At 69.2% G+C, this 111,966-nt stretch carries 106 protein-coding genes, 1 tRNA gene and 1 pseudogene (2 of these 108 cut by a window edge); 54 read left to right on the top strand and 54 right to left on the bottom strand.

Going from position 1 to position 111,966, the window contains the following annotated elements:
- The 3 genes from ABOD76_RS15420 to ABOD76_RS15410 form a co-directional block, all read left to right on the top strand.
- A protein-coding gene (locus ABOD76_RS15420) for a response regulator transcription factor (RefSeq protein WP_350245287.1) crosses the window boundary here: on the top strand, positions 1-82 show its end. Its footprint begins 320 nt before the window's first position; 82 of the gene's 402 nt are visible here — the last part of the coding sequence; the start codon falls outside the window, past its left edge; its stop codon occupies positions 80-82.
- Between the two features lie 32 nt (positions 83-114).
- A complete protein-coding gene (locus tag ABOD76_RS15415; RefSeq protein WP_350242845.1) occupies positions 115-507 on the top strand; it encodes a YchJ family protein in 393 nt (130 codons plus the stop codon).
- A gap of 64 nt (positions 508-571) precedes the next feature.
- The gene (locus ABOD76_RS15410) at positions 572-1,195 is read left to right on the top strand and encodes an NADPH-dependent F420 reductase (protein ID WP_350242844.1); all 624 of its coding nucleotides are present in this window, start codon (positions 572-574) and stop codon (positions 1,193-1,195) included.
- 196 nt (positions 1,196-1,391) lie between these two features.
- Here ABOD76_RS15410 and ABOD76_RS15405 read toward each other — a convergent pair whose 3' ends face one another.
- The 4 genes from ABOD76_RS15405 to typA form a co-directional block, all read right to left on the bottom strand.
- The gene (locus ABOD76_RS15405) at positions 1,392-1,862 is read right to left on the bottom strand and encodes an IS630 family transposase (RefSeq protein ID WP_350245286.1); all 471 of its coding nucleotides are present in this window, start codon (positions 1,860-1,862) and stop codon (positions 1,392-1,394) included.
- 86 nt (positions 1,863-1,948) lie between these two features.
- Entirely contained in the window at positions 1,949-2,329 is a 381-nt protein-coding gene (locus ABOD76_RS15400) for a helix-turn-helix domain-containing protein (protein ID WP_350242843.1), read from the bottom strand.
- A gap of 44 nt (positions 2,330-2,373) precedes the next feature.
- Positions 2,374-2,715, bottom strand: a complete 342-nt coding sequence (locus ABOD76_RS15395) for a GNAT family N-acetyltransferase (protein WP_350245284.1) — start codon at positions 2,713-2,715, stop codon at positions 2,374-2,376.
- Between the two features lie 280 nt (positions 2,716-2,995).
- Entirely contained in the window at positions 2,996-4,777 is a 1,782-nt protein-coding gene (typA, locus tag ABOD76_RS15390; protein ID WP_350242842.1) for a translational GTPase TypA, read from the bottom strand.
- Between the two features lie 324 nt (positions 4,778-5,101).
- On the opposite strand from typA, the gene truD reads away from it, so the two are divergent.
- From truD to ABOD76_RS15350, 8 genes are all read left to right on the top strand, one after another.
- Positions 5,102-6,166, top strand: coding sequence for a tRNA pseudouridine(13) synthase TruD (gene truD, locus ABOD76_RS15385; protein ID WP_350242841.1), 1,065 nt, complete (start codon positions 5,102-5,104; stop codon positions 6,164-6,166).
- A gap of 2 nt (positions 6,167-6,168) precedes the next feature.
- On the top strand, positions 6,169-6,543 hold the full coding sequence (locus tag ABOD76_RS15380) for a hypothetical protein (RefSeq protein ID WP_350242840.1): 375 nt from the start codon (positions 6,169-6,171) through the stop codon (positions 6,541-6,543).
- 2 nt (positions 6,544-6,545) lie between these two features.
- Complete coding sequence (locus tag ABOD76_RS15375) at positions 6,546-7,025, top strand: DUF3293 domain-containing protein (protein ID WP_350242839.1); 480 nt, start codon at positions 6,546-6,548, stop codon at positions 7,023-7,025.
- The gene (locus tag ABOD76_RS15370) at positions 7,006-8,634 is read left to right on the top strand and encodes an ATP-binding protein (RefSeq protein ID WP_350242838.1); all 1,629 of its coding nucleotides are present in this window, start codon (positions 7,006-7,008) and stop codon (positions 8,632-8,634) included. The genes ABOD76_RS15375 and ABOD76_RS15370 overlap by 20 nt, the downstream gene beginning before the upstream one ends.
- A gap of 217 nt (positions 8,635-8,851) precedes the next feature.
- On the top strand, positions 8,852-10,117 hold the full coding sequence (locus ABOD76_RS15365) for an ABC transporter substrate-binding protein (RefSeq protein ID WP_350242837.1): 1,266 nt from the start codon (positions 8,852-8,854) through the stop codon (positions 10,115-10,117).
- A gap of 83 nt (positions 10,118-10,200) precedes the next feature.
- Positions 10,201-11,136: a carbohydrate ABC transporter permease gene (locus tag ABOD76_RS15360; RefSeq protein ID WP_350242836.1), complete on the top strand. Its 936-nt coding sequence runs from the start codon at positions 10,201-10,203 to the stop codon at positions 11,134-11,136.
- Positions 11,137-11,145: 9 nt separating this feature from the next.
- Positions 11,146-11,994 carry a carbohydrate ABC transporter permease gene (locus ABOD76_RS15355; RefSeq protein ID WP_350242835.1) on the top strand — a complete coding sequence of 283 codons (849 nt, stop codon included), beginning with the start codon at positions 11,146-11,148 and terminating at the stop codon, positions 11,992-11,994.
- Between the two features lie 163 nt (positions 11,995-12,157).
- Positions 12,158-13,249, top strand: coding sequence for a hypothetical protein (locus ABOD76_RS15350; protein WP_350242834.1), 1,092 nt, complete (start codon positions 12,158-12,160; stop codon positions 13,247-13,249).
- Here ABOD76_RS15350 and ABOD76_RS15345 read toward each other — a convergent pair.
- Both ABOD76_RS15345 and trpC read right to left on the bottom strand, forming a co-directional pair.
- Positions 13,232-14,026 (bottom strand): MBL fold metallo-hydrolase, encoded by a 795-nt coding sequence (locus ABOD76_RS15345; RefSeq protein WP_350242833.1) that lies wholly within the window; start codon positions 14,024-14,026, stop codon positions 13,232-13,234. The two genes, ABOD76_RS15350 and ABOD76_RS15345, sit on opposite strands and share 18 nt — an antisense overlap.
- Complete coding sequence (trpC, locus tag ABOD76_RS15340; RefSeq protein ID WP_350242832.1) at positions 14,026-14,793, bottom strand: indole-3-glycerol phosphate synthase TrpC; 768 nt, start codon at positions 14,791-14,793, stop codon at positions 14,026-14,028. Before trpC ends, ABOD76_RS15345 begins: the two co-directional genes overlap by 1 nt.
- Before the next feature lie 75 nt (positions 14,794-14,868).
- Between trpC and hpt the strand changes: the two genes are divergently transcribed.
- Complete coding sequence (gene hpt / locus ABOD76_RS15335) at positions 14,869-15,402, top strand: hypoxanthine phosphoribosyltransferase (RefSeq protein ID WP_350242831.1); 534 nt, start codon at positions 14,869-14,871, stop codon at positions 15,400-15,402.
- A gap of 62 nt (positions 15,403-15,464) precedes the next feature.
- Here the strand turns inward: hpt and ABOD76_RS15330 are convergent, their stop codons facing one another.
- A complete protein-coding gene (locus tag ABOD76_RS15330) occupies positions 15,465-15,857 on the bottom strand; it encodes a S1 RNA-binding domain-containing protein (RefSeq protein WP_350242830.1) in 393 nt (130 codons plus the stop codon).
- 81 nt (positions 15,858-15,938) lie between these two features.
- Complete coding sequence (locus ABOD76_RS15325) at positions 15,939-16,799, bottom strand: metallophosphoesterase family protein (RefSeq protein WP_350242829.1); 861 nt, start codon at positions 16,797-16,799, stop codon at positions 15,939-15,941.
- 105 nt (positions 16,800-16,904) lie between these two features.
- On the opposite strand from ABOD76_RS15325, the gene cysK reads away from it, so the two are divergent.
- Both cysK and bshA read left to right on the top strand, forming a co-directional pair.
- Positions 16,905-17,867, top strand: a complete 963-nt coding sequence (gene cysK / locus ABOD76_RS15320; protein WP_350242828.1) for a cysteine synthase A — start codon at positions 16,905-16,907, stop codon at positions 17,865-17,867.
- A 72-nt stretch (positions 17,868-17,939) separates the two neighbouring features.
- Positions 17,940-19,088, top strand: a complete 1,149-nt coding sequence (bshA, locus tag ABOD76_RS15315) for an N-acetyl-alpha-D-glucosaminyl L-malate synthase BshA (RefSeq protein ID WP_350242827.1) — start codon at positions 17,940-17,942, stop codon at positions 19,086-19,088.
- Positions 19,089-19,142: 54 nt separating this feature from the next.
- On the opposite strand, the gene murA is transcribed toward bshA, so the two are convergent.
- Positions 19,143-20,426, bottom strand: coding sequence for a UDP-N-acetylglucosamine 1-carboxyvinyltransferase (gene murA / locus ABOD76_RS15310; RefSeq protein WP_350245283.1), 1,284 nt, complete (start codon positions 20,424-20,426; stop codon positions 19,143-19,145).
- A 301-nt stretch (positions 20,427-20,727) separates the two neighbouring features.
- Between murA and ABOD76_RS15305 the strand changes: the two genes are divergently transcribed.
- Positions 20,728-20,952 (top strand): transcriptional regulator, encoded by a 225-nt coding sequence (locus ABOD76_RS15305; protein ID WP_350242826.1) that lies wholly within the window; start codon positions 20,728-20,730, stop codon positions 20,950-20,952.
- A 79-nt stretch (positions 20,953-21,031) separates the two neighbouring features.
- On the opposite strand, the gene ABOD76_RS15300 is transcribed toward ABOD76_RS15305, so the two are convergent.
- Both ABOD76_RS15300 and ABOD76_RS15295 read right to left on the bottom strand, forming a co-directional pair.
- Positions 21,032-21,304 carry a Sec-independent protein translocase subunit TatA/TatB gene (locus ABOD76_RS15300; protein WP_350242825.1) on the bottom strand — a complete coding sequence of 91 codons (273 nt, stop codon included), beginning with the start codon at positions 21,302-21,304 and terminating at the stop codon, positions 21,032-21,034.
- Positions 21,305-21,435: 131 nt separating this feature from the next.
- A complete protein-coding gene (locus tag ABOD76_RS15295; protein WP_350242824.1) occupies positions 21,436-23,376 on the bottom strand; it encodes a serine/threonine-protein kinase in 1,941 nt (646 codons plus the stop codon).
- A gap of 202 nt (positions 23,377-23,578) precedes the next feature.
- Here ABOD76_RS15295 and ABOD76_RS15290 point away from each other — a divergent pair, with 202 nt between their 5' ends.
- The 6 genes from ABOD76_RS15290 (at position 23,579) to ABOD76_RS15265 (ending at position 28,565) form a co-directional block, all read left to right on the top strand.
- Positions 23,579-24,940, top strand: a complete 1,362-nt coding sequence (locus ABOD76_RS15290) for a LysM peptidoglycan-binding domain-containing M23 family metallopeptidase (protein ID WP_350242823.1) — start codon at positions 23,579-23,581, stop codon at positions 24,938-24,940.
- Positions 24,941-24,998: 58 nt separating this feature from the next.
- Complete coding sequence (locus ABOD76_RS15285; protein ID WP_350242822.1) at positions 24,999-25,418, top strand: response regulator transcription factor; 420 nt, start codon at positions 24,999-25,001, stop codon at positions 25,416-25,418.
- 67 nt (positions 25,419-25,485) lie between these two features.
- Entirely contained in the window at positions 25,486-26,403 is a 918-nt protein-coding gene (pdxS, locus tag ABOD76_RS15280; RefSeq protein ID WP_350242821.1) for a pyridoxal 5'-phosphate synthase lyase subunit PdxS, read from the top strand.
- Positions 26,403-27,011: a pyridoxal 5'-phosphate synthase glutaminase subunit PdxT gene (gene pdxT / locus ABOD76_RS15275; protein ID WP_350242820.1), complete on the top strand. Its 609-nt coding sequence runs from the start codon at positions 26,403-26,405 to the stop codon at positions 27,009-27,011. Before pdxS ends, pdxT begins: the two co-directional genes overlap by 1 nt.
- 43 nt (positions 27,012-27,054) lie before the next feature.
- Positions 27,055-27,804 carry an alpha/beta fold hydrolase gene (locus tag ABOD76_RS15270; protein WP_350242819.1) on the top strand — a complete coding sequence of 250 codons (750 nt, stop codon included), beginning with the start codon at positions 27,055-27,057 and terminating at the stop codon, positions 27,802-27,804.
- Entirely contained in the window at positions 27,801-28,565 is a 765-nt protein-coding gene (locus ABOD76_RS15265; RefSeq protein WP_350242818.1) for an alpha/beta fold hydrolase, read from the top strand. Before ABOD76_RS15270 ends, ABOD76_RS15265 begins: the two co-directional genes overlap by 4 nt.
- Here ABOD76_RS15265 and ABOD76_RS15260 read toward each other — a convergent pair.
- The 3 genes from ABOD76_RS15260 to ABOD76_RS15250 form a co-directional block, all read right to left on the bottom strand.
- Positions 28,562-29,017 (bottom strand): HNH endonuclease, encoded by a 456-nt coding sequence (locus ABOD76_RS15260; RefSeq protein WP_380129686.1) that lies wholly within the window; start codon positions 29,015-29,017, stop codon positions 28,562-28,564. The genes ABOD76_RS15265 and ABOD76_RS15260 overlap by 4 nt on opposite strands.
- 325 nt (positions 29,018-29,342) lie before the next feature.
- Complete coding sequence (locus tag ABOD76_RS15255; protein ID WP_350242817.1) at positions 29,343-29,468, bottom strand: hypothetical protein; 126 nt, start codon at positions 29,466-29,468, stop codon at positions 29,343-29,345.
- An 18-nt stretch (positions 29,469-29,486) separates the two neighbouring features.
- A complete protein-coding gene (locus ABOD76_RS15250; protein ID WP_350242816.1) occupies positions 29,487-29,624 on the bottom strand; it encodes a hypothetical protein in 138 nt (45 codons plus the stop codon).
- Between the two features lie 23 nt (positions 29,625-29,647).
- Between ABOD76_RS15250 and ABOD76_RS15245 the strand changes: the two genes are divergently transcribed.
- On the top strand, positions 29,648-31,549 hold the full coding sequence (locus ABOD76_RS15245) for an SARP family transcriptional regulator (protein ID WP_350242815.1): 1,902 nt from the start codon (positions 29,648-29,650) through the stop codon (positions 31,547-31,549).
- Between the two features lie 4 nt (positions 31,550-31,553).
- Here ABOD76_RS15245 and ABOD76_RS15240 read toward each other — a convergent pair whose 3' ends face one another.
- A complete protein-coding gene (locus ABOD76_RS15240; RefSeq protein WP_350245281.1) occupies positions 31,554-32,171 on the bottom strand; it encodes a MarC family protein in 618 nt (205 codons plus the stop codon).
- Positions 32,172-32,316: 145 nt separating this feature from the next.
- Complete coding sequence (locus tag ABOD76_RS15235; RefSeq protein WP_350242814.1) at positions 32,317-34,479, bottom strand: PKD domain-containing protein; 2,163 nt, start codon at positions 34,477-34,479, stop codon at positions 32,317-32,319.
- A gap of 321 nt (positions 34,480-34,800) precedes the next feature.
- Here ABOD76_RS15235 and ABOD76_RS15230 point away from each other — a divergent pair, with 321 nt between their 5' ends.
- A complete protein-coding gene (locus ABOD76_RS15230) occupies positions 34,801-35,649 on the top strand; it encodes a DMT family transporter (RefSeq protein ID WP_350245280.1) in 849 nt (282 codons plus the stop codon).
- Between the two features lie 53 nt (positions 35,650-35,702).
- Here ABOD76_RS15230 and der read toward each other — a convergent pair whose 3' ends face one another.
- Positions 35,703-37,034 carry a ribosome biogenesis GTPase Der gene (der, locus tag ABOD76_RS15225; RefSeq protein WP_350242813.1) on the bottom strand — a complete coding sequence of 444 codons (1,332 nt, stop codon included), beginning with the start codon at positions 37,032-37,034 and terminating at the stop codon, positions 35,703-35,705.
- A 167-nt stretch (positions 37,035-37,201) separates the two neighbouring features.
- Between der and ABOD76_RS15220 the strand changes: the two genes are divergently transcribed.
- On the top strand, positions 37,202-37,684 hold the full coding sequence (locus ABOD76_RS15220) for an FKBP-type peptidyl-prolyl cis-trans isomerase (RefSeq protein WP_350242812.1): 483 nt from the start codon (positions 37,202-37,204) through the stop codon (positions 37,682-37,684).
- Between the two features lie 78 nt (positions 37,685-37,762).
- Here the strand turns inward: ABOD76_RS15220 and ABOD76_RS15215 are convergent, their stop codons facing one another.
- Positions 37,763-38,101: an FUN14 domain-containing protein gene (locus ABOD76_RS15215; protein WP_350242811.1), complete on the bottom strand. Its 339-nt coding sequence runs from the start codon at positions 38,099-38,101 to the stop codon at positions 37,763-37,765.
- Positions 38,102-38,241: 140 nt separating this feature from the next.
- Here ABOD76_RS15215 and ABOD76_RS15210 point away from each other — a divergent pair, with 140 nt between their 5' ends.
- Positions 38,242-38,820: an RNA polymerase sigma factor gene (locus ABOD76_RS15210; RefSeq protein ID WP_350245279.1), complete on the top strand. Its 579-nt coding sequence runs from the start codon at positions 38,242-38,244 to the stop codon at positions 38,818-38,820.
- Between the two features lie 75 nt (positions 38,821-38,895).
- Entirely contained in the window at positions 38,896-40,416 is a 1,521-nt protein-coding gene (locus tag ABOD76_RS15205; protein ID WP_350242810.1) for a polymer-forming cytoskeletal protein, read from the top strand.
- A gap of 6 nt (positions 40,417-40,422) precedes the next feature.
- On the opposite strand, the gene ABOD76_RS15200 is transcribed toward ABOD76_RS15205, so the two are convergent.
- The gene (locus ABOD76_RS15200; protein WP_350242809.1) at positions 40,423-42,276 is read right to left on the bottom strand and encodes a glycoside hydrolase family 3 protein; all 1,854 of its coding nucleotides are present in this window, start codon (positions 42,274-42,276) and stop codon (positions 40,423-40,425) included.
- A 121-nt stretch (positions 42,277-42,397) separates the two neighbouring features.
- On the opposite strand from ABOD76_RS15200, the gene ABOD76_RS15195 reads away from it, so the two are divergent.
- Positions 42,398-43,084 (top strand): glycerophosphodiester phosphodiesterase, encoded by a 687-nt coding sequence (locus ABOD76_RS15195; protein ID WP_350242808.1) that lies wholly within the window; start codon positions 42,398-42,400, stop codon positions 43,082-43,084.
- Positions 43,085-43,221: 137 nt separating this feature from the next.
- The gene (clpB, locus tag ABOD76_RS15190) at positions 43,222-45,780 is read left to right on the top strand and encodes an ATP-dependent chaperone ClpB (RefSeq protein WP_350242807.1); all 2,559 of its coding nucleotides are present in this window, start codon (positions 43,222-43,224) and stop codon (positions 45,778-45,780) included.
- Between the two features lie 60 nt (positions 45,781-45,840).
- Here the strand turns inward: clpB and ABOD76_RS15185 are convergent, their stop codons facing one another.
- Positions 45,841-46,530, bottom strand: a complete 690-nt coding sequence (locus ABOD76_RS15185) for a histidine phosphatase family protein (RefSeq protein ID WP_350242806.1) — start codon at positions 46,528-46,530, stop codon at positions 45,841-45,843.
- A gap of 37 nt (positions 46,531-46,567) precedes the next feature.
- Positions 46,568-46,852, bottom strand: coding sequence for a DUF1905 domain-containing protein (locus ABOD76_RS15180; RefSeq protein WP_350242805.1), 285 nt, complete (start codon positions 46,850-46,852; stop codon positions 46,568-46,570).
- Between the two features lie 55 nt (positions 46,853-46,907).
- On the opposite strand from ABOD76_RS15180, the gene chrA reads away from it, so the two are divergent.
- From chrA to ABOD76_RS15140, 8 genes are all read left to right on the top strand, one after another.
- A complete protein-coding gene (gene chrA, locus ABOD76_RS15175) occupies positions 46,908-48,074 on the top strand; it encodes a chromate efflux transporter (RefSeq protein WP_350242804.1) in 1,167 nt (388 codons plus the stop codon).
- Positions 48,075-48,095: 21 nt separating this feature from the next.
- Complete coding sequence (locus tag ABOD76_RS15170; protein ID WP_350242803.1) at positions 48,096-49,424, top strand: cytochrome P450; 1,329 nt, start codon at positions 48,096-48,098, stop codon at positions 49,422-49,424.
- 86 nt (positions 49,425-49,510) lie between these two features.
- A complete protein-coding gene (gene cydD, locus ABOD76_RS15165) occupies positions 49,511-51,145 on the top strand; it encodes a thiol reductant ABC exporter subunit CydD (RefSeq protein ID WP_350242802.1) in 1,635 nt (544 codons plus the stop codon).
- Positions 51,142-52,755: an amino acid ABC transporter ATP-binding/permease protein gene (locus ABOD76_RS15160; RefSeq protein WP_350242801.1), complete on the top strand. Its 1,614-nt coding sequence runs from the start codon at positions 51,142-51,144 to the stop codon at positions 52,753-52,755. The genes cydD and ABOD76_RS15160 overlap by 4 nt, the downstream gene beginning before the upstream one ends.
- Positions 52,756-52,843: 88 nt before the next feature.
- On the top strand, positions 52,844-54,373 hold the full coding sequence (locus ABOD76_RS15155; protein WP_350242800.1) for a cytochrome ubiquinol oxidase subunit I: 1,530 nt from the start codon (positions 52,844-52,846) through the stop codon (positions 54,371-54,373).
- A complete protein-coding gene (gene cydB, locus ABOD76_RS15150) occupies positions 54,370-55,398 on the top strand; it encodes a cytochrome d ubiquinol oxidase subunit II (protein ID WP_350242799.1) in 1,029 nt (342 codons plus the stop codon). The genes ABOD76_RS15155 and cydB overlap by 4 nt, the downstream gene beginning before the upstream one ends.
- Before the next feature lie 50 nt (positions 55,399-55,448).
- Positions 55,449-56,702: an MFS transporter gene (locus ABOD76_RS15145; RefSeq protein ID WP_350242798.1), complete on the top strand. Its 1,254-nt coding sequence runs from the start codon at positions 55,449-55,451 to the stop codon at positions 56,700-56,702.
- Positions 56,703-56,805: 103 nt separating this feature from the next.
- Positions 56,806-57,300, top strand: coding sequence for a pyridoxamine 5'-phosphate oxidase family protein (locus tag ABOD76_RS15140; RefSeq protein WP_350242797.1), 495 nt, complete (start codon positions 56,806-56,808; stop codon positions 57,298-57,300).
- A 9-nt stretch (positions 57,301-57,309) separates the two neighbouring features.
- Here the strand turns inward: ABOD76_RS15140 and ABOD76_RS15135 are convergent, their stop codons facing one another.
- Complete coding sequence (locus tag ABOD76_RS15135; RefSeq protein ID WP_350242796.1) at positions 57,310-58,497, bottom strand: lycopene cyclase family protein; 1,188 nt, start codon at positions 58,495-58,497, stop codon at positions 57,310-57,312.
- A gap of 65 nt (positions 58,498-58,562) precedes the next feature.
- A complete protein-coding gene (locus tag ABOD76_RS15130; RefSeq protein ID WP_380129684.1) occupies positions 58,563-59,540 on the bottom strand; it encodes a DUF1517 domain-containing protein in 978 nt (325 codons plus the stop codon).
- Positions 59,541-59,601: 61 nt separating this feature from the next.
- On the opposite strand from ABOD76_RS15130, the gene ABOD76_RS15125 reads away from it, so the two are divergent.
- The 3 genes from ABOD76_RS15125 to ABOD76_RS15115 all read left to right on the top strand — a co-directional run bounded on the left by ABOD76_RS15125 (position 59,602) and on the right by ABOD76_RS15115 (position 63,018).
- Positions 59,602-59,958 carry a hypothetical protein gene (locus ABOD76_RS15125; protein WP_350242795.1) on the top strand — a complete coding sequence of 119 codons (357 nt, stop codon included), beginning with the start codon at positions 59,602-59,604 and terminating at the stop codon, positions 59,956-59,958.
- Between the two features lie 56 nt (positions 59,959-60,014).
- On the top strand, positions 60,015-60,680 hold the full coding sequence (locus tag ABOD76_RS15120) for a desiccation-associated late embryogenesis abundant protein (protein ID WP_350242794.1): 666 nt from the start codon (positions 60,015-60,017) through the stop codon (positions 60,678-60,680).
- Between the two features lie 112 nt (positions 60,681-60,792).
- Positions 60,793-63,018 (top strand): ATP-dependent helicase, encoded by a 2,226-nt coding sequence (locus ABOD76_RS15115; protein WP_350242793.1) that lies wholly within the window; start codon positions 60,793-60,795, stop codon positions 63,016-63,018.
- Between the two features lie 40 nt (positions 63,019-63,058).
- On the opposite strand, the gene ABOD76_RS15110 is transcribed toward ABOD76_RS15115, so the two are convergent.
- The 3 genes from ABOD76_RS15110 to ABOD76_RS15100 form a co-directional block, all read right to left on the bottom strand.
- Positions 63,059-63,283, bottom strand: coding sequence for a hypothetical protein (locus ABOD76_RS15110; RefSeq protein WP_350242792.1), 225 nt, complete (start codon positions 63,281-63,283; stop codon positions 63,059-63,061).
- Between the two features lie 70 nt (positions 63,284-63,353).
- The gene (locus ABOD76_RS15105; protein WP_350242791.1) at positions 63,354-64,511 is read right to left on the bottom strand and encodes a hypothetical protein; all 1,158 of its coding nucleotides are present in this window, start codon (positions 64,509-64,511) and stop codon (positions 63,354-63,356) included.
- Complete coding sequence (locus tag ABOD76_RS15100) at positions 64,508-65,305, bottom strand: TrmH family RNA methyltransferase (RefSeq protein ID WP_350242790.1); 798 nt, start codon at positions 65,303-65,305, stop codon at positions 64,508-64,510. The genes ABOD76_RS15105 and ABOD76_RS15100 overlap by 4 nt, the downstream gene beginning before the upstream one ends.
- Positions 65,306-65,458: 153 nt before the next feature.
- Between ABOD76_RS15100 and ABOD76_RS15095 the strand changes: the two genes are divergently transcribed.
- From ABOD76_RS15095 to ABOD76_RS15080, 4 genes are all read left to right on the top strand, one after another.
- Positions 65,459-65,800, top strand: coding sequence for a hypothetical protein (locus ABOD76_RS15095; RefSeq protein ID WP_350242789.1), 342 nt, complete (start codon positions 65,459-65,461; stop codon positions 65,798-65,800).
- Between the two features lie 59 nt (positions 65,801-65,859).
- On the top strand, positions 65,860-68,145 hold the full coding sequence (gene secD, locus ABOD76_RS15090) for a protein translocase subunit SecD (protein WP_350242788.1): 2,286 nt from the start codon (positions 65,860-65,862) through the stop codon (positions 68,143-68,145).
- A gap of 93 nt (positions 68,146-68,238) precedes the next feature.
- Positions 68,239-68,595 (top strand): lipopolysaccharide assembly protein LapA domain-containing protein, encoded by a 357-nt coding sequence (locus tag ABOD76_RS15085; RefSeq protein WP_350242787.1) that lies wholly within the window; start codon positions 68,239-68,241, stop codon positions 68,593-68,595.
- Positions 68,592-70,670 carry a single-stranded-DNA-specific exonuclease RecJ gene (locus ABOD76_RS15080; protein WP_350242786.1) on the top strand — a complete coding sequence of 693 codons (2,079 nt, stop codon included), beginning with the start codon at positions 68,592-68,594 and terminating at the stop codon, positions 70,668-70,670. Before ABOD76_RS15085 ends, ABOD76_RS15080 begins: the two co-directional genes overlap by 4 nt.
- 88 nt (positions 70,671-70,758) lie before the next feature.
- Here the strand turns inward: ABOD76_RS15080 and abc-f are convergent, their stop codons facing one another.
- On the bottom strand, positions 70,759-72,636 hold the full coding sequence (gene abc-f, locus ABOD76_RS15075) for a ribosomal protection-like ABC-F family protein (protein ID WP_350242785.1): 1,878 nt from the start codon (positions 72,634-72,636) through the stop codon (positions 70,759-70,761).
- Positions 72,637-72,698: 62 nt separating this feature from the next.
- Here abc-f and ABOD76_RS15070 point away from each other — a divergent pair, with 62 nt between their 5' ends.
- Positions 72,699-73,109, top strand: coding sequence for a CHASE2 domain-containing protein (locus ABOD76_RS15070; RefSeq protein ID WP_350242784.1), 411 nt, complete (start codon positions 72,699-72,701; stop codon positions 73,107-73,109).
- A complete protein-coding gene (locus ABOD76_RS15065; protein ID WP_350242783.1) occupies positions 73,087-74,217 on the top strand; it encodes a sensor domain-containing diguanylate cyclase in 1,131 nt (376 codons plus the stop codon). The genes ABOD76_RS15070 and ABOD76_RS15065 overlap by 23 nt, the downstream gene beginning before the upstream one ends.
- Before the next feature lie 9 nt (positions 74,218-74,226).
- Here ABOD76_RS15065 and ABOD76_RS15060 read toward each other — a convergent pair whose 3' ends face one another.
- The 19 genes and pseudogenes from ABOD76_RS15060 to ABOD76_RS14970 form a co-directional block, all read right to left on the bottom strand.
- Positions 74,227-75,672: an NADH-quinone oxidoreductase subunit N gene (locus tag ABOD76_RS15060; RefSeq protein WP_350245277.1), complete on the bottom strand. Its 1,446-nt coding sequence runs from the start codon at positions 75,670-75,672 to the stop codon at positions 74,227-74,229.
- Complete coding sequence (locus ABOD76_RS15055; protein WP_350242782.1) at positions 75,669-77,087, bottom strand: NADH-quinone oxidoreductase subunit M; 1,419 nt, start codon at positions 77,085-77,087, stop codon at positions 75,669-75,671. The genes ABOD76_RS15060 and ABOD76_RS15055 overlap by 4 nt, the downstream gene beginning before the upstream one ends.
- A complete protein-coding gene (nuoL, locus tag ABOD76_RS15050) occupies positions 77,084-78,997 on the bottom strand; it encodes an NADH-quinone oxidoreductase subunit L (RefSeq protein WP_350242781.1) in 1,914 nt (637 codons plus the stop codon). Before nuoL ends, ABOD76_RS15055 begins: the two co-directional genes overlap by 4 nt.
- 4 nt (positions 78,998-79,001) lie before the next feature.
- Positions 79,002-79,304, bottom strand: a complete 303-nt coding sequence (gene nuoK, locus ABOD76_RS15045) for an NADH-quinone oxidoreductase subunit NuoK (RefSeq protein ID WP_350242780.1) — start codon at positions 79,302-79,304, stop codon at positions 79,002-79,004.
- 58 nt (positions 79,305-79,362) lie between these two features.
- A complete protein-coding gene (locus ABOD76_RS15040) occupies positions 79,363-79,926 on the bottom strand; it encodes an NADH-quinone oxidoreductase subunit J family protein (RefSeq protein ID WP_350242779.1) in 564 nt (187 codons plus the stop codon).
- Between the two features lie 2 nt (positions 79,927-79,928).
- Positions 79,929-80,465, bottom strand: a complete 537-nt coding sequence (gene nuoI / locus ABOD76_RS15035; protein ID WP_350242778.1) for an NADH-quinone oxidoreductase subunit NuoI — start codon at positions 80,463-80,465, stop codon at positions 79,929-79,931.
- A 30-nt stretch (positions 80,466-80,495) separates the two neighbouring features.
- The gene (nuoH, locus tag ABOD76_RS15030; RefSeq protein ID WP_350242777.1) at positions 80,496-81,659 is read right to left on the bottom strand and encodes an NADH-quinone oxidoreductase subunit NuoH; all 1,164 of its coding nucleotides are present in this window, start codon (positions 81,657-81,659) and stop codon (positions 80,496-80,498) included.
- Positions 81,659-82,963, bottom strand: a complete 1,305-nt coding sequence (locus ABOD76_RS15025; protein WP_350242776.1) for a molybdopterin-dependent oxidoreductase — start codon at positions 82,961-82,963, stop codon at positions 81,659-81,661. The genes nuoH and ABOD76_RS15025 overlap by 1 nt, the downstream gene beginning before the upstream one ends.
- A gap of 40 nt (positions 82,964-83,003) precedes the next feature.
- A pseudogene (locus ABOD76_RS15020) lies at positions 83,004-83,789 on the bottom strand (2Fe-2S iron-sulfur cluster-binding protein); the annotation flags it as partial.
- Positions 83,786-85,135 carry an NADH-quinone oxidoreductase subunit NuoF gene (gene nuoF / locus ABOD76_RS15015; RefSeq protein ID WP_350242775.1) on the bottom strand — a complete coding sequence of 450 codons (1,350 nt, stop codon included), beginning with the start codon at positions 85,133-85,135 and terminating at the stop codon, positions 83,786-83,788. The gene nuoF and the pseudogene ABOD76_RS15020, both read right to left, overlap by 4 nt.
- Positions 85,132-85,743, bottom strand: coding sequence for an NADH-quinone oxidoreductase subunit NuoE (nuoE, locus tag ABOD76_RS15010; RefSeq protein WP_350242774.1), 612 nt, complete (start codon positions 85,741-85,743; stop codon positions 85,132-85,134). The genes nuoF and nuoE overlap by 4 nt, the downstream gene beginning before the upstream one ends.
- Positions 85,744-86,235 carry a DinB family protein gene (locus tag ABOD76_RS15005; protein WP_380129708.1) on the bottom strand — a complete coding sequence of 164 codons (492 nt, stop codon included), beginning with the start codon at positions 86,233-86,235 and terminating at the stop codon, positions 85,744-85,746.
- An 11-nt stretch (positions 86,236-86,246) separates the two neighbouring features.
- Positions 86,247-87,482 carry an NADH dehydrogenase (quinone) subunit D gene (gene nuoD, locus ABOD76_RS15000; protein WP_350245276.1) on the bottom strand — a complete coding sequence of 412 codons (1,236 nt, stop codon included), beginning with the start codon at positions 87,480-87,482 and terminating at the stop codon, positions 86,247-86,249.
- 70 nt (positions 87,483-87,552) lie between these two features.
- Positions 87,553-88,161: an NADH-quinone oxidoreductase subunit C gene (locus tag ABOD76_RS14995; RefSeq protein ID WP_350242772.1), complete on the bottom strand. Its 609-nt coding sequence runs from the start codon at positions 88,159-88,161 to the stop codon at positions 87,553-87,555.
- Positions 88,162-88,207: 46 nt separating this feature from the next.
- Positions 88,208-88,744, bottom strand: coding sequence for a NuoB/complex I 20 kDa subunit family protein (locus ABOD76_RS14990; RefSeq protein WP_380129681.1), 537 nt, complete (start codon positions 88,742-88,744; stop codon positions 88,208-88,210).
- 15 nt (positions 88,745-88,759) lie between these two features.
- Positions 88,760-89,086 carry an NADH-quinone oxidoreductase subunit A gene (locus ABOD76_RS14985; RefSeq protein ID WP_350242771.1) on the bottom strand — a complete coding sequence of 109 codons (327 nt, stop codon included), beginning with the start codon at positions 89,084-89,086 and terminating at the stop codon, positions 88,760-88,762.
- 292 nt (positions 89,087-89,378) lie between these two features.
- Positions 89,379-89,630, bottom strand: coding sequence for a hypothetical protein (locus tag ABOD76_RS14980; RefSeq protein ID WP_350242770.1), 252 nt, complete (start codon positions 89,628-89,630; stop codon positions 89,379-89,381).
- A 63-nt stretch (positions 89,631-89,693) separates the two neighbouring features.
- Positions 89,694-90,794 carry a galactose-1-phosphate uridylyltransferase gene (galT, locus tag ABOD76_RS14975; RefSeq protein ID WP_350242769.1) on the bottom strand — a complete coding sequence of 367 codons (1,101 nt, stop codon included), beginning with the start codon at positions 90,792-90,794 and terminating at the stop codon, positions 89,694-89,696.
- A 22-nt stretch (positions 90,795-90,816) separates the two neighbouring features.
- The gene (locus ABOD76_RS14970; protein WP_350242768.1) at positions 90,817-91,599 is read right to left on the bottom strand and encodes a DeoR/GlpR family DNA-binding transcription regulator; all 783 of its coding nucleotides are present in this window, start codon (positions 91,597-91,599) and stop codon (positions 90,817-90,819) included.
- Positions 91,600-91,698: 99 nt separating this feature from the next.
- Between ABOD76_RS14970 and ABOD76_RS14965 the strand changes: the two genes are divergently transcribed.
- Positions 91,699-92,223, top strand: a complete 525-nt coding sequence (locus tag ABOD76_RS14965) for a DUF4388 domain-containing protein (protein WP_350242767.1) — start codon at positions 91,699-91,701, stop codon at positions 92,221-92,223.
- A 61-nt stretch (positions 92,224-92,284) separates the two neighbouring features.
- Here ABOD76_RS14965 and ABOD76_RS14960 read toward each other — a convergent pair whose 3' ends face one another.
- On the bottom strand, positions 92,285-94,108 hold the full coding sequence (locus ABOD76_RS14960; protein WP_350242766.1) for a peptidyl-prolyl cis-trans isomerase: 1,824 nt from the start codon (positions 94,106-94,108) through the stop codon (positions 92,285-92,287).
- 40 nt (positions 94,109-94,148) lie between these two features.
- On the opposite strand from ABOD76_RS14960, the gene ABOD76_RS14955 reads away from it, so the two are divergent.
- Together ABOD76_RS14955 and ABOD76_RS14950 are read left to right on the top strand one after the other, a co-directional pair.
- Positions 94,149-94,225, top strand: a tRNA-Arg gene (locus tag ABOD76_RS14955).
- 186 nt (positions 94,226-94,411) lie between these two features.
- Positions 94,412-95,308, top strand: a complete 897-nt coding sequence (locus ABOD76_RS14950; protein ID WP_350242765.1) for an SIS domain-containing protein — start codon at positions 94,412-94,414, stop codon at positions 95,306-95,308.
- Positions 95,309-95,315: 7 nt separating this feature from the next.
- Here the strand turns inward: ABOD76_RS14950 and ABOD76_RS14945 are convergent, their stop codons facing one another.
- Positions 95,316-95,801: a hypothetical protein gene (locus tag ABOD76_RS14945; RefSeq protein ID WP_350242764.1), complete on the bottom strand. Its 486-nt coding sequence runs from the start codon at positions 95,799-95,801 to the stop codon at positions 95,316-95,318.
- Between the two features lie 102 nt (positions 95,802-95,903).
- Here ABOD76_RS14945 and ABOD76_RS14940 point away from each other — a divergent pair, with 102 nt between their 5' ends.
- The 6 genes from ABOD76_RS14940 (at position 95,904) to ABOD76_RS14915 (ending at position 101,387) form a co-directional block, all read left to right on the top strand.
- Positions 95,904-96,413 carry a copper chaperone PCu(A)C gene (locus ABOD76_RS14940; RefSeq protein WP_350242763.1) on the top strand — a complete coding sequence of 170 codons (510 nt, stop codon included), beginning with the start codon at positions 95,904-95,906 and terminating at the stop codon, positions 96,411-96,413.
- Complete coding sequence (locus ABOD76_RS14935) at positions 96,410-97,045, top strand: SCO family protein (RefSeq protein WP_350242762.1); 636 nt, start codon at positions 96,410-96,412, stop codon at positions 97,043-97,045. The genes ABOD76_RS14940 and ABOD76_RS14935 overlap by 4 nt, the downstream gene beginning before the upstream one ends.
- Positions 97,042-97,860 (top strand): cytochrome c oxidase assembly protein, encoded by an 819-nt coding sequence (locus ABOD76_RS14930; RefSeq protein ID WP_350242761.1) that lies wholly within the window; start codon positions 97,042-97,044, stop codon positions 97,858-97,860. The genes ABOD76_RS14935 and ABOD76_RS14930 overlap by 4 nt, the downstream gene beginning before the upstream one ends.
- A 49-nt stretch (positions 97,861-97,909) precedes the next feature.
- Positions 97,910-99,691, top strand: a complete 1,782-nt coding sequence (locus tag ABOD76_RS14925; protein ID WP_350242760.1) for a M3 family oligoendopeptidase — start codon at positions 97,910-97,912, stop codon at positions 99,689-99,691.
- Between the two features lie 62 nt (positions 99,692-99,753).
- Positions 99,754-100,701 carry a CPBP family intramembrane glutamic endopeptidase gene (locus ABOD76_RS14920; protein WP_350242759.1) on the top strand — a complete coding sequence of 316 codons (948 nt, stop codon included), beginning with the start codon at positions 99,754-99,756 and terminating at the stop codon, positions 100,699-100,701.
- 17 nt (positions 100,702-100,718) lie between these two features.
- On the top strand, positions 100,719-101,387 hold the full coding sequence (locus ABOD76_RS14915; RefSeq protein ID WP_350242758.1) for a hypothetical protein: 669 nt from the start codon (positions 100,719-100,721) through the stop codon (positions 101,385-101,387).
- Positions 101,388-101,390: 3 nt separating this feature from the next.
- Here ABOD76_RS14915 and pyrF read toward each other — a convergent pair whose 3' ends face one another.
- From pyrF to ABOD76_RS14885, 6 genes are all read right to left on the bottom strand, one after another.
- On the bottom strand, positions 101,391-102,203 hold the full coding sequence (pyrF, locus tag ABOD76_RS14910) for an orotidine-5'-phosphate decarboxylase (protein ID WP_350242757.1): 813 nt from the start codon (positions 102,201-102,203) through the stop codon (positions 101,391-101,393).
- On the bottom strand, positions 102,200-102,934 hold the full coding sequence (locus ABOD76_RS14905) for a 3-keto-5-aminohexanoate cleavage protein (RefSeq protein WP_350242756.1): 735 nt from the start codon (positions 102,932-102,934) through the stop codon (positions 102,200-102,202). Before ABOD76_RS14905 ends, pyrF begins: the two co-directional genes overlap by 4 nt.
- Positions 102,931-104,316, bottom strand: coding sequence for an MATE family efflux transporter (locus tag ABOD76_RS14900; RefSeq protein WP_350242755.1), 1,386 nt, complete (start codon positions 104,314-104,316; stop codon positions 102,931-102,933). Before ABOD76_RS14900 ends, ABOD76_RS14905 begins: the two co-directional genes overlap by 4 nt.
- A gap of 133 nt (positions 104,317-104,449) precedes the next feature.
- On the bottom strand, positions 104,450-105,343 hold the full coding sequence (locus tag ABOD76_RS14895) for an NAD(P)-dependent oxidoreductase (RefSeq protein WP_350242754.1): 894 nt from the start codon (positions 105,341-105,343) through the stop codon (positions 104,450-104,452).
- 10 nt (positions 105,344-105,353) lie between these two features.
- Positions 105,354-110,021 carry a DNA-directed RNA polymerase subunit beta' gene (gene rpoC / locus ABOD76_RS14890; protein WP_350242753.1) on the bottom strand — a complete coding sequence of 1,556 codons (4,668 nt, stop codon included), beginning with the start codon at positions 110,019-110,021 and terminating at the stop codon, positions 105,354-105,356.
- 82 nt (positions 110,022-110,103) lie between these two features.
- On the bottom strand, positions 110,104-111,966 hold the 3' portion of the coding sequence (locus tag ABOD76_RS14885; protein WP_350242752.1) for a DNA-directed RNA polymerase subunit beta. 1,590 nt of this gene lie beyond the right edge of the window; only the last 1,863 of its 3,453 coding nucleotides appear in the window; the start codon falls outside the window, past its right edge; its stop codon occupies positions 110,104-110,106.

The raw sequence follows: 111,966 nt of genomic DNA, 5'->3' as shown, positions 1-111,966 counted from the left end.
CATGACCAACGTGCTGCAGAAGCTGCACGTGCGCAACCGCGTGGAGGCGGCGCTGCTGGCGGTGCGCCAGGGCGGCGGCTGAACCCGCTGCCCCGCCGTCCGCTACCCTGAGCCATGGCTCGCCCGCCCCACCTGTGTCCCTGCGGCAGCCAGCGGCCCTACCGCCGCTGCTGCCTGCCCCGCCACGACGGCACCGGTCCCGCACCCACCGCCGAGGCGCTGATGCGCAGCCGCTACAGTGCCTACGCGCTGCAGCTGGCCCCCTACCTGCTCGCCAGCTGGCACCCCCGCACCCGCCCCACGACGCTGGACCTGAACGACGGCACCGTCTGGCTGGGGCTGCAGGTTCAGGCATGTCAGGCTGGTGGGCCGCACGACGACCAGGGCCGCGTGACCTTTGCGGCCCGCTTCCGCCAGCACGGGCAGCAGCACACCCTGCGCGAGCGCAGCCACTTCGTGCGGCTGGAGGGCGCCTGGGTGTACCTGGACGGCGAGACGGACGGCTGAGCCGGACCCACAGTGCTGCCCAGGCTACACAGCTGGACCCGCTGGGCAGCCTACGCTTCCAGCCATGAACATCGGCATTCTGGGAGCAGGACACATCGGCAAGGCGCTGGCCCAGCTGTTTGCCCGCGCCGGGCATCAGGTGGCGCTCAGCAATTCGCGCGGCCCGGAGACGCTTGAAGACACCGTCCGCGCGCTGGGGCCGAATGTGCGGGCCATGACCTCGGCACAGGCGGCGCAGTTCGGTGAGCTGCTGGTGGAGACGATCCCGTTCGGCAAGTACGCCAGCCTGGAGGGGCTGGAGGTGAGCGGCAAGGTCGTCATCGACACGGCCAACTACTACCCGCAGCGCGACGGACAGATTGACCTGGGTGGCCAGTCCGAGAGCAGCTTCATGGCCCGCCACCTGCCGGGAGCGCGGGTGGTGAAGGCCTTCAACGCCATCGCGGCCGCCGACCTCGCCAGTCAGGGCGACCCCGGCAAGCCGCTGGAGGAGCGCCGCGCCATCTTCGTGGCCAGCGATGACCCGGACGCCAAGCGGACCGTCTCGCAGCTGATTGAGGCCATCGGGTTCGTGGCGGTGGACACTGGCACCCTGGAGGACAGCCGCAGCCATCAGCCGGGCACGGCCGTGTACGGCAAACCGCTGACCGGGCAGCAGGCCCGGCAGCAGCTCGGCACGTCCGGCTAGTACAGCGTCAACCGATCATCTTAGGATAGAGACGGCATAGTTTGACGCGGGCTTGCGGAGTCGTGAACTGCCAACGGACGGGAGTGGCTGCCGCGCAGCGGCGGCCACTCCAGTGTGCCACTGTGCGCTCCAGTGCTGGTTGATCCCCCACCCGCTCCTGAAGCGCCTGGCGGGCGAGTGCCGAGAATTCCAGTTCCTACATATTGAGCCAGGAACCGTGCCGGGGCGTGAAATGGAAGTCGAACCGCGCGGCGAGCTGCCGCGCTTCGTGGGCGGGAAACGCCTGATAAAGCGCCGCTTTGGTATGGGTTGAAAGGTTGTCTTGCACCAGGACAATGTGCAGGGCATCGGGATACGCCTCAGACACGCGCTTAAGGGCATGAGCGTAGTCGATGCAGGTCCGCCGCGCCGTCACCCAGGCGTCGCGACGGCCAACCAAGGGCTCGACCCAGCCGAAGATGGTGGCGGTGCCACAGCGTTCGTATTCGCTGTCCTGGCGCTGAAGTCGTCCAGGTGCAGCCTGGGTCGGCTGCAACACGTCACGGGTCAACGGACAGGGCTTCTCGTCGAAACAGATGACGGGAACGCGAGCGTCCATTGGACGCTCGTACACGTCCAGCACGTCCTCCATCGCACAGACGAAGGCCGCGTTCTGATCGGGCGGAATCCACCATTGCTGTTTCAGATGCGGCTTGAGGACGTTTTTTTCAGCGTTTTGCGCACCGTCTCACGGGAAATACAGTCCACGAGCTGTCATCTCACCAGCGCATCGCCCAGCATCTGCAGCGTCCAGGCAGGTTCGCCATTCGGCGTGTCGCTGCAGGCCAGGGTGATCAGCTGGGCTTCGACGCGTCCGTCGACCTTCTGGGGCACACCCTTGTCTTTACGAGGAGCGCGCTGCAGCACGGCCTGCAGGCCGTGCTGCACATACCGTTTGCGCGTGACCTCCACGGTGTGGACAGTGACCCCCAGCGCTCGTGCGATATCAGCATCGTTGCGCGACTCGCCTTGCTCATCGGCCATCACCAGCAGCCGGGCTCGGGTGATGGCCTGAGCGCTCCTCGTTCCACTCCGGGTAAACACTCGGAGTTCCGTCCGGTCGTCATCGGTCAGCCTCACCAGATGTTTCTTCATGACCCAGCGTACGCAAGATCAGAGTTTAATCGGTTGACGCTGTACTAGAGCGTTTCGTCGTCCAGCAGGCGCTGCAGGAACACCAGATCCAGCCAGCGCCCGAACTTGCGGTCCACCTGCCGGAACTGCGCCACCTGCACGAAGCCCAGCCGCTCGTGAAAGCGCAGGGGGGCCGCGTTCTCGGCGTCCACCCCGGCCACCATCACGTGATACCCGTCCTGCCGCGCCTGCACGATCAGCTGGCGCTGCAGGACGCTGCCCACGCCCTGGCCCTGCGCCTCGGGGGCGGCGTAGACGCTGTGTTCTACCGTAGCCCGCCTTCTCGCGGAAGCGGCCGTAGCTGCCCCAGCCGACGATCCGCTCCTCCCACATCGCCACCAGGACAGGAAAGCCCGCCTGATGCCGCGCCTCGTCCCAGGCTGCGCGCGAGGCCAGCGTCACCGGCTCCAGGTCGTAGCTGGCGGTGGTGTGCCGCACCGCGTGGTTGTAGATCTCCAGAATGGCCGGCAGGTCCTGAGGAATGGCCGGCCCGACCCGTGTGGTTGCTGACTTCTGCCTCCCAGAGCGACCCGGGCCGCCGATCTGCCCACCCTCGATCACCGGCCGGAGCGGATCAAGGCCAAAAAAATCCCCCACCCGTCCGGGTGGGGGCGCGCTGAGCCGGGCTTACTTGCGGAAGCTGGGGTTCAGGACCTTCTTGCGAAGGCGGATGTTCTTGGGGGTCAGCTCCACCAGCTCATCGTCACTGATGTACTCCAGCGCGTCCTCCAGCGACAGGCGACGCGGCGGGGTCAGGGTCAGCGCCTCGTCGGCACCGCTGGAACGCACGTTGGTCAGCTTCTTGTTCTTGCACACGTTGACGTTCATGTCCTGCTCGCGGGCGTTCTCGCCCACGATCATGCCCACGTACACCTCGGTGGCCGGGTCGATGAAGAAGCTGCCGCGGTCCTGCAGCTTCCAGATGCTGTAGGCGAAGGCCGGGCCGTCCTCCATGCTGACCAGCGAGCCGTTCTGGCGCACCTTGATCTCGCCGGCCCACGGCGCGTAGCCGTCGAAGACGTGGCTCATGATGCCCTCGCCCTGCGTCATCGAGAGGAACTGGGTGCGGAAGCCGAACAGCGCGCGGCTGGGAATCTTGAACTCGATGCGGGTGCGGGTGCCCTGCGGCTCCATGTTGACCATCTGGCCCTTGCGGCTGGCCAGCACACCGATCACGGTGCTGGCGTGCTGCTCCGGCACGTCGATCACGAGGTGCTCGACCGGCTCGTGCTTCTCGCCGTCGATCTCGCGGATGATCACCTGCGGGCTGCCCACCTGCACCTCGTAGCCCTCGCGGCGCATGGTCTCCAGCAGGATCGAGAGGTGCAGCTCACCGCGGCCCGACACGATGAACTCGTCCGGACGCACTTCCTCCACCTTCAGCGACACGTTGGTCATGACCTCGCGCTTCAGGCGCTCGTTCAGGTGGCGGCTGGTGACGTACTTGCCGTCGCGGCCTGCAAACGGGCTGGTGTTCGGCTGGAAGGTCATGCTCACGGTCGGCTCGTCCACCGTGATGATCGGCAGCGCCTCGGGGTCCGCCAGGTCGGCGATGGTCTCCCCGATCTGCGCCTCCTCGATGCCGGCCAGCGCGATGATGTCGCCGGCGCCCACCTCGTCCACCTCGATGCGGCGCAGGCCCATGTGGGTGAACGGCTGCACCACCCGGGTGCGGGTCATGGTGCCGTCCTTGTGCATCAGCTGCACGAACTCACCCTTCTTGACGGTGCCGCGCTTGACCCGGCCCAGCACGATGCGGCCCAGATACTCGCTGTAGTCCAGGTTGGTGACGAGCATCTGAAACGGCGCTTCCAGGTCCACTTCCGGGGCGGGGATGTACTCCAGCACCATCTCGAACAGCTCGTGCATGTCCTCCTGGGGCTTGTCCAGGTCCTTGTAGGCCTTGCCGTCGCGGGCCACGGCGTACAGGATCGGGAAGTCCAGCTGATCCTCGTTGGCGCCGAGTTCGGCCATCAGGTCGAAGGTCAGGTTCACGACCTCCTCGATGCGGGCGTCCTGGCGGTCGATCTTGTTGATGACCACGATCGGCTTCAGGCCCAGTTCCAGCGCCTTGCGCAGCACGAAACGCGTCTGCGGCATCGGGCCTTCGGCGGCGTCCACCAGCACCAGCGCACCGTCCACCATGCCCAGCACCCGCTCCACCTCACCGCCGAAGTCGGCGTGGCCGGGGGTGTCCACGATGTTGATCTTGACGCCGCCGTACTCCACGGCCGTGTTCTTGGCCAGAATGGTGATGCCGCGTTCCTTTTCCAGGTCGTTGCTGTCCATGGCCCGCTCGGCGATCTCCTCGCCGTGCTTGAGCTTCAGGGTCTGCTTCAGCAGGCCGTCCACCAGTGTGGTCTTGCCGTGGTCAACGTGCGCGATGATCGCGATATTCCGGTATTCCATGTTCATCCTCTCCCTCGCCCGGAGCCGCCAGTCACTCCGAACGAGGGAGGGATGGGGCGTGGGCGGCTTCTGTCCGGCCCAGGTCCGTGCGGACACGGGGGCGGACGCCTGCGCTCAAGTTAAAGCCCGTCACTGCTGGACGGGCATCCAAACAAAGATTGTATCAGATTGGGCGGGGGGCATGCAGCGCAGGGCACCTTCCGGGCCCAGGCCGCAGTGTGGCGTGCCCAGGTCAACTGCGGATCAGCCAGAACACCGGACTGTGCACGCGTCTATACGATTGGACACACGCGTGCTCATGAAAACGCGTTAACGTTGAATCCTGTGTCACGTCTCAGTTTCTCATGGGCCGAGCTGCCCACCCTGACCCTGTCCCCCGGCACCGGCGGGCGGGTCCGTGAGCTGGCCCAGGACTTCCAGGTGGATGAGCTGCCGCTGTACCGCCCGTCCGGCGAGGGCGAGCACCTGTACCTGCACCTGGAGAAGACCGGGCACACCACCGCCCACCTGATGCGTGAGCTGAGCAGCCAGCTGGGCCTGCGCCCCAAGGACATCGGTGCGGCGGGCCTCAAGGACCGGCACGCCGTGACCACCCAGTGGCTGAGCCTGCCGGCCAAGGCCGAGCGCCGGCTGGAGCAGTTCAGCCTGGAAGGCGTGCGGGTGCTGGACGTTTCGCGCCACACCAACCGGCTGGGCATGGGACACCTGCAGGGCAACCGCTTCACGGTGCGGGTGCGCGGCGCGCCCGGCACGGCCCAGCAGGCGGCGGGCACGCTGGACACGCTGGTGCAGCGCGGCCTGCCCAACTACTTCGGGCCGCAGCGCTTCGGGCTGCACGGCCTGAACGCCGAGGAGGGGCTGCGGGTGCTGCGGGGCGAGAGCCGGCTGCGTGACCCGGCGGTGCGGCGTTTTCTGGTGTCCAGCGTCCAGAGCCTGATCTTCAACCGCTTCCTGGCGCTGCGGCTGGAACGCGAGCTGTTCGCCGGGCTGCTGAGCGGCGACATGGCCAAGAAGCACGACACCGGCGGGGTGTTCGAGGTGCAGGACGCGTCCGCCGAGTCGGAGCGGGCCGCGCGCGGAGAAATCAGCGCCACCGGCACCCTGTTCGGCCGCAAGGTCAAGCCGCTGACGCAGGACGCCGGGACGCTGGAACAGGAAGCGCTGGCCGCCTTTGGGCTGACGCCCGAGGCCTTCAGCAGCCGCAAGGGCGACCGCCGGATCATCCGGGTGTATCCGCAGGACGCCCGCGTGACCGAGCAGGAGGACGGCTACACCGTGCAGTTCACGCTGCCGCGCGGCAGCTTTGCCACCAGCCTGCTGCGCGAACTGATGAAGGTCGAGGTGGACGCGCCGGAAGGGCCGGACGACGCCGCCCCGGAGGAGGAGTGATCATGAAGCGCATCATCCTGCTGCTGTCTCTTCCATTCGCCACGCTGCTCAGCAGCGCCACCACTCCGCCGGTCGTGGAGGCGCACGCCCTGGCCCACACCTTCGGCGGCGTGCTGCTGCAGGCGAGCTTCCTGCCGCGCGGCCGCGACAACCTGACCGGCGTGTGGTACGAGGGTGGCCACGCCAAACTGATGCGCTGCTCGCCGCGCTGCGAGGTGATCAAGAAGGTGCCGCTGGAGGGCCCGCTGATGATCGGCCAGGACAGCACCTACCGGGTGGTGATGGCCGGCAGTTTCCGTAGTGGTCAGCGGCTGAAGGTGATGCTGCGGTTCGATGACCTGCAACTGGTCACGCTGACGGTGCCGGTCAACGACTGAAGGTGGACGAGGAGCTGCGGCAGGCCTTTCTGGATACCACCTACGGCACGCTGGAGGTGCGGCTGAAGCTGAAGGCCGAGCCGGACCCGCAGCTGGCATGGCCACCCACACTCCCCGGTCAGCGCTGGGCCATCCTGACCGCCTGGAACCCGGACGGAACACAGAAGGCAGCAGAGGTCAACGACGGGCAGCAGCAGAGGCTCACCGACCGGCTGCACCGAGACGGCTGGCCCACCCTGCCCGGGCACAACGGCGAGGGCGAGTGGCTGGAGCCGACCGTGATCGTGCCTGGCCTGCCGCTGTGGCGCGCGGTGCAGCTGGGACGCCAATTCAGGCAGGCGGCGGTGCTGTGGGGCATGGGCCGCCGCGCGGCGCTGGTGTGGTGCCGACAAAACGGCGAGCCCCTCATGCCCGTGGAACTCGAACGGCTATGGCTGGGCCGCGCGGCTATACTGCCCGGCGATGACCGTCCGCACCGCTGAAGCTCCCCTGGTCTCGCTGCCGCTCAGCGTGACGCCCGACGAACTGGCCCGCTACGTGATGGCGCTGGCCAACACGCACGGCGGTCAGGTGGTGGTGGGGCAGCCGGACGAGGACGCCTCGGACCTGCATCCGCTGCAGGTGACGCACGCGATCTTCGAGCTGTCGGGCGGACGGCTGACCGTCAACGTGATGCACCAGCCACCGGACGGTGACGGCCCTCGTCAGCTGTACGTGTACGTGCCTCAGGCCCCCTACCTGCTGGCCGCGCCGGACGGCTCGGTGCTCAGCTGGGACGGCCAGCAGCTGGTGCCGGTGACCCCTGCGCAGGCCCAGCCACAGGCGCAGCAGGACTACACCGCCACGGTGCCGCCCACCGCCTCGCTGGCCGACCTGGACCCGCTGGAGGTGGCCCGGCTGCGCTCCACTTCGCAGAAGGGCGACCTGTCGGCGCTGCCGGACCTGGACTTTCTGCGCGAGCTGGGCCTGCTGGTGGAGGAACGCGGCGAGTGGCGGCCGAACCTGGCGTGCATCCTGCTGGCCGGCACGCCGCGCGCCCTGCGCTCGCACCTGCCACAGGCCGAGGTCTGCTACTACCACCATCCCACGCTCGACCCGGAATTCAGCTTCCGCGAGGACCTGCGCCGCCCGCTGGTGAGCGCGGTCTCGCGGCTGGCCGAGCTGATTCAGGCCAGAAACCGCTTCACGCCGGTACAGGTGGGGCTGTTCCGCATCGAGGTCTGGGACTACGACGAGGCGGTGTACAGAGAAGCGCTGCTGAACGCCCTGACCCACCGCGACTACCAGCTGCGCGATGTGGTCCACGTGCACCAGCACCCGGACCGGCTGGAAATCAGCAATCCAGGCGGGCTGCCGGGCGGCATCACGCCCGGCAACATCCTGCGGCACCAGCCCAAGCGCCGCAATCCGCTGCTGGCCGAGGTGCTCTCCCGGCTGGGCCTGGTGGAGCGCGCGGGGGTGGGAGTGGACAAGATGTACCAGCTGATGCTGCGCCACGGCAAGGAGCCGCCGGAGTTCACCAGCTACAGCGACGCCGTGAGCCTGAGCCTGCACAATCCCGGTTTCGATCAGCAGTTCGTGCGGTTCGTGGCCCGCAAACAGGAGGAGATGCAGACGCTGTCGCTGGACATGCTGATCGTGCTGTCCCGGCTGGGCCGCGAGGGCGAGGCCACCCGTGAGCAGCTGAGCCGCGCTCTGCAGCTGCCCGAGGACCGCACCCCCCGGCTGCTGCAGATGATGCAGGACCGGGGCCTGCTGGAGTCGTCGGGGCGAGGCCGCGAGCGCCTGTACCACCTGAGCGCGGAGGTGCGCGCGCAGCTACACCAGCGGTCGGAAGCAGTGACGGGTGTAAGCACCGTCACCCGTCCCCAGCGGGCAGCGGTGCCGCCCACTGTACCTGTCCCCTCGGCGCTTGGCCAGCTGGCACTTGCCCTGGCACAGCAGCACGGGCAGGTCAGCAATGCCCGGCTGCGCGAAGCCAGCGGACTGAATGTCCAGCAGGCCTGGCGGGTGCTGCGGCGGCTGGTGCTGAACGGTCAGCTGATCAAGCAGGGCAGCGGTCCTAGGAACGTTCAGTATCACCTCAGTTAGCCCGGCAGCAGGGAACCGGCCGCGTTCCAGGCAGCGAACGTTCACATCCTATTCTGTCCGTCAAATGACTGAATGGAAGCGCTTCCGTATTGACACTTCATAAACAGGCGTGTAGCCTGCATCTTGTCATAACCGATCTGCACTGGAACCGCTTCCCATTCGTTTTGAAGCGTTGCCAGCTCCTGTTCCGTGCCATTTCTTTGTTCCGGAGGAAGTCATGAAGAAAGTTGTTGCCCTGATTGCCCTGACCGCTGCCATCTCGTCCGGAGCGTCCCAGGCCGCCGGCGTCACCCTCACCATCGCCTGCGGCGCCGTGGGTCAGGAGCTGGAGCTGTGCAAGGCTGGCGCCGACCGCTGGGCCAAGTCCACCGGCAACACCGTGAAGGTGTTCGAGTCGCCGAACCTGACCAACGACCGGCTCGGCCTGTACCAACAGCAGCTGGCCGCCAAGAGCAGTGACATCGACGTCTACCAGATGGACGTGGTGTGGCCCGGTCAGCTCGGTCAGCACTTCGTGGACCTGAAGGGCAAGGTGCCTGACTCGCTGGTGAAGTCGAACTTCCCCTCGATCGTTGCGAACAACACCGTGAACGGTAAGCTCGTGGCGCTGCCGTGGTACACCGACGGCGGCCTGCTGTTCTACCGCACCGACCTGCTGAAGAAGTACGGCTACAGCAAGGCCCCCACCACCTGGGCCGAGCTGGCCAGCATGGCCAAGAAAATCCAGGACGGCGAGCAGAAGACCAACAAGGCCTTCGCCGGTTTCGTGTTCCAGGGCAAGGACTACGAGGGCCTGACCTGTGACGCGCTGGAGTGGATCAAGAGCTCGGGCGGCGGCACGCTCATCGACAACACCGGCAAGATCACCATCAACAACCCGAACGCTGCCAAAGCGCTCGACACCGCCGCCAGCTGGATCAAGAGCATCAGCCCGGCCGGCGTCACCACCTACGACGAGGAAGCCGCCCGCGGCATCTTCCAGGCGGGCAACGCGGCCTTCATGCGCAACTGGCCGTACGCCTACAAGCTGGGCGAGAGCGCCGACAGCAAGGTCAAGGGCAAGATTGCGGTCGCTCCGCTGCCCAAGGGCGCGGGTGGCCAGAACACCGCCACGCTGGGTGGCTGGCAGCTGGGCGTCAGCCAGTACTCCAAGCATCAGGCAGAGGCCATCGCGCTGGTGACCTACCTGGCCAGCCCGGCCGAGCAGAAGATCCGCGCCATTGAGGGTTCCTACGCCCCCACCATCCCGTCGCTCTACAAGGACGCTGCGGTCCTGAAGGCCGTGCCGCCGTTCGGCAGCCTGTACAGCTCGCTGACCAACGCGGTGGCCCGTCCGTCCGGCCCCACCGGCGCCAAGTACAACCAGGTGTCGCAGGCCTTCTCGGGCGCCGTCCATGACGTGCTGACCGGCAAGACCAAGGGCCAGGCTGCCGTGTCCAGCCTCGCCACCACGCTGGCCCGCATCAAGGGCGCCGGCTGGTAAGTCCGGCCCACGTGCCAGCTTGAGGCGGGTGAGGCGTAGCGCCTCACCCGCCGTTGCCATTCAGGCTTCACCGGGGGAATGCCATGACCAAGATCACTGCCGGTCCACCAGCAACAGCACCCGTCCGCAGACGGGGCATCGAGTCGGCGCGCGCCAGACAGGCCGTCTGGCTGCTGCTGCCCACATTGATCGCCATTGCCATCGTGGCGGGATTTCCGCTGTACCGCACCATCTACTACAGCCTCTTTGACGCCAACCTGACCAGCCCCGACCAGGCCAAGTTCGTGGGGCTGCACAACTTCTGGTTCACCACCGAGGACGGCATCGGCATCGGCTTCCTGCAGGATCCCAAGTGGTGGGGCGCCGTCAAGAACACCCTGCTCTTCACCGTGGTGAGCGTGGCGCTGGAGACGGTGCTGGGCATGATCATCGCGCTGGTGGTGAACAGCGCCTTCAAGGGCCGCGCCTTCATGCGGACCGCCATGCTGGTGCCGTGGGCCATTCCCACGGTGGTGTCGGCCCAGATGTGGGCATATATGTACAACGACAGCTTCGGGCTGATCGGGCGCGGCGTGCTGGGCGGTCAGGCACTGCTCGCCGACAACAGCACGGCCATCTGGGCGCTGATCGCGGTGGACGTCTGGAAGACCACCAGCTTCATGGCGCTGCTGATCCTGGCGGGCCTGCAGAGCCTGCCGTCGGACATGTACGAGGCCGCCGACATGGACGGGGCCAGCAAGTGGACCCAGTACTGGCGCCTGACGCTCCCGCTGCTGCGCCCCGCGCTGCTGGTGGCGCTGGTGTTCCGTTCACTGGACGCGCTGCGGGTCTTCGACGTGATGTACGTCATGCTCGGGCCGAACAACGCCGCCCAGACCTCCATGACCGGCTACGCGCGACTCGCGCTGATCGACAACTCGCTGCTGGGTGTGGGCAGCGCCGTGGCCGTGGCGATCTTCCTGATCATCATGGTGATCGTGGTGGCCTACGTGACCGCCTTCCGCGTGCGCTTCGATTAGGGGTGTGACATGAACGCCAAGAAAAACCCGGGGATGTATTACCTGCAACGCACCCTGTTCTATCTGCTGGTGGTGGTGATCGCCTTCTATCTGCTGTTCCCGTTCTTCTGGGCGCTGCTGACCAGCTTCAAGCGCGCCGGCGACCTGTTCCTGCTGCCGCTGCAGTTCATCACTGCGCCCTTCACGCTCAGTAACTACGCGCAGGTGCTCGCCAACCCCGCCTTCCAGCGGGCGCTGCTGTTCAGCCTGATCGTGGCGGTGGGCGCGGTGGCGGTCAGCCTGCTGATCGGCAGTTTCGCCGCGTACTCGCTGGGCCGCTTCCGCTTCCGGGGCAAGGCCACCATCCTGTACATCATCCTGGGCGTCAGCGTGTTTCCGCAGATCGCGGTGCTGGGCGGCCTGTTCACCGTGATCCGGGCGGGCGGGGTGTACAACAACCCGATCGGCCTGATCTTCAGCTACCTGATCTTCACCATTCCCTTCACCGTGTGGGTGCTGACCAGCTTTGTGCGCGACATCCCCGGCGAACTGGAGGAGGCGGCGCTGATGGACGGGGCCACCCCGCTGCAGACGCTGTTCCGGGTGCTGTTCCCGGTGATGACGCCGGCGCTGGTCACCACTGGCCTGCTCGCCTTCATCAACTGCTGGAACGAGTACCTGTTCGCGCTGACGTTCATGAGCAGCAACCGGACCGTGCCGGTGGTCATCGCCAACTACTCCGGCGCGTCGCAGTATGACCAGCCGTGGGGGCCGATCATGGCCGCCAGCATCGTGGTCACGGTGCCGCTGATCGCGCTGGTGCTGTACTTCCAGCGCAACATCGTGTCGGGCCTGACCGCCGGCGCCGTCAAGGGCTGACCCGCCACACAGCCGTCCCAGCACTGGCCGCGAGCGAACGCTCGCGGCCAGCTTTCATTCACCCCCAACCCCCCTGTTGCCGCTGATGAATTTCTTGGGAGATGCTCAGTCTGTTGTGCTGGGCGCTTGTCGTCTGCTGGCGGAGGGTCTACGCTGCAGATGAATGGCCACCGCGCCCACCACACTCAGGCGAGGTCAGCTCCGGCTCGGTCGGGGGCTGAGCGTGGCGCTGTTGCTGACGCTGGCGGGGTTCAGCCCCTCGCTGGCACCCAGCATCGTCCGGCTGCTCAACCCGGCCTCGACCACCCGGATCGCGCTGGCCCCCGCCCCGGCGGATGCCGCCACCACCCGCGCCGTGCAGGGATACGCCCGGGTGGCTCAGGCGTTTCAGTCGGCGCTGGATGAGGTGCAGCCGGGCGAACGGCGCCGGCTGACGCTCAGCGAGCAGCACTTTCAGCTGTACCTGCAGACGCAGGCGGTGCTGGGTCCAGCACGTGGGGCGGCGCTGCTCTCGATGCTCGACAGCGAGATCCGCAACCAGAATCCGGCCCGGTCGCGGCGCAGCGTGTTCGCCAGCCCGGAGGCGGCGCTGGACAACGTGCAGACCTGGCTCTCCTACTTGGCCTGGGCCACCGCGCCCGGAACGCGTCACCGGCTGGCGGTCCTGCAGGTCAACGCCCCGGCTCCACTTAGCCCCCGCGTGGTGCTGTCCAACCGTCAGGGCATCCTGCAGGCCGCCCACGCTGCTCACCTCGCTCCGGGGCTGCTGGCCGCCATCGTGGACAACGAACAGAGCGGGCAGCAGGTCGCCTACGGGCTGGCCGGCGTGCTGCGCGAGCTGACCGATACGGTGGCGCTGCGGACCACCGAGGCTTATGGCGAGAGCGGCTGGACCGGCGACCTCTCCCAGACGGTCGGGCTGACCCAGATGTCGTGGCAGGACGCGCTGCGGCAGAGGCCCCGCTTTCATCAGCTGGGCATGCAGCTGGACCGGCCCTTCCCTGAAAACGAGGCGGAGGTGCGCGCCGCCCTGAACGACCCGGACAGCAACCTGCTGCTGGCCGCGTCCCGGTTGGTCGGCTACCTGGATCAGGCGGAGGGCGCCGACCAGCGGCCCCACACCTCCGCCAGCACGTTCGTGAGCGGTCCCGGCTGGCACAACAATCCGGCGCTGGCCAGCAGCGGCCAGACCTGGCCGTATGCCTGGAACGGCTTCTTCAAGGCCTGTCTGTATTCGTCACTGCTGCAGCGCTAGCGTCTGGCCCTCGCTGGCGTAGCGGTAGCGCGGGTCCGGCAGCGGCCCGGTCACATCCACGTCGTGCGAGAGGTGGGTGAGCCACACCTCCCCCACCGCCTGCGCCCAGGGGAGCTGCAGCGCTTCTCGCACGTCGTAGACGCTGCGGGTGCTGTGCACCACGCCTGACTCGTCGAAAAAGCTGCTGCCCAGCACCAGCAGGTCCAGGCCGGTGAGCCAGCGCTCCACCACCTCCTGTGGCACGTCGATGCTGTCGGTCAGGTAGACCCAGCGGTGGCCGGGCCGCTCGAAGTGGAAGGCGTGGCTGGTGCCGTTGGCCCCATGGGGCACCTCAAAGGCCCGCACCCGGTACCCGCACACGCTCAGGCCCTCGACCGGCAGCGGCTGCACCGGCGCGGCGCGGCGAAAGGCATACCGGAAGCGCTCCTCGATCTGCGGCAGCACGCTGGCCGGGGCATACACCGGCAGCCGCCCACCGGCATACGCCACGTAGTCGAGCAGGTCGCCCAGGCCCAGCAGGTGATCGTTGTGCGCGTGCGAGATCAGCACCGCGTCCGGCATCAGCGGGCGACCAAGGCGGGCCAGCTGGGCATGCAGGTCCGGGCCGCAATCCAGCAGGGCCGTCTGGCCACCCGCCTCCAGCAGGGCGGCGCTGCGGGTGCGGCGGTTGCGGCCCCCCTGCCGGGCTTCCTGGCACACCGGGCAGGCACACCACCAGCGCGGCACGCCCTTGCTGTCGGCGGTGCCCAGGAAGGTCAGGGCCGCGCCCTCCCCCATCAGGCCAGCAGCTCGCGCACGGCCCGGCCCAGATCACCGCTGCCGGCCAGACTGCTGCCCACCAGCACCGCGTCGGCCAGCGCACGCACCGTGTCCAGGTCGGCGCGGGTGCGGTAGCCGCTCTCGGCCACCAGCAGGCCCTGAAAGCCGGCCGCCCGCGCCTGCCGGATCAGGCGCGGCGAGTTCTCCAGGTCAATCTGCAGGGACCGCAGGTCACGGTTGTTCACGCCGATGATCTCGGCGCCAGCATCCAGCGCAAGCCGCAACTCGGCCTCGTCGTGTACCTCCACCAGCGCGTCCAGCCCCAGATGGTGGGCCCGCTGCAGGTAGTCCGGCAACTGCTCGCCCAGCACGCTCACCATCAGGAGCGCGGCCGAGGCACCCCACTCGGCGGCCTCCAGCAGCATCGCCGGATGCACCACGAAATCCTTACGCAACGCCGGCAGCGCCGCGCCCGCCACCACCGTCTGCAGCGCCTCCTGACTGCCTCCGAAGTGGCGCGGCTCGGTCAGCACGCTCAACGCCGCCGCACCGCCCGCCTGATAGGCCAACGCCGCCTGCAACGGGTCCAGCGCTGCGATGTGGCCCTGGCTGGGGCTGGCCTGCTTGACCTCTGCGATCAGCGACAGGCCCGGGGCCCGCAGCGCTGCCTCGAAGCGGCGGATGCGTGGCCGGGCCGGACCCGGCTCGGTCTCGCGGCCCTGATAATCGGCCGAGCGCTCCCGCACGATCTGGCCCAGCACTCCCTCCACAGCGGCAACGTTCATGGCCGGAGTATAGAGTGCCGCCCAGGGGCCGGACGTCCTCACCGGGCACCGCAGCCGCGTGTTAACCTACCGTCCATGACTGGCAGGATGAAACCCGGTGAAGGCCCGGTGCAGATCACCGAAGAGCAGTTGCAGGCCCGCATTCAGGAGCTGGGCGCCCAGATCCGGCGGGATTACGAGGGCAAGGAGCCGCACCTGATCTGCGTGCTGAACGGGGCGTTCATGTTCCATGCCGATCTGGTGCGTGCCGTAGACATGCCGCTGAGCGTCGACTTTCTGCAGACCAGCAGCTACGGCGACGCCAAACAGTCGAGCGGCGAGGTGCGGCTGGTCAAGGATCTGAACTTTCCGCTGTCGGGCCGGCACGTGCTGCTGGTCGAGGACATCGTGGACACCGGGATCACCATGCATTACCTGCTGCAGTACCTGGGTGGCCGCGGCCCCGCCAGCCTGAAGGTGGCGGCGCTGCTGAGCAAGCCGTCGCGCCGCCGCATCGAGGTGCCGGTGGACTACCTGGGCTTCACCATTCCCGACGCGTTCGTGTACGGTTACGGCCTGGACCGCAGCCAGTTCGACCGCAACCTGCCGTTCATCACCTCGCAGAACTGAGCACCACAGCAAGGCGGTCAGGCATCCCGGAGGGGGAGCCTGACCGCCACGTCTGTACCGCCTTACTTCTTGCGCTTGGTGCTGGTGCTGCTGGGGCCGCCCTTCTTGCCGCCGCTGCCCGGGCCGCGCTCCTTGGCGTCGCGCATGAAGCTGCGCAGCTTGGCCTCGAACTGCGGGCTCTGGCGGCCGATGGCGCGCGGACGCGGAATCTCCTCCGGCTCCTCCAGCAGTTCCTTGATCGAGAGGTCCAGGCGGCCACGCTCGTCACGGCCCAGCACCTTGACCTCGATGGTCTCGCCCTCGCGCACGTGGTCGTGGATGTTCCGCACGAAGCTGTGGGCAATCTGCGAGATGTGCACCAGCCCCGTCTCGCCGTTGTCGAACTGAATGAATGCCCCGAAGTCGGTGACGCGCGTCACACGACCAGAAACCACGGCGCCGGAATCAAGCTGCACGAATCTTACCGTCCTCAATCTGCATTGACCGGCAGTATAGCAAGTGCGGCGCGGCAGTGTCATCCCTTGCGCCCCTTCCACTCAGGACTGCGGCTGCAGGAGCTCCTGGTGCAGACTCAGGAAGTGCCGCCACCCGTCCCAGTCGCGTCGCCCGCCCCCCTGCTCGGTCCAGTCCCAGAAGGGCGTGTACAGACTGCGGGCCGTCTGCAGCTCCAGCCGGAAGATCTCAGCGCTGACGCCGCCCGCCTCCAGCAGGCCGCTGCTGATGAAGCGTTCCAGCACCCCCCGGCGGTCGTAGGGGACATGCCGGATGGTCGGCACCCAGGCGCCGCCGTGCAGGTCCAGTTGCAGGTAACGCGCCGCCGGGTCGCCGTCGAAGGGGGCGCCGACCGCTCCGGTGTTGATGAACCAGCGCTGGCCCAACAGACGCACCATGCTGCGGTGAATGTGCGAGGCGACCAGCACGTTCACGCCGGCCTCGTCCAGCAGCGCGGCGGCCCGCTCGTCGGTGGTGAACTGGCCCAGTGCCTCGCGGTAGTGAGTGGGCGAGCCGTGCGCCAGCAGCACCGGCGGTCCCACGTCCTCGATGTGGACCGTCAGCGGCCAGCGGCGCAGCGGGTTGAGCAGGCCGGCCGCATTGAGCTGCCGGGCGCTCCAGTCGGTGGCGCCCCAGAACGGATCATCGAACCACTCGCCCGGGAGCGCGTGGCTGCGGTCGTGCCACAGCAGCATCAGGTCGTCGTGGTTGCCGAGCGTCAGCCCGGCCAGCTCGTCCTGCGGCAGCGCCAGCACCGTGTTCAGGCAGGACACGCTGTCGGGGCCGCGGTTGACCACGTCGCCGTTCACGTACAGCCGGTCGGCCCCCTGGGCCCGCACATCGGCCAGCACCGCGTCCAGCGCATCCTGATTGCCGTGAATGTCGGCGATGACGGCGAGACGCATCAGCAGAGTATAGGCGGCGCTGGCCCGGGCGTCCGTGAGGAGACGGGCCGGATTCACCCGCACAAGCTTGCGGTCTGGCAAGCCGGCATCGCCTAGAGTGACGGCATGATCGACGCCCTGATTGGCCACACCCCCACCGTGCAACTCACTCAGGTGGTGCCCCCGGACTCGGCCGAGGTCTGGGTCAAGCTGGAGGGCCAGAACCCGGGCGGCAGCATCAAGGACCGCACGGCGCTCGGCATGGTGGAAGACGCCGAGCAGCGTGGCCTGCTGAAGCCGGGCGGCCTGATCGTGGAACCCACCAGCGGCAACACCGGCATCGGGCTGGCCCAGGTGGCCGCCGCGCGGGGCTACCGGCTGATCCTGACCATGCCGGCCCAGATGAGTGAGGAGCGCAAGCGTACCCTGGCTGCCTACGGGGCCGAACTGGTGCTGACCGACCCGGAGCGCCGGATGCTGGCGGCCATCGAGGAGGCCGAGCGCATCGCGGCGGAGCAGGGCGGCTGGATGCCCAACCAGTTCGCCAACCCCGCCAATCCGGCCGCCCATGAGCGCACCACCGGCCCGGAGCTGTGGGCGCAGATGCAGGGCCGCATCGACGCCTTCGTGTACGGCAGCGGCACCGGCGGCACCATCACCGGGGTAGGCCGCTACCTCAAGCGGCAGAACCCGGACGTGCGGGTGGTGGCGGTGGAGCCGGCCCGCAGCAACGTGCTGTCGGGCGGGGAGCGCGGCGAACACGCCTTCCAGGGCATGGGACCCGGCTTCATCCCCGACAACCTGGACCGCTCGCTGCTCGACGAGGTGGTGCAGGTCTGGGAGGAGGACGCCTTCCCGCTGGCCCGCCAGCTGGCGCAGCAGGAGGGCATTTTTGTGGGCATGTCGTCCGGCGGCATCCTGTGGGCGGCGCTGCAGGTGGCCCGCCGTCTGGGCCCCGGCAAACGGGTGGCCACCATCGCCTGCGACAGCGGCGCCCGCTACCTGACCACCAGCCTCTACAGCGGGGCCGGCGACACGCCCAGGGGCTACCAGCCCTACTCGCGCGAACGGGTTCTGCCGCAGCCCTGAGCCGGAGCGGCGCCCACAATCCCCGCTTTCAGAACAACGCCCCTGACACGGCGCGGGTATAATCCGCACCCGATGCCAGAAGATCCTCTCAAGATTGCAGTGCTGTGCCACTCCGGAGCGGGCGGGTCCGGCGTGGTCGCCACCGAACTGGGCCTGGAAGTGGCCAAGCGCGGCCACGAGGTGCACTTCATCGGCGGGTCGGTGCCGTTCCGGCTGGCGGGGCACCAGGGGATGCGCGGGCCGTACTTCCATCAGGTCAGCACCTACGCCTACGCCCTCTTCGAGCAGCCGTACCCGGAGCTGAGTGCGGCCAACGCGCTGGCCGAGGTGATCCTGGAACACGGCCTCAGCCTGACGCACGCCCACTACGCGATTCCCCACGCCACCGCCGCCCTGCACGCCCAGGGGATCACCGGGCGGACCCGGGTGATGACCACGCTGCACGGCACCGACGTGACGCTGGTGGGCGCGGACCCCACCTTCCGGCACACCACCCGGCACGCCATCCAGCGCTCAAATCACGTGACGGCGGTGTCGCAGTTCCTGGCCGACCAGACCCGCGAGCTGTTCGGCGTGGACCGGGACATCGAGGTGATTCACAATTTCGTGGACACCGAACGCTTCCGGCGCACCGTGGACCCCAGTGTCCGTGAGCGGTTCGCCCACCGGGACGAGGCGCTGCTGGTGCACGTCAGCAACTTCCGGGCCGTGAAGCGCCCGCTGGACGTGATCGAGACGTTCGCCCGGCTCGCCACGGAGCTGCCGGCCCGCCTGCTGATGATCGGAGACGGCCCGGAGCGGCTGCCGGCCTTCGAGCGGGCCCAGCAGCTGGGCGTGATCGGGCGGGTGCAGTTCCTGGGATCATTCCCGGAGGTGCAGACGGTGCTGGGCATCGCGGACCTGTTCCTGCTGCCCAGCAGCCAGGAGAGCTTCGGGCTGGCGGCGCTGGAGGCAATGGCCTGCGAGGTGCCGGTGGTGGCCTCCAACGCGGGCGGCATTCCGGAGGTGGTGCAGCACGGCGTCACCGGTCTGCTCTCGGCGGTGGGCGACGTGGACCAGATGGCCCACCACGCCCTGCAGATCCTCAAGAATCGTGACGTGTACCAGCAGATGGGTCAGGCGGCCCGCCAGCGCGCCGTGGAGCAGTTCCACCCGCGCCTGATCGTGCCGCAGTACCTGGAGGCCTACAGCCGGCTGGTGCAGCCCGAAGCGGTGAGCTGAGCCCACAGAAAGGAGGCCGTGGACGTGTCCACGGCCTCCTGCTGCTGGGTAAATTCAGTCCATCGCGGCGGCCAGCACCGGCTCCGGCTGGTACGCCTGGGCCCCGATGCTGCGCAGCCGCTCGGCCAGGCGCTCGTAGCCCCGGTTCACGTACTGCATGCCCTCGATGACGGTCTCGCCCTCGGCGGCCAGCGCGGCCACCACCAGCGCGGCACCGGCCCGGATGTCGGCGGCCTTGACCGGCGCGCCGTGCAGGGCGCCGCCCTGAATCACCTGGGTGTGCTCGCTCACCACGATGTGCGCGCCCATGCGGTTCAGCTCCACCACGTGGGTCAGCCGGTCGGCGTACACCTTGTCCATCACCACGCTGGTGCCGGGCACAGTGGCCAGCAGCGCGCTCATCTGCGGCTGGATGTCGGTGGGAAAGCCGGGGTACTCCACGGTGGTGATGTTGGTCGGCTGCAGGCGGCCCGCGCTCGCGTCCACGATCAGGCTGTCGCGGCCTTCCAGCACCGCCACGCCCATCTCCAGCAGCTTGGCGCTCAGCGCGCGCAGATGGTCGGGGCGCACGCCGGTCAGGGTCAGGCGGCTACGGGTGGCCGCCGCCGCGATCATGAAGGTGCCGGCCTCAATGCGGTCCGGAATCACCCGGTACTCGCCGCCGCGCAGGCGCGGCACGCCCGTCACCTGGATGGTGTTGGTGCCGGCCCCCTGGATGTCCGCGCCCAGGCTGTTCAGGAAGTTCACCATGTCCACCACGTCGGTGTCGATGCTGGCGTTCTCCAGCGTCACCTGACCCTCGCCCAGCACCGCGGCCAGGATGGCGTTCTGGGTGGCGCCCACCGTCAGCATCTCGAAGACGTAGGTGCCGCGCAGCGGACCGCGGCGGCGCGCCTCGAAGTTGCCGCCCTCCTCGCTCAGCTCCACGCCGTAGCTGCGGAACGCCTTGACGTGCTGGTCCACCGGACGCACCCCAAAGGCGCAGCCGCCGGGCATGCTGACGGTGGCCTCACCGGCGCGCGACAGCAGCGCGCCCATCACGATAAAGCTGGCGCGCATCTTGCTGACCAGGGCGTAGGGCGTCTCGGTGCTGACCAGCTCGGGAGTGTGCAGCGTGACGCTGTTGGGACCCACCCAGGCGTGGCGCGTGCCCAGGTGCCCGACGATCTCCAGGATGGTGAAGATGTCGGACAGCCGGGGAATGCCGTGCAGCGTCACCGGTTCGGGGCTCAGCAGGCTCGCCACGATGATGGGGAGGGCGGCGTTCTTGCTCGGTTGAACCGCGATCTCCCCGTGCAGGGGGCGGCCTCCGGTGATGTGCAGAGGGGTGAGTTGCAGCATGACGTTCCTTTCGAGACGGTCAGAACCTGCGAGGATCTGAACCGGGGGCATCGGGTCCGATGATAGTGGAAAGCAGCGTCAACGCGTTTTTTCCTCTCGCATCTTACACACCGTACTCACGTGCGTCTAGGGAGTGTCTACCTTTACGTACATGGCCGCAGTAGCATGTTGAGGGCACTCATCAGGCGTGATAGGCTGATGAGGAATCCTTGCCGTGGCACCACCGGAACCGTGCCGTGGTTCCAGGCCACGTGCAGCGGTACTTCAGCGCAGGAAGTTCAGGGTCCAGAGGTCAAGCATGCCCAAGAAGGAACGCAAGCGGTTACAGGTGGTGATCAGCGACGAGCAGGACGCGCTGTTGACCAGAACCGCCTATGAACTGTCCAGTCCCGAACGGCTGATCTCCAAGAGCGAGGTCGTGCGGCTGGCCATCGAGAAAATTGCGCGCGAGATGGGCGAGGGCGAGCAACTCGACGAATACCGCGCGATGCTGGAAGACGAGGACCTGCGCGACGACGGCTGAGCCACAGCCTGGCCGCGCAGGCAACAGCAGTGGGGCGCCCCCGGAATGAGGGCGCCCCACTTTTGTGTTGTGTTGCGGCTCAGCCGAGGCGGCTGGGCTCCTCTGCCGCGCCCTGGACCGGCTCCGCCGGCTTGATCAGCAGCGTCTGCGGCTGATCGGCGGTCCGGGCCGGGGCCACAGGCGTCTCGCGGACGCTGCCTTCCAGCTCGTCCTTGAGGCCCTGGGTGCCCTTGCGGAACTCGCGGATGCCGTTCCCCAGGCTCTTGCCCAGCTCCGGCAGCTTCTTCGGCCCGAAGATCAGCAGCGCCACCACCAGAATGATCATGATTTCCGGAAATCCCAGATTCGGCATACGTCAGCTCCTTGTGGAGAGGCCCGGCCGGACCCTCCCGAATGCCTTACTGTATCGCCGTCAGATGTAAAGAACGTAGCAGAGATGCTGAAGATTCTGGGCAGACGCGCCCGCCACCGCCCCACCCCTGCTCAGCGGTACGCGCGCAGCGTGCCGTCCATGAAGGCCACGTACAGCGCGCCTCCAGCGGCCAGCGGGGTGGCCTGCACCCCCACCGCCTCGCGCTGCCGCCAGCGCACCTCGCCGCTGTCCCCGGCCAGCGCCAGCAGTTCGCCCGACTCCGACGCCACATACACATGGCCGCCCGACACCACCGGGCTCGCGGTGACCCGTCCGTCCAGACGGTGCATCCACACGTCGTCGCCGCCCCGCACGGTCAGCGCCCGCACCTGCCCGCCCCAGCCGGCCACGACCACGTTCTGGCCGCAGATGGCCGGCGCCGCCCAGATCTCATCTTCCAGGTCGTAGGTCCACAGCAGCGGTTCCTGGCTGTTCAGCTGAGCGCGGCCCTGGCGGTACAGGTGCAGGGCATGCACCTCGCCGGGCCAGGTGGCCAGCAACAGGGCGGCCTCCTCCCGGCCATCCGCGTCGCGGCCCAGCGGTGCCAGCGCGGGGGTGGCGTGTACCGTCTGCAGCTGCACCTTCCAGAGCAGCGTGCCGGTTACGGCGTCCACCGCGTGGACCCAGCCTTCCTCGTCCGCCACGATGGCGGTGCCGGCCCACACCAGCGGGCTGACCGCCACCGGCCCGCTGGCCCGGTAGGCCCACACCAGTTCGCCACTCTTCAGGCTGACGGCGTGCAGATGACCGTCGCGGGAGCTGACCAGGATCCGGTCGCCCCACACGGTGGGGGCGCCGGTGATCTCGGCGCGGGTCTTGTGGGACCACAGCACCGTGCTGGACGGCGCGGACAGGCTGGCCCGCCTCAAGTGCCCGTCCCAGGACCCGTACAGCACCGACCCTGCCCCGAAGGTGGCCGGCGCCGTCACCTCGTCCCCGGCCGGCAGCTGCTCGCGCGTCTCGCCGCTCGCCCCCACCAGGTGCAGTTCTCCCTTGCGGGTGCCCACCGCCACCAGCGGCCCCTGCCCCACCACCGCCGACGGCCAGGTGATCTCGCCGGACAGCGGCAGTGCCCAGGCCAGCTGCAGGGCCGCCGGATTCAGCGGACCGTCCGGGTGTTCGCCGCTGCGGGTGCGGCCGCCCCGGTACTGACCCGACGCCTGCCGCGCCCAGATGTCGCGGCGGGCCAGCGCGATCTGCGCGGCCAGGGCCTCGCCCGTGGCCGGGCGGTCCTCGCGGCGCTTGGCGAGCAGGCCCAGCAAGACGGTGGCCAGCGCGTCCGGGATGGCGGGGTTCAGCTCGCGCGGGTCGGTGGGCTCCTCGTACACGTGCTGGAACAGGATGCTCTGATCGCTGTCGCCCACAAACGGCGGCGAGCCGCAGGCAGCCCGGTACAGCACCGCACCCAGCGCATACAGATCGCTCCAGGGACCGACCCCCACGCCCCGGGCCTGCTCGGGGGCCATGTACTGAGGCGTGCCCAGCGTCACGCCGCTGCGGGTCAGGTGACGCGAGTACTCGCTCAGGGCCACCAGCCCGAAATCCATGATGCGCGGCAGGCCGTGAGCGTCCAGCAGGATGTTGCCGGGAGTCAGGTCACGGTGCACCAGCCCGGCGGCATGGACATGATGCAGCGCCCGCGCCGCGAACGAGGCAGCCGTCAGGAAGTGGCCCAGGCTCGCCGGGTCGTCCTCCAGCGGCCCCAGCAGGCTGATCGGGCCACCGGACAGCAGCGGCATGGTGAAGTAGACCCGACCGTTCTGCTCCCCGATGTCGTACACCGCCACCACGCCCGGGTGCGACAGCCGGGCCAGCGTGCGGATCTCGCGCAGGAACCGCTGCCGGTCCGCCTGCGGCATGTGACCGTGGGCAATCTTGAGCGCCACGTCGCGGTCCAGCAGGGTGTCGTGAACCCGGTACACCTCGGCGCTGCCCCCCTCTCCGATGCGGGCCAGCAGGGTGTAGCGCCCACCCAGCGGAGCAGTATCCAGCGGCAGTGAGGCGGTCTCCATCTGCTGCTGAGTGTAGCGTCCCACCCGAACAGGTCAGCAAATGAAGTGTGATTTATACCGTCCTCATGGGCCTGGAGCATGATGTGGCGCGGCGCACGTTGACCCTTCATTTGGCTCTGAAGGGCGCGTCGTTTACAATCTCAGCTGTTGATGATCTTGAGCGGGCCTTCATGGGCTGACGTCTGCTCGGACAGGAGAACTTGTGTCGAACCTCTCACGCCTGCTGGCCCTGGCCACAGGACCCCGCCGGATGACCGGCCTGAGTGTGCTGCTGCTGTCGTCGGCCAGCGTGATGGCGGGCCCTGCCCTGCCGCTGGCGCGCTACCTGCCGGACCTGACGCTCACCCGTGAACTGACGCTGGAACGCAGCGTCCAGCCGGTCACCAGCGGCCACCTGAGCGTTATCGCGCGGCCCGGCGACACGGCCCGGCAGATCGCCCACAGCTACCGGCTGCCGCTCAGCGCACTGGCCCCGCAGACCAGCCCGGACCGTCCACTCCCGACCGGCGCCGTGCTGGACCTGACGCTGGAACCGGCCGAGGGCCGCCGCCCGACCAGCGTGGACGCCTACGTGGCCCAGCCGGGCGACACGCTGGCGGGCCTTGCGGCGCGGCACCGGCTGAGCGTCACGGCGCTGCTGAGCGCGAACCTGACCCTGACCAGCCTGGACCGCCTGACGGTCGGCCAGACGGTCTACATTCCCAGGGAGCCGGGCCTGCTGCTGCCGATCAAGCCGGGCCAGACGGTTGAGCAGCTGGTGCAGGCCTACCACGCCGACCCGGCTCGGGTGGCGGTGGCCAACGGCATCAGCCTGCCGAACGAACTGAAGGTCGGCGATTACCTGCTGCTGCCGGGCGTGCTGGCCACCGGGTTCCATGAGCAGCTGCTGGCCCGCCGCGCCGAGGCGGCCGAGCAGGCGCGGCTGGCCCGGATTCAGGCGCAGTACGACCGCTATCAGGCTCAGCTCCGCCAGCAGAAGCGTGAGCGGCTGCAGCGGCAGTACGCCCTGCAGCAGCAGTACGACCGCTACCAGGCGTACCTGCACAGCCCGGCCCGGCAGGCGCTGGTCCGCCGGTACGAACAGCAGGCCCAGTACGAGGCCGCTCAGCGTCAGGCGCGGCAGCAGGCGCTGGCGCAGCGCCCGTCTAGCAGCAGCACGGTGCGCGCGGCGTCGGCAGCTGGCGGGCCGGGTCTGGCCTGGCCGCTGCGCAGTTACCGCATCACCAGCCGCTATGGCGAGGCCGACATCGAGTTTCACAAGGAGTACTTCCACGGGGGCGTGGACCTGGCCGCTCCGTACGGCACCCCCATTTACGCCGCCACGGCCGGGACCGTCACCCGCAGCGGGTACGGCGATTACGGCCTGAACGTCTACACCGACAGCAGCCCGGCGCTGGTCATCTACGGACACATGAGCCGCACCGCCGTCGCGGTGGGCCAGCAGGTTGAGCGCGGTCAGCTGCTCGGCTACGTGGGCTGCACCGGCATCTGCACCGGGCCACACCTGCACTTCGAGGTGCGCCTGTCGGGTCAGGCCGTGGATCCGCTGGCGCTGCTGCCCTGAAGCCGCCGCCACCACATCTGTGGGCCGGTCTCGCGGCCGGGCAGGCTACAGTGACCGCATGGTCCTGCCGCCGCCTCAGCCCGCTCCGTTCTCCGAGAACGGCCCGGAGCGGCACGTGAGGCGGTTGCTGCTGGTGGACGACGAGCGGCAGATCCTGGAGCTGCTGGACCTGAGCCTGAGCAGCCACGGCTTCGAGGTGATGACCGCCCAGAGCGGTGAGGCGGCGCTGGCGCTGGCCCGCGCCCAGCGCTACGACCTGATCGTGCTGGACGTGCTGATGACGCCCTGGGACGGCTTCCGGACCGCCCGAGAACTCAAGCGGCTGAGCGGCTGCCCGCCGATCGTGTTCCTGTCGGGCATGAGCGGCCTGAGCTACGAGGAGCAGGGCCTGTCGCTGGGTGCGGCCTACCTCAACAAGCCGTTCCGCCCGGCGCAGCTGATCGAGATGATCTGGCGGGTGCTGGACGAGGAGAGCTAAGAACTGGCCCCATGCCCCTGGCTAAACTGGCCTGCCCGATTGGGCCAGTTGCAGCTATGCTGCGGCCATGACCCAGGATTCCCAGCCGCACCAGACCGCCACGCTGCAGATCAAGACCGGCTTTGCCGAGATGTTCAAGGGCGGCGTCATCATGGACGTCGTCACGCCGGATCAGGCCCGCATCGCCGAGGCCGCCGGCGCCACCGCCGTGATGGCGCTGGAGCGCGTGCCGGCCGACATCCGCAAGGACGGCGGCGTGGCGCGCATGAGCGACCCGCAGATGATCCGCGGCATCATCGGGGCCGTCAGCATTCCGGTGATGGCCAAGGTGCGCATCGGGCACTTCGTGGAGGCGCAGATCCTGCAGTCGCTGGGCGTGGATTTCATTGACGAGTCGGAGGTGCTGACGCCCGCCGACGAGAGCTTCCACATCGACAAGCACAGCTTCCGCATTCCCTTCGTGTGTGGGGCCAAGAACCTGGGCGAGGCGCTGCGCCGCGTGGGCGAGGGCGCCAGCATGATCCGCACCAAGGGCGAGGCCGGCACCGGCAACGTGGTGGAGGCGGTGCGCCATGCCCGCACCATCCTGGGCGAGATCCGCAGCATCCAGGCCCGCCCGGTGGAGGAGCTGATGACGGTGGCCCGCGACCTGCAGGCGCCGTATGAACTGGTGCGCTACGTGCACGAGCACGGCACGCTGCCGGTGGTGAACTTCGCGGCCGGCGGCGTGGCCACCCCCGCCGACGCGGCGCTGATGATGCAGCTGGGGTTGGACGGCGTGTTCGTGGGCAGCGGCATCTTCAAGAGCGGCGCCGGCGACCTGAAGCAGATCGAGAAGCGCGCCCGCGCCATCGTGAAGGCCGTGACGCACTACAACAACCCGGACGTGCTGGCCGAGGTCAGCACCGACCTGGGCGAGGCGATGGTAGGCATCAACCTCGACACGCTGGAGATCCAGCAGCGGCTGGCCACCCGGGGCTGGTGATGGCGGACGCACCTGTGGTGGGCGTGCTGGCCCTGCAGGGCGCCTTCCGCGAACACCGCCGGCGGCTGGAACAGCTGGGGGCCGAGGTGCGCGAGGTGCGGCTCCCCGCCGACCTCGCGGGCCTGCAGGGGCTGGTGATTCCCGGCGGCGAGTCCACCACCATCGGCCGCCTGATGACCGATTACGGGTTGTGGGAGCCGGTGCGCGCGCTGTACCGGCGCGGCGCGGCCTTGTTTGGCACCTGCGCCGGAGCGATCCTGCTGGCCCGCGAGGTGCACGGCGCGCCGCCGCAGTTCGGGGAGCAGCCGGGCCTGGAGCTGATGGACATCACGGTGCAGCGCAACGCCTTCGGGCGCCAGCGCGAGTCGTTCCAGACCGAGCTGCAGGTGCAGGGCCTGGAGCAGCCGGTGCCGGCCATGTTCATCCGGGCGCCCGTCATTGAGCGGGTGGGTCCGGAGGTGGAGGTGCTGGCCCGTCAGGACGAGCAGGTGGTGCTGGCCCGCCAGGGCCGGTTGCTGGCCGCCAGCTTTCACCCGGAGCTGACCCCGGACCCGCGCATCCATCGGCTGTTTCTGGAGCTGCTGCCGGTGGCCGTTACCAATTCCTGAGGTTGTGGCCCGCCCCGGCCCGGCTCTGCTAGCCTGACCGCTGATGCCCGTCTCGCCGCCGCCCCTGGTCTACCGGTCCAGCGGGCGGCGGCTGTATGTGCGCCGCAGCGGCAGCGGCCCTCCCCTGCTGCTGATTCACGGCCTGAGCGGCTCGCGGCACTGGTGGCGCTACAACCTGCCCGCGCTGGAGGCCCGCCACACCGTATATGTGGTCGAGCTGGTCGGGTACGGGCGCGGCTGGGGGCAGCGCTCACTGGGGGTGCGCGAAGCGGCCCGCCTGATCGGGGACTGGTTGCAGGCGCAGGACATGCAGCAGGTCGCGGTGATCGGGCACAGCATGGGCGGGCACATCGCGCTGCGGCTGGCCGAACTGGAGCAGGCCCGGCTGTCGCGGCTGGTGCTGGCGTGTGCCAGCGGCCTGCTGCATCAGCGCTGGTGGCGCATGGCCCTGCGGTTGCCGGGCGCGGTCGTGACGGGCCGCCCCGGGTTCCTGCCGGTGATTCTGGCCGACAGCCTGCGTGCCGGCCTGCCGAACCTGATCCGTAGCAGCCGCGACCTGCTGCGCGACGACGTGGCGGACCTGCTGCCCACGCTGCACCTGCCGACCCTGGTGATCTGGGGCGAGCGCGACGTGCTGGTGCCGCTCCCGCTGGGCCGGGCGCTGGCCCAGGGCATCCCTGGCGCCGAGTTCCTGAGCGTGCCGGGCGCCGGCCACGTGGTGATGGTGGACCGACCCGCCACCTTCAACCGGGCGGTGCTGGACTTTCTGGACCCGCAGGCCGCCGCCTCGTGAGCCGGCTGCCCGCCTCCTACTCGCACGTCCGGCGCATCAACGGGCTGCTGACGCACGCCCGGGTGTATCCCGGCCCACCCGGACGCCCCGGCGTGGTCATCGTGCCGGGGCTCGGCTGCGCCTGCTGGATGTACCGCCGGCTGGCCCGCGCCCTGCAGGAGCACCTGACGGTCTGGGTCTACGATCACCCCGGCATGGGCGCCTCACAGGGCCACCCCTGCCGGATCGAGCAGCTGACCGACCATCTGGCCGACTGGCTGCTCGCCACCGGCCAGGCCGGCCGCCCGCTGCTGGGTCACTCGCTGGGCGGCGAGGTGGCGATTGACCTGGCGGCCCGCTTTCCGGCCCTGACGCCGGCACTCGTGCTGTACGCCCCGACCGGGATTCCGGAAAACCCCAGCGTGGCGGCCCAGCTGGCGCGGCTGGCCCTGGACCTGCCGCGCGAGCGACCACAGCTGTGGCTGGCGGCAGCGCTGGCCTACCTGCGTACCGGCACCCCCCGGATGTGGTGCCTCGCGCAGGATCAGGAGCGGCACCAGACCGGCCCGCTGATCCCGCAGGTGCGCTGCCCGGTGCTGGTGCTGGACGGCAGCCGCGACGTGGTGATCCGGGCCTGGACCCTGGAGATCCTGTGTGAGCACCTCCCGGACGCGGAAGGCTGGCAGGTGGTGGGCGGCACCCATGCCCTGATGGACAGCCGTCCTGCAGAGCTGGCCCGCCTCACCGTCGAGTTTCTGAACCGCCGGCTGCCGCTTCGCTAACGGGCCTCGCCGATGTACTTGCTCCAGCCCTCGCGCATCTGGGCGAACTGGCCGTAGGCGTAGAACCCAAAGCTGGGCGCGCGCGGCGGCAGGCGCAGCGTCATGCCCGCCTCGTCCGGGGTACGGCTGCCCTTGCGCTGATTGCAGCCGCGGCAGGCCGTGACCACGTTTTCCCAGCCGTGCCGCCCGCCACGTGAGCGCGGGTACACGTGGTCGATGGTCAACTCGTCGTGGGCGCCGCAGTACTGGCATACGAACGCGTCGCGGCGCAGCACGTTGCGGCGGTTGAAGGGAATCGGATGGGCGCGCGGCCGGCGCACGTAGCGGCGCAGCCGGATCACGCTGGGGATGGCCAGCACGGTGCTGGGCGAGCGCACCACGTCGCGGCTCTCCTCCAGCACTTCGGCCACCCCGTACTGCACGAGGGTGATGGCGCGTTTGGCGCTCGTCACGTGCAGCGGTTCATAGGACGCATTCAAAACAAGCACGCGTGGGGCATTGAGATTGACCGCCACGCGTGCCTGTTCACCGCCGTTTCCGGCCTCGGGAGCCGTTCCTCTCCCTGAAGCATTCACGCCTATTCGTCTTCCGGTCACGCAGAGCATTTTAACGTGTTCGCGTCACGCAATTGTTGTGTCAAATAGCTTATACTTCCCGGCCTCGCTCCTCACCCGGCCGCGCTGTTAGGGGCGCTACTGTAGAGGCCAGATGCTCCGGCCTCCCGCCAACAGAAAGAGAGCGGCTTTCGCCGCTCCCACCACTGCTCATCATCACGGTTCAAAGGACGCCAAAGCTCTGCGGCGGACCCGCCAGGATGCTGAGCTTCAGGTCGCGCCCCTCCGAGCGGGGCAGCGCCTGCTCCGCCTTGATCTTGGGCTTGTCGGACATCGCCGGGCTGGTCACGTGCTGCGATTTCACGGCTTAAAACCCGAAGTCGCGGATGCCGTTGGTGCTGGCCGTTCCGGTGGTGGTGGTGGACTTGGTGGCGCCAGCGCTGGCAACGGTTCCGGTCAGAACGGTCAGGGCGATCAGCGCGGTCAGGATCTTTTTGGCGGTCATACCGTTATGCTAGTTAAGTGTCCGTGAAGGTGCAAAAACAGCGTCAGGAATCAGCTCTAGCGGCACTAGAGGCTGGGCAGTACAACACGGTGATCACGCTACTGTCTGACCCGCTCCCCCACGCCGACGCCTCGGAGTGGCGGATGCTGGGGCTGGCCTTTCTGCGCAGCGGTCAGCTGGTGCGGGCAGAAACGCCCCTGTTGCGCGCCGGTCTCCTCGGGGACCAAGAGGGGCAGGTGGAGTACGGCAACCTGCTGCGGGCCCTGGGGAAGTTCGAGGACGCGATCGCGCACTTCGAACATATTGCCCCAAACCTGACAGGAGAATTACATCTGCGTTGCCTGCGCTGGTGGGGCACCGCAGAATTCCAGCAGGGCGACACGGCCAGCGGCCTGGCCCGCTGTGAACGCGCGTGGTACGGCTACCTGTCGCTGGGCGACGAGGTGCTGACCAGCCGCGTGACCCAGACGCTGGCGCAGATGCACCTCAGCAACGGCGACCTGAAACGCGCCAAGCACCTGTATCAGGAGGCGGTGCGGATCCTGCCGGCCGACACCAACCCGGCGGCCCGCATCTCGGCGCTCAAGGGACTGGCTGACATCGAGCTGAACATGGAGAACTACGCATCGGCCCGCGAGGCGGTCTTCGAGGCCAAACACCTGCTGACCACCTACGACGAGGCGGTGCATATCCGCGCCTCGATCCTGAGCCTGGAAGCGGAGATCCACTACTCGGTGTCGGACCAGCGCAACTACCGGCTGGTGCTGGAGGAACTGCGCGACATCGTGCGCGACCTGCAGGACTACGAGGCGCGGCTGTGGACTGCCTCGCGGCTGGCCGAGCTGTACAGTTCGCTCGGCAAGCACAATCAGGCGCTGGAGGTGCTGCACGACCTCTCGCCCACCCCGGAGCTGCCCCCGGCGCTGCTGGCCACCCGCGGCGTGCTGATGCGGCGGCGCGGGCACCTCACGCTGGCGCTGGAGGACCTGACCCAGGCGGTCGAGGACCTGCGCGGCAAGGACAACCGCGCCCTGCTGCGCGCGCAGCTGCACCTCGCCGATACGCTGCGTCGCATGGGCCAGGAGGAGCAGTCCGGACGGGTGCTGAGAGAGGCGCTGAGCGGCCTGATGCATGACCGGCAGCGGCTGCAGTACAAGGCCGACCTGGAGGAGCTGCGCGAGCTGACGCACCACGCGATGCTGGACCCGGACACCGCGCCCTACATGGAGGCGGTGCTGGACCAGCTGGCGATCCTGACCAACACCCAGCCGATCTACGAGGACACCCTGATGCACCTGCAGGTGTTCACCATGGGGCGCTCGCTGGTGATGCGCGATGGCGAGGAGGTGCACCTGACACTGGAAGGCTCGGCGCTGACGCTGGCGTACCTGACACTGCACCCCAACCGCACCCGCGCCGAGCTGCAGGCGGCGCTATATCCCGACAAGGAGCCGGAAACCGGAGCCAGCTACTTCCGCTCGGTATTCCGGGAGCTGCGCCAGCGCTTCGGGCAGCACATCCTGCTGATGGAGGGACCGCCCCGGCAGCCGCGCTACCGGCTGGGCGGCGGTGTGCACATCGACCTGGACGTCAAGGAGCTGCAGGACGCCCTGCGGCGAGGTGAGGTGGCGCGGGCGCTGGCGCTGTACCGCGGCCCCTTCCTGCCGGACATGGACGACAGCGAGTGGGCCGACGGGCTGCGGCAGGAGCTGCAGACCGGGCTGGCGCTGGAGCTGCGCGGCCGGCTGGACCGCGCCCACGGCAGCGGCGACCTGAAGCGTGCCCTGCTGCTGTGCAACCAGTACCTGCGGGTGGACCCGATTGACCAGGAGGTGCTGGAACTGCGGGTGGAACTGGCCCGCAAGGTGGCGCCGCCCCACGAACTCGCCCGCTATATGGTGGAGCTGCAGCGGTTCCTGAACTAACGGTTCAGGTGTGTAGGTTCAGAAAGCCCAGCACCCCGTCCGCCACGTACTGCACCGCCAGGGCGCCCAGCAGCACGCCCAGCACCCGGGTCACCACATGCACCCCGGTCAGGCCGATCAGGCGCGCGATCTGGCCGCTGAGCCGCAGCGCCAGGTAGCACAGCAGCAGCACCACCGCCGTCACCAGCAGCACGGCACCGAGCAGCAGCACGGACCCGCGGGTGTCGCTGGCCAGGATCATGATGCTGGCCAGCGTGCCGGGACCGGCGATCAGCGGAATGGCCAGCGGAAACACGCTGATGTCTTCCCGCTCCTGGGCCTCCCGCTCCTCGTCGGGCGACTCGCGGCTGCCGCTGGAGCGCGCGAACACCATGTCCAGCGCGATCAGGAACAGCAGGATGCCGCCCGCCACCCGGAAAGCGTCCAAACTGATGCCCAGGTGGTCCAGCAGCATTCGGCCGAACAGGGCGAACAGCAGGATGATGACGCCGGCCACCGCCGTCGCCTTGAGGGCCAGGCGGCGGCGCTCGAAGGTGGGACGGTTCCCGGCCAGACCGATGAAGATCGGGGCGAGACCCACCGGGTCCATCACCACCAGCATGGTCAGAAAGGTTTGCAACATCAGACCGGTCAGCAACGCCACAGGACCGAGTGTACCGGATGCCGCCGTGCACCCCCTGCCCAGCAGGCACCCAAACCCAGTGCAGCTGCGCCGGACGAAACGGGCGGCGGCCACCCCGATCAGGACCTGTCGTGCACCCTACCAGCTAACGCGTGTACTTCACTACTCCGTAGTCCTTGAGAATCCCGGACGTATTGTCCGCCTGGAGCACCACATAGTACGCGGTGCCCGTACTGTTGAAAAACACGTACTTCCCGTGTGTGGCGTAGGCTGCCGAGTTTACCTTCCATTTGGGCAGCCGGAATTCAGCATTCGGAGTCAGGTAATCGTAATTGAACAACTTGACCTTCGAATCGTCTCCCGCCGTATACCAGTTGCCCTCAGGGATCACCGCGACGAGGTTGGCAGCGGCGCTGTGGTCGAGACTCCTGACATTCGTCTGGAGGGAGCCGTTGTAGCGCATGTCTTCCGACTGCACTTCGGATGAGCGGAAGACGTTGCCGCAGCGAGTGAAGATACGTGCGCCGTCCTCCGAGAACCAGAGATTGCCGCACATGTTGTAGTCGCCGTGGTACGGCGAGTCGTACATCCCGGTCGGCGTGCCGTTCCGGATGTCGTACTTCTCGATGTCGCTGGGACTCAGGCCATTGTCCGCACCGTACATGTACTTTCCACTGGGATGCAGCTTGGCGAGCGTGCCGGCATAGATGGTGGCGTATGAGGACTGAGATTCCTGTCCGGAGGCGATGTTCACCGCGTAGATGGAGGTCCACTGGTCCCGCCTGGGAAACGCGTATACGTAGCCGTTCCCTGCAAGAACGACGTCTAGGACGTCCACAGAGATGTCAAGGGTCTTGAGCAGTCGGCCGGCGGCAAGGTCCACGTAGGAGATGTGTCCGTCGTGGCCGACTGCCGCGTAACGTCCGTCCGGGCTGACCGACACACTGCTGGGCGCCAGCAACAGATTCACGGTCGTGTCGGTGTTGGTTTCAGGATTGTAGATATGCAGCTGGGCCGGGTCACTGCTCACCATCACGACGCGGTCGAGGGTGCGGCTGTACTCGGCGTCAATCGGCCGGAAGGACACGTGCTGAAACGAGCGGCCCGCTTCTACCACGACGGAGTCGATATTGCTGGTATTTATGCCATCACTGACCGTAAGGTCAAGGCGGTAGAAGCCTTCCACGTCTGGTTTGAAAGTTGCCGTGGCACTGTTCGAGGAGAAGGTGGCGGCACTTCCGTCCGGCTTAAGCGCCAGCGTCCATTCATACGTGAGCGGCTGCTGCTCGGGGTCGGTGCTTCTGGCCGCGCTGAGGGTCAGGGCCTCGCCCAGGTAAGCGAACTGGTCGTCTCCAGCATTCGCCGTTGGCGCTTGGTTTGCCGTTGGCGCCTGAATTGACTGAACCTGAACCAACACCGTGTCACTGGCACTGGCTACTCCGTTCGAGACCACAACGGTGAACTCATACTCGCCGGCCAAGTCTGTATTGAACGTCATCTTGGCAGCCGATGTGCCCGTCATGGACGGAATGCTTCCAGAAGGACGACGCGACAGGTACCAGTTGTAGGTCATGGGACGGCCCTTAGGATCAGTACTGCCCGAGGCGTCTAGGGTCAACGCGGAGCCAACGGTTCCCGACCGGTCAGGACCTGCGTTGGCAACAGGCGCATTGCTGTCGGGTTGGACGTGGACGACTACAGTATCCATGCTGCTCACTGCCGTGCCGTTCGAAACGTTGAGCCCAAATTCGTAGTCCCCCACGACGGTTGGCGTAAAGCTGACCTTTGCAGTGCCGCTGCTCAGGATGACAGCGCTGCCTGCAGGCTCACGTATCACCTGCCACGTGTACGTCAGGGACCGTCCGTTGGGATCGCTGCTGCCCGTACCGTCAAGGGTCACACCCTGACCGAGGGTCAGAACCAAGTCCTGGCCCGCATTTGCCATCGGAGCGTCCGCAGCGGGTGGAATGGGCACCTGTACCTGCGTGACATGAACTGTCTTGACCGCAGTGCTGGTCTTGCTACCGTCGCTGACAACCAGTCTGAAGGCGTATTCACCGACCAGGTCAGGAGTAAACGTTGCCTTGGCACTTGTGGCATTGCTCAGGCTTGCCTTGCTTCCCACGGGCGCCGAGAGCAACGTCCACTGATACGTCAGCGCTGCACCTTCAGGGTCATGGCTTCCACTGCCGTCCAGGCTGATGCTGGTCAGGGTGGTGGTGTTCTGGTCCGTGCTGGTGACCGCAACGGGAGCCGAGTTGACTGGAGGAGCGGGTGAAGTGCAGGCGCTTAGCAAGGCCAGGGTCAACAGTCCAGTCAGGGCAGGAAATCGAAGCGTGCGACGTTCAGGGAGCGGGCGTGAAGAGGAAGGTGACATCGGTTCATCCTAACCAAATATTTTTTTCATCTGCCCAAAAGATGTGGTTGTCTTCAGGCGCTCGGTCGAGTTGGGCGTCCAACTTCTCCCGATAGAGGTTCGGCCTTCTCATGGGGGAGCGTCAACGGATCAAGGACCGACGAGCGTTTAAAGCCGTGGACACCCACCCGCCCCACGCGCTAGAACGGTCCACTGATGACCCCACGCTCCGTCTCTACCGCCCCCTCCACACCCGGGTATGCTGGCCCCTTGATGGCCCTGGTCGCGGCCCTGGGCTTCGGGACGCTGGCGGTGCTGGGGAAGCTGTCGGTACAGGCCGGGCTGTCCCCGTTCACCGCGCTGCCGTGGCGTTTCGGGCTGGTGGCGCTGCTGCTGGCCTTCAGCGGGCGCGGACTGACCTGGCCGGACCGGCTGCGGATGCTGGGGGTCGGCCTGCTGTACTGCGTGGCCACCCACAGCTACTTTCTGGCGCTGACCCGCATCTCGGCCGGCACCACCTCGCTGCTGCTGTATCTGGCGCCGGCGTTCGTGGTGCTGTACCTGTGGCTGCTGCGCCGCCCGCCCGGACGGCTGCAGTTGCTGGCGGTCCTGCTGACCGTGCTGGGCCTGGGGCTGGTGGTGGGCCTGCCGGGTCAGGCGGACCACAGCGCGTCCGGGCTGGCCTTCGCGGCGCTGGCGGGCGCGCTGTACGGCGGCTACCTGCTGCTTTCGGAGCGGCTGCTGCGGCCCTACTCCCCGCTGGCCAGCACCGCTCACATGGCGCTGTGCGCGTGCGTGTACTTCACGGTCTACGACGCTTTCAGCGGCCAGCTGGGAGTGCCGCGCGGCCTGGCCCAGTGGGGCGTGGTGGCGGGCCTGACGGTCTTCCCTACCCTGGTGTCGGTGCCGCTGCTGTACGCGGCCATCGCCCGCATCGGGGCGGCGCGGGCCAGCATCCTGGCCACCACCGAGCCGCTGTGGACCGTGCTGCTCGCGCTGCTGCTGCTGCACGAGCCGCTTCACCTGAGCATGATCGGCGGCGGCGCCCTGCTGCTGATCGGCGCAGTCCTGGCCCAGCGCAGTGAACGCAGCAGCGTGGTGGCCGCCCCGCTGGAGCTGTAACAAGGGGCAGGGCGTCCAAGCTTTTCGCCTGAACGCCCTGCCCCCGCCTGCCTTTATTCGTCGTCGTCCGTCTCGCCCTTCTTGCCCTTTTTGTTGAAGGCGCCCTTCTCCTTCCACTTCAGCCGCACCGGCACGCCGGCCAGGTCCAGATCCTCGCGGATGCGGTTGAGCAGGTACCCCTCGTAGGCGCGGGTGACGAAGTCGGAGCGGTTGCAGAAGATGGCGAAGGTGGGCGGCGCGATCTCCACCTGGGTCATGAAGTACATCCGCAGGCTGCGGCCCTGGAAGTTCGGCACGCGCTGCTTGACGGTCCAGATGCCCAGCCAGCGGTTCAGCTCGGCGGTGGGAATGCGGTTCTTCCACTTCTCGTAGAGCTTCATCGCCTCGGCCAGCATCTCGTGGATGCCGTAGTCGTTGATGGCGCTGGTGTACACGCGCGGCGCGTAGCTGATGTGAAACAGCTTCTCGTTCAGCTCGCGCTCGGTGCGCTTGAGCTCGTCGTCCGGCACCAAGTCCCATTTGTTCACCACCACGATCACCGGCTTGCCGCTGTCGTAGGCGAGGTTGGCCAGCTTCAGCTCGTGGTCGCCGATCTCGGTGGCGTTCACCACCAGCCAGATCACGTCGCTGCGCTCGATGGCCGTCTGCGAGCGCTGCATGGCGAAGTCCTCGATGGCCGTGTCGGGCCGCTTGCGGATACCGGCGGTGTCCACCAGCACGAAGCGCTGCCCCGAGTAATCCCACTCCACGTCCACGCTGTCGCGGGTGGTGCCGGGCACGTCCGCCACGATGACGCGCTCGCTGCCGGTCAGGGCGTTGAGCAGGCTGCTCTTGCCCACGTTGGGCCGCCCGATGAAGCTGATGCGGATCGGGGCCACGTCCGGCACGTCCTCTTCGTCGGCCGGGAGGTGCACCATGATGCGGTCCATCAGCTCGTCCAGGCCGCGGGCGTGCTCGGCGCTGATCGGCACCGGATCGCCCAAGCCCAGGCCCCACAGCTCGGCCATGTGCACCTCGTGCTTGGGGCTGTCAATCTTGTTGGCGGTCAGGATCACCGGCTTGCCCAGCCGGCGCAGCCAGTCGGCCACCTCGTAGTCGGCGGCCGAGAGGCCCTCCCGCGGGTCCAGCACGAAGACGACCGCCTGGGCGCCCTCCATGGCCCACTCGGCCTTCTCGCGGATGGCCTGCTCCCACTCGTCGCCGCTCCACAACCCGCCGGTATCGATCAGCACGATCCGGTGGTTCTGGTGCATCATCAGGCCTTCTTTGGCGTCTCGGGTGACGCCGGGAAAATCGGCGACCACCGCTTCACGGCGGCCGACCAGTCGGTTGAACAGGCTGGACTTGCCCACGTTGGGGCGGCCCACAATCGCTACTTTATGCATGATTCCTCCGGTGTCGCGGGCAGCGGGAATCGGTCGCCGGCCGCGCCGTCGCCCCGTCCGGGGCGTAAGCGCGTCAGTATAGCAAAGCTGAAGACGGTCCCATGCGAAGGTCTCACATTCCCGGCCGGGAACGGTTATGCTCACCCCACGCCAGAACGGAGGCCTTTATGAATATTGCCCAGGACAAGGTTGTGGAGATCGAATACGTGCTTCAGGTGGACGGTGAGGTCGTGGACCAGAGCGAGCAGGGCGACCCCTTGGTGTACCTGCACGGTCACAACAACATCATCCCCGGCCTGGAGAAGGCGCTGGAAGGCAAGCAGGAGGGCGACCAGCTCTCGGTGACGGTCAGCCCGGAGGAAGGCTACGGCGAGCGCGACGATGAGAACGTGCAGGTGCTGCCGCGCGCCGACTTCGACGACGACGTGGAGGTGGGCGCCAGCTACTTCGCGCAGTCGGACGACGGCAGCGTGACCCCCTTTACGGTGCTGGAAGTCAACGGCGACGACGTGACGGTGGACTTCAACCCGCCGCTGGCCGGCCAGACGCTCAACTTCGACGTGAAGGTGCTGAGCGTGCGCGACGCCACCGAGGACGAGCTGGCCCACGGCCACGCCCACGGCGACGGCGTCCACGACGACGAGGAGTAAACCGGAGTCGCCGGAGCGATCCGGCCGTGCGGGCGTGACCACCACTCGGTCACGCCCGCACTTCGTTTGACCCCTCGTCTAGCGGGCCCGCAGGCCCACCAGTAGGGCGGCCACGAACGCCCCGCCGAACGGCAGGTTGGTGGTCAGCACCTTCAGGCCCCAGCCGGACAGCTGCTGGCCGCCCTGCTGCAGCCACGGGGCCGCGCGCGCCTGCAGTTCGCTCCAGTGGACCGTCACCAGCCCCTGCCACGCCAGGATCTGCACCGCCAGGAACAGCAGGCCCACCAGCAGCAGCGTCATTCGGCCGATCTTCTTGATGGCGTACCCGGCGCAGTATCCGAAAATGGCGCCCAGCGACAGCTCCGGCAGCACACCGAACAGCTCGCTGGACAGGCTCTGGGGCAGGGTCAGGCTCAAGGTCCGGCCATGCTAGCGCAACAACAATGAAGACGAGGGCACGTTCTTTGGGTATTGTGAGCATGAGCGTGCCGGGGAACTCCCGCCGCCGGAGGCCCTGAGTGGACACCGACACACAGCCCAGCAGCGCAGCGCAGGCCCTGGAACCCGGCGCCCCGGAACGGCTGACCGTGGAGCAGCTGGAGGAGCTCACGGCCGGCGATGAGGCCGCGTGGTACCGCTTTGTGGCGGAGCACGAGCACCGGATGTACGCGTATCTGTTCCGGCTGGAAGGCAACGCCGACGACGCGATGGACCTGACGCAGGAGGTGTTCTACCGGGCGTGGCGCGGCATTCACACCTTCCGGGCCGGCGAGCGGCTGCTGCCGTGGCTGTACCAGATCGCCCGCAACACCCAGATCGAGCGTCACCGCCGCAAGCAGCTGCAGCGCTTCTCCATCGAGGAAGCGCACGAGGACCTGGGCTTCGAGGTGCAGAGCGCCCGGCCCGGTCCGGTGCAGGCGGCGGAGAGCGTGGACGCGCAGGAGCGGGTGCAGGCGGCCCTGCTGCAGCTGGCGCCCGAGTACCGCGAGGCGGTGGTGCTGCGCTTCGTGGAGGATCTCCCCTACGAGGACATTGCCCGCATCCAGGGGGTGGCCCTGGGCACCGCCAAGAGCCGGGTGTTCCGCGCCAAGGAGCAGCTGGCGGGGCTGCTGGCCGGCGTGTCGGACCTCGACTGAGCCCGCATGCCCGGATGTGATGTTCCCGCTTGCAACGGCGGGAACTTTACGCGACCCTTGAACGTAGAACTATTGATGCCGCCCGATCCCCGTCACCTCCAGCTGCTGCACCGTGCCCACGACGGCGATCTGACCGACGCTGAAGCGCACGAGCTGTCGCATGTCCGGCAGTCGGGCGGCCAGGATTTCGCACGGCTGGAGGCGGCGCTGGACGACACGGTGCGCCAGCTGCGCTCCAGCCGGGTGCCGGAGCCGGCTGTGTCAGTGGCGCCGGGACTGGTCGCAGACATCCGGCTGGCCGCCCTGCTGACCCGGGCGGCCCCGCCCCCGATGCCCGGCAGCGTGGCCGCCTCGGTGGCGGCGCGGGTGGCCCGGGCTTCCGTGAGTGCCGCCCCAGTAGACCACCAGCTCGCCACCCTGCCGCGCCCGCTGATCCCACGCAGCGTGGCGCCCGGCGTCGCGGCCATGATCCGCCGCGAGGCACAGGCAACCCAGGCGGCGCTCCAGGGCCAGCAGCAGATTCCGGCCCCCGACGCCGCCTTTCCTGGGCCGAGCTCAGCTGCCCGCAACCCGGCCCCCCTGGCGCTGGTGCTGGGGCTGGTGGCCGCCCTGCTGCTGCTGGTGCTGCGGATGGCCTGGCCTAACCTGACCGCCGGTCGGGTGGTGGTGAGCGCCGTGCTCGACACGGTCACGCCGCTGTCGCTGGCGGGGGTGCTGCTGGCCGTGACCGCCAGCGCCCTGATCGTGTGGCGGCCCCGCCCGGCCCTGATGCGTGGGGGCGGCGTGGCCCTGGCCCTGGCCGCCGCGCTGACCGTTCCGGCATTGATCGGCAACGTAGGCCGCATGCCGGTGAGCGTGGGGCGCACCGTGACGGTGCACGGTCCGGTGCAGGGCGACGTGCTGTCGGTGGGCGGCGACATCAACCTGGAGCCGGGCGCGCAGGTGAGCGGGCAGGTGGTGGCGCTGCTCGGCAACGTGCGCCAGCAGCAGGGCGCCCGGGTGGACGGGGAGGTGAGCGCGTTACTGGGGCAGGTGCAGGGCAGGCCCGGCAGCGTCAGCACGCCGGTGGCCCCGCTGCCGGGCCTGCCCTCGCTCGGCACCGCCAGCGCCTTCCGGCCGGTGCTGGTGTGGCTGACCCAGCTGGGCGGCCCGGTGTGGCTGACCCTGTATCTGCTGCTGCTGGGGGCCCTGACGCTGCTGATGTTCGTGGGCGGCCTGGCTCCCCGGCTGGCCACTCGCCAGCAGCGCGCGCCGCTGCACACCCTGGCGCTGGGCCTGCTGAGTCTGGGGGCGCTGGGCCTCCCGCTGCTGGCCCTGACGCTCAGCGGGGTGCTGCTGCCGGCCCTGATGGCCAGCCTGCTGCTGCTGCTGGTGCTGTCGGTGGGGCTGTGCGTCAGCCTCTACGACACCGGCCGGGTGGCCAGCCGGAACCTGCGCCTGCCGCACCCGGAGCTGAGCGGGCCACTGCTGGGTCTGGCCACCTTTGCCCTGCTGTGGCTGGAACCGGCAGCGGCCACCGTGGTGGGGCTGGCGGGCGGCATCTGGGGGGTGGGCACGCTGTTCAGCCCGGCCCCCGCCCAGGAACGCCGCCTGTAACGTTGCTCAGCGCTTCGGGGTGCTGAGCCCGAAGCCGTAGCGGTACAGCGGGTCGTAGCCGGGGTCTTCCGGGTGGACCGTCACCTGCGCCAGCGTGCGCGGCCAGCTGATCGGCAGGCGGCCAGTGAACGGCACTTTTCCGTACAGCACGTCGGCCACGCCTGCGCCCTCACTGCCGGGCAGCCAGGCGGCCACCAGCGCGTTCATCTTCAGGTCGCCCAGCAGCAGCGGGCGGCCCGACACCGTGACCACCACGCACGGGGCGCTGGCGCAGGCGTTGCGCACCGCCCGCTGGTCGTCCGGGCTGAGGTCCAGTTCGGCACGGTCGCCTTTGCCCTCGGCGTAGGGCGGCTCCCCCACCACCACGACCGCCGCGTCGTAGCCGCGCGCCTCGCCGGGCGCCGGCACCGGCACGTAGGTCAGGGTCCGCCCGCCCACCTGCTGCAGCCCGGCCAGGATGCTGGTGCCGCCCGGCACGGGGCCGCCCTGACCCTGCCAGCTGAGCGTCCAGCCGCCGGCCTGTCGGCCCACGTCGTTGGCGCTGGACCCGGCCACCAGCAGCCGGGCGCCGGGTTTGAGCGGCAGGACGTTGCCATCGTTTTTCAGCAGCACCAGCGACTTCTGCACCGCTTCACGGGCCAGCGCCCGGTGCTCGGGGCTGCCGAAGGTCTTCAGGAACGAGCGGTCGCTCATCGGGTGCTCGAAGAGGCCCATGCGGAACTTCTCGCGCAGGATACGGGTTACGGCGTCGTCGATGCGGCTCATCGGCACGTCGCCCGAGTTCACCGCAGCCGTCAGGGTGTCGATGAAGCGCGGGTAGTCGTTCGGCACCATCACCATGTCGATGCCGGCATTGATCGCGGTGGTCACGGCCACCGGGTAGCCGCCGGGAATCTGGTCCACGCCCTGCCAATCACTGACCACGAAGCCGGAGAAGCCCAGCTCACCTTTGAGCAGGTCGGTGAGCAGGTACTTCTGGCCGTGCAGCTTGGTGCCGTTCCAGCTGGAGAAGCTGGCCATCACGCTGCCCACGCCCGCCTTCACCGCCGCCTGGAAGGGCGGCAGATGGATGCGCCGCAGCTCGGCCTCCGAAAGCTGCGTGTCGCCCTGATCCAGCAGGTAGGTGTCGGTGGTGCTGCTCCCGTAGGCGGTGCCGCCGTCGCCCAGGTAGTGCTTGGCGGTGGCCAGGATGGTGCCCGGCTGCCCCAGCTGCCCCTGGTAGCCCTGAATGATGCTGGTCATCAGGGTGGGCAGCTCCGGGTCCGAGCCGAAGCTCTCGTAGGTGCGGCCCCAGCGTTCATCGCGCGCCACGCACAGACAGGGGCTGAAGGTCCAGCGGACCCCCGTGGCCGTCACTTCCTCGGCGGTGGCCCGCCCGATGCGCTGCACCAGCTCCGGGTCACGGGTGGCGCCCAGCCCGATGTTGTGCGGAAACAGGGTGGCGCCCGGCACGTTGTTGTGGCCGTGCACCGCGTCGGAGCCGTAGAGCATCGGAATGCCCAGCCGGGTCTGCAGCGCCTGCTGCTGGAAGCGGTCCACCATGTCGGCCCAGCCTTCCGGCGTGTTGTCGCGGGGCGCGCTGCCGCCGCCCGACAGGATGCTCCCCAAGGCGTCCAGCCGGATGTCGTCCGGAATCCGGTCCACGGCGCCGCGTTCCGCCTGCGTCATCTGCCCGATCTTCTCGGCCAGCGTCATGCGCGCGAGCAGATCCTTGACGCGCTCGTCCACGCTGAGCTTCGGGTTGCGGTACGGAGCGTTGGCGGGCGGAGCGGCGGGGGCCGTCTGGGCCAGGGTGGATGGAGGGGGGAACAGGGTCAGGCCCAGGGTCAGCAGCAGGGCAGCGCGGGAACGGCTCGGCATGGGTGGGTCCTCCAGGGTTGTGAAATCGGCCCTCACGATAACACCGCCGCGTCCAATCATTCGGTCACGAGACAAACGAAATGCTGACGTGGACGCCACGACCGGACCGTATGCTGGCGAAATGTCTGCCGCTCCCCTGCTGCTCGGCCACCGGGGCACGCCCCGAAGGCACCGCGAGAACACCCTGATTGGCTTTCAGGCGGCGCTGGACGCCGGTCTGGACGGTGTGGAACTGGACGTGCGGCGGCTCCTCGACGGCACGCTGGTGGTCCATCACGATCTGGAGCTGCTGGACGGCCGCCCGCTCAATACCCTGACCCGCAGCCAGCTGGAGCCGCACCCGGTCCCGCTGCTCGCAGACGTGCTGGCCTGGGCCAGCCAGACCGGGGCGTACCTGAACGTGGAACTCAAATTTGAGGGGGCGCAGGTGGACGACCGGGTGGCCCGCACCTGTCAGGCCATCCGGCAGCACGGCCTGCAACGACGGGTGATCCTGAGCAGTTTCCAGCCGCTGCAGCTGAGGGCGGCCCGACAGCTGATGCCGGAACTCGAACGCGGCTTGCTGTACCACCGCCGCTATCCGCTGGATCTGGTGCCGCGGGTCGGGCGCTGGCTGGATGTGGCCGCGCTGCACCCGCACCACAGCCTGATTGACGGTCCGCTGATGGACGTGGCCCGGCGGCACGGCTGGCGGGTGAATGCATGGACCGTGAACGACGTGCCGGAAGTGAGCCGGCTGAGCCGGTTGGGCGTGGCTGGCCTGATCGGCGATGTGCCGGACGTGCTGCTGAGCGCCAGAACCCGCTGAGGTTCTTTTCCCTCGGCCGGAGATCCGGCCTGGGGCCGCCATTCTTTTCCTCCCATGAAGCTCAATAAACTTGACAATACCTGACTCAAGTTGGAGAATGGAGTCATTGAGAAGGACCGACCGAGGAGGACCCTGCCTTGAATCCTGACCGACTGACCGAAGCCGCCCTGCAGGCCCTGGCGCAAGCGCAACAGCTGGCGCAGGGAAGCGGCCACCAGCAGCTCACCGTGACGCACCTGCTGCGCACGGTGCTGGACAACGACACCGCCGCGCGCGCCGTAACGCTGGCCGGCGGCGATGTGGCGGCGGCGCGCAGCGCCCTGGACGCGGAGCTGAGCAGGCTCCCGAAGGTGCAGGGCGGAGACGGCCAGCTGTACGCCGAGCCGGCGCTGGGCCGCGCCCTGAATCGCGCCGACGCACTGGCGCAGGAGTTCGGCGACAGCTTCGTGGCCGCCGACGTGCTGCTGCTGGCCCTGCGCGAGGAGAGCCGGGTCACGGCCCTGCCGTCGCTGCCGCAGCTGCGCGAAGCCGTGACCACCCAGAGAAAGGGGAACAAAGTGACGACAAAAACCAGTGAATCGCAGTTCGATGCACTTGAGAAATACGGCCTGGACCTGACCCAGCGTGCCCGCGACGGCAAACTGGACCCGGTGATCGGCCGCGACGAGGAAATCCGCCGCGCCATGCAGATCCTGCTGCGGCGCACCAAGAACAACCCGGTGCTGATCGGCGAGCCGGGCGTGGGCAAGACCGCCATCGCGGAGGGCCTCGCCATCCGGATCGTGAAGGGCGACGTGCCGGAGGGTCTGAAGGGCAAGCGCATCGTCACGCTGCAGATGAGCAGCCTGCTGAGCGGCGCCAAGTTCCGCGGCGAGTTCGAGGAGCGGCTGGAGGGTGTGATCAAGGAGGTGGTGGACAGCGCCGGCGAGGTGATTCTGTTCATCGACGAGCTGCACACCATCGTGGGGGCCGGTAAGACCGAGGGCTCGCCGGACGCCGGCAACATGCTCAAGCCGGCCCTGGCGCGCGGTGAGCTGCACCTGATCGGCGCGACCACCCTCGACGAGTACCGCCAGATCGAGAAGGACCCGGCGCTGGAACGCCGCTTCCAGCCGGTGTTCGTGGACGAGCCGAGTGTCGAGGACACCATCAGCATCCTGCGCGGCATCCGCGACCGCTACCAGCTGCACCACAACGTGGAGATCACCGACCCCGCGCTGGTGGCCGCCTCCACGCTGTCGAGCCGCTACATCGCCGACCGGCAGCTGCCGGACAAGGCCATCGACCTGATCGACGAGGCCGCCGCCCGCCTGCGGATGGCGCTGGAGAGCAGCCCCGAGCGCATCGACGCGCTGGAGCGCCGCAAGCTGCAGCTGGAGATCGAGCGCGAGGCCCTGAAGCGCGAGAAGGACGAGGACTCGCAGAACCGCCTGCTGGACATCGAGGATCAGCTGCGCACCATCACCGACGAGCTGACCGAGGTGAAGGCCCGCTGGGAGGCGGAGCGCGCCGAGGTGAACCTGCTGCGCGAGAAGCGCGAGCGGATGGACGCGGTGCAGACGCAGATTCAGGCCGCCGAGCGCGACTACGACCTGAACAAGGCCGCCGAGCTGCGCTACGGCACCCTGCCGCAGCTGGAGCGAGAGGTGCAGGAGCTGGAGGGCCGGCTCAAGAACGCCGAATTCGCGCACCTGCAGGTGACCGAGGACGACATCGCGGCGGTGGTGAGCCGCTGGACCGGCATCCCGGCCGCCCGCATGATGGAGGGCGAGCGCGAGAAGCTGCTGCGGCTGGAAGAGGAATTGCACCGCCGCGTGATCGGGCAGGACCGCGCCATCGTGAGCGTCAGCGACGCGATCCGCCGGGCGCGGGCGGGCCTGAACGACCCGAACCGGCCGCTGGGCAGCTTCATGTTCCTGGGGCCCACCGGCGTCGGCAAGACCGAGCTGGCCAAGGCGCTGGCCGAGTTCCTGTTCGACAGCCCCGAGGCGATGGTGCGCCTCGACATGTCCGAGTACATGGAGAAGTTCAGCGTGCAGCGCCTGATCGGAGCGCCTCCCGGGTACGTGGGCTACGAGGAGGGCGGTCAGCTGACCGAGGCGGTGCGCCGCCGGCCCTACGCGGTGCTGCTGTTCGACGAGATCGAGAAGGCGCACCCCGACGTGTTCAACGTGCTGCTGCAGGTGCTGGACGACGGCCGCCTCACCGACGGTCAGGGCCGCACGGTGGACTTCCGCAACACCCTGATCATCCTGACCAGCAACATCGGCTCGCCGCTGATTCTGGAAGCGCAGGCGCGCGGCGAGGACGCCGAGAGCATTCGCGAGCGGGTGATGGGCGCCCTGCAGGGCTCGTTCCGGCCCGAGTTCCTGAACCGCATCGACGACATCATCGTGTTTGACGCGCTGCAGCCCGCCGACCTGCACCGCATCGTGGAGATCCAGCTGGGCGGGCTGCGCCGCCGGCTGGCCGAGCGCCGGGTGGTGCTGCACCTGAGTGACGCCGCCAAGGACCGCCTGGCGGAGGTGGGCTACGACCCGGCCTTCGGGGCCCGGCCCCTCAAGCGCGCCATCAGCCGCGAGATCGAGACGCCGCTGGCCCGCGAGATTCTGAGCGGCCACATCCAGGACGGCAGCACCCTGAACGTGGACTTCCAGAACGGCCGGTTCCAGTTCGAGAGTGGCGTGCTGAACTAGACATAAGGTGTAAGGACACGCCCCCTGCGACCAGCAGGGGGCGTGTCCTTTTGGGCAGGCTCAGCCGGTGAGCGCTTCCGGCGGGAGATGCCCGGTCCGGTTGAACCAGAGCGGCGTCCGCAGACGCCCATCGTCAGGGCCAAGCTCCAGGAGGGCCGTGCCGGTGTTCTGGAGGCGGAAGGTCCGGGTCACGTCGTGGGGCAGTCCTAGCAGGTCCGCCAGCAGATACTGGGCGAAATCGTGGTGGGTGACGAGCGCCACCACCTCGGCCCGGTCGGCAGTCGCCTGAAGTTTCGCCACGACCTGGGCGGCCCGCGCCGCAAAACGCGCCGCGTCCCACGGTTCCGCGCCACCGTCCCACGGCTGGCCCTGCAGCGTTTCTGGCCACCGCAGGGCCGGGCAGTCCTGCAGCAGCGAGGCGTGGGGGCGGCCCGCCACCGGCGTGAAGCCGCCCGCCGGACCGGTGGTCAGGCCTCCGCACTCATAGGCCTCCGTCAGTCCGTGCACCTCCAGCCCCAGCGCGCTGGCCAGCGGCGCCGCCGTCTGCACCGCGCGGGTCATCAGGCTGGTGTAGAGGTGCGTGACGCGCCGGCCCACCTCGTCCCCGGCGGCCCACTCCGCCAGCCACTGCGCCTGCTGATGCCCCAGCCGGGTCAGCGGCGGATCGGCCAGGCGACCCTGAAGATACTCCGGGTGGCCCTCCAGCCGGTTGTTGCTGGACTGGGCATGACGAATCAGCAGCAGCTGCATGCCGGCCCGCTTCCATATAGCCCCGGCCGGTCGCGCCTCACTCCGGCTGCAGCTGGACCGTCACCGTCTGGCCCTCCTCCAGCTGCTCGGCCTTGCGGACCGTGGCCTTGACCGGCACCAGATAGCGCCCCTCCTTGGGCCACAGCGACGTTTTCCAGCGGGTGGCCCCGATCTGCACCGTGACCGGAATCATGCCCCAGCCGTAGGTCACAATCTTCGAGACCGCCTGCAGCTCCTGGCACTGCTCCTCCGGCACCGTCACGAAATACCACGGTGCCGGCCCCTTCCAGAACCACAGTTCGCCGCTGAACGCCAGGGTCATGAGCGAAGTATATCGGGGCGCCTCCGGGCGACGACCGCATCTGTTAGCCTGCCTCGTGCCGCGTTTCCTGGAGGTTCTGCTGATCTTTCTGCGGCTGGGGCTGACCAGTTTCGGCGGTCCGGTGGCGCACCTGGGCTACTTCCGCACCGAGTTCGTGACCCGGCGCGGCTGGCTTTCGGAACACAGTTACGCCGACCTGGTGGCGCTGTGTCAGTTCCTGCCGGGGCCGGCCTCCTCTCAGGTGGGCATGGCCCTGGGCCTCAGCCGGGCGGGCTTGCCGGGCGCGCTGGCTGCCTGGGTGGGCTTCACGCTGCCGAGCGCGGCGCTGCTGGTGCTGTTCGCGTGGCTGGTCCGCGGCAGCTCGCTGGACCACGCCGGCTGGTTGCACGGCTTGAAGCTGGTGGCGGTGGCGGTGGTGGCGCAGGCGGTGCTGGGCATGGCCCGCACGCTCACCCCGGACCGGGCCCGGGGCGCGCTGGCGCTGGGGGCTGCCACGCTGGTGCTGGTGCTGCCGTTCAGCTGGGCGCAGGTGCTGGCAATCGTGCTGACCGGGCTGATCGGCTGGCGCTGGCTGGACGCCGGCTCCCCGCCGGGCGATGACCTGTTGCCGGTGAAGCTGCCGCGCCGAACCGGCGCCGCGCTGCTCGGCATGTTCGCGGCCCTGCTGGCAGGCCTGCCCCTGCTGCGCGCCGCGTTTGGCGGCCCGGTCCTGGCCGTGGCCGACGGCTTCTACCGGGCTGGAGCGCTGGTGTTCGGCGGCGGCCACGTGGTCCTGCCGCTGCTGGAAACCGCCGTGAGCGGCTGGGTGTCGCATGAGCGCTTCCTGGCCGGCTACGGCGCGACCCAGGCGGTGCCCGGACCGCTGTTCAGTTTCAGCGCCTACCTGGGGGCCGTGGCCCGCACCGGTCTGCCGCCCCTGGCCGGAGCGGCGCTCGCCCTGGTGAGCGTCTTTCTGCCGTCGTTCCTGCTGGTGGCGGGCGCCCTGCCGTTCTGGAACCGGCTCAGGACCCGCCCGGCGGTGCGGCGGGCGCTGCGCGGCGTGAACGCCGGGGTGGTGGGCCTGCTGCTGGCCGCGCTGTATACCCCGGTCTTCACCAGCGCCGTCACCGGCACGCTGGACTTCGCCGTGGTGCTGGGGCTGTACGCGGCGCTGGAGTACGGGCGGCTGCCGCCCTGGCTGGTGGTGCTGCTGTCGGCGCTGACCGGCTGGGCACTGCTGTAGCGGGAATTCTATACTCGGTCCATGCCCACCTCCATCGGCTTTGCCCCCGGCCCGCGCGGTCTGCCCTACCTCGGTGTGTTGCCCCAGCTGCGCCGCGACGCGCCGGGGCTGTTCGTGTGGGCCCGGGAGAATTTCGGGGACTTCGTGACGCTGCCGGTGGCCGGCCGGCGCATCCTGCTGCTCTCGGACCCGGCCAGTGTGAAGCACGTGATGCTAGACAACGCCCGCAACTACCGCAAGGGGCGCGGCATCCAGAAGATCCGCGAACTGCTCGGCAACGGTCTGCTCAATTCCGAGGGGGACTTCTGGCTGCGGCAGCGGCGGCTGGCCCAGCCGGCCTTCCACCGCGAGCGGCTGGCGCGTATGGCCCTGGGCATGCAGCAGGTCACGGAAGAGCAGTGGCTGCCGCAGCTGCACGGGGCCGCCCACAGCGGCGCCCCGCTGGACCTGGGCAGCGGCATGACCAGCCTGACCCTCAGCGTGGTGGCCCGCGCCCTGTTCGGAGCGCAGATCGCGCCGGAGGACCTGAAGGCCGTGGAGCGCTCGATGCCGGCGGTGCTGGACCGCGGCATCCGGCGCACCCGCGCGGTGAGCGACCGGCCGCCGCTGCCCACCCCCAGGGAGCGTCAGGCGCAGCGGGCGGCCGCCGAGCTGGACCGGGTGGTGCACAGCCTGATCGAGGCGCGACGGGCCGGGCCGGAGGGCGGTGACGACCTGCTGGGCATGCTGATCGAGGCGACCGGCGAGGACGGCCGCATGGACGACCAGCAGCTGCGCGACGAGGTGATGACGCTGTTCCTGGCGGGCCACGAGACCACCGCCTCGCTGCTCACCTCGCTGTTCTGGTTCCTGGGCGACCACCCGGCCGTGCTGGCCCGGGTGGAGGCAGAACTGGACGCCGCGCCCGGCATCGGGGCCGACAGCGTGCGGACGCTGCCGTACCTGATGGCGTGCATCCACGAGGCGCTGCGCCTGTCGCCGCCCGCCTGGACCATTCCGCGCGAGGCGCTGCAGGAGGACCAGCTGCTCGGCTACCGCGTGACCCCCGGCAGCGCGGTGATGATCAGCCCGTATGTGATTCACCGCCACCCGGATTTCTGGGAGGAGCCGCTGCAGTTCCGCCCGGAACGGTTTCTGGAGAAGGGCGAGCGGCACAGCCACGCCTACCTGCCGTTCGGAGCGGGGCCGCGCGGCTGCATCGGCAACAACTTCGCGCTGATGGAGGCGGCCATCATCGCCGGGCTGAGCCTGAAACACCACCGCCTGACCCCGCTGGGCCCGCTGCGCCTGCAGCCGAGCGTGACGCTGCGCCCCGCCGGCCCGGCCCTAATGCGGGTGACGGCGAGGTAGACAAACAGCATCGGTGGCGGTCTCCGCCGCCGGGTTTTGCCGCCCTGCGCCCACATGTCCCGGGGCCGACATGATAAGCAGAGCCTATGCGCGCGGCTCCCTCTCCCCTGCGGCGGCTCCAGCGCGAACCGCTGGCCCGCCGCGCCCTGCTGCTCGGCACGCTGCTGAGCGCTGTTCAGGGGGGGCTCACCGTGGCCGCGTGGATCCTGGTGGCGCGGGCCGTGGACCGGCTGGCCTTTGGCGGGCCGGCGGCCGAACCGCTGGCCCCGCTGCTGCTCCGGGTGGCCGGGCTGCTGCTGGCGCGCGCTGTGATCTCGGCGCTGCGCGAGGGCCTGGGCAGCACGCTGGCGGCCGCCACGGTGGACCGCCTGCGTGAGCAGCTCACGGCGGTGCTGACCCGCCTGGGGCCCGGCAGCCTGACCGGCGAGCGGGGCGCCGAGCTGGCCACCACCGCCCTGACTGGCCTGGACCGGCTGCAGCCCTATCTGGCGCGGGTGCTGACCGGCAGCGCCCACGCGGGCGTGTACGCGCTGGGCGGCGTGGCGACGCTGCTGCTGCTGGACCCGCTGAGCGCCCTGGTGGTGGCGATCACGGTCCCGCTGGCAGTGGTGTTCCTGTGGCTGGTGGGGCTGGCGGCCGCCGGACTGGCGGAGCGGCAGTGGGCGCAGCTGACCCGCCTGGGCGAGCGGCTCAGCGGGGCGCTGCGGGCGCTGCCCACCCTGCGGGCCTACGGCGCGGAGCAGGGCCACGCCCGGCAGCTGACACTGGAGGCCGAGCGCTACCAGCAGGCCACCCTGGGCGTGCTGCGCCTGGCGTTCCTGAACGGCTTTGTGCTGGACCTGGCTGCCACCCTCAGCGTGGCGCTGGTGGCGGTGACGGTGGGCATCCGACTGTTCGAGGCGAAATTGGGCTTTCCGGTGGCGCTGGCGGTGCTGATGATCACGCCTGAGATCTTCGGACCGCTGCGGCAGCTGGGCACCGACCGCCATGCCACGCTGGAGGCGGAACCGGCCGCCGGCCGCCTGTATGCCCTGCTCGGGACCGCGCCCAGGGTCACCGGGGACCGGTCGGTGCCTGCGCGGCCGCACCTGCGGCTGCACCACCTGCAGGTGCACCTGGCCGGACGCGAGCTGCTGCAGGACCTCTCGCTGGACCTGCCGCCCGGCACCCATCTGGCGCTGACCGGCGAGAGCGGCGCCGGCAAGACCACCCTGCTGCACACGCTGCTCGGCTACCTGCCGTTCGGCGGCGAGCTGCTGCTGAACGGGCATCCACTGCCGGAATACGACCTGGACCGCTGGCGGCAGGCGGCCCCGCTGGTGACGCAGCGTCCGCGCTTCCTGCACGGCACGGTCCGCGACAACCTGCGGCGGGTGGCCCCGGACGCCCCCGATCCGGAGCTGCTGCGGCTGCTGGCCCTGGTGGACCTGACCACCCCGCTCGACCGGCAGATTGCGGAGGACGGGCACCCGCTGAGCGGCGGGGAGCGGCACCGGCTGGCGCTGGCCCGCGCCCTGTTGAGCCCGGCCCCGGTGCTGCTGCTGGACGAACCGCTGGCCCAGCTGGACCCGCTGTCGGAACGCGCCCTGCTCGCCCGGCTGACCCCGCACCTGAAGGGCCGCACGGTGCTCTTGGTCACGCACCGCGACGTGCCGGCCGGCTTCCAGCAGGCGGTGCTGCGGGCCGGACAGCTGGAGCTGCCGCAGGAGCTGACCCGGTGAGGGCGGCGCTGCAGCTGCTGCGTCCAGCCGGCCCGGCGATGGTGCTGGCCCTGCTGCTGGCTGCGCTGGCCACGCTGGCCGGCGTGGGCCTGAACGCCGCCGGAGGCGCCCTGCTGGCCGGGGCCGCGCAACATCCGGCCACGTTGCTGAGCCTGGGGCTGCTGATCACCGGGGTGCGGGCGCTGGGCCTGACCCGGGCGACGGCCCGTTACGCGGAGCGGCTGGTGTCCCACCGGCTGGCGCTGGGGCAGCTGAGCCGCCTGCGGGCGCGGCTCTACCGGCAGCTGATGCCGCTGGGGCGTGAGCTGCTGGTCCAGACCCGCACCGGCGATCTGCTGGACGCCAGCGCCGCCGACACCGACCGGCTGCAGGACGCCACCCTGCGCGTGCTGCTGCCGCTGAGCAGTTTCCTGCTGCTGACCGGCGCGGTGTGCCTGTCGCTCTCGGCGCTGTCGTGGCCGCTGGCGGGCGCTGTGCTGCTTTTGCTGCTGATGAGCGGCCTCACCCCGCTGCTGCTGGCCCCGCTGAGCGCCGGCATCGTGGTGCGGCGAGATCAGGCCCGGGCCGCCTATGCCGGCGACCTGCTGGAAGACCTGGCGGCCCGCACCGACCTGGCGGCGGGACCGCCGTCCGGCACGCTGCAGCAGTCCAGCCGGCAGCTGGGCCGGGCCGAGCGTCAGGCCGGGTGGCTCGGCGCGGGCTACACCCTGCTGCGCGAGCTGAGTACCCTGACCGCCCTGCTGCTGACGCTGGCGATGATCGGCACCGCTCCGGCGGTGCTGCTCACCGCGGCCACCCTGGCCGTCCTGACCAGCTTCGAGGCCGCCGCGCCGCTGGCCGGGCTGGGCCTGACGCTCAGCGGGCTGCATGGAGCGACCCGGCGGGTGCAGGCGCTGCTGGCCCTGCACCCCAGAGTCGTGCCGCCGGACACCCACACGCCTGTTCCGGCCCGGCCCGGCTACCGGCTCCGCGCCGTGGGCGTGCAGGTCGGCGGGCAGACGCTGCTGGAACAGGCGGAGCTGACCCTTCCCCCCGGCAGCCGCACCGGGCTGATCGGCGAGAGCGGGGCCGGCAAATCCAGCCTGCTGCGGCTGCTCACCCGCGACGCCGACCCGCACTCGGGCGAGGTCAGCCGGGACGACGTGCCGCTCACCCACCTGCATCCGGGGCAGCTGCTGGCCCGCATCAGCGTGCTGGACCAGGACGCGGCGCTGCTGGACGCCACCCTGCGCGATAACCTGCGCCTGGGCGACCCGGAGGTGCCGGACGAGCGGCTGCGCGCGCTGCTGGACCGGCTGGGCCTGCACGCCCTGTCGCTGGACAGCTGGCTGGGCGAGGGCGGGCTGCCGCTCAGTGGCGGCGAACGCCAGCGGGTGGCACTGATCCGCGCGCTGCTCAAACCGTCCGACACCCTGCTGCTCGACGAACCCACCGCCCACCTGGACCCGCAGAGCGAGGAGCGGGCCGTGCAGCTGATCGCGGAGGAGCTGCGCGGGCGCACCCTGCTGCTGGTGACGCACCGGCCGCGTCCGCTGCAGCTGGTGAACCGGGTGTACCGCTTGCAGCACGCCCGGCTGGTGCCGGAAATGTGGCCCGCGCCCTCCTTCTAAACGGACGCTCAGGACCGGAAGGTCATCCGTCCTGTGCCCTCAGGACAAGATGGGCACAGGGCACCCGAGCACGGTGCCGGGAGGTTTCATGGATGCCCTGGGATTCACCGCACTTGATCTGTCGCGTTTCCAGTTTGCCACCACCAACATCTTCCACTTCTTCTTCGTGCCGTTCACGGTGGGGCTGGCCATCACCATCGCCGTGTTCCAGACGCTGGCCTACGCCCGGCAGAGCCAGCTGTACGAGGACCTGACCAAGTTCTTCGGCCACCTGTTCCTGATCAACTTCGCGGTGGGCGTCGTGACCGGCATCGTGCAGGAGTTCCAGTTCGGCATGAACTGGGCCGGCTTCTCCAACTTCGTGGGCAACATCTTCGGGGTGCCGCTGGCGCTGGAAGTGCTGATGGCCTTCTTTCTGGAGAGCACCTTCCTGGGGCTGTGGTGGTTCGGCCGCGACCGGCTGCCGAAGTGGGCCAACCTCGCCAGCATCTGGCTGGTGGCGGTCGGCAGCACCATCTCCGCCTTCTGGATCATCATCGCCAACGCCTGGATGCAGCACCCGGTGGGCTTTGAGGTGGTGAACGGACAGGCGCTGATGACCAGCTTCTGGGCCGTCATGACCAACCCCAAGGGCTGGTCGTGGTTCTTCCACATCTGGTTCGCCGGGCTCACCATCGCGGCCTTCTTCGTGCTGGGCGTGAGTGCCTACCACCTGCGGCGCGGGGAGCGCACGGTGCGTACCCACACCCCGCGCCCGCAGCAGACCCCGCTTACCACCCGGGGCCCGCAGCACAACGCCCAGGGTCTGCGTCAGGCCGGGGACGATCAGGCGGGCCGTCAGCAGCATGCCAGTGAGCGCGGCCACTTCCTGGCGGCCATGAAGGTGGGGCTGGTCATCGCGGCCATCGGGACCTTCGGGGTGATCGCGGTGGGCCACCTGCAGGGCCAGAGTGCCCGGCGGGACCAGCCGATGAAGTTCGCGGCCTTCGAGGCCATCTGGGACACCACCACCGGCCAGACGCCCGAGAGTCTGATCGCGCTGCCCAGCAACCGCGAGGGGCGCAACCTGTTCAACCTGGAAATTCCCTACGTGGGCTCGATCCTGGCCTACAACCGCCCCACCGGTGGCGTGACCGGCCTGCACGACCTGCAGAAGGAGTACCAGGCCAAGTACGGTCCCGGCAACTACATTCCGCCGGTCTGGCCGGTGTACTGGGCCTTCCGGATCATGGTCGGCTGCGGCCTGCTGATGCTGGGCATGGTGGTGTGGGGGCTGTGGCTGTGGCGCAAGGGGCGCCTGACCGGCGCGCCGCTGTACCTGACCGGCCTGCTGTTCATGCCGCTGATTCCGCATATTGCTAACTTCAGCGGGTTCATCACCACCGAGATGGGCCGCCAGCCGTGGATCGTGCAGGGACAGCTGCTGACCGCCAACGCGGTGAGTCCGCTGGCCCCCGGCGTGGTGCTGGTGAGCCTGGTGTCGTTCTGGATCGTGTACCTGCTGCTGATCGGACTGGACGTGTTCCTGCTGACCCGCACCGCCACCGCCGGCCTGCACCGGCCGGACGTGGAAGCCGAAGGCCTGCCGGCTCCCCGCTACGACGGCGGTGAGGCATGACGCTCGCGGACCTGTGGTTCTGGATCATCGCGGTCAGCTTCACCATCTACTTTTTCCTGGAGGGCTTCGACTTCGGCGTGGACCTGCTGCGCCCGCTGCTGGCCCGCAACGAGCGCGAGCGCAAGGCCATGATCGGCACCATCGGTCCGTTCTGGGACGGCAACGAGGTGTGGGTGATCCTGGCCGCCGGGACCATCTTCGCCACCTTCCCGCTGTGGTACGGGGCGCTGCTCACCGGCATCTATCCGATCTTCGCGCTCATTCTGCTGGCCCTGATCGGGCGCGGCGTGGCCTTCGAGTTCCGCTCGCAGATTGACCGGCCCGGCTGGCGGGTGTTCTGGGACGTGACCAGCTTCGTGGGCAGCCTGATTCCGGCGTTCTTCTGGGGCGTGGTGATGGCCAACCTGGTGCGCGGCCTGCCGATCGGGACGGCCGGCAAGTTCCAGGGCAGCCTGCGTGACTATTTCGACCTGTTCTCGCTGCTGGGCGGAGCCGCCACCCTGCTGCTGTTCATGCTGCACGGCGCGACCTTCCTGCTGCTGCGGCTGCACAAGGGCGACGAACTGCACGCCCGTGCCCGACAGGCTGCCCTGTTCTGGGGCTTCCTGGCCACGGTGGCCACGCTGGCCTTTGTGTATCTGGGCTACGTGCGCGAGGGGCTCTTTCAGAACTTCGGCCTGGCCAGCTGGCTGTTTCCGGTGGCGGCGGCCATCACGCTCGGCAGCATTTGGGTGGCGCTCACCCGCAAGTGGGACGGGCTGGCGTTCCTGGCCAGCGGCCTGACGGTGGCCTTCTCCACCCTGACCGTGTTCCTGGGGCTGTTTCCACGGGTGCTGCCCAGCACCCTGGGCCAGCAGTTCGACCTGACGGTGCAGAACGCGGCCAGCCAGCCGTACACCCTGCGGCTGATGACCATCGTGGGCGTGATTTTCCTGCCGCTGATCATCGGGTATCAGGTCTGGAACTATTACGTGTTCCGGCAGCGGGTACGGGTGGACGCGGGGCGGCTGGAGGAAGGCTACTGAGCCGGCCGCGCACCGCCCGCTGACCGGCGGCCCGGTATACTCGGGCTCACATGGTCGCCCCCACAATTCAGCCGTCCCTGCCGCGCGTCAGCCCCTGGGCGCTCTCCAGTTTCTGGTTCGGCAGCGCCTTTCACTGGCTGCTCCTGCTGCTGATCCTGATGCCAGCCGACATCGAGCGGCTGGTGGGCAGCGCGCACAAGGGCACCTACCTGGGCCTGCTCAGCGGGCTGGGCGCGGTGGTGGCGCTGGTGCTGCCGCCGCTGGTGGGCAGTTACAGCGACCGTGTGGGCAAGCGCATCACCTTTATCCGCTGGGGCGTGGCTGCCAACGTGGCGGGCCTGCTGGTGATGGGTTTCGGGCTGCGCGCCGGATTCAACGTGTACCTGCTGGGCTTCCTGCTGGTGCAGTTCGGCAACAATTTCGCCACCGCGCCCTACAGCGCGCTGATTCCCGAGTACGTGGCCCCGGCGCAGCGCGGGCGCTACAGCGGCGTGATGGGCCTGCTGCAGCTCAGTGGCCAGCTGCTGGGCGGCGTGGTGGGCGCGCTGGTGGGCACGGCGGTGGTGCCGCGCGAGCTGGCCTTCGTGCTGGTGGCGGTGGTGCTGGGCCTCAGCGCCCTAGTGACCATTCTGCGGGTGCCGGAGCCGCCGCGCCAGGAGCTGCCGGCCGACACCGCGCCCCGGCTCGGCTGGCTGCAGCTGTTCGCCCAGAACGCCTTCTTCTGGGTGTTCGTGACGCGGGCGCTGTTCTCGCTGGGTCAGTACAGCGTGCAGCCGTTTTTGCAGTACTACCTGCACGACGTGATCGGCCGCTTCCGGCTGTTCGGGCTGAACCTGGGCAACGCCGTGACCGCCAGCAGCGTGATGCTGCTCGCCATCATCGTAGGTGGGGTGGCTAGCACCCTGCTGGCCGGGCAGCTCTCGGACCGGCTGGGCCGCAAGCCGGTGATCTTCTTCGCCGGCAGCGTGATGGCCGCTGCCGCCATCCTGCTGCTGTTCGGACCACCCTTTGGAGGCGTGCTGCTGCTGGCGCTGGTGTTCGGGCTGGGCTTCGGGGCCTTCACCAGCGTGGACTGGGCGCTCGGCTCAGACGCGATGCCCAGCCGCCGCAGTTTCGGGCGCGACATGGGCATCTGGCACGTGGCCTTCGTGGCGCCGCAGCTGGCCCAGACCCCGCAGGGCCGCCTGCTCGACTGGGGCAACGCGCTGCAGCCGAACCTGGGGTACACGCTGGTGTTCGGCATCGCGGCCGCCTTCTTTCTGCTGGGCGTGGTGCTGGTGCAGCGGGTGAAAAACCTGAAGTGAGCGGCCTCGCCGGCTGAAGACGACCGTTACCGGACCTGCATCTGACCTTTATCCGGTGGGATGCCTCGCAGAAGGTGGGCCCGGCCGGTGCTCAGATGCCTCCATGAGTGAACTGACGCGCGAAGAGAACATCCAGCACATCGCGGCCATCATCAAGGACATCAAATTTGCCATGCTGACCACCGTGGCCGACGACAGCGGCCTGCGTGCCCGGCCCATGACCACCCAGCAGGCCGAGTTCGACGGCGACATCTGGTTCATCGGCGGCCGGGACACCGAGACGGTCAGCGACATCCGCAGCCGCCCGCAGGTCAACGTGAGCTACTCGGACGCCAAGAACAACTACGTGAGCGTGAGTGGCCGCGGTCAGCTGATCGAGGACCGCGCCAAGCTGGAAGAGCTGTGGACCGACTTCTACAAGGCCTACTTCCCGGAGGGCATCGACGACCCGAACATCCAGCTGATCAAGGTGGAGGCCGACGGCGCCGAGTACTGGGAGAGCGAGGGCCGGGTGCGCACTATGTACAAGATGGCCCGCTCCGCCGTGACCGGGCAGCCGGCCGGCCACATGGGCACCAACGAGACCGTCAAGCTGTAACGGCTGGGCTCAGACGCGGTGCGGGAGCGAGCTCTCCCGCGCCGCTTTCTGGTCACGCCACGTCACCTCCAGGCCCAGCCGCACGAACCTCGGCACATTTACCGTCAGCATCAGCGCCAAGTCCTGGGAGAGGCGGCTCGACTCGTCCAAAAAGCGCAGCACCCGCTCGGCCGGGTTGCGGTCAAAGAGGCTGCCGAAGAAGGCCGGTCCCTCCTGTCCGGTGGCCAGCGCCCGCAGCATCACGCTGTCCATCCAGGCGTGCCGCCTGGACCCGCCCGGCGGCAGCAGCGGGTGACCGCGGCGGGCCAGCTGCCCGGCCAGCTGACGCGAGTGCCGCTGAATGCGCTGGAAGGTGTAGCCGGTGGAGGGCTTGCTCATGCCGCCTGCCGTCCCGATCTGGATGATCCGGCCGCGCCGCACCGGGAACGGCTGGTCGGTCATGGGGATCACGCCCTGCTCGGTGCGGTGCACGGTGTAGCTGGACAGGCCCAGCACCGCGTCCAGGTGATGCCGGATGCCAGCGTCGTAGTCGGCCACCGGCAGAAGTTCCGGGCTGAAGGCGGTGTACTCCACCAGCGCCCGGCGGCTGTCCCGGGGCAGCACGTACACGAAGCGCAGGTCACCGGGGCCCCCCTGCGGCACCCGGAAATCCATGAAGGTGGCGGCCCCGGCGTCAAAGGCAGCATGCGGCGTCTCGATTTCCCAGCCGCGGAAGTGCTGCAGCAGATGATGGTAGCCGGGCTGCGGAGCGGGCACACCGCCCAGCGAGTTGTAGGCCCAGCGCCCGTGGTGCGGCTGGCCGTCTACCCACACGCACACGCCGCCCGGCACGGTCTCGACCCGCTGAACCTCTCCGCTCAGCCGGGTCAGGTGCGGCTGGTGGTCCAGCCACGGCGCCAGCCACGCCCCGAAGGCGCCGCCTTCCAGCAGCTTGTAGCGGTAGGGCCGGATGTCCAGCCGGCGCAGCTGCTGCTCGTCGTTGAGCCAGACGTGCGACCAGGTGCGGCTGAGCGCGGCCTCGTACGGACCGTCGCCACGTTCCCAGTAACACCAGGTGCGCTCCAGCCCGGCACCGTCACCCCGGTCAATCAGCAGCACCCGGCGCTCGCCCAGCCCCGCCCGGCGCAGGTGGTACAGCAGGCTCAGCCCGGCCGCGCCGCCGCCCAGGATGATGTCGTCGTAGCGGGGGGTGGACACGCCGGAAGACTAGCAGGCGGCCCGGGCGGGGCCGTCAGGGAAGGTACAGTCCGGGCCGCCCCACGTCAGAGTTTGCCGAGCCGGGGGTACTTCTGGATGGCCTCGTCCTCGCTCAGGAACTCGCCCTCGGCATCGGGGCTCCACACCACTTCGGCGCGGATCAGGTCGCCGGGATTCAAGCTGCTGATCGCCTGGAAGGCCGCCCGGACCTCGGCGGCGTCGGTGGCGCCCGCCGGTGGCATGCCCGGCAGGGTGTGCGCCGCCACCGCGATGGTCAGGGCCAAATACAGGTCGCCCACGTCCTTCTGGAAGGTGTAGTCGGCGCTGTGGGCGTAGCCGCTGTGCACGTCCTTGTTCTGGTAGTTGCTGGTGGTCTGGGTGGTGAAGGCGGCGCGGGCCTGGGTGGCCCAGCTGCCCACCTGCGCGTCGGCCGAGGCGGGCGTGCCCTGGGCGCGTTCCACGTTGCCGTAGGTCCAGCGCTCCGGGTGGCGCAGCGCCACCAGGGCAGCTTCGGTGAGCATCTGGGCCAGCCCCTCGTTGGTGTCGGGGTCGCCGCTCTGGGCCACCTGCTGCAGCGCCCGCTTCACGTCGTCGCCCTCGGTGAAGATCAGCTGGACCATCAGCGCCTGGGCGGTCCCGGTGCCGCCCAGCGCTCCGGCCAGCCCGGTCCCGCCGCCACCCGCGCTCATGCTGCGGCGCATGAACAGCATCACCCCGCCGATGATCAGCACCACCAGCACAATGCCGCCCAGCCCGAAGCCGCCGCCCCCGCCGTAGCCGTACCCATAGCCGGGCCCCACCGGAATCGGAACGTACCCACCGCCGGAATATCCGCCGCCGGAGTACCCGCCCCCGTAACTCCCGCCCCGGCTGCCGCTGTAGCCGCCGCCCCCGCTGTAGCCGCCCCCAGAGCTGGAACCGGAGCTGGAGCCGCCGGACCGCCCGCCGAAGCCGCCGCCCGACTGCGCCGCACCCAGGCTGCCCCACATCAGTACCGCTGCCGCACTCGCCACAAGGATCATCCGGAGCCTGGATTGCCACATATGGCCCAGTCTATGGTGTGCGGGGCGCGATGGTTCCCGGCCCGCGCTCTAGACTGCCGGTATGGACGTGCATCTGAGTGAGCAGCAGTGGCAGGCGTTTCTGGCCGGCCTGTACGAACGTGACGACCGCCTGGAGCGGCGCGAGCCGGGTGTGGAGTATCCGCTCGATGAGAAGGTGGACGCCTACATCTTCAGTGGCCACGCCGAGGCCTTGAACAGCGAGGACATTGACGGCGACGTGTGGGGCACGCTGGAGGACCTGGAGATGGAAGCCGCCGACGAGGACAGCGCCTGGGCCCTGATCCGCGACTTCTATCTTGAGCGCGGCTGCGTGCTGATGCACATTGAGCACGACGGCGAGTGGATCATTTCGGAGGCGCTGGCCCGGCGGCTGGGCCTGCTGCCGGCAGGAGACTGAAACAGACCTAAAGCCCTGCTCACCCCACATGAGAACGGCGTGTCTACGCTGAAAGGATGTTTGAACCTGAACCCGAGCACCGCTTTCCAGTCAAGCGTTTCCTGTTGCTGGGCACCATCATCGGCGCGGCGGTGTACTACTTCAGCCGCGAGCAGAACCGGGCGCTGCTGAACCGCAAGCTGGAGGAGCTGGGGGTCACGGACGCCGCGCGCACGGTGGCCGACACCGCCTCGGACAGCTGGCAGAAGACCCGTGACGCTGCACGCGACGCCGGCGCCGTGCTGGCCGACAAGGCCGGCGAGGTGCGCGAGGCCGCCAAGGATGGCGTGGGCAGCGCGGTGGAGGCCGCCAAGGGCGCGGCGGACGACGTGAAGACGGCGGTGGCCGGCGCCGCCGACAAGGCGGGCGACGCCGCGAAGGACGCGGCGGACAGCGCCAAGGACCAGGGCGCGCAGGTGAAGGACGCGGTCCAGCCGCAGCTGGACGCCGCCAAGGACAAGGCCAAGGAGGCTCAGGGGGCGGCCAGGCAGGTGGCCGGTGAGGCGAAGGCAGAGGGCCAGCAGGTGGAGTCCGCCGCCCAGGCAAAGGCCAAGGAGGCCGGAGCCGCGGCCCAGGCACAGCTGGGGCAGGCGAAGGACAAAGCCAAGGAGACCGCCACCCCGGGCAAGTCCACCGACGCGGCGTCCAAGCCCGCACAGGGACCGGACAAGCCCAAGGCCTGAGCGCCGCACTCTTCGTCGGGCGGCCACCTCCAGACTGCTGGAGGTGGCCACTTGCGTGTGGCGCATGTGCCGTTACGCCAAAAACATACCGCCGCCGCGCTAGAATGCCTCAGTGACTTCCGGCAGTGATCTCCTCTCTCAACTCAACCCCAATCAGGCGGAGGCCGCCGACCACTTTCGCGGCCCGGCGCTGGTGATCGCGGGGGCCGGCAGCGGCAAGACCCGCACCCTGATCTACCGCATCGCCCACCTGATCCAGCACTACGGCGTGGACCCGGGCCAGATCCTGGCCGTGACCTTCACCAACAAGGCCGCCGCCGAGATGCGCGAGCGGGCCAGCCACCTGATTCAGGGCGCCGACCGGCTGTGGATCAGCACCTTCCACTCGGCGGGCGTGCGGATTCTTCGCGCCTACGGGGAGTACATCGGCCTGAGGCGCGGCTTCGTGATCTACGACGACGACGATCAGCTGGACGTGCTCAAGGAGGTAATGGGCACCGTGCCGGGCATCGGCCCCGACACCAACCCGCGCGTGCTGCGCAGCATTCTGGACCGGGCCAAGAGCAACCTGCTGAGCCCCGGTGAACTGGAGCGGCAGGCCGAGCGCTACATCTCCGGCGTCCCGAAGGAAGCGGCGGCCGAGGTGTACCGCCGCTATGAGGCGCGCAAGAAGGCCCAGAACGCCATCGACTTCGGTGACCTGATCACCGAGACGGTGCGGCTGTTTCAGGAGGTGCCGGGCGTGCTGGAGCGGGTGCAGGACCGGGCCGTGTTCATTCACGTGGACGAGTACCAGGACACCAACAAGGCCCAGTACGAGCTGACCCGGCTGCTGGCCAGCCGCGACCGCAACCTGCTGGTGGTGGGCGACCCGGACCAGAGCATCTACAAGTTCCGCGGCGCCGACATCCAGAACATCCTGGACTTCCAGAAGGACTACCCGGACGCGCGCGTGTACCGCCTGGAGCACAACTACCGCAGCTCGGCGCGGGTGCTGGGGCTGGCCAACCAGCTGATCGAGAACAACACCGAGCGGCTGGAGAAGACCCTCAAACCGGTCAAGGAGGACGGCCACCCGGTGATGTTCCACCGGGCCAACGACCACCGCGGCGAGGGCGACTTCGTGGCCGAATGGGTCACGCGGCTGCACCACGAGGGCCGCAAGTTCTCGGAGATCGCCATCCTGTACCGTACCAACGCCCAGTCGCGCGTGATCGAGGAGAGCCTGCGGCGGGGCAGCATTCCGGCCAAGATCGTGGGCGGCGTGGGCTTCTACGACCGCCGCGAGATCCGCGACATCCTGTCGTATGCCCGTCTGAGCATCAACCCTTCGGACGACGTGGCGCTGCGGCGCATCATCGGGCGGCCCAAACGCGGCATCGGGGACACGGCGCTGGCGAAACTTGCCGAGTGGGCGCAGATCAACCGCACCAGCCTGCTGGCCGCCTGCGCCCACGGCGAGGAGATTCTGGACCGGGGCGGCAGCAAGCCGGTGGAGTTTGCGCGGCTGATGCAGGCGTTCGCGGAGGCCGCCGACGTCTACTCACCGGGCGGCTTCCTGCGCTACGCCATCGAGTCGAGCGGCTACGTGGACCTGCTGCGCCAGGAGGGGCAGGAGGGCGCGGTGCGGCTGGAGAACCTGGAGGAACTGGTAAACGCCGCCGAGGAGTGGTCCCAGGAGCACGAGGGCGGCACCATCCAGGACTTCCTGGACGACGCGGCGCTGCTGTCCAGCGTGGACGACATGCGCGCCAAGCAGGAAAACAAGAACGTGCCGGAGGACAGCGTGACGCTGATGACGCTGCACAACGCCAAGGGGCTGGAGTTCCCGGCGGTGTTCATCGTGGGCGCCGAGGAGGGGCTGCTGCCCAGCAAGAACTCGCTGGTGGAACCGGGCGGCATCGAGGAGGAGCGGCGGCTGTTCTATGTCGGCATCACCCGCGCGATGGAACGGCTGTTCCTGACGGCGGCCCAGAACCGCATGCAGTACGGCAAGACCAACTCCTCCGAGGACTCGCGTTTCCTGGAAGAGATTCAGGGCGGCTTCGACACGGTGGACCAGTACGGTCAGGCCCAGGAGTACCGCCAGAAGACCTGGCGCGACTACCGCCCGACCGTTCCGGCGCGGCCCACTGCGCCCAGCGCGGTCAAGAACACCAGTCCGCTGACCGGCGAGCTGGCCTACCGGGGCGGCGAACAGGTCACGCACCCCAAGTTCGGGGCTGGACAGGTGCTGGCGGTGGCGGGTGTGGGCGACCGGCAGGAGGTGACGGTCCACTTTGCGTCGGCCGGCACCAAGAAACTGCTGGTCAAGTTCGCCAGCCTCAGCCGCGCGTAAGCCACCCAGAGCAACCACCGGCCCTGTTCGGGCCGGTGTTCTATTCCATCTGTGCCTGACGCTCCAGTTCGCTCAGGGCCGACTCGTACAGCGCCTGCGACACCTGCGGCAACAGCGCCACCTGCAGCGCTGCCCGCTCCAGCGTCAGGTGGGTGGACTGATGGGTCCAGCCGGGCCCCTCTGCACTGAGCAGCACCTGACCGTTCTGCAGCAGAAACCGGACACGGCCTTCCGCCGTGCGGGTGTCGCTGAGGTGACGAATCATGAGATCAGTGTACCGAAGCTGCGGGTGAAAAGTTCATGTCTCACCTGATTGGTGTGTTCATATTACGGGGTCAGCGTTGCCGGGTCAGCTCCGCCACCGAGTTCAGCACGCTGAGCGCCTCCAGCAGGTGGTCGCTGTGGAGCCGGATGGCCGCGCCGGTCTGCTGCACGTCCACCTGAACGCGGGCCAGCAGCAGCGGATCCGGCTGTTCACTGGACAGCTGACTCAACCGCTGCTCCAGCAGCTGACTTCTGGCCCGCAGCTCGGTGAACTGCGCCTGATGCCGCCGCGCCGTTTCCAGCGTGTCGTGGAGCAGCGAGGCCACCTCGTCCTCGATCCGGGTCAGGGCGGACGGGGCGACGCGCGCCTGCGGGACCAGTGAGGTCAGCTGCTCCGCCAGCGCTGTGCCCCCCACCCGGGCCTGCTGCACCCGGAACAGTGGCGACCCGGCCATGAAGGGCTGATCCTGCGGCGGTGAGGTGGGCATGTCCGCGGTCAGGGAACTGAACGCCGCCAGAAAGCCCCGCGTCTGCGCCAGCAGCAGCCGCTGATGGGCCAGCTGGGTCTCCAGACCACTGCTGCCCGACGGCAGACTGCCGCGCTGCTGGGCAGCCCGCTCAAATGCCAGTTCACCCTCCAGCGCCCGGACCGTCAGGTCCTGCAGCCGCTCCTGGGCCTGGGCGCTGCGCAGCTCGTCGGCCAGCTCGCTGCGGGAATGCTGCGCCTGCAGGGCTGCCAGCCGCTCCTCGGCCTCCCAGCGGCGCAGTTCGGCCCGGGCCGTCTGCACGTCCCACTCCGCGGCCCGCAGCAGCCCCGGCACCCGCATCAGCTCCGGTGTAGCGTGAACCGTTTCCAGGGCGTGCTGCGCCGCCTCCATATTCACCCGGGCCAGCAGCAGCGGCAGGTCGTGGGCGCGGCGGCCCCAGCGCACCGTGACGGCAGGTGCCGCCGCTGGGGCAGCCTCGTCCGGCGGCGGCACCTGCGCCATGAAGCGGTACAGCTCCGAGGTGGTGTGCTCCACCCAGCGGTCAGCCTGGGCCTCGCCCAGACGCTGCCGCAGCTGGACATACACGTCCTGCAGGGTGGTCACCACCTCGCGCGGACCGAACACGTGTGTGCCGCCCCAGCCATGCCGCTGCACCGATCGGCGGACCAGCAGCTCCGCCTCGGCCGGGTCCAGTACCGCACTCAGCTGCTCGCGCAGCCAGTTCCGGTAGACCTCGCTCATCCGCCGCGCCCCTGCCGCTGGCGCAAGCTCTCGTACAGCACCAGCGCGCCGGCCGTGGCGACGTTCAGGCTGTCGGCCTGACCCCGCATCGGAATGCTGACCCGCAGGTCGGCGGCCTCACGCCACTCGGGCGGCAGCCCGTCGTGCTCGCTGCCCAGCAGCAGCGCCACCCGCCCGGTCAGCGGGGCCGACCAGTACGGCTGCTCCGCCTCCGGCGTGCAGGCCACCAGCACGAAGTGGTGTTCACGCAGCCACGTCAGCGCCGCCTGGGCCTCCAGCGCCGCCACCGGCTGGGTGAACACGCTGCCCTGGCTGCTGCGGATCACGTTGGGGTTGCCCAGGTCGGTGCCGCTGCCGGTCAGCAGCACCGCGTCCACGCCCACCCCATCGGCGGTGCGCAGCAGGGCGCCCAGGTTGCCGGGCTTCTCCAGGCCCACCAGCACCAGCACCAGCGCGTCCGGCCCGACCGGCGGCAGCGACGGCTGCGGGGTCAGGCACACGGCCAGCACCCCGTCCGGATTCTCGCGGTGGCTGACCCGCTCAAACGCGGGGCGGGCCACCAGCGTCTGCGGCGAGGGCATCCGGGGCACCAGCGCGCGGCCCTCGTCGCTGTACAGCTCCGGGCACAGGTACAGCATCTGCAGCGACAGCCCGCCGTCCAGCGCCCGCTGCACCTCCCGGGCGCCCTCGATCAGCCACACCCCCTCGCGTTCACGGTCGCGGCGATGGTGCAGCCGGACCAGCCGCTTGAGCTGGGGGTTGTGGACCGAGGTGATGGTTTCCGTCTGAAGCATTGCGCCCAGTATGAAGCACGCCGCTGCGCCGCGCCGGACCACCCCCACTGTGCTGCCGGGCCGCCCCGCCCCGGCAGGGGTTTGCTATGGTGGAGTGTCTGCGCCGCCGCCCGCCGTGACCGGTGGGGCCGCCGCCGCGCCGAACAGCCTGCCATGAGCCGCCTCCGCCTGCCACCGCTGCCGTTGCCGCGCCCCCGGACCTTCACCGGTCTGCTGGCGCTGCTCTCGCTGCTGGCGGTGCTGCTCGGCTGGCAGCCGAACCAGGAAGGCCACAGCCGTCCACCCAGCGCCAGCGCCAGCCTGCCGGTGCTGCCGGACCTGCGGCCCGCGCCCACGCCGCAGCCGGGCGTGCCGCTGCTGCCGGGACCGCCCGGCAGCGTGGCGCACCTGCCCGGGTCTGGCTGGCCGGACCTGACGCTGCCGGTGCACCGGACCGCCGTGGCCCGCCGCCCGGACCTGCTGACGCTGGGCCGGCTGAACACCGACGGCGGCTGAACCGCGGGCTGCTGGCCCCGCCCCGTTCCGCCCTCCCCCATCCGTTCCACTGGAGTGTCATGTCCCTGATGAATCCCAACGCGCGCAAGCGCCCCAATGCCCGGCGCACCCCGCCGCGCAAGAACAGCCCCTGGACCCCGATTCTGCTGCTGCTGGTCCTGGTCGGCAGCCTGCTGTTCGTGTGGCGACCCTGGGAGCACCGCCAGACGCCCTTCTCGCTCTGGGACGATCAGTATCAGTTCATCACGCTGGGCCTGGACCTCAAGGGCGGCCTGAGAATCGAACTGTCGCCCAAGACTGGCGTGGCCAGCCGCGACCAGCTGGACCAGATCAAGACCATCATCGAGAACCGCATCAACTCGCTGGGCGTGACCGAGCCGACCGTGACGGTGGCCGGCGGCAAGCGCGTGGTGGTGGAGATTCCCGGCGCCACACCCGCCGTGCAGGCCCGCGCCCGCAGCATTATCGGCCAGCAGGCGCAGCTGGAGTTCAGACTGGTGAATCCGAACGCCAAGGGCGACGCGACGGTCGCCCAGCAGCACCCCGGGTCCGGCGGCTACACGCTCAAGGACCTGGGGCCGGTCCAGGCCACCGGTGAGATCGTGGGCGGCGCCACCGCCGGCACCGACCCGCAGACCGGCCGCTGGCTGGTGCAGGTGACCACCACCGCCAAGGGCGCCACCGCCTTCGGCGACTTCACCGGCAAGAATGTGGGCCGCCTGATGGCCATCGTGCTGGACAACCAGATCAAGAGCGTGGCCACCATCCAGTCGGCGCTGTACAACAACTTCCAGATCAGCGGCAACTTCACGGCGGAAGAGGCGAGCGCCCTGGCGCTGGTGCTGCGCAGCGGCTCGCTGCCGATTCCGATCAAGGTGGACGCCGAGCGCAGCATCGGGCCGAGCCTGGGCGCCGACGCGATCCGCAGCGGCGCCATCGCCGCGCTGGTGGGCATCGCGCTGGTGTTCTGCATGCTGTTCTTCTACTACGGCCTGTGGTTCGGGCTGGTGGGCGCGCTGGGCCTGCTGTTCTCCAGCATCATCATCCTGGGCGTGCTGGGCGGCTTCGGGGCCACCCTGACGCTGCCGGGCATCGCCGGTCTGGTGCTGACCATCGGCGCGGCCATCGACGGCAACGTGATCAGCTTCGAGCGCATCAAGGAAGAGCTGGCGCGCGGCAAGGGCATCAAGAACAGCATCCAGACCGGGTATGAGCACTCCACCCTGACCATCCTGGACGTGAACGCTTCGCACCTGCTGTCGGCGGCGGCGCTGTACCAGTTCGCGTCGGGTCCGGTGAAGGGCTTTGCCGTCACGCTGATCATCGGCGTGCTGGCCTCGGCCTTCTCGAACCTGGTGTTCGCCAAGTGGATGATGCAGGCGCTGGCGCGCCGCCGCGACTTCTCGGCCCCGCGCCGCATCGGCGTGCCGAAGTTCAACTACATCCGGGTCGCCCCGGTGGTCACCAGCATCAGCCTGCTGCTGGCGCTGGCGGGCGCCATCCTGCTGGGCGTGCGCGGGCTGGATTACGGCGTGGACTTCACCAGCGGCACCAACCTGACGGTGCGGACCAGCACCGCCACCAACGTGGATCAGGTGCGCAGCGCCGTGACCGGGGCCGGCGTGGCCAAGGTGACGGCCCAGAACAGCACCATCCAGCGCAGCGTGACGCCGGGGGTGGAGGGAGCGAGCTACAGCATCAAGGTGCCGGAACTCACCACGGCCGAGGTCGGTCAGCTGACCACCCGCATTCAGGCGCTGCCGGGCGGCGAGGTGCAGCAGACCGAGACCATCGGGCCGGCGGTGGGGCAGGAACTCACCACCCAGACCATCTACGCGGTGCTGCTGGGCCTGGGCCTGATTCTGGTGTACGTGTGGTTCCGCTTCGACGCCGTCACCGGCATCGGCTCGGTGTTCGCGGTGTTCCACGACGTGGCCATCGTGATGGGCCTCTACAGCCTGCTGCACCTGGAGTTCAGCATCGCCACCGTGGCGGCGATCCTGACCGTGATCGGGTACTCGCTCAACGACTCGATCATCGTCTCGGACCGCATCCGTGAGAACCACCGGCTGATGCGGGGGCGCAGCTCACGCGAGATCGTGAACACCAGCATCAACCAGACGCTGTCGCGCACCGTCATGACCAGCATCAGCACCCTGCTCCCGCTGGTCAGCCTGCTGATCTTCGGCGGGCCGGTGCTGCGCGACTTCTCCATCGCTATGATCGTGGGCATCGTGGTCGGGACGTACAGCAGCATCTACATCGTCTCGCCGATGGTCGTGTTCTTCGAGGAGCGTGCCGAGGGCCGCAAGGGCAAGACGGCCGCCACCGGCCCGGCGCAGTAACACCAGATCAAGACAAGCCGGCCGGGGAACGCTTCCCCGGCCGGTTTTCGCTGGCCTCACGCCCGAACCCCCCGCCCGCTTTACACTGTGTTCATGCGCGTGATTCAGCTGATCCAGGTGCTGGTGCTGCTGGCCCTCAGCGGCTACGCCGTGCTGGTGTCGCTGGAAAACCCGGTGTCGGTGCGGCTGCCGCTGCTGTTCGCCGGCCGCGAGGCGGTGCTGCCGGCCGGCGCGGTGGTCGCGCTGAGCCTGCTGGCCGGGGGGCTGTATGTGGCGCTGCTGATCCTGCCGCGCCATCTGCAGCTCAGCTGGCGTCGGCGGCAGGACCAGACCCGCCGCCGTCAGGCGGAGGAGCGGCTTCAGGCCACCCTTCAGGCGGTGATGCTGCAGGCAGCCCCCACCCCGGACACGCAGCCGGACTCCACTCCAGAAACGGTGCTCTCCACATGAAAACTCCCCTCCCGACGGTGCCGCGCTGGCAGCTGGCCGCCCCCGCCAGCCTGAGCGAGCTGCTCGGCACCATGACCGAATTCGAGGTGCCGGCCCCGCTGGCCCAGCTGCTGCACGCCCGTGGCCTGCGCCGCGAGCACCTGTTCCCGGAGCGCGTACTCACCCCCAACCCCGGCCTGCACGAGGCGGCCCGGCGGCTGGTGCAGGCGATCCGGCTGGAAAAGACCATCCGCATCCACGGCGACTACGACGCCGACGGCGTGACGGCCACCGCCGTGTTGGTGCTGGGGCTGCGCGCCCTGGGCGCGAACGTCCACGGCTTCATTCCGCACCGCCTCAAGGAAGGCTACGGCATTCACCTGGACCGGGTGGAGGAACACGCCGAAGCCTGCGACGTACTGGTGACGGTGGACTGCGGCGTGACCAACCTGGAGGAGGTGCGCAGCCTGCTGAGCCGGGGCCTGGAGGTGATCGTCACCGACCACCACTCGCCCGGCCCGGACTTTCCCGATTGCCTGGTGGCGCACCCGAAACTGACGGCCCACTACGACCCGGCGCTGCACAACCTGACCGGCGCGGGCGTGGCGTACCACCTGCTGTGGGCGGTGCACGAGGAGCTGGGCGAGCCGGAGCCGCTGCAGTACGCGCCGCTGGCGACGCTCGGCACCATCGCGGACGTGGCCCCGCTGCTGGGCGAGAACCGGGCGCTGGTGCAGGCGGGGCTGAAGGGCTTCCGCCGCACCACCCTGCCGGGCCTGCGGGCGCTGATGGACGGCCAGCCGGATGCGGAGATGACGACCCGCAACGTGGCGTTCGTGCTGGCGCCCCGCATCAACGCGGCCGGGCGCCTGGGCGAGGCTGACCTTGCGCTGGAGCTGCTCACCACCGACAGCACCCGCCGCGCGCAGGAGCTGGCGGTGTATCTGGAGGCGCGCAACGCCGACCGGCGCGTGCTGCAGGACCAGATGTACCAGCAGGCGCTGCAAATGGCCGACCCCAGCGACCCGGCCATCGTGGTGACGCACCCGGACTGGCATCCCGGCGTGATGGGCATTGTGGCCGCCAAGCTGCTGGAGGCGTACCACAAGCCGGTGTACATCGTGGCGCAGGGCAAGGGCAGCGTCCGCAGCACGCCCGGCATCTCGGCGGTGGGCGGCCTGCACCACGCCGCCGACCTGCTGCACAAATACGGCGGGCATCCGGGGGCTGCCGGCTTCTCGCTGCGCGACGGCCAGTATCCGGCGCTGCGCGAGCGGCTGCACGACTACGCCCGGCAGTTTCCGCGCCCGGTGCCGCTGCTGACCCTGGACGCGGGCCTACCGGTGTCGCTGGTAACGCCCGCCTTCGCCGAGGAGATCGCGCGCTTCGAGCCGTTCGGGGAGGGCATGGCCGCGCCGCTGTGGCACCTGCACGGCGAACTGGAGCAGCCCCGGCTGGTGGGCAAGACGTCCGGCACCCTGCAGTTCACGCTGGAGGGCGTGCGCGGCGTGAAGTACCGCGAGGCGCAGCTGCCGACCGGCCTGCGTGACCTGGCGGCCACCATCCAGCAGAACGAATTCCGGGGCCGGGTCCGCACCGAGCTGATGCTGGAGGGCCTGCGCCCGGCGGCGCCGCTGGACCTGGCCGGTGAGGGGGCGTCCTCGCTCTCCCTGCCGCGCCTGGACCCCAAGTCTGCCATGCAGCACCTGCGGGCGGGCGCCAACGCCTATGCCGAGGGCAAGGTGGCCGAGTACCTGACCGAGAACATTCCCGGCGTGCAGCTGCTGGGGCCAGACGCCCGGCTGAGCGGCGAGGTGGTGCTGTATGGCCTGCCGCCGGAAGACACGCTGGGCCGCTGGCTGGCCGCAGCTGCGGCCGGTACTGGACGGGTCAGTTTTGCCTGGGGGCCGCGCACGCTGGACGATCTGGGCGGATACACCGGGCGGGAACGCGGCGCGCCGGCGCAGGCGGCCGCGTACCGGCGCTGGCAGTGGGCGCACCTGTACCGCCACCTCAGCGACGAGGGCTGGACCGAGGCCGCGCTGAAGATGCAGGGCGTGGCACTGCCGGTGGAAGTGGCGGGCGTGGCGGACTGAGGGGCAGAGGCGGTCCACCCGCCCTGCACCTCACAGGCAGCAGCGCGGCCCCTGGTGTAGGGACCGCGCTGCTGTTTAGCCCTCTCCCCTACCCCCTGGCCTCCACCTCGCCCTGCACCCTGGCCCAGTCGTCCATTTTCTGCTCCAGCTGCTGCTCCAGGAGGTGGGCGGCCTCACCCAGCGCGGCGAAGTCGGCGTCTGGGCCAGCGGAGGCCAGCGCGTCGTGGGCGGCGTTCAGCTGCTCCTCCAGCGCGGCAATCTCGGCCTCAATCGCCTCGGCCTCGCGCTTCAGGTGCCACAGGCCCTTGCCTTTCGGCTTCTCCGGGGCACTGAGCGCCGCCTTCACCGGCGCCGCCACCTCAGCCGGCCGGTGCTTTTCCTTGTAGTAGCTGTAGCCGCCCGGGTAGCTGTAGAACTGCCCGTCCTCGATCAGCCAGATCTGGTCGGCGAGGTTCTCCACCAGCCGGCGGTCGTGGCTGATCATCAGCAGCGTGCCGTGGAAGTCGTCGAGCGCCGCTTCCAGCGTCTCCAGCATCTCCATATCCAGGTGGTTGGTCGGCTCGTCCAGCACCAGCAGGTTGTGGTCCTCCTGGGCCAGCTTCAGCAGCGCCAGCCGCGCCCGCTCGCCGCCCGACAGGGTGCTGACCCGCTTGTCGTGCTGGTCATAGGGAAACAGGTAGGTGCCGAGCAGGTCGTGTGCCTGGGCGTCCTTTTCCACGTAGCTGCGGGCCTCGTCATAGAGGGTGGCGTGCTCGTCCACGCCGCGCAGTTGCTGGTCGTAGTAGCCCACCGTCACCCGCGCCCCGGTGCGGACGCTGGCCCGGGGATCGTCGCTGGGCGCCAGCCCCAGCAGGGTCTTGAGCAGGGTGGTCTTGCCGGCGCCGTTGCGCCCAATCAGCGCTACCCGGTCGCCCCGGCGCAGCTGCACGTTCACGTCCCGGAACAGGGTGCGGCCCTCCACCGTGCGGGTCAGGTGCTGGGCGTCCAGCACCAGGTCGCCGCTCTGGGGCGCGTGAAACACGATGCTAGACAGCCGCCGCTCCGGCGGGGGCGGCGCGGCGGTGGCCGCCGCCTGCATCCGGTCCACCCGCGTCTGCATGCTTTTGGCGCGGCGGGCCAGCTTGCTCATGCCCAGGCCCCAGATCTTCATGCGGTCGGCGCTGGCCTGCAGGGTGGCGATCTGCCGCGACTCGATGGCGTAGCGCTGCCGCTGCCGCTCCAGGTCCGCTTCCAGCTGCTCACGGAAGCGCGAGTAGTTGCCCGGGTACACCTTCAGCGTGCCGCCCGACAGGTAGGCGGTCTGGGTGCTGACCGCGTCCAGGAAGGCCCGGTCGTGGCTGATCAGCAGCATGGCGCCGCGGTAGCCGCTCAGGAAGCGCTCCAGCCATTCCACCATCTGAATGTCCAGGTGGTTGGTCGGCTCGTCCAGCAGCAGCACGTCCGGGTTCTCCACCAGCAGGGCAGCCAACCCCAGCCGGGTGCGCTCGCCCCCCGAGAGGCCGCTGACCAGCTCGTGTTCGCGGCCGCGGAAGCCGAAGGCCAGCCCCACGCCCTCCTTGCGGCTGCGGCGCTCGTACCCGCCGCGCCGCCCGAACTGCTCCAGCAGCTGCGCGTGGTGCAGGATGCTCGCCTCGCTGCCGCCGACCATCTGCTCCGCCGCCTCGTTCAGCTCCGCTTCCAGCAGGTCCAGGTCGCGGAAGGCGGCCTCCATCACCTGATCCACCGTGCTGCCCTCCGGAAACACCGGGTCCTGGGCCAGCGAGCGCACCCGCACCCCCGGCCCGCGCCGCACGATACCGGCGTCCGGCGGCACCTCCCCGGTCAGCAGCCGCAGCAGGGTGCTTTTGCCCGCCCCGTTGCGGCCCACCAGCGCCAGCCGGTCCCCAGGCTCGATCTGGACAGACACGCCGTCCAGCACCGAGCGCGTCCCATAATCCTTGATCGCGTCCTCTACCCCCAATAGCACGCCCATCAGTATACGTTTTGTGACAAATTTCCTCTAAAATGAGAAGGTGGACACGCCGGGCTGTGGAAACCTGCCTTCACCCCGCGCCGGATCTGGGGCGGATGTACCGGTTTAGGTTGCCCGGCACCACCCTGATCCGGCTGAATGTGCCGCTCGCCCTGTTGGGCTCCACCCTGCTGGTGCTGGCCCTGCCGCAGAACCCGGCCCTCTGGGACGCCCTAAACCGGGGCCTGCCCTCCCGCCTGGACCCGCGCGTGCTGGTGGTGGGCATTGACGACGCCACCGTGCGCGCCTACGGCGCCCCGGACCGCTGGGACCGCACCCTGTATGCGCGCGCCCTCACCACCCTGAATGAGGCGGGCGTCCAGGCGGTGGGGCTGGATGTCCCGCTCCGCGGCCCCGCCCCCGGCGACGAGGCAGTGCGGCAGGCGGTGACGTCGGGCGCCGGTGGTGCTGGCCACCCCGCCGGATGACCCCACCGGCCAGCGGAATCCGCTGCTGCGCGGCGCGACCCCGCCCGCCTTCGGCCTGTCCAGCGTCAATCTGGACCCGGACGGCGTGGTCCGCAGCTTCCAGACCGGCGGGCGTCTGAACGGCGGTCAGCTGGTGGCCAGCTTCAGCGCTCAGCTGGGTGCGGCGGCCAACGTGACGGTGGCGCCCTCGTTGCAGCGCCGGACGCTGCGCTACCCGGATCATGCGACCGGCTCGCTGCCCACCCTGTCGTTCCTGAGGCTGATCAGCGGCACGCCGGGCCTGAGCCGCGCTCAGCTGCAGGGCCGGGTGGTCTTGATCGGCCTGACGGCGCAGGGCAGCCCAGCCGCGCAGGATGTGGCCCGCCGCACGGTGCCGCAGGTGGCGCTGCAGGCGCGGGCCGTCTCGTCGCTGCTCTCGGCGCCGTTTCGGCGGATGCCGATGTGGGCCGAACTGCTGCTAGGTGTGGCAGCGGCGCTCGCCACCGTGCTGCTGCGCGGATTCTGGGGGCCGGCGCTGGCCGGCGGAGCGGTACTGTTCTCGGGGCCGCTGTGGGTGGCCAACGTGCAGTTCCCCGGCGTCACCCTGTCGCTGTGCGCGATTCTGGGCACGCTGCTGGTCGCGCTGGAACGCTGGTGGCAGCTGCAGAACCTCGTGACCCGCGACCCGCTCACCGGCCTGGGCAACCGGCTGGCCTTCACCCGGGCCATCGAACACCGCTGGCAGACGCGGGAGGAGCGCCCGATCGGCCTGCTGCTGGTGGACCTGAGCCCGCTGCGGGCCGTCAGCGGGACGCTGGCCACGCAGGCGGAACAGCAGCTGATGCGTGAACTGGCTGCCCAGCGGCGGGGCGCCCGGCGGCGCGGCAGCATGGTGTTCCGCTGGGGCCCGGACGAGTTCGCGGTGCTGCTGGACGACGCCGAGGCGCAGCAGCTGGCCCGCACCGCCGAACGGATGGGCGAGGTGCTGGGCCGCAGCGGCGGCACCGAACGTGTGGTGCACGCCAGCCTGGGCTATGCGCTGACCGGCCCCGACGTGCAGACGCCCGCCGAACTGATCGAGCGGGCGTCCAGAATGCGGTTTCGCAGCAAGTACCGCAACGGGGTGTAGCGGTCCGGCTCAGGTCCCGGCCAGCCGGGTCCAGATGTCCGGGTAGGCCACCCAGCCGTAGGCCAGGTTCGGAAGGATGCCCAGCGCCGTGATGGCCGCCACACCCAACGCCACGCTGAAGGTGGTGGCAGGCCGGACCCCGTTGTACTCGCGGGCGGGCGTGCGGTCCGGCATGAACATCAGCGCCGCCACCCGCATGTAGTACACGAAGGCCGCGATGCTGCTCAGCGCCGCGATGACCGCCACCCAGGCGTAGCCGTTCTGGAAGGCCACCTGGAAGGCCATGTACTTGGCCATGAAGCCGGCGAACGGCGGCAGGCCCGCCAGACTGGCCAGACAGATGGCCAGCGCCACCGCGTAGCCGGGGTGCCGGTAGTACAGCCCGCGCATGTCGTTGATCTCCAGGCCCGCCTCGGAGCGCTGCAGCGCCGCCACCACCGCCAGCGCCGCCGCCGTTGTGAGGGTGTACACCAGCAGGTAGTAGCTGAGCGCCGGGCCACCCTGCTCGGGCCGACCCAGCAGCGTCAGCGCCAGGAAGCCGGTCTGGGCCACCGCCGAGTACGCCAGCAGCCGCTTGAAGTTCTGCTGGAACATGGCCGCCAGGTTGCCCACCACCAGCGTGGCCGCCGTGAGCACCGCCAGCGCCGCCGCCCAGCCGGGCGCGTGCAGCAGCGCCCCGCCGAACACCCGCAGCAGCCCGGCGAAGGCCGCCACCTTGACCACCGTGCTCAGGAACAGGCTCACCACCGTGGGCGCGCCGCTGTACACGTCCGGCGTCCACTGGTGGAACGGCGCCAGCGCCACCTTGAAGCCGAAGCCGCACAGCAGCAGCACCGCGCCCGCCGTGAGCAGCGGCTGGTTGAGGGTCTGCAGGCCGCTGACCGCCGAGGCGATCCCGGCGAAGTTCAGGCTGCCGGTGGCCCCGTAGGTGAGCGCGATGCCGTAGATCAGGATGGCGCTGCCGGTGGCGCCCAGCAGGAAGTACTTCAGGCCGCTCTCGTCGCTGCGGCGGCTGTCCTGCAGGGTGACCAGCACGTAGCCGGACAAGCTCATGACCTCCAGCCCGATCAGCAGGGTGATCAGGTCGCCGGCAAAGGCGATGATCAGGGTGCCGCTGAGGGCATACAGCAGCATCGCGTCGAACTCCGGGAAGCTCAGCCGCGCCCGGTAGGCGGTGTCCAGGCTGACCAGCAGCGTCAGGGCCCCGCCCAGCAGCAGCACGAAGGCCAGCGCCAGCGCCGGATTGTCGGCCTGCAGGCTGCCGTTAAAGGCACTCAGGCCCCGGTTCCACAGCGGGACCAGGCTGACGGCACTCAGCAGCAGCGTGATGATGGCCAGCACCGCCACGCTGCGGCGGTGCAGCGTGAAGCCCAGCACCGTGGCCGCCACCGCCCCCAGCAGCACCAGCAGGATGGGGAGCATCGGCAGCAGCGAAACGTCGGGAAGTTGCATCAGGCACCGCCTCCGATCAGGGCACGAACCACCGGCTGAATCAGGTTGAGGGCCGGCCCCGAGTACACCCCGAAGAAGATCGCCACCGCGAGCGGGGCGCCCAGCACCAGCCACTCGGTGTGTTGCAGGTCCAGCACCCGGATGGCCCCCAGCGGTCTGGCCTGCCAGTAGGTGGTCTGGTATGCGCTGAGCGCATACACGGCCGCCGCGATGGTGGAGAGCCCCGCAATGAAGGCCAGCCACGGGCTCACCTGATAGGCGCCCAGCAGCACGCTGAACTCACCGATAAAGCCGGCCAGCCCCGGCACCGCGATGCTGGCGAACCACAGGCTCATGGTGACGCCCGAGAGGATGGGCGCCTGGGTCATCAGGCCGCCCACCCGGGTGCTGAGGCTGCCGACCCGCTCCTGCACCATGCCGGCGGCCAGGAACAGCGCGCCGGTGTAGACGTTCTGGAAGGCCAGCAGGTACAGCGCCCCGATCATGGCCGTTTCGTTGAGGCTGAAGATGCCCAGGCCCACCAGCCCCATGTGGCTGAGGCCCGCGTAGGCCAGCAGCCGCTTCCAGTCGGTCTGGTGGAAGGCCACCCAGGCCGCGTAGATGGCGGTGAAGGCCGCCAGCGCCATCAGCACCGGGCGCAGTTCCAGGCTGGCGTCCGGAAACAGCGTGACGCCGAAGCGGAAGAGGCCGTAGGCGCCCACCTTGTAGAGCGTGCCCATCACGTCGGCCACGCCGCTGTCGTGGTTCTGCTCGTGGTAGGCGGGCAGCCACGCGTGCAGCGGAAACAGCGGCAACTTCACCGCCATGGCCGCCAGGAAGCCCAGGTACAGCCAGGTCTGCGCCGCGCCTTTCACCGGGTTGGCGATCAGGTCGCTCAGTGCGAAGCTGGGGCTGCCGCCCAGCGCCTTGTAGCCGATGATGCTCACCAGCATCAGCATGCTGCCGAGCAGCGTGTAGGCTCCGAACTTGATCAGGGCGGCCATGCGGTGCGTCTTGCCGTAGATGGCCAGCATCAGCAGCGCCGGAATGAGGGCGTCCTCGAAGAACACGTAGAACAGCACGAAGTCGCGGGCGGCATAGATGCCCAGCAGGCCGGTCTCCATCGCCAGGATCAGGCTGAGCATGGTGCCGGGGTTATGAATGCGCCGCGCGGTGTAGATGATCGCCACGAAGGTCATCAGGGCGGTGATCAGGGCCAGCAGCAGGCTGACCCCGTCCAGCGCCACCGAGTACGTGACGCCGAGCGCCGGAATCCAGCCGACCGAGAACAGGGCCGCGCCGCCGGCCCCCCACATCCACAGCCCGATGCCGAGGGTGGCCGCCGCCGCGAAGCCGGCCACCTCCTCGCGCCAGCGCACCGGCGTGATCATCAGCAGCAGGCTGGCCAGCATCGGAAGGAACAGAAACACGTGGATCATCCCAGGCCTCCCAGGGCCTTCACGGCCCAGTACCCCACCAGCACCACCGTGCCGAGCAGCATGCTGACCGCGTAGCTGCGCACAAAGCCGCTCTGCCAGAAGGTGAACACGTGGCCCACCGCGCCCACGTTCTCTCCGATGCCCTGCACCGTGCCGTCCACGCCCCGGTCCATCAGGTCCAGGCCGCCGGCAATGCCGCGTGCCGGTCGGTTGAACACGGTGTCGTAGAGCTGGTCGAGGTACAGCGAGTTGCGGCTCAGCTCACGCAGCGGCACGTCGGTGATGGCCTGCCGGCGGTACAGCAGGAAGGCCCCCAGCAGGCCCAGCACCCCGGCGGCCACCGCCGCAATGGTCAGGCCCCACTCGGTGCTGATGGCAAGCTCGTGCGCCTCGAACGGCACCGCCGCCGAGAGCCAGCGGCTGAGCGCCTGACTTCCGCCCAGGAAGCCGGGAATGTTCAGGAAGCCGCCCAAAGTGGCGAGCGCGGCCAGCACGCCCAGCGGCGCGTTGATGACCGCGTCCGACTCGTGCGGGTGCGCGTGCCCCCGGTACTCGCCGCGCCACACCAGGAAATACCAGCGGCCCATGTAGAAGGCGGTCAGCAGGGCCACCAGCAGCCCGATCAGGTACAGCGGCAGGTTCTGCTCATACGCGCTGGTCAGGATGCTGTCCTTGGAAAAGAAGCCGCTCCAGATCGGAATGCCCGAGATGGCCAGCACGCCCGCCAGACTCACCAGATGTGCGAACGGCATGCGCCGGTGCAGGCCGCCCATTTCGCGCACGTCCTGCTGCTCGTGCAGCGCGTGAATGACTGCGCCCGCCGCCAGGAACAGCAGCGCCTTGAAGAAGGCATGGGTGAGCAGGTGAAACAGCCCCGCCGTGTAGCTGTGCAGCCCCACCGCCATGAACATGTACCCCAGCTGCGATACGGTGCTGTAGGCCAGGATCTTCTTGATGTCGTACTGGTTGAGCGCCGAGATGGCCCCGTACAGCGCGGTCAGGCCGCCTACCCAGGCGACCCACAGGCTGGCGCCGGGCGCGAGGTCGTAGAGGAAGTGCGTGCGCGAGATCAGGTACACGCCGGCCGTGACCATGGTGGCCGCGTGGATCAGCGCCGAGACTGGCGTGGGGCCGGCCATCGCGTCGGGCAGCCAGGTGGTGAGCGGCAGCTGACCGCTCTTGCCGATGGCCCCGACCAGCAGGAACAGGCACATCAGTTCGATGACGCTCCGCCCGGCCTGGGCCAGCGCCTCGCCCTGCTGCATCAGCTCCGGAATCACCAGGGTGCCGTAAGCCTTGTACATCAGGAACATGCCGAGCATGAAGCCCAGGTCGCCAACGCGGTTCATGATGAAGGCCTTGCGGGCGGCATTGCTGTTGGCCACGCCCTCCTGGTCGCTCGCTTCGCGCAGCGCTCCGGCGCTCTGCTCGCTGTTGCGGCCCGAGTACCAGAACCCGATCAGCAGGTAGCTGGCCATGCCCACCCCTTCCCAGCCCACGAACATCAGCGGGTAGCTGTCGGCCAGCACCAGAATCAGCATCATGGCCACGAAGAAGTTCAGGAAGGCGAAGAAGCGGGTGTAGCGCCGGTCGCCGCGCATGTACGAGATGGAATAGATGTGGATCAGGGTGCCGATACCGGTGATGATCAGACACATCATCGCGGACAGCCGGTCCAGGTACAGGCCGACCTTCAGGTTGCTGTTCTGCGCCATGTTGGGCAGCCAGGTCCACAGCACCTCGTGGGTGGGGCCCGACAGGTTCAGCACCAGCAGCAGCGCCACCACGAAGCTGGCCGCCACGGCGACCGAGCCGATCACGCCGCCGAGCGCGCCGCGGAAGGCCCGCCCGAAACAGATCAGCAGCACGAACCCGATCAGGGGAAACAGCGGAAGCAGGTACAGGGGCATGCTGTTATCCCTTCAGGCTGGCGAGCTGGTCCACGTTGGTGGTCTCGCGCTTGCGGAAGATGGCCACGATGATGGCGAGGCCGATGGCGACCTCGGCGGCGGCCAGCGTCATCACGATGAACACGGCGGTCTGGGCGGTCAGGTCGCCCCAGGCACGCGCGAAGGCCACCAGCGACAGGTTGGCGGCGTTCAGCATCAGCTCCACGCTCAGGAACACCATCACGGCGGTGCGGCGCGTCATCACACCGAACATGCCGATGGCGAACAGGATGCCCGACAGGGCGATGTAGGCGGAGGTGGGGGTCATGCGGGCCTCCGGAGGGAGAGGAAGGAGGGGCGGAAGGCGGAGGCCAGGGCCGGGCGGCTCACGCGCCCACCTCCTGGCGCTCGCCGGCGCGGGCCAGTTCCGGCTCGGCCACCGGGTCCGGCTGCACGGCGGGGCGCTGCACCAGCGCCACCGAGCCGACCACCGCCACCAGCAGCAGGATGCTGACCGCCTCGAACGGCAGCAGGAAGCGGGTCAGCAGCGCCTCCCCCACCGGCCCCGGCGCGCCGTTCTGCAGGGCCGCCGCGCTCTGCGCCAGCGGCTTGGGGTCTCTGTACGTGATGGCCAGCACCACAAAGGCCGCCGCCAGCAGGCCGCCCCCGATGGCCGCCACCTCGGTCAGGTAGGGAATCCGGTTCTCCTCCTGCACCGGGCGGTTGGCGTCCAGCAGCATGATCACAAACAGGAACAGCACCATGATGGCTCCGGCGTACACCACGACCTGCACGGTGGCCAGAAAGCTGGCGCTCATGGTGGCGTACAGCCCGGCCACGCTGAGCAGCGTGCCCACCAGCCCCAGCGCCGCGTGTACCGCGTTGCGCGCCGCCACCGTGATGATGCCGCCCACGATGGTCAGCAGCGCCAGAATCAGAAAGGCGACCATGCTCACTTGTAGGTCACTCCTTCCAGCTCGGGGCGGGGGCCTTCCGGCACCTGGAAGCCCAGCCGCACCGGCTTGCCGCTCCGCGCCGACTCGCGGCGCTGCGGCACGCTGCCGGTCACGCCCACCAGCATGTCCTCCTTGCCGTACACGAAGTCGCGGTAGCGGTAGTCGGCCATCTCGAACTCGTTGCCCAGCACCACTGCGCCCGTGGGGCAGGCTTCCTCGCACATGCCGCAGAAGATGCAGCGGAGCATGTTGATCTCGTACACGGCGGCGTAGCGCTCGCCGGGGCTGGTGGGGTGGGCCGGGTCGTTCTCGGCGGCCTCCACGTAGATCGCGTAGGCCGGGCAGGCCGCCGCGCACAGCGAGCAGCCGATGCACTTCTCCAGCCCGGTGTCCGGGTGGCGGGTCAGCACGTGCCGGCCCCGGAAGCGCGGCTTGAGCTGCGCGCGCTGCTCCGGGTAACTCACGGTCACCGGTTTCTGAAACACCTTGCCCAGGGTCAGACCCATGCCCTTGGCGATTTCAAGCACTCCCATACGCACCTCCACACTTCATTCCGCACCGCATCAGTCGCCCCCCGCCCGACTCGCGGCGGTCGGGTCCTGCAGCCGCTTGCCGGGGGTATTCCACAGCCCGCGCACCCGGTCGGAGGCCACGAACAGCAGCGCCACCCCGATCAGGCCCAGCACGCCCAGCGGCCACAGGCCGAAGCCCTTCAGGTACGCCAGATAGAAGGCCGTCACCAGGGTGTTGGCCAGCGCCAGCGGGAACAGCAGCTTCCAGCCGAAGCGCATCAGCTGGTCGTAGCGCAGCCGGGGCAGGGTGGCGCGCACCCAGATGAAGATGAACAGGAACACGGCGATCTTGAGAAACAGCCAGATGAATGGCCACTCCGAGATGCCGGGAATCAGGGCGTTCAGGAAGCCCGGCCCCCGGTAGCCCCCGAAGAACAGCGTGCTCATGACCGCCGAGGCGGTGATCATGTTGACGTACTCGGCCATCTGGAAGAGCGCCCACTTGATGGCCGAGTACTCGGTCAGGTAGCCGGCCACCAGTTCCTGCTCGGCCTCCGGCAGGTCAAAGGGGGTGCGGTTGGTCTCGGCAAAGCTGCTCACGAAGAAGGTCACGAAGCCGAGCAGCTGAAACAGCACCAGCCAGCCGTGCTGCGTCTGCCAGCCGGTGATGGCGCGGAAGGAGGTGCTGCCCACCAGCATCAGCAGGCCCAGAATGGAGAGGCCCATGCCCAGCTCGTAGCTGATCATCTGGGCGCTGCTTCTCAGGCCGCCCAGCAGCGGGTACTTGCTGCCCGACGCCCAGCCGCCCAGGAAGATGCCGTACACGCCCATGCTGGTGATGGCCAGCAGCGCCAGGATGCCCACGTCCAGGTCGTAAACCCAGGGGTTGGCCCCGAAGAAGCTGTTGGGGGGGCCGGCCGGCAGGCCCCCGAAGGCCGTCAGCGCGCACGCGATGGCCACGATGGGCGCCAGGGTGTACACCAGCTGATCGGCCATGGTGATGCGCAGGTCTTCCTTGAAGATGCTCTTGATCGCGTCGGCCAGCGGCTGCAGCAGACCCATCGGGCCGACGCGGTTCGGCCCCAGGCGGATCTGCATGCGCGCCAGCAGCCGGCGCTCCACCAGGGTCATGTAGGCGAAGGTGGTCAGCAGCCCGAAGGCCACCAGCACGCCCTTGAGCACCACGATCAGCAGGTCGGCAAGCCAGTGCGGCATCAGTCGTCCCCCGCCAGCAGTTCAGGTGCGGGTGCAGGTTCCGGCAGCGGAGAGAAGTCCTCGCGGCGCATGCCGGGCCGCCACAGCTGCGGGTGCACCTTCACGGTGCTGGGCGCGGTGTGGCGCGGCCCCAGCGAGGCGATCAGGCCCTGGGGCGGCAGCGCCGACACGTCCAGCCCGAAGCGCTCCTGCAGCAGCGTCTGGGCGCTCCTGAGACCGCGTACCCGGGCCCTCAGGCCCAGCGCCTCGCTCACGGCAGCCAGCGCCCGGATCAGGTCGGCCCCCTCGCCACTGTCGATGGCGGCCTGGGCCAGCGGCAGCAGGCGGCCCTCCAGATTCACGGTGGTGCCGCGCTTCTCGTAGTTGGTCACGGCCGGCAGCACCACGTCGGCCAGCCGGGCCGTGCGGGTCAGGTGCGTGTCGTGGACGATGGTGAAGCCGCCGCTGCGCACGCCCGGGTCCAGCCGGCTGATGAAGGCCGCCCGAGTCTGGGCCAGCTGGCCGTAGCCGTGGCCGCCCGCGCGCGGCAGCAGGTTCAGGTGCCCCAGGCCGCGCGCGTTGGCGGCGGCCGGCACCGGCAGGATCTTGGCCCCGAAGCGGGTGGCCATGCCGGTCAGCAGCCCGTGCAGCAGCACTCCGCCCTGGCTCAGCGCGTCGGATCCCAGCACGATGATCGGGCGCTCGGCCGCGGCCAGCAGCCGGGCCGCCGCCTGCACCTCATCGGCGCCGGTACCGCTGGCCAGCCCTTCCAGCACCCGCAGACTGCCGAGCTCGGCACGGACGCCCGCCTGCTGCGCCAGCCGGGTGGGCGTGGGGTGAAACACCGCCAGCCGCTCGCGCCGCCGGGCCGGACGCTCGGTGAGGCGCAGGTCCGCGATGGCGGTTCCGTGGGCGAACTCTGCGGGCAGCAGGCCGCCGCGCAGCATCTCCTGAATCCGCAGTTCCAGCACCGGCGCTTCCTGCTCCAGGTCGGCGCCCACCACCACCACCAGGTCCGACTGCGCCACCTCGCTGAGGGTCGGCAGCGGGAAGTCCACGCTGACCGCGTAGCGCGGGAAGTAGTCCAGGTGGCGGGTCCCGGTCAGGGTGGCCAGCGCCTCGGCGGCCACGCCCTCCTCCATCGTGCTGTCGCCGTGCAGATACACGGCCAGCTCCGAGGGGTCCAGGCCGGCGAGCCCGGCCTGCATGACCCGGATGGCGGCGTCCCAGCTGGCCGGCACCAGCTCGCCCTCCTCGCCCCGGATCAGCGGGGTGGTCAGGCGCTGCTCGCTGGCGAACACGTGCCCAAAGCGTCCCGACGTCACAGATCCAGGCCTCGTTGACCTCACGGTTCTCGCGGGCCACCACCCGTTCCAGCTGTCCGCTGCGGGCGTCGGCGGTGATGCTGCAGCCCACCGGGCACAGCGTGCAGGTGGTCTCGGCGTGGTCGTATTCCCAGTTGCGGCCCCGGAAGCGCGCCACGTTGTCGAGCAGGGCGCCCACCGGGCAGATGTCGGTGATGTTGCCCTGGAAGCCGGTGGGCAGGCCGCCCTCCTCGGTGTCGATGAAGGTGTGGCCGCCGCGCTCGATGAAGTCCAGCACCTCCTGGCCCGGCACCTCCTCGAAGTAGCGCACGCAGCGCTTGCAGTGGATGCAGCGCTCCTGGTCCAGAATCACGAACTCGGAGAGCGGGTAGTGCTTGTCGGCGTGGCGGCGGTCGAAGCCGAAGCGGCTCATGCCGTAGCCGTACTCGTAGGCGCGGTCCTGCAGCTCGCAGGCGCCGCCCTTGTCGCAGGTGGGGCAGTCCAGCGGATGGTTCAGCAGCGTGAACTCCATCATGCCGGCCTGCCCCTTCTTCACGGCGGCCGAGGTGCTGCGGATGTGCATGCCGTCGGTGGCCTGCAGGGTGCAGCTCGCCATCGGCTTGGGGAACCAGAAGATCTTGGGCGCCTCGCCCTCCATGATGAAGCTGCCGTCCGGGTTCTTGCGCGGCGTGCCGGCCTCCACCAGACACATCCGGCACGCGCCCACCGGGCTGAGGTACTCGTGGGCGCAGAAGTACGGCACGTCGCCGCCCGCGGCGAACACTGCGTCCAGCGCGGAGGTTCCGGCGGGCAGCTCCAGTTCACGCCCGTCAACGATCACCTTCATTCGTCCCTCCAGCGCTTGCGGGCCGGGTACAGCGGTGTCCCGGTGCGCTCCAGCGCGTCGTACTCGTCGCGGAAGAGCCGGATGCTGCTCAGCACCGGCCCGAGGCAGGCGTCGGCCAGGGCGCAGAAGCTCTTGCCGCCGATGTTGTCGGACATGTCCAGGATCAGGTCGGTGTCGCCCGGCTGCCCGTGGCCGCGCACCAGCTTCTCGTACATGCGGGTCATCCAGCTGCTGATGCCCTCGCGGCAGGGGGTGCACTTGCCGCAGCTCTCGTGGGCGTAGAAGCGCACCAGGTTCCAGGTGGCGTTCACGATGCAGTCGGCGGTCGGCACCAGCGTGACGCCCCCGGTGCCGAGCATGCTGCCGGCCGCCGCCACCGACTCGTAGTCCATGCCGGTGTCCAGGATCTTGTCGCTGTAGGGCAGCATCGGGCAGCTGCTGCCGCCGGGGATGATCGCCTTGATCGGCTCTAGCGGGCCGCCCGCCCAGTCGAAGATCAGCTCGCGGAAGGTGGTGCCCAGCGGCAGCTCGTACACGCCGGGCCGCCGCACCGGGCCGCTGATCTGGAACAGCTTCATGCCGCGGCTCTTCTCGGTGCCCATGCCCGCGTGCCACTCCCAGCCGTACCGCAGGATCTGGGTGGCCGCGCAGAAGGTCTCCACGTTGTTGATGGTGGTGGGCAGGCCGTACAGCCCGGCCGCCGCCGGGAAGGGCGGCTTCAGGCGCGGGTTGGCGCGCAGGCCCTCCAGGCTGTTCATCAGGGCCGTTTCCTCGCCGCAGATGTAGGCCCCGGCACCCCGGTGCACGTGCAGCTGGAAGTCGAAGCCGCTGCCCAGCACGTTCTGGCCCAGCAGGCCGGCGGCCCGCGCCTCCTCGATGGCCCGCTGCATCCGCTCGGCGCCCTGCACGTACTCGCCCCGGATGTAGATGTAGCCCACCGAGGCGCGCATGGCGTACCCGGCGATCAGCATGCCCTCGATCAGCTGGTGCGGATCTTCGCTGAGCAGATAACGGTCCTTGAAGGACCCCGGCTCCGACTCGTCGGCGTTGCAGATGATGTAGTGCGGTTTGCCGTCATTGAGCGGCATGAAGCTCCACTTCAGCCCGGTGGCGAAGCCGGCGCCGCCGCGCCCGCGCAGCCCGGACTTCTTGACCTCGTCAATGACGGCGTCCGGCCCCAGCGCAAACGCCCGCCGCACGGCCATATAGCCGCCGTCCTGAAGGTAGGTGTCGAGCGTGTACGCGTCTGGGCGGCCCACCCGCGCGTACAGCGTGGGCGCAAAGCGGGGGTCCAGCGCGCTGGTGATCGGCTGCGGGGTGTTGGGGTTCGGCAGGGTGGCGGTCATGGCTGGGCCTCCAGGCGGGTCAGGTCGCTGCTGCTGCGGCCCGCCACCTGACCGGCGGCCGTGACCTGCTGGCCATTCGGCTGCACCGTCATCGGCACCTGGTGGTCCGGCGCCGGCGTGACGCCCTGCTGCATCTGGGCCAGCAGGTCGTGGCAGCGCCGCCGCGTGACCCGCTCGTAGTAGCCCAGGTCGTTGAGCTGCACCACCGGCGCGGTGCCGCAGCTGCCCAGGCACTCCACCCGCTGCACACTGAAGCGGCCGTCGGCGCTCACCTCGCCCGGCTGCACGTCCAGCCGCGTGACCAGCTCGTCCCACAGTTCATCCGACCCGGCCAGCGCGCACATCAGCGTGCTGCATACCTGCAGGTGGAACTGGCCGGTGGGCACCGCGCTGTAGGTGGAGTAGAAGCTCATCACGCTGCGGACCTCGGTGGCGGTGGTCCCGATCAGGGCCGCCACCTCGTGCAGGTGCGTGTCGGACACATAGCCGTGCGCGTCCTGCACCTCGCGCAGCAGCGGCATCAGGGCGCTGCGTCGGCCCTGGGGCGTGTGCGGATAGCGGCTGAAGATCTCGGCCACCAGTTCCGCCTTGTCGTCGAAATGGCCCACTCATTCCCTCCAGATCGGCCAGCTGGCCTCTTCAAGTGCGTCCATCTGCTCGCGGCTGCGCCCGCTCTGCCTCAGCAGCGTCATGATCTGGCCCCGGTGGTGCGAGTCATGGACGATGGTGTGCTGCAGAAAGTGCGCCGGGTGGCTGGCGTAGGCCCCCTCGTTCCAGGGGTCGGCAAAGGCCCGGCCCTCCTGCACCGCGTCCTGAACCGCCGCCAGGGCCGCCGCATCACCCGCCGCGAAGGCGGCCCGCAGCGTGTCCAGATCGGCGTCGTCTTTGATTTCACTCAGGTGCTCAGCATGGGCCGGCGAGATGTTGACCAGCCAGCCGCGCCGGAACCCGGCCATGTGCGCCAGCAGTTCCCCCAGGCCGTTGCCCTCCGGACCGTCCTTCAGGCTCAGGTCCGCCGGGGTCAGCAGGTCCAGCAGCGCGGCATTCACCCGCCCGTTGCGGTTAAACGACTCCAGCAGCAGGGCCGGCAGCGGTTCCATGTTGGCGCCGGTCACCGGTCCACGTCTCCCAGCACCGGGTCGATGGTGGCCAGAATGGTGATCAGGTCCGCGAACTGCCCCCCCACGCAGGCGTATTCCAGCGCCTGCAGGTTCACGAAGCTCGGCGAGCGGATCTTGACCCGGTACGGCATGCTGCCGCCGTCCGAGATCACGTAGTAGCCCACCTCGCCGCGCGCCGACTCGGTGGGCACGTACACCTCACCCAGCGGCGGATGGAAGCCTTCGGTCACCAGCTTGAAGTGGTGGATGACCGCCTCCATGCTCGTTTCCAGTTCCGGGCGCGGCGGCAGGCTGATCTTGCGGTTCGGGTCCTTGATCGGGCCGGGCTTCAGCAGCTTCAGCGCCTGCCGGATGATGCGCGCACTCTGCCGGAACTCCAGCAGGCGCAAATTGAAGCGGGCCAGCGAGTCACCGGCGGTGCTGACCGGCACCTCGAAGTCGTACTGCTCGAAGCCGCAGTAGGGATTGGCCTTGCGGTGGTCCAGCGCCACCCCGGAGGCGCGCAGGTTCGGACCGGTCAGGCCCAGGTCCAGCGCCACCTCGCGCGGAATGACGCCCACCCCGGTGGCCCGGTCCAGGAAGATCGGGTTCTTGGCGAACAGCGTCTCGTACTCGTCCACCCGGCTATCGAAGCTGTCCACGAAGCGCTGCACGTGCTCCGCCCAGCCGTCCGGCGCGTCGCGGTACAGGCCGCCCACCCGCAGGTAGCCCTGGTTCATGCGGTAGCCGCAGATCTCCTCGAAGAGGTTCTGCACCTCCTCCTTCTCGCGGAAGGCGTAGAAGAAGGGGGTCAGGGCGCCCAGGTCCAGCAGCCCGGTGCCCACGAACACCAGATGCGACTGGATGCGCCCCAGTTCGTGCAGGATCACCCGGATCACATTGGCGCGGTCCGGCACCTGCACCTGCAGCAGTTTTTCCACGCTCAGCACGTAGGCCAGCTCGTGCGAGAAGCTGTGCAGGTAATCGGTGCGCGGCGCGTAGGTCACGCCCTGCTGGTAGGTGCGGACCTCGAAGGTCTTCTCGAACCCGGTGTGCAGGTAGCCCATGTGCGGCGTGACCCGCACCACATACTCGCCGTCCATGTCCACCACCAGCCGCAGCACGCCGTGGGTGGACGGGTGCTGTGGGCCGACGTTGAGGCTCATCACCTCGGTGTGCATCAGCGCGCCGCGCTCGGCCTTTCCGGCCCGCTCCGCGTGGCTGGTCTCCTGGTGGTCCGGCGTCATCTGGTCCGGCGGCAGCGTCCCGGTGTTGCGGTCCTTGATGGTCATGTCTGCCCTCCCTCTCGCCAGCGGCTCACTTGGCGCCGCCTTCCGGCATCACCGGCGGCAGCGGCTGGCCGGCGTCGCCGCGCCGCAGCGCCCCACGCCAGCCGGTCAGGCCGCTGTTCTGACCGTTGAGGCCGGCCCGGAACGCCGCCGGGTCCAGAAAGCGGCCGTCCCGGAACAGGGTGGGCGTCTCTCCGGTGGGAAAATCCTTGCGCAGCGGATGGCCTTCCATGTCGTCGGGGGTCAGCACCTTGCGCAGGTCCGGGTGCCCCTCGAACACCACGCCCAGCAGGTCGTAGACCTCCCGCTCCAGGTAGTTGGCCGAGCGCCACACCGGGTACAGGCTGGGCAGCTCCCCGCTCTGCGGCACGTACACCCGCAGGAACAGGCGGCGGTGGTCTTCCGGGTGATAGACGTTGTGCAGCACGCAGAAGCGCGCCGGATACGGCACCGGATACTTCAGGTAGTCCAGGCCCACCGTGTCCAGCAGCATGAAGCCCTGGCGCTTGAGTTCCCCGGCCACCTCCAGCAGCCGCTCCGGTGTCACCAGGGCGGTGGGTTCGGTGCTGTTGCCGTCCGGTTCCAGCCCCAGCGTGTTCAGCAGCGGCGCGATGTCGCGGGCGTGCGAGGCGGTCATGGCTGACCCCCGAGGCACGACCCGACCGGACCGCCCACCCCTGCCGCTACCTTGTCCATGCGTCCACCATCGGCAGCTGATGGCCCAGCCCGTCGAAGGCCTCGCCGCGCACCTTCTTCTGCAGCTGCATCACGGCGTAGATCAGCGCTTCCGGCCGCGGCGGGCAGCCGGGGACGTAGATGTCCACCGGCACAACGCTGTCCACGTTCTGCACGATGGCGTAGTTGTTGAACATGCCCCCGCTGCTGGCGCAGGCGCCCATGCTGATCACCCACTTGGGGTCCGGCATCTGGTCGTAGACGCGCCGCATCACCGGCGCCATCTTCTTGGAGAGCCGCCCGGCCACGATCATCACGTCGGCCTGACGGGGCGACGCCCGGAACACCTCCGAGCCGAAGCGCGCCAGATCGTTGCGGCCGTCGGTGCTGCTCATCATCTCGATGGCGCAGCAGGCCAGGCCAAAGGTCGCGGGCCACAGCGAGTTGCTGCGGCCCCAGGCCACCAGTTTTTCCAGACTGGAGAACAGGATGCCCTCCGACTCCAGCTCCTGCCAGTCGCGGTCGAACAGCTCCTTAAGCCCCACGGTCCACCCGCCTGCTCACGCCCATTCCAGCACCCCTTTTCGCAGGATGTAGTAGTAGCCCACCAGCACCAGCGCCACGAAGCTGAGCGCCTCCCAGAACACGAAGCTGCCCAGCCGCTGATACGCCACCGCCAGCGGATAGAAAAAGGCCGTCTCGATGTCGAACACGATGAACAGCATCGCCACCAGATAGAAGTGCACCGGGAAGCGCTCTCGGCCACTGCCCACCGGATCGTTGCCGCTCTCGTACGGCATCAGTTTTGTCCGGCTGGGCTTCTTCGGCCCCAGCAGGATGCTCACCACCACCGCCAGTACCCCGATGCCCCCCGCGATCAGAAGCATGACCACCAGATGCAGAACCTCGATACGCTCCCCCTCCTGAAGCCCGCCCCCACCCTCACTCGTGCGTTTTTTCACGAATAGACGACGGAAACCGGACTCACGGAATGAATGCTTCCCAGGCCAGACCAGCAAGACAACGACTTGAAGTTACGCGCACAATGTACCACGCAGACCCGGCAATGCCCACCCCAGGCGCGTTTCTGCCCAGGCACCCCGCCACGCGCCGACAGATGCAGCGTGGGCGGCCCGGCACGCTGCCAGGGCCGCCCACCCGGGGCCGGTCTGTCGGGGGCTACGGCAGGTCAAACCCGTCCAGAGCGCCGGCGTGCAGCCGCCAGTCGTCGCCGCTGCGGGTGGCCTGCCCGGCCTGCACCAGCCGGTTCAGTTCGGCCTCGACCCGCTGCTGCACGCGCCGCAGCGGCATGCTGTCCACGTCGGCCACGCCGCGCCAGTGCAGAAACCGCCGGTGCAGGTCCGGCAGCGCGTCCAGCGGCACCCGGCCTTCCAGCTCCCGCCAGGACAGGTCGGCGGCCGGCTCAGTCATGGCCGCCCACCCGCACAGGCCCACCCGTCAGCTCTGCACACGCTAAAGACACGCACCGGGCGCTCACTCGCCCTCCAGCGTCAGGGCGCGCAGCTCTGCCGCCTTCTGCTCGGGCAGCGCGTCGTTGGCGAACTCGCCGGCCCCCTGCTCGGTGCCGGCCAGGTACTTCATGCGGCCCGGCGCCCGCAGGTACGGATAGATCTCGATGTGCAGCGGCCACTCCGGGTACTCGCCGCCGCAGGGGGCCTGCTGCACCGTCATCAGGTACGGCATCCGCACCCCGAACAGCGCGTCCAGCCGGCGCAGCGCGTCACGCAGCACCAGCGCAAAGTCGTCGCGCTCTTCGTCCGACAGCTCCGAGATGCGCGACACCGCGCGGGCCGGCAGCACCCAGGTCTCGTAGGTGTAGCGGGCAAACGGCGGCACCACGCTCAGGGCGTGCGGCCGGTCATGAATCAGTCGCACGCCCACCTCGCGCTCGGTGGCCACGAAGCTGCTCAGCCACGGCTGGCCATGGGCCGTCAGGTGCTCGCGCATCTGAGACAGCACCCGCTCCTGCACCGGCGGAATGTGGTTGTAGGCGTACAGCTGACCGTGCGGGTGGTGCAGTGTGACACCCACCTCCACACCCCGGTTCTCAAACGGCAGCACGTAGCGGATGCGCGAATCCTGCCCCAGCGACTCGGTGCGGTCGGCCCACACGTCCAGCAGCAGCCGGAACCGGTCCGGCGGCAGGGTCGCCAGCGTCTGGTTGGGGTCCTGGGTGAACACCACCACCTCGCACGAGCCGACGCCAGCCCGGACGTCCAGGCCCGGCACCGGCTCCGGCTGCGGCGCCTGCAGGCTCAGGCTGGGAAAGCGGTTCTGAAACACCGCGATGTCGTACTGGCCCTGCGGCAGCTCGGTGGGATTTTCCGGGTCGCGGGTGGGGGCCAGCGGGTTGTACTCCGGCGGCGGCATGAAGGTGCGGTTCTGCCGGTGCGCCGCGTACATCACCCATTCGCCGCGCAGCGGGTGCCAGCGCAGCTGGGGGCGCGCCTCCACCGGGTCCGGGCTGGGCGACGGCACCTCGCTTTCCAGCTGGATCGGCGCCGTGCCGTACAGCCACAGGAGCCGTCCGTCGGGTTTGAGGTACTCGGCCTTGTGCATGGAAGTGGGTTGCATATCAGTGGACTCCGGGCCGTGGCTACACGGCGTGAATGGTCGGGATGACAGCCTGCAACGGTCTGAGCTGGTCCGGGCTGGCCTGACGGCCGGTGATGAGCACCTGCACCTGCCGGGCCGGCAGGACATGGGCGCGGGCCACTGTACCAAGCTTGCTGTGGTCCGCAACCACGACCACGCTTCGGGCATATTCAGCCATGCGGCTCTTGATCTCGGCCTCATCGAAATTTGCGTTGGTGACGCCATGCTGCACGTCCAGCCCGTTGCAGCCCAGAAACAGCAGATCGGCCCGGATGCGGCCCAGCAGCTCCAGGCCGTAGGGGTTCACCAGGCTGTGTTGAAGCCGGCGCAGGCTGCCGCCGGTCACGATGATGTGCAGGCCCGGCAGCCGCTCCAGCTCCAGCGCGATGTTCAGGCCGTTGGTCACCACCGTGACGCCCCGCAGCGCCGGACTCAGGTGCCGGGCAATTTCGGTGGTGGTGCTGCCCACGTCCAGAAACACCGTCTGGCCGTCACGCACCAGACTGGCCGCCCGCTGCCCGATGCGGCGCTTCACGGCCGCCTGCTGCCGGCTGCTCTCCTCCAGGGTCCGTTCCGGCAGGCCCAGCGGCCGCGCCACCCCCCCCCGGGTGCGGCGCACCAGCCCCCGTCCGGCCAGCGCCTTGAGGTCGCTGCGGACCGTGACTTCCGAAACGAGCAGCAGCGCCGAAAGTTCACTCACCGAAACGGATTCGCGGTCCTCCAGCAGCTGCAGAACGCTGTGCTGCCTGTCGCGCTGGGTTCCGGCCGTTTCGCCCTGGGTCATCATTCCTGAATTTACGTTTCTTACGAATTCAAGTCAAGCAGGATGGGGGCAGCCGTTTGTCTGCTATTGACAGCTGCCACGCTACGCTACACTCCTGGCATGCTGAGCAGTGACCTGACTCACTTTGCCTTTCCCGCCGTGCTCCAGATGCTGATGAACGGTGGCCGCACCGGACATGTGCGGGTGCGGGGACCGCTTTCCGGCGAGGTCTGGCTGGAGAACGGCAACGTCGTGCATGCGGTCAGCATGGGCAAGGCCGGCGCGTCCGCGCTGGATCTGCTGGCCTCCCTGAACCGGGGCGAACTGCAGTTCGAGGGCGGCCCCACCACCAGTGAGCGCACGGTCACGTCCTCCCGCGACGCCACCCTGCGTCAGCTGCTGGTGGACAACGCGGCCTGGAGCCCGCTGCTGGCCGCTCTGCCCGACTGGGACCAGGGGCTGCGCTTCACTGCCCGCTGGTCGGAGCAGCAGCCGGTCACCCGCGCCCAGTACCGCGCCCTGGCCGGGGTAGGCCGCCTGACGGTGCGGCAGATGCTGGAGACGACCGACCTGCCGCCGCGCACCCTGCTGGGCATCCTGCTGTCCTTCATGCAGGCGGGGCTGGTGGAAGCCGCTCCCAGCTGAGCCTGAAGGCAAAAGATAAGGCGCCCCCCTGCAGCTGCAGGGGGGCGCCTTCTGTGGAGGCTTACTTCGCGGGCGTGCTGGGCGCCGAGGGGCTGCTGGGCGAGCTGGGCGTCTGCGCCGCGACCCGCTTGGCCTGCGCCGCCAGCACGCTGCTCAGCAGGTCCTGGGTCTTGATGGTCTTGAGCTGGGCGGTCAGGTAGGCCTGCCCGGCCGTCTGCTGCTTTTGGGCCAGCAGCTGACTCTGGATGGTGCTCTGCACCTCGGCCAGCGGCTTGACGCTGGCGCGCACCAGATCGGTCAGGTACGCCACCACGTAGCGTCCGTTCTCCTGCGCCACGTCGCTGAGGCTGCCCTCACCTGCCGGCTGCAGCCGGTCGGTGGCGAACACGGCGGTTTCCAGCGCGCCGGTCAGCTTGCTGTCGCCCTGGGTGACGGCGCCGCGCTCGGCCACCGTGCCGCCGGCCTTGCTGGCGGCCTTGGTGAAGTCGCCGCTCTTGAACGCCTGCCGGAACGCCAGCGCCTGCTGCTTGTCCTTGAAGCTGGCGGTCGAGACGGTGGCGCTCGCCTGGGTCTGGAACTCCTTCTGGTGGGCCTTGTAGTAGGCCTGCACGTCGGCGTCCGATACCTTGACGTCGCGGGCACCGTAGGCGGTCAGGCCGCTCAGCAGCTCACCGCGGCTGCCCACCAGCGGGAGCTTCTGCGCCTTGACGATGATCGGGGCCGCGTACTGCTGGATCAGCGACTGCACGATGCTCGGCTTCAGGAAGCTGTTGACCAGCGGGGCCGCCTGATCCGGCGAGGCCTGCTGCAGCAGCGCCGCGAACTGCTGGTTGTTCAGCATCGCCGCCAGCACCTCGGTGTAGGGAATTTTCTGGCCGTTCACGGTGGCCACCGCCGGGTCGTTGTACGGCCACGCGGGGTCCACCACCTCGACCTTGACGTTCTGGCGCAGGCTGTCGATCCACGCCTCCACCGCCTGATTCTTCAGCTGGTTGGCAACCGCGTCGGTGGCGCTGGCCTTGGCCTCGCTGTACGGCTTGGTGCTGGGCGCCAGGAACTGCTCCACCTTCACGATGTAATAGCGCTCGCCACTCTTGATCACGTCGGTCAGGCCGCCGCTGGTCAGGGCGAAGGCGGCCACACCCACCTCCTGCGGCAGCGCCACCTGGGCCACCGGCTTGGGCTTGCCGTTCTCCAGGGCCGCCAGCGCGCCGCCGCGGTCCTTGTTCTCCAGGCTGTTGGCGCTCGCCAGGGCCGCGAAGTCCGCGCCCTTCTTGAGCTGGGCCAGCAGCTGATCGGCCTTGGCCTTGGTGTCCACCACAATCTCGCGCCCCACGATGCGGGCGTCTGACTGGAAGGTCTGCGGGTTCAGGTCGTAGTACATCCGGATCTGCGCCTCGGTAGGCTTGGGCGCGGCGTCCTGAATCGCCTTGGCCTTGCGCTGCACCGCCAGCGAGTTGCGCACCTGCTCGCGGTACGACGAGTCGGAGAACCCGGCGTTGCGCAGCGCGTCGGTCCAGGCCTTGTTGTCGGTCAGGTTATTCGACTCGCGGGTCTTGGTGACCTCGGCGTTCACGTCGGCGCGGCTGACCTTCTGGTCGGCCGCCGCCTGCTGCAGCAGCGTCTGGGTGACCAGCTGATCGGCGACCACCGTCTCGAAGTCGTCGCCGAGCAACCCGGTGCGCACCGACGACAGCAGCTGGTTGGCCTGCCGCGCGTTGTCCAGCTGCTGCGCGGTGATGGTCTGCCCGGCGACCTTCAGGGCCGGCGTGCCGCTGCTGCCGCTGAGCGATCCGATGGCCGGCGTGAACTGCACCACGAGCCCGGCCACCAGCAGCAGTGCCAGAACGCCCAGCAGGACGCGTACGATGACTTGCTTCTTCACTTGAATTCCTCCTCGGTGCGTGCTAGTTTAGCTGAGCTTTGCGCTCGTAGCTCAGCTGGATAGAGCGTTGGCCTCCGAAGCCAAAGGTCACAGGTTCAAGTCCCGTCGGGCGCACCACTCCACCCACCCTTCCTCTGGAACGGCGGGTGTTTTTTTTGGGCACGGCGCGGCTCCGAGCGGGAGAAAAACTGGCACAGAGCGGAGTCTAGCACGCTGAAAACCGCTCACATGAAGGGCTCTTTAGACGCGTGGGACGCCCCTGCGCTCACACTCGGGACCGGTCTCTCATGCCACCTTAGAGCCATGAGCATCTTTCAGACACTGTTGAACCTGCCGGGCAGCTACCAGGGGCCGACCACCCCGGAACAGGGGCCGTTCGGGCTGCTGGGGCTGGGCGAGGCAGCGCTGGCCGCGCAGCTGTGCGAGCCGTTCAGTCAGGTGCGCCTAAGCGCCAGCGGCACCCAGTTCGTGCTGAACAGCGCCGAAACGCAGGCGGCGGCCGACGACTTCGCCGCGCTGGCGGAGGTCTCGGAGGTCACGGTGCGGCGGGTGGGCGTGGGTGAGGGCCGCCGGTTTGCGCTGGATCAGCTGCACTTTCTGGCGCCGGGCGGCGTGAGCAGCACCTACCATCTCGCGCAGTACCTGGCCTACGCCACCGGTCACGCCGAGGAGGCCCAGCAGGCCGAGGCGCTGCTCTCGGACCTGCGGGACCGCTGCGCCCCGGAAATCGAGGAGGGCAACCCGGCCCGCGACCTGGCCTGGACGCTGTGGGGACGCGCGCCGCTGCTGCTGGCCCCGGCCGGCGAGGGCGCGCTGGTATTCGCGTGGCAGCTGCTGCTCGCGCGCATCGGCAAGGTGCTGAGCGTGCCGGTGGAACGTGAGCCGCTGTACGTGCTGACCGGCGCCTTCGAGGCGCACCACGAGCGCGGCGACGGTCGGCTGGCGCTGCTGCTGGGCGAGGAGGACGCCGAACTGCGGCTGGTGCGCGAGGTGCTGGAAACCCGCATTGACGAGGTGGTGACGGTGCCGTATCCGGGCGGCGAGGAAGGGTACGCCGGCACGCTGGCGCTGTGGTACTTCGCGGCGTGGGTGGCCACCTATCTGGCCGAGCGCGAGGGCACCACGCCGGACGACAGCCCGGCGCTGCTGCAGGTGCTGGCCAGCGTCAGCAGCCCGCTGCCGGACGACGAACTGAACTAGCCCGGCCTCAGGTGCCGGGCGTGCTGCCGGGAAACACCGCCACACGGCCCACCATGTAGGCCACCCCGTACAGAAACAGGGTGGCCACCGGCAGCAGCCGCAGGCCGGTCTGGTGGCGGATGATGCGGCCCTGCACCAGCAGCTCAATGGCATACAGGCTCGCCAGGATCAGGGCGGCGTACATCCAGTGTTCCCAGTTGCGGCTGGGGTCCGGCGGAAAGCCGTAGCGGGTGGTGCTGCGTCCGGTGGCGGCCACCGCGCTCGCCACCTTGTCGCCGCCCACCGCCAGGATCACGCCGGTGGCGGCCGGAATCAGCGTCAGCACCCAGGTGAGGCGCAGCCACCACACCATCGGCGGCTGGATGCGGCCCCGGATCGCCGGACCGAGGCTCCACACGAACAGCACCAGGGTGGCCAGCGCGAGCGGTGTGGGAAACAGGCGGGCGGCGGCGCTGGGAAACTGGAGATCGTGGAGCCACGTGATGAAGGCCATGCTGCCCAGTACAGCCCGTGACAGACGGGCCGTCAATGGGCGGCCCGCGCAACAGCGTGGCGGGGGACAATCCGTCACCCGGTTCGCTCTACAGTACAGGGGATGTACAGGCTTCTTTTTCTGGTCCTGCTGATCACGCTGGCGGCTCCGGCCACGCGTGCCCAGCACGCCGGCGACATGGCCGGCATGGCCGGCATGGCCATGCCGAAAGCCACCTCCAGCGCTCCGGGCGCGGCCGTGAAGCGGCTGACCCTTCAGGGCGGCTGGGTGGCGGCCACCCCGCCCGGCGTGTCGGAGAGCGCCGCCTACCTCACCCTTCAGAACCCCGGCCCCAGCGCGGCCGTGCTGGTGGGCGCCTCCACTCCGGTGGCCGCCCACACCATGTTGATGACCAGCCACACCGATGCCCAGAAGCGCGTCAGCATGCAGCCGCTGAACCGGCTGAGCATTCCAGCCGGCGGGCGCGGCACCTTTGCTCCCGGCCAGGCCCACATCATGCTCTCGGGGCTGCGCAGGCCGCTCAGCCCAGGGACGAAGGTACAGCTAACCCTGCGGTTCTCGGACGGCAGCGCCCGCACCGTCTCGCTGCTGGTCCGGCGGGCGGCCCCATGACCGCCCGCACCCTTCCGGCTGCCCGGCCCTGGTACGTCTCGGCGCTGCTGGCCGTGCTTGCGGTGGCCCTGCTGCTGGGCGGCGTGTGGCTGTACGCCCGCCTGCAGAGCCCGTATCCGTATTACGGCACCGTCTATACCCCGCCGCAGCCGGCCGCCCGCTTCCAGGGCACCGACGGCCAGGGCCGGGCCTACGCCTTCACGCCCACTGGCCACACCACCGCCCTGTTCTTCGGCTTCACCCACTGCCCGGACGTGTGCCCGCTGACGCTCGGCTACCTGGAAAAGGCCCGCGAGCAGCTGACGCCCGAGCAGCAGCGGCAGTTCCAGGTGGTGTTCGTGTCGCTCGACCCGGCCCGCGACACCCCCGACAAGATCGGGCCCTACGTGCGCTACTTCGGTACGGCTACGGGGGTGCGGGTGCCGGAGCCGGCGCTCGCCCAGCTGGCCCGCAGCTACGGCGTGTCGTACGTGAAGGCCCCTCTGCCGGGGCAGCCGGGCGAGTACCAGATCAACCACACCAGCGCCACCTACCTGATTGACGCCCAGGGCCAGCGGCGGCTGATCTGGGACTACACCCAGCTGAGCGACATCAACCGGGTGGTGCAGGACATCCAGCAGGTGATGCAGTGACCCCAGGCACCCTCTCCCCCACCCTGGCCCAGCTGCTCTCGCCGCGCCTGGACCTGCCGATGCTGCTGCTGACCGTGGCGGCCGCCGGCTGGTACGTGTGGGGCTTTCTGCGCGCGCCGCGGGACCGCTGGCCGCTGTGGCGCGCCGCCCTGTTCGGGCTGGCCGTGCTGCTGACGCTCGCCATCACCCAGACGCAGCTCACCAGCCTGACGCTCAACAGCATGGCGCTGTACATGGTGCGCCTGATGGTGCTGGCCGAACTGATTCCGCCGCTGGCGGTGCTGGGCCTGCCGGCCGGCTATCTGCAGCCGGACCCCCGTCGCCCGGGTGGCCGCCTGCTGTCGTGGCTGTTGGACCCCTGGGTGGCGCTGGCGCTGTGGGCCACCATCATCGTCTTCTGGAACATTCCCGCGGGCTTCAACGCCTCGCTGGTCAGCAACACCGCCTCGGGCCTACTGCCGCTGCTGTACCTGCTGGGCGGGCTGCTCAGCTGGTCGGTGGTGCTGCGGCCGCTGCCGGGCGTGCAGGCTGGGGGCTTCGGCAACCGCGGCTGGTTCGGCCTGCTCAGCAGCCTGCCGATGATGGGCGTGGCCGCCGTGTGGCTGTATAGCCCGCGGGTGCTGTACACGCCCTACGTGGGTGCCCTGTGCCTGTGGAACACCACCCCGCTGCAGAACCAGGTGACCAGCGGCTGGGTGATGATGATCGCTGGGCTGCCAGGCATGTTCCTGGCGCTGGTCCAGTTGATGGCGTGGCTGATCGCGCTGGCCGACAGCGGCACCATGCGGGAAGACGAGGCCCAGGAAGAGGGCTAGGCCGCCCGGCTCTCAGCCCGGTTCATGCGGCGGCGCTAGACTGCCGCGCATGACCTCACAACCTGTAGCCGAGGCCGCGCCTCACTGGCGCACCGATGATCTGTACCCTGCCCTGGATTCGCCCGCGTATCAGGCCGCGCTCTCCGATGTGGCGGAGCGGGTGCAGGCGCTGGGCGCCCTGTTTGACCGGCTGGAGATCCGCAAGGACGCCCGGGCCGCCGACCCGGTGGCCGCCTTTGAGCAGGCCACCACCGCGCTGAACGACCTGCTGGCCCGCCTGACCCCGGTGCGTGCCTACGCTCAGGCGTTCCTGACCACCGACAGCCGCGACGACCTGGCCCAGGCGCGCAGCAGCGAACTGACCACCCTGACGCAGCCGCTCAGCGACCTGATGACCCGCTACAACGCGTGGCTGGGCGGCCTGGACCAGCCGGCCCTGCTGAACGGCTCGGCCCTGGCCCGCGACCACCGCTACGCCCTGGAACGTGCCCGCCACGCGGCCGAGCACCAGATGAGCCCCGCAGAGGAGGCGCTGGCCGCCGAGCTGCGCCCCAGCGCCGCCAGCGCGTGGGCCAAGCTGCACGGCAACGTCAGCAGCCTGCTGAGCGGCGAGGTGCGCGGCGAACGGCTCCCGATGACCATGCTGCGCAACCTCGCCAGCGACCCGGACGCGGCGTTGCGGCAGGAGGCTTATATCACCGAGCTGCAGGTGTGGCAGACGGCCGAGATTCCGCTGGCTGCCGCCCTGAACGGCATCAAGGGCGAGAGCAACGTGCTGAACCGGAAGCGCGGCTACCGCTCGGCGGTGGAGGCCACGCTCAGCGGCAACAGCATTGACGCGGCTACGCTGGAGGCGATGCAGACGGCGGTGGTGGAGAGCTTTCCGGACTTCCGCCGCTACTTCTCGGCCAAGGCGCGGCGGCTGGGCCACGCCGACGGCCGCCTGCCGTGGCACGACCTGTTCGCGCCGGTGGGCGAGAGCCGGGCCAGCTGGGCCTATCCGGAGGCGCGGCAGTTCGTGGTGAACAGCTTCCGCAGCTACTCGGACCGGCTGGCGGACTTCGCCGACCGGGCCATGAGCGAAGGCTGGCTGGACGTGCCGCCGCGCGACGGCAAGCGCGGGGGCGCCTTCTGTATGCCGTGGCGCGACGGCGAGAGCCGCATCCTGCTCAACCATGCCCCCAACCTCGACAGCGTCAGCACCCTGGCGCACGAGCTGGGCCACGGCTACCACAACCTGTGTCTGCAGGGACGCACCCCGCTGCAGAAGGCCACCCCGATGACCCTGGCCGAAACCGCCAGCATCTTCTGCGAGACGGTGGTGCAGCACGCGGCGCTGGACGGGACCAGCGGCGACGAGCGGCTGTACGTGCTGGAGACGGCCCTGATGGGGCAGGCGCAGGTGGTGGTGGACATCCACTCGCGCTTCCTGTTCGAGACGGCGGTGTTTGAGGCCCGCGAGAAGCGCGACCTCTCACCCACTGAGTTCAACCGGCTGATGGAGCAGGCCCAGCGCGACACCTACGGCGAGGCGCTCAGCACCCTGCATCCGTACATGTGGGCCGTCAAGTCCCATTACTACGGCAGCAACTTCTACAACTACCCCTACACCTTCGGGCTGCTGTTCGGGCTGGGCCTGTACGCCCGTTACCGCCAGGACCCGCAGGGCTTCCGCGCCCAGTACGACCAGCTGCTGGCCAGCACCGGGCTGGCCGACGCGGCCACGCTGGCGGCCGGCTTCGGCATCGATACCCGTGAAGTGCAGTTCTGGCGCAGCAGCCTGGACGTGATCCGCGAAAACATCCGCGAATACGAGCAGCTGGCCCGCTAGGAGCCCCTCCCTGCACGGCGCGCCGCTCCCCCGGGCGGCGCGCCAGCGTTTACCCTGGACGCATGTCCGATTCCTCCCCCGTTCCGCAGCTGGATGCGGACGTCCTCCACCCTCCGCTCGCCCGCCGGGTCCGCGCCCTGGACGGCAACCGGGCCGCGCTGCTGCTGCTGCTGAGCCAGAACGTGGTGAGCGCCGTGCTGGTCCGGCTCGGTCTGCCGCTGGGCCTGTCGCTGGTGCTGACCTTCGTGATCACTGTGCTGCTGGCGCTGGTGCTGCTGCGCCCCGGCCTGAGCGCCCTGGTGCAGGACAGCCGCTGGCGCACGCCGCCGGCCTGGGGCACCGCGCTGCTGGCGCTGCTGCTGGCCCTGATTGCCTCCAGAGGCGTGTTGATCTTCGTGATCAGCATCTGGCCGCAGGGGGCGCAGAACATCCAGCAGTTCCAGAGCGCGGGCTCGGACCTGTGGCTGCTGCTGCTGGCCGGCGGCGTGCTGATACCCTTCGCGGAGGAGATCGCCTTCAGGGGCCTGCTGATGCGCGGGTACGAGTGGGCCCGGGGGCCGCTGTACGCCGCACTGGCGGCCAGCGCGATCTTCGGGCTGGCGCACGGCGTGCCGGCCCAGATCGTGGCGATTCTGCCGATCGCCTGGGTGCTCGCCCGCGCCGACCAACATACCGGCAGTCTGTGGACCGGCGTGATCATCCACGCGCTCAACAACTCGCTGGCGCTGGGCCTGGGCGCCTTCCTGAGCGGCAACGGAGAGCTCTCCAAACTGCTGGACACTGACCAGATGCCGCAGCTGCCGGTGCAGGTGGGGCTGGCCGGGCTGCTGGTGGGGCTGGCCGCGCTGTTCGTGGCCACCGTCTGGCTGCAGCCGCGCCGCGAGCTGGGCACCGGGGCCGGTGGGCCTCTGCTGAGCGGGAGCCTGATCGTCCTGGTGCTGCTGATCGCCGTGATCGTTGTGGCGGCCAGCGGGCTGGTGCCGCTGGGTGGACTGGGCAGCCCGGCCTGAGACGCTAACCTGACCGCATGACGCTCGCCGACCTGATCCGCCGTCCACACGTGTTCTTTGAAGGGCTGCGGGCCCTGCCTGCCCGGCCGGCCCGGTACCTGGGGCTGGTGGTGCTGTCCGGGGTGCTGGGCGGCCTCGCCACCGCCCTGCTGCTGCATCAAGCGCTGCAGACGCTGGTGCCCGCCGGGCTGCTGTACGCCGCCATGATCGCCAGCAGCGTGGTCCAGGCCCTGATCAGCTGGCTGCTGCTGTGGGGGCTGGGGCAGCTCGGCACCGGACGCGCGGGCCGGCCGGCCGAGGTGTACGGCGCCACCTTCCTGGTACCACTGGTGTGGTCGCTGGTGCTGATCGTGCTGGCGCTGGTGACGCCCGCGCCAGCCCTGGGCGACGCCCCGGACCTGAGCACCCTCTCCCCGCTGGAGGCGGTGCAGGCGATGGCCACCCGGATCGCCCAGGCACAGCTCAGCAGCCCGCTGCTCCGGCTGAACGGTCAGGTGGGCTACGCGGTGTACGTGGTGCAGTTCTGGCTGGCGTACATCGGCTTCCGCGCGCTGCAGCCGGAGCCCGGCACCAGCGCCATGCGCGGGGTGATGTACCCGCTCGGCACGCTGCTGGTGCTGGGAGTGGCCAGCCTGCTGCTGCTCAGCGTGAGCGGCAGCCTGGTGGGCGGCGCGGCCGGCGCCTGAAGGTCAGCGGGCCGTGAGGGCGGCGTTCAGCTGGTCGCGGAAGGTCCGGGCCGCCTGCACCCCGGCCTCCACGCTGACGCCCTGGGCATATTGAACGCCCCGGCTGGCGCTCACCACCGCGCCGGTGCCGTCCGGCAGAAAAGCTCCGGCCAGAGCATCCGGCCGGGCCCCCTGTGCGCCCAGGCCCGGCAGCAGCAACGGTGCCCGGGGCATGCGGGCGCGCCAGCCGGCCAGCGCGTCCGGGTGGGTGGCCCCCACCACTGCGCCCACCGCCGACAGACCGGTGCTGACCGCGCCGCGCCGCGCCACCTCCTCGGCCACCCGCTCGCTGATGCCGCCGCCCTGCAGGTCCGCCTGCCCGGGGTTGCTGGTTTGCACCAGCACAAAGACGGCGCCCCCGTTCGCCTGCGCCGTTTCCACAAACGGGTCCAGCGTCTCGAAGCCCAGGAATGGATTGACCGTCAGCGCGGCGCCGGCGTGGGCACCGGACAGCCAGGCCTGGGCATACGCCTGCGCCGTACTGCCGATGTCGCCCCGCTTGGCGTCCAGGATGATCGGCAGCTCCAGCGCGCGGGCCGCGTCACACAGCTCCTCCAGCAGCTGCATGCCCCACAGGCCCAGCGCCTCGTAGAAGGCCAGCTGCGGCTTGACGCAGGCCACCAGCGGCACGCAGGCCTCCAGCAACGCCAGGGTGTGCTCGCGCAGGGCCTCGCGCTGCGGGTACAGCTCCGGGCGGGGGTCCAGACCCAGGCACAGCCGGGTCTGCAGCTGCAGGGTACGCTCGGTCAGGCGTTCGGCAAAGGGGGCAGGCGTCATCGCTCCAGAGTGTAGCGGGCCGCCTGGACCAGCGCTGCATTGTCCGGAGCCGGACGGCCATCCGGCAGCGTCAGGACGTCCTCGAGGCCGATGCGGGTCGCGTCGCTCCGCCTGGCCGCCTCCGCGACCAGGACCCAGGCATTCTGGTCTGTGCCGTGCGTCAGACGCGGAACCTGGGCGCCCAACGCGTCCAGCCGCGCGTGCATCCGGCGGCACTCCAGCAGAGCCGCCGGCCCGTCGAGGTGGCCGGGCAGCTCGATCAGGTGCCGCAGACAGCTGTGCAGCAGGCCGGAGCTGGCCAGCGCCTCCACATCGGCCACGCTCCCCATCCCCGCCTCGATGCAGATGCCCAGCCGCTGCAGCACCCGGCAGACTTCGGCGGCGCCCGCCTCGCCCAGATTGACTGAGGCGCAGTCCGGACGGTCCTCGCGGGGCAGGGCCTCCCAGTCCTGGATCAGCTGCAGCCGCTCTGCCGGAGACCGGGCGATCCAGAGGCCGGTACTGACGCCGACCGGCACTCCGGGCACCGCGTCCCGCACCTGCCGCAGTGTGCGCTGCAGCACGGCCGCACTCAGCGTTTCGGTGCCGTGGTGCCACAGATGCAGGTGCAGGGCCTCTGCCCCGGCGGCACAAACCCGCCGCGCGTCCCGGGCCAGCGCGGCCGGGTCCTGCGGCAGTGCCGGATGTTCACCCGGCCTGCGGGCGCCATTCAGGCAGGCCTGCAGCCTCACGCGGCAGCGGCCACCTGCTGCTCGGCCAGGTGCTCCCAGCGGAGCCGACGGCCCCGCCAGGTGAAGATCGCCAGCTTGACCGACTCCTCGATGCCGCGCGCCAGGAACAGGCCCATCACGCCCAGCGGGGTGAAGAAGCCCAGCACGATCGCCAGCGGCAGGCCCACCAGAAAGGCGCTCACCACGTCGCCCAGGATGACGCCCTGCACGTCACTGCCGCTCGGCAGCACGCCCGCGCCCAGAATCATGTTGCGGACCTTCACGACCTGGAAGGCGGCGTAGATCAGCACGCCCCACATGGCCATGCCGCGCACCTCCTCGCTGACCTGCGGGAACAGCGGCCGCAGCAGCAGCGCACTCAGCGCGAACAGCACCCCGAAGCCCAGGCCGGTGCCCACGCCCACCGACAGCACCCGCCGCACCCAGCCGAGCGCCCCGGCCGCGTCCCCGCTGCCGAGCGAGCGGCCCACCAGGGCGGTGGTGGCGCTCATCAGCCCGATGCTGCCCAGAATGAATACCGCCTCCAGCGAGTTCACGATCTGCGCGGCGGCCAGCGCCTCATCGCCGAGCCGGCCGAACACCACGTTGTACAGGAAGGTCCCCACGCTCCAGGCCAGTTCGGTGATGCCCAGCGGCAGCGCCAGCGTGAAGAGCGGCCCCAGCACCACCCGCCAGCCGGCCACGCCACGCGGCGCAGCCCAGGTGGCCAGCTGGCGCGGCCCGTACACCTGATACAGCAGGATGCAGGTCTTCAGCACGCCGGTGATCACGGTGGCCCAGGCGGCGCCCGCCACCCCCAGCCGGGGCAGCGGCCCCACGCCGAACACCAGCAGGTAGCCGAGCAGCGTGTTGAGCAGCACCGTCACCAGCGTGGCCATCATGGGGGTGCGCGCGTGGCCCAGCGAGCGCAGCACGCCGCTCAGCACCGCGCCCAACACGCCCGGCACCAGCGCGATGGCGCTGACCCGCAGGTAGTCGGTGCCAGCCGACGCCACGGTGGCCGACGCGCCGGTCAGCCGCAGCAGCGGCGCGGCCCACAGCGCCAGCGGAATGGCCGCCAGCGCGGTCAGGGTGCCGGCCAGCAGCAGCGCCGCGCTGACAGTGCCGCTCAGCTCACCCCGTCGCCCGGCCCCGAAGGCGCGCGCCACCAGGATGCTGACCGAGGACCCGAGCGCCCCGATGGTGACCAGCAGAATAAAGGTCAGGCTGTTGGCAAACCCGACCGCGGCGATGGCCGTGGCACCCAGCGCGCCCACCACCACCTGATTGACGAAGTTGAGCAGCAGCATGAACACGAATTCCAGACTGACCGGCACCGCAATCCGGGCGATCTGGCGGCCGGGTGTGGTGGCGTGGTCAGGAGCAGAGACAGAAGCAGACATACCCCGCTACTGTAACGGTTCAGAAACGGTGCGTCATCCGCCAGATGGCCAAGTTAAGGAACGGGCTGGCCGAGCGGCAGCCTCACGCTCGGGCACGGCGGGCCGCAGCACGACGGGCTCTTCCGTGCGCCCCTCAGGACGAAGAGGCCTCACCGGCGATCAGGGTCCCGTGGCCGAACATCGCCTCCACAAACTTCACCAGCTCGGCGTGGTCGGCATCCTCACTCTGACTTGCTTGGGCTGCCCGCAGCAGCATGGCGGTCTGGGCCAGCAGCGGCGCGCTGCCCCGTACTTCCTGCACGTTTTCCAGCGCAATCCCGGCGTCCTTGGCCAGCAGGCTCAGCTTGAAGAACGGCGCGAACTCGCGCTTGAGGATCTTGGGGAACTTGTTCTCCGAGGAGAAGCTGCGGCCACTGGAGGCGTTGATCACGCTCAGCGCGGCGTCCAGGTCCACGCCCTGCTGCTGCAGCGAGGCGAAGCCCTCGGCGGTGGCCCACAGATGCACCGCCATCAGCACGTTGTTGACCGCCTTGACCGCAAAGCCGGTGCCCACCGGCCCCACCCGCAGCACCGTGCCGCCGAAGCTCTCGATCAGCGGACGGGCCCGCTCCAGCACTTCCGTCTCCCCGCCCACCATCACCGCCAGCGTGCCCGCCTTCGCTCCGGTGGGGCCTCCCGAGACCGGCGCGTCCAGGAAAGCGGCCCCAGCCTGCTGCAGCCGCTGGGCCTGCTCGCGCCCCGCCGCTGGCCGACCGCTGGTGCAGTCCACCCAGATGGTGCCGGGCTTGAGCAGCGGCAGCAGCCGGTCCAGCAGGCCCTCCACGTCGTCACTGGTGGGCAGGCAGGTGAAGATCACGTCGGCCTGTGCCGTCTCCTCCAGCGTCACGGCGCGGCTGCCGAACTCGGCGGCGTGCTGCTCGGCCCGGCCGGGCGTGCGGTTCCACACCAGCGTCTCGCCCAGCCGGGTGAGGTGTGAGGCCATCGGGTAGCCCATGGCTCCCAGTCCCAGGAATGCTGCAGTGGTCATGCCGAGTAGGCTAACGGATTTGCAGCCGGGCAGGCGGTCCCCGGCACGAAAAAACCCCCACCCGTTTCCGGATGGGGGTCAGTGAGGGCTTCAGCTCAGTCGGTCGCGCCCGGCTGGAGCGGACGACTGGGGCCGGAGCCTCGCTGCGCGGCAGCGGGCTGCCGTCGCTGCTCTCGCCGTACTTCTCCAGGGTGCGGTCGTCCGCCACCTGCATGGCGCGCACCATGCCCAGGCCGGTGCCGGCCGGGATCAGCTTGCCGAGAATCACGTTCTCCTTCAGGCCGATCAGCTCGTCCACCTGACCCTTCATGCTGGCTTCCGTCAGCACGTGGGTGGTGTGCTGGAAGCTCGCCGCGCTGAGCCAGCTCTTGGTGGTCAGGCTGCTCTTGGTGATGCCGAGCAGCACCGGCTTCCAGCTCACGGCCGTCTGGGCGTCGGTCAGGGCCTCGTTGGCCTGATCCACTTCCCAGCGCTCGACCGTCTGGCCTTCCAGGAACTCGGTGTCGCCACCGTCGGTGATCTCGACCCAGCGCAGCATCTGGCGCACGATCACCTCGATGTGCTTGTCGTGCACCTTCACGCCCTGGCTGCGGTACACACGCTGCACCTCTTCCACCAGGTAGCGCTGGGCGGCGTCGGTGTCCTTGTACTGCAGCAGGTCGTGCGGGTTGATCGCGCCGCGCGTCAGTGCCTGGCCGGCTTCGACCCGGTCGCCGTCGCGCACGATCATGCGCAGGTTCTTGCTGATCTTCTTGGCGGTCTTGCTGCTGTAGGCCTCATCGTCGGCCTCGATCTTGACGAGGTAGCGCTCCTCCTCCTCCTCGATCCGCACGATGCCGTCGCGGTCCGCGACTTCCGCCTGGGTCTTGGGCTTGCGCGCCTCGAACAGCTCGATCACGCGCGGCAGACCCATGGTGATGTCGCCGCCGCCCGCCACACCGCCGGTGTGGAAGGTGCGCATGGTCAGCTGGGTGCCGGGCTCGCCGATGCTCTCGGCGGCCACCACGCCCACGGCCTCGCCCATGCTGACCGGCTTGGCCTGCGACAGGTCGTAGCCGTAGCACTTCTGGCACACACCGGCCTTCACGCGGCAGTTCAGCGGGGTCCGCACGAACACCTCGCGCACGGCCTTGGCCTGCTTGCTGAGCGCCTTGATGTCCTCCAGGCTGAGCATCTCGCCCGCCGGAACGGTGCGCTCCTCCAGCTCCAGGTCCGCGGTCAGGGTCCGGCCGTACAGGCTGGTCTCGATCTCGCTGGCCTTGCGGCTGCGCCACTCGCCGGAGCGCTCATCGGTGCTGCCGAGCGGCACCACGGTGTAGTCGGTGGTTCCGCAGTCCACGTCGCGCACCACGACCTCGTGGGCCACGTCCACCAGCTTACGGGTCAGGTAGCCGGAGTCGGCGGTCCGGAGCGCCGTGTCGGCGCCACCCTTACGCGCGCCGTGCGTGCTGATGAAGTACTCGGCCACGGTCAGGCCCTCGCGGAAGCTGGCCTTGATCGGCACCTCGATGGTGCTGCCGTCCGGGCGGGCCATCAGACCGCGCATGCCGGCCAGCTGACGGATCTGCTGCGGGTTACCACGGGCGCCCGACTGGCTCATGATCCACAGCGGGTTGAACGGGTAGTTCTTCTCGAAGTTCTTGAAGACCTCGTTCTTCACGCTGTCGGTGGTGTCGTTCCACAGCTGCACCACCTGCTTGTAGCGCTCTTCTTCGGTCATGAACCCGAACTCGAAGCTCTGCTCGATCTCGGCCAGCTTGCCGTCGGCCTCCGCCAGGATGCCCGCCTTGGCCGGCGGAATCACGATGTCGTCAATGCCGATGGTGATGCCCGAGGTGGTCGACAGCTTGAAGCCGCTGTCCTTCAGCGCGTCGAGCAGCTTGGCGGTCGCCTCGATGCCCAGCCGCTTGAAGCAGGCCATGATCAGGTCCTTGAGGCTGTCCTTCTCGTAGGCCGTCTCCAGGTTGACCAGGCTGTCCACCAGGTGCTGCTGGCCCTCGTTCAGGGCCTCCTGCACCAGGCGACGGAACAGCACGCGGCCCGCGCTGGTCTCGTGCACCACGCCGTTCAGGCGGATCCGCACGTGGTCCTGGTAGTCGATGGTGCTGCGCTCCACCGCCAGGATCGCCTCGTCCGGGCTGCTGAACACGTACCGCAGGCGACCGGGGCTGGTCTCGGTGCCGTTCAGCATCACCGGGCTGTTCAGCGCCAGTCGGCCGGCGTCCAGCGCCTCCAGCACCTCCTGAGGGGTACTGAACTCGGTGCCGGCGCCCAGGTTGTCGCGGCGCAGCTGGGTCAGGGTGAAGATGCCCAGAATGATGTCGCGGCTCGGCTTGACGTTCGGCTCGCCGTTCGCCGGGCTCAGCAGGTTGTGCGAGCTGAGCATCTGGATCCGGGCCTCGGCCTGCGCCTGGGCGCTCAGCGGCACGTGGATCGCCATCTGGTCGCCGTCGAAGTCGGCGTTGAACGCCTCACAGACCAGCGGGTGCAGCTGGATGCTCTGGCCTTCCACCAGCACCGGCTCGAAGGCCTGGATGCCCAGACGGTGCAGGGTGGGCGCGCGGTTGAGCAGCACGACCTTGTCCTCGATCACCTCTTCCAGGGCGTCCCAGACGCTGTCGCGGGTGTCGCGGTAGCGCTCGAGCATCTTGCGGGCCTGCTTGATGTTGGTGACCTCGCCCTTCTCTTCCAGCACCTTGAACAGGAACGGCTTGAAGAGTTCGAGCGCCATGCGCTTGGGCACACCGCACTGGTGCAGCTTCAGCTGCGGACCCACCACGATCACCGAGCGGCCCGAGTAGTCCACGCGCTTACCCAGCAGGTTCTGGCGGAAGCGGCCCTGCTTGCCGCCCAGCAGGTCGGTCAGCGAGCGCAGGCTGCGGTCCGAGCCGGGGTTGGTGACGGGGCTGCCGCGGCGACCGTTGTCGATCAGCGCGTCCACCGCTTCCTGCAGCATCCGCTTCTCGTTGCGGATGATCATGTCCGGGGCGCCCTGGCTCATCAGCTTCTTGAGGCGGTTGTTGCGGTTGATCAGGCGGCGGTACAGGTCGTTGAGGTCGGAGGTGGCGAAGCGGCCACCCTCCACCTGCACCATCGGACGCAGGTCCGGCGGCATGACCGGCACGGTGTTCAGGATCATCCAGCTGGGGTGGTTGCCGCTGGCGATGAAGCTGCGGGTCACTTCCAGGCGCTTGCGGGCCTTGGCACGCTTGTGCCGGCTGGAGTCCTTCATCTGCTCGTTCAGCTCGGCCTCCAGGGTGGGGAGGTCCAGCTCGTCCAGCAGTTCCTTGATGGCCTCGGCGCCCATCTTGGCCTCGAAGTCGTAGCTCTCGATGACCCGCACCTGCTTGCGCACCAGGTCCAGCTCGATGCGCCCGCTGATCTCGCTGCGCAGCGCGCCGCTGTCGGCCAGCTCATCGCCCGGCTCGACGCGGTCGCCGTTCACGACCAGCGGCTCGTCCTGGTAGGGGTAGACCTTGGCCTTGGACACGATGATGCTGGCGGGAGCGTGCAGGCTGACGGTGCCGTCGGCCTCCGCGATGATCTCCTCTTCCTTGTCGATCGCGCCGACGACCTTCTGGCCCTTGCGGACGTCGCTGCCGTCGCCGATCAGCACGTGCATGGTGGGGTTGATCGGGTAGCTGACCACCCGCTCCCAGTGCACGTTCGCCGTCACGTCGCCGCGCTTCTTGGGGAACACGACGCTGCTGAGGCTGCTCACGCGGCTGGTGCGCAGGCGGGCGCCGCTGGCGGCCTGGGCCAGCAGGGTGCCGGCCTCCACGCGCTCGCCGGGGGCGACCATCAGTTCCATGCCGTGCGGGATGTAGACGCTGACGGTGGCCGGCGCCTCCTCTTCCGGACGCAGCTCGATCAGCACGCTGTCTTCGCCCAGGTCGTGCAGGAACACGTAGCCGGCGTCGGGCGCAGTGATGTTCAGGTCGCTCTCCAGCTCGGCCAGGATCTCACCGGCGCGGAAGCTGTCCTGCTCCACCAGCAGCTCGCTGCTGACCGGCAGCACGGCGCTGCGCTGCTCGCGGTAGCGCAGCTCGGCGCGGCGCGGGAAGCGGTACTGCGCCAGACCGTCCATCTTGGAGACGGTGTTGCCGCCCAGCGACTGGCCACGCGTGACGTACTCGCCGTCACGGATGACGGCGTCGATGCCGCCCTGCAGCGCGTAGGTCTCCTGGCGGCCGTAGCGCAGCTCGCGGTACTCCTCGTCGCTGAGCAGCTCGCCGCGCTTGAGCGGGCGGCCGTCCTTCTGGGCGTTCTCCGGTTTGGTCACCAGGAAGCTGCTGAAGTACAGCACCTTCTCCAGCTGGGCCGCGCTCAGGTCCAGCAGCGTGCCGATCTTGCTGGGGGTGTCCTTGACGTACCAGATGTGGGCGGCCGGGGTCGCCAGGTCAATGTGACCCATGCGGTAGCGGCGCACCTTGCTGCTGGTGACTTCCACGCCGCAGCGCTCACAGACCTTGCCCTCGTAGCGCTGGCGCTTGTACTTGCCGCAGGCGCACTCGTAGTCCTTGGTCGGCCCGAAGATGCGCTCGTCGAAGAGGCCCTCGCGCTCCGGCTTCAGGGTGCGGTAGTTGATGGTTTCCGGCTTCTCGACCTCGCCGTAGCTCCACTCACGGATCTTGGTGGGGCTGGCGATGGCGATACGGACCTTGGAAAAGTCTTTCAAAGCAATATCTCCTTGGGGAGAGGGTTCAGATTCACGGACGGCTGGTGGGACACCGGGGAAAACCCCGGTCTCCCGGCCATCCTCAGCGCTTGGGCATCATGCCTTCGAAGATGTCCACGGCGCGGTCGCCACTGTCCAGCACTTCCACGTCCAGGCCCAGCGAGTGAAGCTCCTTCACCAGCACCTTGAACGATTCGGGGATGGTGCTGCTGGCCACCTCGTCGCCCTTGACGATGCCCTGGTAGGCGGCGTCACGGCCGTCGATGTCGTCGGACTTGATGGTGAGCATCTCCTGCAGGGTGTGTGCCGCGCCATACGCCTCCAGCGCCCACACCTCCATCTCGCCGAAGCGCTGACCACCGAACTGCGCCTTGCCGCCCAGCGGCTGCTGGGTGATCAGGCTGTACGGGCCGGTGCTGCGGGCGTGGAGCTTGTCCTCCACCATGTGGTAGAGCTTCATGACGTACATGGTGCCCACCACCACGGGGCCGCTGATCGGCTCACCGCTGCGGCCGTCGAACAGGATGCTCTTGCCGGTGCGGGCCAGCTGCATCTGTGCGTCCTCGTAGCGCTCGTCCGGCACCCCGATCACGCCCAGCTTGCCGGCGCGGTCCAGCACCTCCTGCTCGCGCTTGTCGAGGTCGAAGCCCTCGTCCTTGCGCCGCTGCAGCCGCTCGGCCGCCGCCACCTCCAGCATCTCCTTGATGGTCACCTCGGTCACCGAGTCGAACACCGGAGTCACGAACTTCTGGCCGGTCAGGCGTGCCACTTCACCGAGGTGGGTTTCCAGGATCTGGCCCAGGTTCATGCGGCTCGGCACGCCGAGCGGGTTGAACACCAGGTCCACGGGGGTGCCGTCTTCCAGGTAGGGCATGTCCTCGGGCGGCAGGATCTTGGAGACCACGCCCTTGTTGCCGTGGCGGTTTGCCACCTTGTCGCCCACCTGCAGGCGGCGCTTCTGCGCCACGTACACGCGCACCATCTCGCGCACGCCGGGCTTCAGGTCCACGCCCTCGTCGCCGCGGCGGAAGCGCACCGTCTTGACCACGATGCCGCCCTCACCGGAGCGCACGCGCAGCGAGGTGTCCTTCACCTCACGGGCCTTCTCACCGAAGATGCTGCGCAGCAGCCGCTCTTCCGGGGTCGGCTCCGATTCGCCCTTGAAGCTGGTCTTGCCCACCAGGATGTCGCCGGGCTTGACCTCGGCGCCCACCCGGATGATGCCGTCCTCGTCCAGGTCGCGCAGCGCGGCCTCCGAGAGCCCCGGGATGTCGCGGGTGATCTTCTCCGGCCCCAGCTTGGTGTCGCGGGCCTCCACCTCATCCTTCTCGATGTGGATGCTGGTGTAGAAGTCCTTGCGGACCAGCCCCTCGCTGATGCAGATGGCGTCTTCGAAGTTGAAGCCGTCGAACGGCATGATCGCGATGGTGATGTTCTGACCGAGCGCCAGACGCCCCAGGTCCGAGGCCGGACCGTCGGCAATGACCTGACCGCGCGTCACCGTGTCGCCGATGGCGACGATCGGGTGCTGGTCGAGGTTGGTGCCCTGGTTGCTGCGGGTGAAGCGCACCAGATCGAAGGTGCGGACGTTGCCCTTCACCATGCCGGCCTGCTGGCTGTCCTCGGACAGGGTGATCTGGATGGCGCGCGCGTCCACGTAGCTCACGGTGCCGGTCACGTCGCTCACCACGCTGGTGCCCGAGTCGGTCACCACACGCTCCTCCACACCGGTGCCCACGGCGGGGCTCTCGGCACGGACCAGCGGCACAGCCTGCGACTGCATGTTGGATCCCATCAGCGCGCGGTTGGCGTCGTCGTGCTCCAGGAAGGGAATCAGGCTGGTGTTGATGCTGACGATCTGCTTGGGCGAGACGTCCATGTACTGCACGTCTTCCGGCTCGTGGTAGGTCGGGTCGCCCTTGCGGCGGGCCAGCACGCGCTCCTC

This window comes from Deinococcus sonorensis KR-87, from assembly GCF_040256395.1.
Lineage (GTDB): Bacteria > Deinococcota > Deinococci > Deinococcales > Deinococcaceae > Deinococcus > Deinococcus sonorensis.
The sequence above is the reverse complement of the archived record's forward strand: the minus strand, read 5'-3'. Positions and strand labels throughout refer to the sequence as shown.

What these genes read in the sequence shown, in the direction of transcription:
- ABOD76_RS15415 (WP_350242845.1), top strand. Translation starts at nt 115, where the DNA reads ATGGCTCGCCCGCCCCACCTGTGTCCCTGCGGCAGCCAGCGGCCCTAC.
- ABOD76_RS15410 (WP_350242844.1), top strand. Translation starts at nt 572, where the DNA reads ATGAACATCGGCATTCTGGGAGCAGGACACATCGGCAAGGCGCTGGCC.
- ABOD76_RS15400 (WP_350242843.1), bottom strand. Translation starts at nt 2,329, where the DNA reads ATGAAGAAACATCTGGTGAGGCTGACCGATGACGACCGGACGGAACTC.
- typA (WP_350242842.1), bottom strand. Translation starts at nt 4,777, where the DNA reads ATGGAATACCGGAATATCGCGATCATCGCGCACGTTGACCACGGCAAG.
- ABOD76_RS15380 (WP_350242840.1), top strand. Translation starts at nt 6,169, where the DNA reads ATGAAGCGCATCATCCTGCTGCTGTCTCTTCCATTCGCCACGCTGCTC.
- ABOD76_RS15370 (WP_350242838.1), top strand. Translation starts at nt 7,006, where the DNA reads ATGACCGTCCGCACCGCTGAAGCTCCCCTGGTCTCGCTGCCGCTCAGC.
- ABOD76_RS15365 (WP_350242837.1), top strand. Translation starts at nt 8,852, where the DNA reads ATGAAGAAAGTTGTTGCCCTGATTGCCCTGACCGCTGCCATCTCGTCC.
- ABOD76_RS15360 (WP_350242836.1), top strand. Translation starts at nt 10,201, where the DNA reads ATGACCAAGATCACTGCCGGTCCACCAGCAACAGCACCCGTCCGCAGA.
- ABOD76_RS15355 (WP_350242835.1), top strand. Translation starts at nt 11,146, where the DNA reads ATGAACGCCAAGAAAAACCCGGGGATGTATTACCTGCAACGCACCCTG.
- ABOD76_RS15350 (WP_350242834.1), top strand. Translation starts at nt 12,158, where the DNA reads ATGGCCACCGCGCCCACCACACTCAGGCGAGGTCAGCTCCGGCTCGGT.
- ABOD76_RS15345 (WP_350242833.1), bottom strand. Translation starts at nt 14,026, where the DNA reads ATGGGGGAGGGCGCGGCCCTGACCTTCCTGGGCACCGCCGACAGCAAG.
- trpC (WP_350242832.1), bottom strand. Translation starts at nt 14,793, where the DNA reads ATGAACGTTGCCGCTGTGGAGGGAGTGCTGGGCCAGATCGTGCGGGAG.
- hpt (WP_350242831.1), top strand. Translation starts at nt 14,869, where the DNA reads ATGACTGGCAGGATGAAACCCGGTGAAGGCCCGGTGCAGATCACCGAA.
- ABOD76_RS15325 (WP_350242829.1), bottom strand. Translation starts at nt 16,799, where the DNA reads ATGCGTCTCGCCGTCATCGCCGACATTCACGGCAATCAGGATGCGCTG.
- cysK (WP_350242828.1), top strand. Translation starts at nt 16,905, where the DNA reads ATGATCGACGCCCTGATTGGCCACACCCCCACCGTGCAACTCACTCAG.
- bshA (WP_350242827.1), top strand. Translation starts at nt 17,940, where the DNA reads ATGCCAGAAGATCCTCTCAAGATTGCAGTGCTGTGCCACTCCGGAGCG.
- ABOD76_RS15305 (WP_350242826.1), top strand. Translation starts at nt 20,728, where the DNA reads ATGCCCAAGAAGGAACGCAAGCGGTTACAGGTGGTGATCAGCGACGAG.
- ABOD76_RS15300 (WP_350242825.1), bottom strand. Translation starts at nt 21,304, where the DNA reads ATGCCGAATCTGGGATTTCCGGAAATCATGATCATTCTGGTGGTGGCG.
- ABOD76_RS15295 (WP_350242824.1), bottom strand. Translation starts at nt 23,376, where the DNA reads ATGGAGACCGCCTCACTGCCGCTGGATACTGCTCCGCTGGGTGGGCGC.
- ABOD76_RS15285 (WP_350242822.1), top strand. Translation starts at nt 24,999, where the DNA reads ATGGTCCTGCCGCCGCCTCAGCCCGCTCCGTTCTCCGAGAACGGCCCG.
- pdxS (WP_350242821.1), top strand. Translation starts at nt 25,486, where the DNA reads ATGACCCAGGATTCCCAGCCGCACCAGACCGCCACGCTGCAGATCAAG.
- pdxT (WP_350242820.1), top strand. Translation starts at nt 26,403, where the DNA reads ATGGCGGACGCACCTGTGGTGGGCGTGCTGGCCCTGCAGGGCGCCTTC.
- ABOD76_RS15270 (WP_350242819.1), top strand. Translation starts at nt 27,055, where the DNA reads ATGCCCGTCTCGCCGCCGCCCCTGGTCTACCGGTCCAGCGGGCGGCGG.
- ABOD76_RS15250 (WP_350242816.1), bottom strand. Translation starts at nt 29,624, where the DNA reads ATGACCGCCAAAAAGATCCTGACCGCGCTGATCGCCCTGACCGTTCTG.
- ABOD76_RS15240 (WP_350245281.1), bottom strand. Translation starts at nt 32,171, where the DNA reads ATGTTGCAAACCTTTCTGACCATGCTGGTGGTGATGGACCCGGTGGGT.
- ABOD76_RS15230 (WP_350245280.1), top strand. Translation starts at nt 34,801, where the DNA reads ATGGCCCTGGTCGCGGCCCTGGGCTTCGGGACGCTGGCGGTGCTGGGG.
- der (WP_350242813.1), bottom strand. Translation starts at nt 37,034, where the DNA reads ATGCATAAAGTAGCGATTGTGGGCCGCCCCAACGTGGGCAAGTCCAGC.
- ABOD76_RS15220 (WP_350242812.1), top strand. Translation starts at nt 37,202, where the DNA reads ATGAATATTGCCCAGGACAAGGTTGTGGAGATCGAATACGTGCTTCAG.
- ABOD76_RS15205 (WP_350242810.1), top strand. Translation starts at nt 38,896, where the DNA reads ATGCCGCCCGATCCCCGTCACCTCCAGCTGCTGCACCGTGCCCACGAC.
- ABOD76_RS15200 (WP_350242809.1), bottom strand. Translation starts at nt 42,276, where the DNA reads ATGCCGAGCCGTTCCCGCGCTGCCCTGCTGCTGACCCTGGGCCTGACC.
- ABOD76_RS15195 (WP_350242808.1), top strand. Translation starts at nt 42,398, where the DNA reads ATGTCTGCCGCTCCCCTGCTGCTCGGCCACCGGGGCACGCCCCGAAGG.
- ABOD76_RS15185 (WP_350242806.1), bottom strand. Translation starts at nt 46,530, where the DNA reads ATGCAGCTGCTGCTGATTCGTCATGCCCAGTCCAGCAACAACCGGCTG.
- ABOD76_RS15180 (WP_350242805.1), bottom strand. Translation starts at nt 46,852, where the DNA reads ATGACCCTGGCGTTCAGCGGCGAACTGTGGTTCTGGAAGGGGCCGGCA.
- ABOD76_RS15170 (WP_350242803.1), top strand. Translation starts at nt 48,096, where the DNA reads ATGCCCACCTCCATCGGCTTTGCCCCCGGCCCGCGCGGTCTGCCCTAC.
- cydD (WP_350242802.1), top strand. Translation starts at nt 49,511, where the DNA reads ATGCGCGCGGCTCCCTCTCCCCTGCGGCGGCTCCAGCGCGAACCGCTG.
- ABOD76_RS15155 (WP_350242800.1), top strand. Translation starts at nt 52,844, where the DNA reads ATGGATGCCCTGGGATTCACCGCACTTGATCTGTCGCGTTTCCAGTTT.
- cydB (WP_350242799.1), top strand. Translation starts at nt 54,370, where the DNA reads ATGACGCTCGCGGACCTGTGGTTCTGGATCATCGCGGTCAGCTTCACC.
- ABOD76_RS15145 (WP_350242798.1), top strand. Translation starts at nt 55,449, where the DNA reads ATGGTCGCCCCCACAATTCAGCCGTCCCTGCCGCGCGTCAGCCCCTGG.
- ABOD76_RS15140 (WP_350242797.1), top strand. Translation starts at nt 56,806, where the DNA reads ATGAGTGAACTGACGCGCGAAGAGAACATCCAGCACATCGCGGCCATC.
- ABOD76_RS15130 (WP_380129684.1), bottom strand. Translation starts at nt 59,540, where the DNA reads ATGTGGCAATCCAGGCTCCGGATGATCCTTGTGGCGAGTGCGGCAGCG.
- ABOD76_RS15125 (WP_350242795.1), top strand. Translation starts at nt 59,602, where the DNA reads ATGGACGTGCATCTGAGTGAGCAGCAGTGGCAGGCGTTTCTGGCCGGC.
- ABOD76_RS15120 (WP_350242794.1), top strand. Translation starts at nt 60,015, where the DNA reads ATGTTTGAACCTGAACCCGAGCACCGCTTTCCAGTCAAGCGTTTCCTG.
- ABOD76_RS15110 (WP_350242792.1), bottom strand. Translation starts at nt 63,283, where the DNA reads ATGATTCGTCACCTCAGCGACACCCGCACGGCGGAAGGCCGTGTCCGG.
- ABOD76_RS15105 (WP_350242791.1), bottom strand. Translation starts at nt 64,511, where the DNA reads ATGAGCGAGGTCTACCGGAACTGGCTGCGCGAGCAGCTGAGTGCGGTA.
- ABOD76_RS15100 (WP_350242790.1), bottom strand. Translation starts at nt 65,305, where the DNA reads ATGCTTCAGACGGAAACCATCACCTCGGTCCACAACCCCCAGCTCAAG.
- ABOD76_RS15095 (WP_350242789.1), top strand. Translation starts at nt 65,459, where the DNA reads ATGAGCCGCCTCCGCCTGCCACCGCTGCCGTTGCCGCGCCCCCGGACC.
- secD (WP_350242788.1), top strand. Translation starts at nt 65,860, where the DNA reads ATGTCCCTGATGAATCCCAACGCGCGCAAGCGCCCCAATGCCCGGCGC.
- ABOD76_RS15085 (WP_350242787.1), top strand. Translation starts at nt 68,239, where the DNA reads ATGCGCGTGATTCAGCTGATCCAGGTGCTGGTGCTGCTGGCCCTCAGC.
- ABOD76_RS15080 (WP_350242786.1), top strand. Translation starts at nt 68,592, where the DNA reads ATGAAAACTCCCCTCCCGACGGTGCCGCGCTGGCAGCTGGCCGCCCCC.
- ABOD76_RS15055 (WP_350242782.1), bottom strand. Translation starts at nt 77,087, where the DNA reads ATGATCCACGTGTTTCTGTTCCTTCCGATGCTGGCCAGCCTGCTGCTG.
- nuoL (WP_350242781.1), bottom strand. Translation starts at nt 78,997, where the DNA reads ATGCCCCTGTACCTGCTTCCGCTGTTTCCCCTGATCGGGTTCGTGCTG.
- nuoK (WP_350242780.1), bottom strand. Translation starts at nt 79,304, where the DNA reads ATGACCCCCACCTCCGCCTACATCGCCCTGTCGGGCATCCTGTTCGCC.
- ABOD76_RS15040 (WP_350242779.1), bottom strand. Translation starts at nt 79,926, where the DNA reads ATGGTCGCCTTTCTGATTCTGGCGCTGCTGACCATCGTGGGCGGCATC.
- nuoI (WP_350242778.1), bottom strand. Translation starts at nt 80,465, where the DNA reads ATGGGAGTGCTTGAAATCGCCAAGGGCATGGGTCTGACCCTGGGCAAG.
- nuoH (WP_350242777.1), bottom strand. Translation starts at nt 81,659, where the DNA reads ATGCCGCACTGGCTTGCCGACCTGCTGATCGTGGTGCTCAAGGGCGTG.
- nuoF (WP_350242775.1), bottom strand. Translation starts at nt 85,135, where the DNA reads ATGACCGCCACCCTGCCGAACCCCAACACCCCGCAGCCGATCACCAGC.
- ABOD76_RS15005 (WP_380129708.1), bottom strand. Translation starts at nt 86,235, where the DNA reads ATGGAACCGCTGCCGGCCCTGCTGCTGGAGTCGTTTAACCGCAACGGG.
- nuoD (WP_350245276.1), bottom strand. Translation starts at nt 87,482, where the DNA reads ATGACGCCGGACCACCAGGAGACCAGCCACGCGGAGCGGGCCGGAAAG.
- ABOD76_RS14995 (WP_350242772.1), bottom strand. Translation starts at nt 88,161, where the DNA reads ATGACCGCCTCGCACGCCCGCGACATCGCGCCGCTGCTGAACACGCTG.
- ABOD76_RS14985 (WP_350242771.1), bottom strand. Translation starts at nt 89,086, where the DNA reads ATGCTTCTGATCGCGGGGGGCATCGGGGTACTGGCGGTGGTGGTGAGC.
- ABOD76_RS14980 (WP_350242770.1), bottom strand. Translation starts at nt 89,630, where the DNA reads ATGACTGAGCCGGCCGCCGACCTGTCCTGGCGGGAGCTGGAAGGCCGG.
- galT (WP_350242769.1), bottom strand. Translation starts at nt 90,794, where the DNA reads ATGCAACCCACTTCCATGCACAAGGCCGAGTACCTCAAACCCGACGGA.
- ABOD76_RS14970 (WP_350242768.1), bottom strand. Translation starts at nt 91,599, where the DNA reads ATGACCCAGGGCGAAACGGCCGGAACCCAGCGCGACAGGCAGCACAGC.
- ABOD76_RS14965 (WP_350242767.1), top strand. Translation starts at nt 91,699, where the DNA reads ATGCTGAGCAGTGACCTGACTCACTTTGCCTTTCCCGCCGTGCTCCAG.
- ABOD76_RS14950 (WP_350242765.1), top strand. Translation starts at nt 94,412, where the DNA reads ATGAGCATCTTTCAGACACTGTTGAACCTGCCGGGCAGCTACCAGGGG.
- ABOD76_RS14945 (WP_350242764.1), bottom strand. Translation starts at nt 95,801, where the DNA reads ATGGCCTTCATCACGTGGCTCCACGATCTCCAGTTTCCCAGCGCCGCC.
- ABOD76_RS14940 (WP_350242763.1), top strand. Translation starts at nt 95,904, where the DNA reads ATGTACAGGCTTCTTTTTCTGGTCCTGCTGATCACGCTGGCGGCTCCG.
- ABOD76_RS14935 (WP_350242762.1), top strand. Translation starts at nt 96,410, where the DNA reads ATGACCGCCCGCACCCTTCCGGCTGCCCGGCCCTGGTACGTCTCGGCG.
- ABOD76_RS14925 (WP_350242760.1), top strand. Translation starts at nt 97,910, where the DNA reads ATGACCTCACAACCTGTAGCCGAGGCCGCGCCTCACTGGCGCACCGAT.
- ABOD76_RS14920 (WP_350242759.1), top strand. Translation starts at nt 99,754, where the DNA reads ATGTCCGATTCCTCCCCCGTTCCGCAGCTGGATGCGGACGTCCTCCAC.
- ABOD76_RS14915 (WP_350242758.1), top strand. Translation starts at nt 100,719, where the DNA reads ATGACGCTCGCCGACCTGATCCGCCGTCCACACGTGTTCTTTGAAGGG.
- pyrF (WP_350242757.1), bottom strand. Translation starts at nt 102,203, where the DNA reads ATGACGCCTGCCCCCTTTGCCGAACGCCTGACCGAGCGTACCCTGCAG.
- ABOD76_RS14900 (WP_350242755.1), bottom strand. Translation starts at nt 104,316, where the DNA reads ATGTCTGCTTCTGTCTCTGCTCCTGACCACGCCACCACACCCGGCCGC.
- ABOD76_RS14895 (WP_350242754.1), bottom strand. Translation starts at nt 105,343, where the DNA reads ATGACCACTGCAGCATTCCTGGGACTGGGAGCCATGGGCTACCCGATG.